Below are 115,343 nucleotides of genomic sequence, written 5' to 3'. Positions count from 1 at the left end.
ATAATGTGCCGTTAGGGGGTAAATCGGTGATGGTGTAGAAATCAATACTACCATCGGGGTCTGTTGCCGATAAGGTCGGGATAACTGAGGGAGTCCCATCATTAATAATGGTTTCTGTCTCATTATTGGCTTCTGGGGATAAATTCTCAGAAGGTTCTGTCGGAGGTTCGGTCGGAGGTTCAGGCTGTATCGGAGGTTCAGGCTGTACGGGAGGTACATTCGGAACGGTAAACGGAATAATAGGAACGGTTACATTCGCCGCATTAGAAGTCGCCCCATCATCATCTGTCACCCGATAATTAAAAGACGCATTCCCCGCAAACCCCAGACTCGGACGGAAGGAGAGGTTATCGAGTTGATTTGGAGTTAACCGTTGAACCTGAATCGGGTTAGTTACCGCAACACCATCTTGTAACAGAATACCTTGTGTGGGATCGGGTAAGGTAAAGTTAATCAGTTCTACGATGCCATCAGGATCACTAAAGTTAGCCGTAGACAAAGGTAGAGGAATGGGGTTGCTATTGTTGAGAATTGAAGAAGCTTGAACATCCTCGGCTGTGGGCGGTTCATTGGCATCGGGGCTAACGGTGACTGAAAGATTCGCAGGTTGAGATGTTGCACCTAAATCATCGGCCACGGTATAGGGAAGGGTTACAGTCCCACTAAAATCATCAACGGGGTCAAAGGTAGCTTCAGCTTGATCGTTGACCGTAAATGTTCCTGCGGGTAAAACCACCTGTTGATCAAGTTCTGGAGTGCTTGGATCGAGGTCAATACTGCTTAATTCAATATTTCCATCTGGATCACTAACATTATCCGCCAGATTGAATGTAGCGGCAGTTTCAAAGGGAGTGTTAGCGTTTTCGTTGGTTGCGGTCGGGGGAACGTTGGCAGGAGGATTAACGGTAACATTAATGGCTGCGGGTTCCGAAGGTTGACCTTCTTCATCCTCTACGGTGTAGTTAATGGTGGAGTCTCCGGTAAACCCAGGTTCGGGTTCAAAGGTGACAACGCCTGTATCATCGACGCTATAAGTGCCAACGCCTGGAACTTCCCGTGTAGTTTCTTGTGCGGGTGTATCGGGGTTGAGATCAACGGTTGTCGGGTCAATATTCCCTACAGGATCGGTATCGTTTTCGAGAACATTCAGGCTAACGGGTTCACCTGCTGTTGTAACTCCTTGATCGGGAACAGTTGTTGGGGGTACGTTTGCAGGCGGATTAACTGTAACATTAATTGCTGCGGGTTCTGAAGGTTGACCTTCGTTATCCTTGACAGTGTAGTTAATGGTGGAGTCTCCGGTAAACCCAGGTTCGGGTTCAAAGGTGACAACTCCATCGTCGTCTACGCTATAGGTTCCAACGCCGGGAACTTCCCGTGTAGTTTCTTGTTCGGGTGTATCGGGGTTGAGATCGACGGTTGTCGGGTCAATATTCCCCTCTGAGTCGGTATCGTTTTCAAGAACATTCAGGCTAACGGGTTCACCTGCGGTTGTGACTCCTTGATCGGGAACGGTTGTCGGGGGTACGTTTGCAGGGGGATTAACCGTAACATTAATGGCTGCGGGTTCGGAAGGTTGACCTTCTTCATCCTCTACGGTGTAGTTAATGGTGGAGTCTCCGGTAAACCCAGGTACGGGTTCAAAGGTAACAACTCCATTGTCATCTACGCTATAAGTTCCAACGCCGGGAATTTCCCGTGTAGTTTCTTGTTCGGGTGTATCGGGGTTGAGATCGACGGTTGTCGGGTCAATATTCCCCTCTGAGTCGGTATCGTTTTCGAGAACATTCAGGCTAACGGGTTCACCTTCAGTTGTGACGCCTTGATCGGGAACGGTTGTTGGGGGTACGTTTGTAGAGGGTTCTACAGTCACGCTAACGGTAGCCCTATCGCTGTCTTCCCCGTCACTGACAGTATAGGTAAATTCGTCTTCTCCTGAGAAACCATCAGCAGGAGTATAGACTAACTGACCATTCTCAATCCTCACCGTACCGCCATTGGGGGTGTTTTGTTGGATATCAACAATCGTTAATGAGTCCCCTTCTGGGTCGGTATCATTTTCAAGAACATTCAGGGTAACGGGGGTTTCAAAGGCTGTTGTATCGCTGTCATTGACTGCATTAGGCGCAAGATTTGCTGGGGGTTCAACGATCACACTAATTTCTGTCGGTTCGGAAGGTTGACCCGCGTTATCTTGTACGGTGTAGTTGATCGTTGAGGTTTCGCTAAACTCGGCTTCAGGATCGAAGGTAACAACGCCTGTATCATCTACAGTGTAAGTTCCTTGTCCTGGAATTGTGCGAGTGGTTTCTTGTTCGGGTGTATTGGGGTTGAGGTCTACTGTTGTCGGGTCAATATTACCTACAGCATCGGTATCGTTGTCGAGAATATTGAGGCTGACGTTGGTATCTGCGGGTGTGTCTGTCGTGTCCGGTTCGGTAACAGGTGGAGTATCTTCGGTATTATCAATAATCGTCCCAATTCCTTCCCGGTCAATGATGAAGCCTCGACTGGGGTCAGAAAGCATCACCCGAAACTGTTCGTTTTCTTCGATTTCGTTATCAGCTAATGTCTCGACATTAACCGTAACTTCAGTTTCTCCAGCTGGAATGGTAAAGGAACCTTCTGTGATTGGTGTATAATCTTCTCCGGCTGTTGCTGTCGGCTGATTGGGTTCGTTAGGATTTAAATCAGTATCACTGGTGCTGTAGTTAACGGTGAGGGGTGTATCGAGTGGAGAAGGGATACTAACGGTAAATTGAGCTTGTTCTCCTTCGGTAACGGTGACATCGTTAATATTAATGAAAATCCGACCATAAACAACTCCACCTGCAATCAGGTCTAATCCTCCTCCAGCCCCTACGTCTGGTAGCTCTGGTGTATTTGTTGGAAAGCTTTCAAAGTCTACTAAGTTTGTCGTCTCGTCTACATCGGGTGCAAACAACGCATATCCATTAAATTGTTCACTGGCTTCGATACCGAGATCTTCAAAACTGATATAAATTCCACCGATATTTTGACCATCAACGTTGATTCTTCGTTGAAGTTGTTCTTCAGGATAATTATCTGAACGTAAAACCGATGTATCGAGTGTAATAGATTCATCAACACCCCATTCATCTGCTCCAATTTCTATTAAATCACCAAACTCAGTCGGAAGACCTTGAGCATTAACATCTAATATCGGTGAGATTTTAAACGCATCGTTTCCGCCTCGCTCTAAAATGAGAAAACCGACTTCATTTAAGTTTTCTTGGGGGGCTTGTAAACCATCGGTGGAGATATAGTCTACTCGCTCAATGTTGTTGATATTTTGATCGTCTAAGATACTGGTATTGGCAAAGATATTATCTGTACCGAGATTGATTATATCATCAAACAAGGCGACTTCCATCAGACTATCATCGGGGTCTTCTGTAAAAGTCCGAGGAAAAGGAGATCGAAGGTTAAGTTCTTCACTTGTTTGGCTTTCCCGTTCAAACCACAGTAGTTGTCGTCTACCTTGAACGTTTTCATTATCGGTTCGCCTTAACTCAAAGTCGTTGAGAACATCACCGGCGAGAAACTGATCTTGTCCCGAGGTAAAACTGGTGACTTCAAGAAGATTGCCGTCCCCTTCTTGGAAGTTGTATTCTATTTCTGTGCCTTCGGGAACAGTGGTTCTAATATCGGGAGCGATATAGCTAATATCACCTTCGTCATCGTTTGGTAATCTTCTCTCAACTGTTAGATTTTCAATGGGTATGGGGAAAGCAAAGCGGTAATTTTCTCGGACTTCTAAGGTCAGAGGAGATGAGACTTCAAATTTGTCGGTTTTGACTTCTAAATTCCAGTCTCCACCTAAACCTGAATAACCGGTTTTATTGGCAGAAGCGGCAATTTTAGCACCTGTGAATTGGTGGAGTTTGTCTATAAATTCAATCCCTGCATCTCCTGCGGCGACGTTACACCCATACAGCATTAAGGTGTCTACCGACCAGCTTTGGAGTGAGTTGGCGTAGAGGTTGAGAGTGTCGAGGCTAAGTTGAGTATTACCCAGTTGTAAACAGCCGGGTGAACCGTGAGAAATCAGATGAACTTCTGAGAGATTGGTATATTTTTGCAGGGTTTGAGTGATTTGTTGGACTCCATCTTTTGTAGAGTCGAGGAGAATGATTGTTGTGCTGGGGATAACGCCTTTTAGTAGCTTTTCTACGTCTTCTACTTGGGTGTCGATAATGACAAGTTGAGTCATTTTGATTGAAGTTTGAGAAAGTTCCGGTTTTTTCATAACGTTCTGAGAATTGGTAGTAGAGGGGAAAGTTTGGGTATGTGTCGGAGTAGAAAACATCATCATTAATTTGATAAAAAAACTACATTCGAGATAATCCTCGCGCCGATAAAAATCGGAGGATTCAGGTTTAATATTCGAGAAACGGGTTGGGGATTTTAATTAGGGATTGGTCGAACGAATCAATCTAATTCAAAAAGGCTAGGGTTTACCGTTAAAAACTCGGGTTTTAATTGATTACATTGGAACCAAAATTGAGCGACTAAAGTTTTTAGTCATAGAAAAACTCAAGTCCTGTTAGACAAGATTGAGAAACTTAGCTTTGCTAAAGTTTGCAGATTGAGGGAAGGTTGTACAAAATTTGTTGATATAGATGGGAAATAATTTGACCGGGATAGAAGCTTTTTTAACTCTCCTAATCCTTTTTAAACCTTTTTGTGGCTTAAAACTTCTATCTTGAGGTTGATAAATTGACCATTCTCACAATTGTCTTTTTGTAATGGAATGTATTGCTTGTCTTCCACAGTAATGCTTCAGGTTTGCCGAAAAACCCTGATGTATTAAAACTCAAACCATCAATTTGCACGATGCTACCCTAATGACCATTCGGCTTCAGACGAACTTCACTAATTTTCTCAGTGTAAGCACTTAATAGGTATAACTGCTACTTGTCTATCTCGGTGTTTCCTTTTATGACAATTTATTAACTGTCATTTCTGATCTTGACAAAATTCAGCTTTTAGACGGTCTAAACTTTCAAATTTTTTATCTATCTAAATGTAGAGAAGAAACGTTGTATCGTCTAAATTGAGGATAGCTTTTCTACTGATAGATAGATGACAATCAGCAATATTTTGTTAACTTTTTACGATTCTGATTAAATCGGGATTAATCTCGAAAAATTGAGAAGATTGAGAAATAACTTTATCATTCTCTCTACCTAAAGAGTTAGGGTACGACATACCGCACCCTATCAAAATCTTATAAAGATAATTCAGACCTAGCTACTGCGCTTTCACCAACTCCACAAGCACCCGCTTAAACGTCAACCGTTCATTTTCAACGTCTACAAAAATGGTATCCCCATCATTAAACTCACCGCGCAAAATTCCCTTAGCAATCTGGGTTTCTAACTCTCGCTGAATAGCCCGTTTTAACGGACGCGCACCATACACCGGATCAAACCCGACATCTGCCAAAAAGCTAACCGCAGCATCCGTCAGTTTCAACGACATCTTCCGTTCAGCCAACCGTTCGACCAAATGTTGAATCTGAAGCTGAACAATTTTTTGCAGTTGTTGACGTTGCAGCGCATGAAAGATAATAATCTCATCAATCCGATTGAGAAACTCAGGCCGGAAACTTGCCCGCATTGTCTCCATGACTCGACCTTGCATTTCTTCGTAGCGTGAATCATCTCCGACAATATCGAGAATATACTGAGATCCGATATTACTGGTCATAATAATCACACTATTTTTAAAATCAACGGTGTGACCTTGGGCATCGGTAACGCGACCATCATCGAGAATTTGCAACATCACATTAAAGACATCGGGGTGCGCTTTCTCGATTTCGTCAAACAAAATCACCGCATAGGGACGACGACGAATGGCTTCGGTGAGTTGACCGCCTTCATCATATCCCACATATCCGGGAGGGGCGCCAATTAAACGAGAAACGGCGTGTTTCTCCATATACTCGGACATATCAATCCGCACCATTGCTTCTTCGGTATCAAACAAATAAGCGGCTAAGGCTTTGGCGAGTTCTGTTTTCCCGACTCCTGTTGGTCCGAGGAAGATGAAACTGGCGACAGGACGTTTGGGATCTCCTAACCCCGCCCGCGATCGCTGAATGGCTTCTGCAACGGCTGTCACGGCTTCTTCTTGTCCAACGACTCGCTGATGAAGTTCTGAGTCGAGGTTGAGTAGTTTTTCTTTTTCGGACTCGACCAATTTACTAATCGGAATTCCCGTCCATTTAGAAATAATCTCGGCGATATCGGCTTCAGTCACTTCTTCTCGCAGTAGGGTTTTTCCACTGGTTTGAGTGGTTTCTAGTTTGGTTTCTGCGACTTGTAACTGCTTTTGCAACTCGGATAATTTACCATATTTCAACTCAGCCGCCCGGTTGAGATCATAGTTTCGTTCGGCTTGTTGGACTTCAATACTCACCCGATCAATTTCTTCTTTAATCGACTGAATATTAGTAATCACACTTTTTTCTGCATCCCATTGAGCATTTAGGGCGTGTTGATCTTCTTTGAGATCGGCGAGATCTTTTTCTATTTTTTCTAATCGTTCAATTGATGCCGGATCACTTTCTTTTTGCAGTGATAACCGTTCCATTTCCAGTTGGAGAATTTTGCGGTCAATTTCATCGAGTTCTTCGGGTTTGGAAGTGATCTCCATTTTTAATTTTGCAGCAGCTTCATCCACTAAGTCAATGGCTTTATCGGGTAAGAAGCGATCGCTAATATACCGAGTCGAAAGGGTGGCAGCGGCAACTAATGAACTATCGGATATTTTGACTCCGTGATGGACTTCGTAGCGCTCTTTTAAACCGCGTAAAATGGAGATGGTATCGACAACGTTGGGCTGGTCAATATAAACCTGTTGAAAGCGGCGTTCTAAAGCGGCATCTTTTTCAATATATTTGCGATATTCATCTAAAGTTGTTGCCCCAATACAACGCAATTCTCCTCGGGCTAACATGGGTTTGAGTAAGTTACCCGCATCCATTGCCCCTTGAGTTGCACCCGCCCCGACAACGGTATGAATTTCATCAATAAAAAGGATTATTTTACCTTCTGATTCGGTGACTTCTTTGAGGACTGCTTTGAGACGTTCTTCAAATTCTCCTCGGAATTTTGCTCCGGCAATTAAGGCTCCCATATCTAATGCGATCAGTTTACGATCTTTGAGAGATTGGGGTATATCTCCGGCAACAATCCGTTGGGCTAGTCCTTCGGCGATCGCTGTTTTTCCGACTCCAGGTTCTCCAATTAATACGGGATTATTTTTAGTTCGACGGCTTAAAATTTGAATGGTACGACGAATTTCATCATCTCGTCCAATTACGGGATCGAGTTTTCCTTGACGGGCGGCTTCGGTGAGATCTCGCCCATATTTTTCGAGTGATTGATATTTTCCTTCGGGGTTTTGGTCGGTCACTTTTTGGTTTCCTCGGACTTGAGTAATTGTTTTTTTGAGCTTGGCTTCATCGAGTTTAAATTCTTGATAGAGGGATTTACCAAAGCGATCATCTTTGGTGTAGGCGAGAAGTAAGTGTTCGATTGAAATATATTCATCACTATACTCTTTTCGATAGGCTTCAGCGTTATCAAGTAGAAGGTCTAAACTCCGACCTAAATATATATTGGTGCTGCTTCCTTTAACTTGGGGTTGACGATTAATGAAAGTATCAACTCGTTCTCGCAACGCCGAAATATCGACACCTGCTTTTGTGAATAAGCTGCTCGCGAGTCCTGTTTGTTCGAGTAAGGATTTCATTAAATGTTCGCTTTCAAGCTGTTGTTGTTGAGCTTGTTTGGCGAGTTCTGGAGTTTGGGCTAAAGCTTCCCAAGATTTTTCTGTAAATTTACTCGGATCTGTGGGTTGCATTGATTTTATCCTCCTTGTTTTGAATATCTCGAGTAAATGGGTTTAAGAATGTTTCTCTTGCTCTGGTGAAGACGCTACGCAAATGGCTATAACGTTAAATTTTATGGAATTGTATTTAGTCGGTTCACGAGAAGGAACTACAATTAAAAGACTCTAATTGAGGTATTTTCTAGAGGTGAACTTCAGCTATCCAATCCTTAATTTACTGCTAAAATGTTGACTTAAAGTTTTCAACCCAGAGAGGCAAGAGATTCAAAATGAATGACCCATAAATTTGCTCACTTGACGACTATTAAACTGTAGCTTACCTTGAATGAACATTCTGTACAATCTTCCTCCCCTGTTAGGTACGGATAGCCGCAGTCGTCTATTGAGGGTAAAATGTTGGAACAATTTGTCTGATCATCCCACGATAGTATTTGTCCTGTATGAGTTTACATTTTGACATGAACTGGAAGCCAAACGATAAAGGTTGAACCTTTTCCCTCCTGACTTTCTACTGTAATTCCACCTCCGAGAATTTCGCATAAACGCTGACTAATGGCAAGTCCTAATCCTGTTCCCCCAAAGCGTTTAGTTGTAGAAGCATCGGCTTGAGTAAAGGCTTTAAAAATGAGTTTTTGTTGTTCGTCACTCATTCCGATTCCAGTATCGATGACTTTGAAGATCAGATATTGCTGCATTTGATTGCCGCCAAAACGACTTCCTGAAGACAAAGTTCTTCGCGTTGAGGAGGGTTTAGATTTAACTCTTTTGACGACAATTGTAATCACACCGTCCTGAGTAAATTTACACGCATTACTGAGTAAGTTGAGCAGAATCTGTCTTACTTTTGGAAGATCAGCATACATCTGACCAATCTCATTTTTAATTTCTATTTTAACAGTATTTCTATTTTTCTCGGCGAGGGGTTTTGTGGTTGTGATGACATCTTTGAGTAACTGTTTTTCGACTGAAAAATCTTCTAAATAAAGGGTAACATGACCTGCTTCAATTTTGGAAATGTCAAGAATATCACTGATCATATCTCGTAGATGTCTTCCGGCTGTTTGAATTTTTTCTAAGTCAGGAAGAAAGTCGTGACAGCCGAGATCATCGGCTTCATCATGTAGCATTTCGCTATAACCAATGATCGCGTTGAGAGGGGTGCGAAGTTCGTGACTCATATTTGCTAAAAAGACACTTTTAGAACGGTTAGCAGATTCGGCTAAAACTTTTGCTTTTTCAAGTTCCTCGGTGTATTCTGCGACTCTTTGAATAAGATGATTTAAAGCGTAGGTGAGTTCTCCGATTTCATCGTCTGTGGTGACAGGAATTTGGATAGCAAAATCTGATTCTTCACCCACTTGATTCGCTACTTTGATCATTGTTGCTATGGGATACGCGATTACCCAACTGATATAAACGGCTAAGACTAAGCCGAGAAATGCGGATATTAATAGACTAAAAAAGAGGATTTGGTTGCCTAAAAGTTCGGCTTTTTCACTGGCTTTTAATCCTTGAGAGACTCGATCTCCTAAACTCACGGTGAGGGCGATTGATTCGTCTGATAAATTATATAAGTTTTGAGCTTCTGGACTCTGACTAAATTGAATTAAAGCGTTTTGCAGAGATTGTTGGGTTCGGGGATCACTTCTTCCTTTTTCTATGGTTTGCAAAATCTTTTCTAAATTTTGAGCATATACTTGAAGATTTTCTGTATATTGTTGAGATAGATTTTGAATTTTTATATAGTCATTTTGAACTTCTCTATTTTGGGTTTTGGGAATAAACTTTAGTTGTTGAAGTTGACGGTTAATTTCAAAAATACCCGAACGAATTTCTGAAAGATCTTCAGCAATAGATGAAGTTTGAGTAATTAAACCCACTAATTCTTCTTGGTTTGATTTGAGTTCAAAGACATTATTATTGATCCGAGTTAAAGTTTGTGCTTTTTCTTGATCGACTGGAAACTGTTCTTTAAGTTTTCCTTTGTAGTATCCTTCGACGACAAAGCTTGTGATTGCACCCAACATGGCAATTCCAATCACGAGAGCATAGCCCAAGCCAATTTTCTGCCGAATCCCAAGACGATTGAATAACGACAGTTTTAGCCCCACTGGAGTCGGGCTACTAGCAGAAGAGTTGTGAGTGGGTGAGCTTACAGACATCCGTGAGGTTGCAATCAGCTTGGAAGAATTAGATCAATTTTAAGTCAGTTGAGACAGATATACCGAAGATAGAGAGAATTGTACGCTCGAAACCGTATAAATACACAATCCTCCTCTATGGACTGACCTAACCCTGACGGAGAAGAAGTCGGTGTGGGAATTGTATCAATCCTAGCAAGTCTGATCGACCGAAGACAAATTTTAGCAAATGTAAGCTTTTATTGCCCGAACGAATAGGGTAGACTATGGTTAATTCCGTCAATTCCCTTTTAATATTATGGGACTGTTTGATCAAATTGTTGGTGCTTTGAGTGATCCAAACCGCGAGGCAAGCAATTCTCAGCTCAATGACATTTTAAGTACCGTACAGCAGCTTACGAATAATCAGAGCGTTTCCTCGGAGACGACTCAAACGGCTTTATCGGTTTTAGGGGGCTATGTACGTTCAGCGTTGCAACAAAAGCGGACGAATCAAGGAAATGAGTCGGTGCAAGCTTTTGTGAATCAGTATAGCGGTACGGGTACAAACCCTCAAGCGGTGGCTTCGCTGTTTTCGACCCAACAACAGGTTCAAGTTGCAGAAGCCATTTCTAGTCGTACAGGAATTGAAGCAGGTACGATTCAAAGTTTACTACCCGCTTTGATTCCTTTGGTGTTGAATCTCTTGAAAACAGGGACTTCGACTGAAAATCCTCAACAGGGTTCAAATTCGGTACTCAATAGCTTTTTGGATGCCGATCGAGATGGGGATGTCGATGTTGCTGATGCTATGCGGTTAGCAGGACAATTTTTGCAAAATCGTTAAACCCAAGATTATCTTAACAGTACAGGGAAAATCAAAGTGTTTTCCCTTCGTTTTTTAGATTAAGTACGAATGGATATGGTGATTGAATGGTTACAGCTTAAAGTTCCTCAAGAAAAATGGGAAGCTTTTCTCAAGCGAGATGAAGAAGTCTGGACACAAGGACTCAAACAATATCCGGGTTTTATGGGAAAAGAAACTTGGATTGATCCGCAAAAAGAAGAAATTGTCTTGGTGATTCGGTGGGAGACTCGCCAACAGTGGAAATCTATTCCTCAAGAAGAACTTGATGCGTTAGATCAGCGTATGGGAGACTTAAGAATGCCGATTGTTAAAAGTTATGAATATCAAGTCCGAAAATTTCTTCATTAACTCTGAGATTAATCTCAACTTAATTTAGAGATTAAAGCTAAAATAAAATTAACACTTAAAAACCCGACTCCGATGATTAGGATAACAAATGTCGTTATACTCAAAAGGGGTCGGACTTGATCAATAAAACGGCGATTGTCAGGTTTCATTTTGGAAATTTAACTCTGCTAAACAACATTTAAACTGATGTCCAAGTCTATTATAAAGACTTTCGTCCACTTATTTTCATCCCAATTGATATTTTAACGTTCCGTATCAATTTCAGGCCTAGACATCCCCCACCCATTAAACTAAAGTAGAGACAACTTCTTTTTCAAGATCGACCTGAGTGCCTTCTGTCCTTCACCTATTGAGATCAAGATAATGTTTCCTGAACTCTCTCACCGCGATCAACGCCGATCGCATCAAATTCCAAATCCGGCTATGGCTTCATTCAATTCTAATTCCTCAGGTGCAGTTGTGCAGAAATTTAAACAACGACACTGGTTAGAACTAGCAGAATATGTTTCTCTATTCAGTTCGGCGGTGGGTTCGGTGGTCGTTGCTCTGTCGGGTCAAGCCTTTTACGGGGTAGCCCCTTTAACGGTAGCACTTTCACTTAATGTTGCCAATCGTTACCGTGTCGAACACCAAGTTCAACTGTCTCAGCAAGACGTTGTACAAATGCAGCAGTCAATCAATAAGCTAGAAAGCAATGCAGTGCGAGCAATTTGGCTGATTCAACAACAACTGACCCGCGAGATTGCTACCCTGAGAGAGAAACAAGAAGAACTCCCTGAGCAAGAATCTCTCGAAACCGCTTATCGTTCCAAGCAGGTTGCTGTTCTGAGTGAAAATATTTCTTCTATGCAGGATAACATTTCGGCGGCTCTAGAAGAAATGCGGCAACAAATGCGTCAAGAAATTGTCACGACTCAACAGCATTTGCAGGGTGTCAATGGACAAGTCAATGAAATTCAACAGGCGCTCTCTACGCTGCAAAAAGGACAACCCATTCCTCCCTACAAACCAGATGTTAGTCTCGGACAACTTCAAGATCAACTTAATCAACTGACTCAAGAACATCAAGAAATTATCAAGCCTCATCTCAAGCGTTTGATTATCGCCATTAAGCAACTGCAAACCTCACAAACTAGACCCGTACCTCGACCTCCTAAGCCCCTCTCAAAAGAATATATTCAATAAAGTTTAACTCTAAAAATATTTGGACTTAAACTGAGGGAAGTATTAGGACTTGAAACTGAAGTTCAAATCGATATTTGTCAACTGCAACTCTTGGCATTGAGCGTTAAACTGACTTATTCTTGATCTAAAATTAAGATATTCTTTTAAGTTCATGCAGTTTGGCACATTGGCTCTGGGATTTGGGTTATCCCTATTAATCTTAATGGGAAATCCCTGTTTAGCTCAAATTCCTCAACCGATTAACCCGCCAGAACCCTTTCCTACACCTATTCCAATTCCTCAGCCTTCTCCTTCCCCACCTTTAGAGATAGAACCGTCTCCAGTAGTTCCGCCTGTTCCAGAAGACCTTCCTGGTATTCCAGATACGATCACAATTGAACGGTTTGAATTCATCGGAAATACTGCCTATACTGATCAGGAATTAGCGGAGATCACGGCGAAATTTGTCGGTCGTCCGATTACGTTTGCTGAACTTTTGCAAGCAGAAGCAGCGGTGACTCAATTTTATACAGAGTCGGGTTTTGTCAATTCTGGGGTGATTCTTCCTGCGGGTCAAAGTTTAACAGATGGGGTGATTACGCTACAAGTGATCGAAGGGGGTTTAGAAGAAATTAATGTGACCGGAACTGGACGTTTAAGACCGAGTTATGTTCGCAGTCGGATCAGAGTCGCCACAAAAACACCTTTAAATGTTAACCGTTTATTGACTGCTTTACAACTCCTACAACTTGATCCCTTAATTGAAAATATTTCGGCGGAACTAGCTGCGGGTTCTCGTCCTGAATTGAGTGTTTTAACGGTAACAGTAACGCCTGCTGATCCGTTTAGTGTAGACTTAATTGCTGATAATGGTCGCATTCCGAGTGTGGGAAGTTTTCGTCGAGGTTTAAGTGTAACTCACTTGAATTTGTTGGGGTTTGGCGATCGCATTAATGCGGCTTATACGAATACTGAGGGAAGCGATCGCTATGATATTAACTATACGTTTCCATTTAATGCCCATAATGGCACTATTCGTTTTGATTATTATGGCACAGATTCGCAAGTAATTGAAGAGCCATTTGATCGCCTTGATATTACGGGAGACTCTGATCGCTTTGGGTTAACCATTCGTCAACCGATTTATCAAACTCCGACTCAAGATATTGCGGTGGGATTAACCCTTTCTCGGGAAAATAGTCAAACCACTATTTTAGGAGAAGAAGAACCCCTTTCTGTGGGTGCAGAAGAAGATGGAAGCACCAAAATTTCGGCAATTCGTGTGTTTCAAGAATACACTCGAAGAACTTCGAGATCAGTTTTGGCTGGGCGATCACAGTTTAGTTTAGGTGTGGGTGCATTTGATGCGACAATTAATAATGAACCGCCCGATAGTCGATTTTTTGCTTGGCGAGGTCAAGGTCAATATGTGCGATTATTAGCCCCCGATCTGTTGTTAGTTTTTCGATCAGATGTACAATTATCAACTAGAGCGTTGGTGCCGTTAGAACAGTTTCCTTTAGGGGGTTATCAAAGTGTACGAGGCTATCGTCAGGATGTTTTATTAACGGATAATGGTGTGTTTTTATCTGCCGAAGCTTTGTTTCCAGTTGCTCGTTTTGGCGAAGGAAATGTATTGCAAATTGTTCCGTTTTTTGATTTTGGTCGCGGCTGGAATGTTGAGGAAGAAGATAGCCAAGAAAATGATACAATCGCCGGGATTGGATTGGGTTTACAATTGCGTTTAGGAGAACGGTTTAACGCTCGAATTGATTATGGAATTCCGTTCAATGAAGTTGATGATCGAGACGAAAATTCTTTACAAGAAGCCGGGGTTTATTTCTCAATTACTTATACGCCGTTTTAATTGAATGAAGGCAGAATAATTTAGGCAAAAGGCAGAAGGTAAGATCTCCCCATCTCCCAACCTCCCCCAACACCGATAGCCACTCCCATCAACGCGGGTTCCCCGCGCACGGGGGTGGACTCACCATCTCCCCATCTCCCCATCTCCCCACCTCCCCACCTCCCTACCTATACAATTTGTTGTGGACTTCCGGGTAAATGGCTGTCTGTTGTCCCATTTTTGAGGCGGAGTCAATCTTTCCCCTAACTTTCCCCACGAGTAAAACCTATATTTTATAAAGCTTTCAGACTATTTCTGAAAAAAATCCGGATTAGAGTATTGACAAAAGGATAATGGGTTGGATACAGTTACAAGCGTGTGAGGAGCGAACCAGTTAGGACACCGAGACGAAACACGGCCAGTCGCCGGTGTCCTTCCTGAAAAAAGTAAATGACGTCTCTGTTAAATTTGTATGTCATTCCTGTGTGTGTGGTGTGAGGATTTTCGATGCGGTCGGAATGTCTGGCCGCTTTAGTTTTATCTCATGTATGTTTTTAAAGCTGAGTGTTTTGTAAGTCAATCTGGGTTTATAGTTTAACAGTGCATCCTAAATTTCTAAATCTATCTAAAGTTTTAAGTTCGTCTATTGGATGAGCCAATATTTTGCCAAAGTCGCCCGGAGTTTAGAGTTGATCGCAGCTCAAGAGTTGGAACGCTTAGGTGCAAAGGCGATTCGTCCAGACTTTACTGGGGTACACTTTGAAGGAGATCGCGAACTTCTCTATCGGGTGAATCTTTGGTCTAGAACGATTTTTCGGGTGTTGGTTCCGATTCATCACTTTGCTTGTTCCGATGCCAAACAACTCTATCAAGCAGTTCAAAGCCTTTCCTGGGAACAGTATATTCAACCCGATGATACATTTGCCGTTCACTGTACAGGTCGAAATCACGCTCTAAATCATACTCATTTTAGTGCGTTACAGGTCAAAAATGCAATAGTCGATCAGCAACGTCAACAGTGGGGCGAACGTTCGAGTATTGATACAGAAGATCCTGATGTGATCATTAATCTTCACATTGATCAAGATCGGGGAATTCTGAGTTTAGATAGTTCGGGTCAGAGTTTACATCGACGGGGATATCGGCCAGCCGTGGGGAAAGCGCCCCTGAAAGAAACTCTAGCCGCAGCGTTGCTGGAGATGGCGGGATGGCAGCCAAATATGCCGTTTTTAGACCCGATGTGCGGTTCTGGAACCCTCCCTCTAGAAGCGGCTTTGAAGGGGTTGAACGTTGCACCTGGACTGTTTCGGGAGACGTTTGGGTTTATGAGATGGCAAGATTTTGATGGGGAGTTGTGGGACTCGTTGTATCAAGAAGCGGAAAAGAGTCAGTTACCCCAGTTAGAGACAATTATTGCCGGATGCGATCGCGATGGGGAAATGTTAGCTCAAGCCCGTTATAATGCTCAACAGTGCGGGGTTGAAGATCAAATTCGTTTAACTCAAGCAACGTTATTTCACCTTGAACCTCCGGCGGATCACGGTATAATTATCTGTAATCCTCCTTACGGAGAACGCTTAGGTGATGTGAACCAGTTAGGAAGTCTTTATCAACAGCTTGGAGATATATTCAAGCAACGTTTCAAGGGGTGGACTGCATTTATTCTAACTGGAAATAAAGCTCTCTCTAAACAAGTCGGATTGAGAACCGCGCAACGAATACCCGTTTATAACGGAACGATCGCTTGTACTTTACTTAAATACGAACTTTACTAAAAAATAACCTCCAATGAACAGAATTAAAAGTCGGATGAGGCACTTGATCATCTTTATTGTGACGGTGCTAATTATTCCCGTCGCTTGTTCAATAACTCAGCCCGAAACAGGCGAATGGGGCTATCGCGGTGAAATTGGGCCGGAAAATTGGGCGGCTTTAAATGAAGAATTTGCCCTTTGTGAAACGGGACTGCAACAGTCTCCGATTAATATTGACACATCGGTTTTGACACCCAAGCCCAAAATAGAATTTAGCTACGATTATACACCGCTCAAAGTGATTAACAGAGGTCATACCGTTGAGGTCGAGTATGAAGCGGGAAGTACCATTAAAATTGATGATCAACAATATGAATTACTGCAATTTCACTTTCATTCGCCAAGTGAACATCAGTTAGATGGAAAATCTTATCCGATGGAAGTTCATCTGGTTCATCAAAGTTCGGATGGTGAATTGGCGGTAATTGGAATTTTGATGGCAGAAGGAACGGAAAATCGATTTATTTCCAGTTTATGGCCTCATGTACCGGAAGAAACACGAGAAAATCCTGTCAGTGGAGTCGCGATTAATGCCAGTGCGTTACCTCCTCAAGAGCAAGTGTATTACAATTACAGGGGTTCGTTAACGACACCGCCCTGTAGTGAAGGGGTAAACTGGATCGTGTTTGAAAAACCGATTGAAGTTTCTAGCAAACAGATTGAGTATTTTCGATCTCTTTACAATGTCAATGCTAGACCCGTTCAACCTGTGAATGAACGTCAAGTTATTTAACAGTAAATAGGAAACTGGGAAAATCGTTTTTCCGATCTCTCAATCTGCCAATCCTCAAAACCCAAGACTGAAGATGAGTTGAATCTAACTCCTGTTGGTATTAAAATTAGAAAACGTTACTCACTGACTCACAATATTATGGCCGCTCAAGTCGAAATTTATACTTGGAGTACCTGTCCTTTCTGTCTCCGGGCGAAATCACTCCTCAAAAACAAAGGCGTAGATTTCACCGAGTACGTGATTGATGGGGATGAAGAAGCACGAGACAAAATGGCCAAACGTGCAAATGGTGGCCGTTCTGTCCCGCAAATTTTTATCAACGATCAACATATTGGCGGTTGTGACGATATTCATGCGTTAGACGCCCAAGGAAAGCTTGATCCATTGTTAGCTTAGTTGAGGGGTTCATGGCTAGGAATTGTTGGAAGGTGTCAACGATCGCGGTAGGATAAAAAATGCTACTTCACAGTTGCTCCTTCACCAATACCCCTAACATCGATGAAATTTGCATTCATCATTGACCCGATTGAAAAGCTGAACCCTGGCCACGACAGTAGTGTGGCGATTATGGAAGCCGCCCAAGCCCTGGGTCACGAAGTCTGGATCACCCAGATGCCTCAACTAACGGTGACGCAAGGGAAAGCCTGGGCGACTTTAATTCCGGTTCGTCTGACTCCGGTGAAACGAGAAGGCGATCGCTGGATTTCGGCTGAACTTTGGTTTTCGTTGGACAAGCCGCAGTTATTGGCTTTAGAAGAAATGGATGCGGTGTTTATTCGGACTGATCCGCCCGTGACGGTTCCTTATTTATATGCAACTTATATCCTTGATTATATTGACTCTAGAAAAACATTGGTGATTAATTCACCTCAAGGGTTACGGGCGGCAAATGAGAAGATGTATGCTTTACAATTTACTGAAGCAATACCTGAAACTATTGTCAGTCAAAATAAACAGGTAATTCGAGAGTTTGTTGAGAAACAAGGTGCGGGAGTTTTGAAGCCTTTGGGTGGAAAAGCGGGAGAAGGAATTTTATTTTTAGAAGCAGGCGATCGCAATTTTAATTCTTTAATTGAAATTAGCACTAAACAAGGTCGAGAACCTGTAATGGTACAGACGTATTTACCTGCCGCGAAAGAAGGCGATAAACGGATTATTTTGTTAGACGGTGAACCGATAGGGGCGATCAATCGGATTCCGACGGGGAAAGAATTTCGCGGAAATATGGCAGTGGGTGGACGAGTTGCCCAAGCGGAAATTACAGATCGGGAACGAGATATTTGTATGCAACTGGCATCAAAATTAAAAGAAGATGGGTTATATTTTGTGGGAATTGATGTGATTGGGGGGTATCTAACGGAAGTAAATGTGACCAGTCCAACCGGAATTCGGGAGATAGATTTATTGGATAATGTCAATTTAGGAAAACAGGTGATTGAATGGATTGAAAATCGATCAAAAAATAAGCAATAAATCGCTAAATCAAACGATAAAACTAACAAATTAGAGTTGAATAATGACAAATAAAATTGGAATTGCAGTCATCGGTACAGGGTTCGGAAAAAAGGTTCATATTCCCGGACTTCAAGATCATCCACGTACAGAGGTTGTGGCGGTTTATCATCGGGATATTGAAAAAGCGAAAGCGATGGCATCGAGTCATAATATTCCTCATGCGGCTAGTACAATTGAGGAGATTGTTGGTTTACCGGATGTGACAGGTGTAGCGATTTCAACACCGCCTTTCTTGCATTATGAAATGGCGAAAATTGTCTTACAAGCGAAGAAGCATTTACTGTTAGAAAAACCGACAACTTTGAATGTGAATGAAGCCCAAAAACTCTATCGATTAGCCCAACAAAATAACTGTGTAACGACGTTAGATTTTGAGTTTAGGTTTGTTCCCGCTTGGCAACATTTTGCCGAACTTTTGAGTCAAAATTATGTGGGAGAAAAACGGTTAATTAAAATTGATTGGTTAGTTTCAAGTCGGGCCAATCCTGAACGGGGTTGGAATTGGTACGCCCAAAAAGAAAAAGGGGGTGGGGCGCTGGGGGCGATTGGTTCTCATGCGTTTGATTATATTGATTGGTTGTTTGGAAAAGTTAATCGAATGTGTAGTGTATTAAGCACCTCTATTCCGTCTCGTCCTGACCCCTCAGAGGGCGGAAAGTTAAAGCCTGTGGATGCGGATGATACGTGTAGTTTAATCTTAGAATTAGCAGACGGAACCCCTTGTCAAGTCAGTTTGAGTTCGGTCACGTATCAAGGACGCGGACATTGGGTAGAAGTTTATGGTAGTGAAGGAACGCTGATTTTAGGAAGTGAGAATCAACAGGATTATGTACATGGTTTTAAGTTGTGGGGAAGCAAAAATGGAGAGGCGTTAGCAGAGATTTCTATTCCTGAAAACTTACAATTTCCGCGTGTTTATCCTGATGGAAGAATAGCACCGTTTGTGCGGGTTGTCAATCAATGGGTGAACGGAATTGAACAAGGAAAATCTCTGGTTCCCTCAATGCGTGAGGGCGTTTATTCACAGTTGTTAATGGATTTAACTCACGAGTCTAGTGAGACAGGAACTTGGGTTAATATTCCTGATTTTGAAAAGGTTTTAGCTGGCGTCTAAAATCGGCTATATGTCGCTGTTTTGGTTAATTGTTTTTGAGTTAAAACCGTTATAAAATATTTTTTAAATTGTCGGTAGAAGAATTAAGTCTTTCGCTACCGACTTTAATTTAATTAATTTCTGATATTTTAAGATTTTTATTTCTTCTTCCGTAAACCTAATGACGAATCCTGTAGAGAGAGGTTAGGCTGGATTCAGATCGACTATTGACTCAACAGTTGAAGATGATATGACAGAACTAGCAATTGAAACACGCGGACTGACAAAACAATTTGACCGTCATCTGGCGGTGAGTGACTTGGATTTACAAGTGAGAGTGGGTGAAGTTTATGGATTAATTGGGCCGAATGGTGCCGGAAAAACGACTTTACTGCGAATGTTAGCAACAGCCGAAGAAGCCACAACAGGCGAGATTTACATTCACGGTGAACGTTTAAAACGCGATCATACCAACTCAAGTCTTAAACAACGTTTGGGCTATTTACCAGATGATTTTCCTCTCTATAATGATCTCACAGTTTGGGATTATTTAGATTATTTTGCCCGACTTTATTATTTACGGGAACCCAAGCGATCGCGTCGTTTGTATGATGTGTTAGAACTGGTACAACTCTCGAATAAACGCAAAAGTCAGATTTCAACTTTATCGAGAGGAATGAAACAGCGTCTTAGTTTAGCGCGAACGATTATTCACGAACCATTAGTGCTATTACTAGATGAACCTGTTTCGGGGTTAGATCCTATTGCTAGGATGCAGTTTCGGGATATTATTAAAAGCTTACGTGAAGCCGGAATGACAATTATCATTTCCTCTCATGTATTGAGTGATTTAGAGGATTTTTGTACCTCAATTGGCATCATGGAATTGGGCTATTTAGTCGAAAGTGCATCTCTCCAAGACTTGTATCAACGCTTGAGTCATCAACATATTTTAATCGGGGTTTGGGGTAAACTTGAGAGGTTAATTGATCAGTTAAAAAATTATCCTCAAGTTGAAGGATGGGAAATTATTCCTCAGACTCAGAAAGTGCGAGTTCAGTTTTCGGGTTCTCAACAGGATTGTGCTAAACTGTTGCGTAAGTTAATGACTGAAAATATTGCAATCACTGAATTTTCTCCGACTCAAGAAAGTCTAGAATCGATTTTTCTCAAGCTTGAACATCAGCAAGCTTCATAGAAAAAAGCACAATTTTTAGTGATGATTTCAGAATTGAATTGGGTGTGTCATTGCTGAAGTTTTGCTAAAACTGTAGTTAACACCATTTATCTAGTCTCAAAATCTGTTTTAGATAGAAAATCGACCTCTACCTAAAACATCTTTGATCCTCTCAAACTATCCAAATAAGGAACATAAACATGAAAATTCATGGGTTTAATCAAGTTGGTGAACTCAACCCCCAACTCTTTCGGGAAATCAAAGGACGGTTTAATCGACGTAATTTAACTCTTGCAACTGGTGTTTCTCTATTGGCTCAATTGTGTGTTTATTTATCATTTTTGAGTCGAGAATTCAGCATGAATGTGATTAGCCTAAGTAGCAAGTATTGTAATCTAAAAGAAACTTATGAACAGTATGATAAAAAATACACACAGATTCAAAGTCAACTTTATTCTTCACCCACCAATGATCTTTCTATTAACCGTGAGGCTTTAGAAGTCAAGCTATCTGAACTCAGTCAATTAATGAATGCTAACTGTCCGCCTGATGCTATTAATTCTTCATTATGGTGGCGTGACTACTGGGCTGAGATTTTTATGATGTTGAGTGTATTTGGTTTCTTTGCATTAATTATCATCGGAAGCTATATGCTTATCAATGATTTAGCGACTGAAAAACGACGGGGAACTCTCAACTTTATTCAGCTTTCTCCTCAAACCTACAAAAGTATTTTTGTCGGAAAAATATTAGGTGTACCCAGTTTACTCTATCTAGCCATTGCATTATTTATTCCCTATCATATTGGGTCAGGAATATCAGCCGGAATTCCAATCTTAGAAATTTTTAGTTTCTATGCAGTTGTGGTTGCAAGTTGTGCCTTTTTCTATAGTTTTTCACTACTGTTTGGGTTGATGACGCTTGGACAGAGTGGCTTTCAAGCTTGGTTAGGTAGCGGTTTTATTTTCACATTCTTGATGCTTGCTAATAATAAACCAATTTATCAAGATGGTAGTGATTGGCTAAACTTATTTTGTCCGTCTTTTCTTTTGCGCTACTTAATTGATGGTACAAGTTCATCCTACTTATATTTCCCATTTAATCAGGAAAGTATTCAAGTCTTGAAATGGTTTGAACTGCCTTTAGGAACATCAATAACGTTGATTTTGTTATTCTCCCTGTTGCATTTTGGGATATTGACATTTTGGATTTGGCAAGGACTCAAACGATGTTTTCACAATCCCGATGCTACCCTGTTTAGTAAACAACAAAGTTATTGGATTACTGGGTGTTTAACGGTGATAAATTTAGGGTTTTTAATCCAAGACTTTGAACTAAAAACTCAGTCTTCTATTATCTATGCTGTTGTGTTTAATTTCCTTCTATTTTTTGCATTGATTGCTGCTTTGTCTCCGCAACGGCAAACATTACAAGATTGGGCGCGATATCGCCAGGAAAAAGTAAACGGAAAACCCCATCTGATGTCTGATTTAATGTACGGAGAACGGAGTCCTTCTGTGGTTGCAATTGGGCTGAATTTAGTGATTGTTATCGCTTTATTTGGACTGACAACGTTATGGATTGGTTTACCCGATGAACGCTTGCAAATACTCGCTGCTTTGCTGTTAAATGTAAGTTTAATTTGGCTGTGTGCAAGTCTAGTTCAATTGGTACTTTTAATGAGAACTCCCAAACGAGGGTTTTGGGCTGTTGGAATGGTTGGGGCTATAATCATTTCACCTTTAATCATTTTGGCTTTCTTCGGACTACAACCCAGAAAAGAACCATTGGTATTTTTACTTTCTTCCCTGTCTTTTGCTGCTGTTGAATATGCAACAATTCCATTAATTTTGACTGCTATTGTTGGTCAGTCGATGGTTACAGTTTTATTGAACTTAAAACTAACTCAACAACTTAAAAAAGCAGGTGAATCAACTTCTAAAGCTTTATTAAGTGGTCGTTCAGCTTAACTAACTTGGGCGGGTTTTCTCGCCCGTCCCTTGAATTTATTGGAGAAATAAACCATGACTAAAACTGTATTTAAGCCTTTGAGAGAATTTAATCCTCAACTTTTACGAGAACTAAAAGGTCGCCTAAAATCTCGTAATATTATCCTCACTGTTGCTCTTTCTCTCCTTGCTCAAATTGGGGCTGTTCACGCTTTAAAGTATGAGTGGTTTGATATTTTTCTGGTTCTGAGTTTAGGTGCAATGACGGCGGTTTTAGCTATCGGAACCTTTATGTTAGTGAGCGATTTAGACGAAGAAGAACAACGAGGAACCTTAGATTTTATCCGACTCACACCCCAATCTGCGACTCATATTTTTATCGGTAAATTGTTGGGTGTTCCTTGTCTCTTATATCTCGCAATTGCTTTAGCCCTTCCCTTACAGTTTTGGTCTGGATTGCTTGGTGATTTTAGTTTTATAGATATATTAGGATTTGATGTTATCCTAATTTTTCGATGCGTTTTTGTGTTAAGTTTAGCCCTGTTTTTTGGGTTAATCAAGGGTAGTATAGTCGGTTTAAAACCCTGGCTAGCAAGTGCATTTGTGCTGTTTTGTTTATTTGTTTTTTTGATAATATTTCCGACAGAACCCACTCTAAATAATGGATGGGATGCCATTAAACTCTTTTCTCCTTCTCCCCTGTTGCCTTATTTTTTATCTGAATCCCCTCAACAACATATTTTTGACAAAACCGTTCTATATTACATCACAGAACTACACAGACTGCGTTGGTTTTATCTCCCTATCGGTGCAAATGCTTTGAATTTAAGCTTGTTTTATCTTGCTAATTATATTGTTTGGACTCGACTCACTTTCCAAGGAATTCAGCGTCTTTTTCATAATCCGATTTCCACACCAATGAGCAAACGACAGAGTTATGTAATTACAGCCTGCTTTACTATTCTTTGTCTAGGGTTCTCGATACAAAACTTTGGATTCATCAATTATCAACTCTTACTTGCTCAAAATCTCTTGTTCTTTTTTGGGTTAATTGCTGTCCTTTCTCCCCACCGCTTAACCCTTAAAGACTGGATACAAGACTCAGTAAAATTGACTCAAAAAACAGATTTAATTTCAGATTTAGTTTGGGGCGAAAAAAGCCCGGCGATTATCGCTATTGCTATTAACCTGCTAATTGTTTCAGTTCCAATTGCTTTAATAACACTTTTAACGGTTGATTCTTTTGCAGAAAAAAATATACTGTTATTCGGATTATTTTTGAATGCCAGTTTCATTCTACTCTGTGCAAGTTTAGCACAACTGATGTTGTTGATGAAAAGCCGTAGACGAACATTATGGACAACTGGCATTCTCAGCACTATCGTTATTTTACCCCCAATCGTCTTTAATGTTTTGCAAATTTATCCCCGTGAACAACCCCTACTTTTCCTATTTTCTGCACTCTTTTTTGCAGGATTTGAACGAATAGATTTAGCTTCTCTCTTGTTGGCTTTTGTCAGCCAAAGCTTAATATTAGCCGTCTTAAATTTGCAATTTGTTCGTCAGGTAAAAACGATAGGCAAATCTTCATCTAAACTCCTAGTCTCTTAGGCATCTTGTTCATAGATTTGATGTTCTCGCTTGATGAACACTTCTGCTAAAAGTTGATAAGCTTCTTTCCAAGCTGCCATGACTTCATCTGTTGCAACTTCACCCAAAATATCTTTCATCGCCTGTAACAAACTCTCTCCAACCATAGAATATTGTTCCGGTTGAACATGGGTTTGAACATGACGATGAGCAACTTTTTCAATCATTGATTTTAAGGCTTCTAAATCATCAATATGAGTTGCATAACTGTAAATTGCGTTGGCTAACCGAGCGGGTTGAGAACCATCTTTTTGGTCATTCATATTGAACTGTTCTTTGACTTCAGGATGATTTTCAAACATGATTTCATACATCCTTTTTGTAATTTCCTGACCCTGTTTTTTTAATAAAGGAGCAGTAGATTTGATCAGTTCAATCGTTTGAGGGCTAACATACTTTTTGACTTGGGACTGTTCAGAAAGCGTCAGAACAAAAGCCAGATTTTCATCAGCTTTTAACGCATGGGGAGCCTGAGCAGGCATAAACACAAAAACACCAGAATTTAACGCAATTTCTTCTCCATTTAGAGTTAATTTTCCAGCTCCCTCAATTCCGACAACTGTTGCATTACGAGCCGAAGTATGTTCTTCAATTTCTGTCCCTTTTGCTAAACAAAATAGCGTGTATTGACAGTTCTCATCCTTGAGAATAACTTTGCTTAAAATTCCTTTTTCGGGATATTCAATCAAATCTTGTAAATGAGTATTGTAGGCAGTGTTAGGTGTTGCAATTGTATTCGCCATGATTTTTTTCCTGTGTGTTGTTTGTTGGCTTTTATCGCTCAATCTCAAAAGATTTGCATTTCTACTAAACTTTATGTTATTCTCACTGTAGCGAATAATTTTTGCTTTGTACTTGAGCTAGCTCATAAAAAGAATTAAATCTTTCCAACGGTATAGATCCGATGCAAAGTTTAAGGGAATCTTTAGCAAAAATCTCGGTGTTGGATACTCTGGATGCTGATAGTTTTGAACGGCTGCAACCCCACACTCTGATTAAACGTTATCGAAAAGATGAAATTGTTATTTCTGAAGGCGATTGTCTTTCCCCTCAACTTTATGCTTTAATAGAAGGAAGCTTACAAGTCTGGAAAACTGCGATTAATGGTAAAGAAACCTTAGTCAGAATCATTGCTTCTGGTGAAATTTTTGCAGCACCTGCTATTTTTGGGGATGGTATTGCTCCGGCGACGGTTCGCTGTCAAACTGATTCTATTGTATTAACAATTGAACGTGAAGCCTTATTAGAAACCATTCGTGATCAACCGGAAGTCGCCCTCAGAATTATTGAAGTATTCAACCAACGTTTGCAACATCTTCATAATACCCTACATGGCTTAATTTCTGAACGTGCTATTGTGCGAATTGTACGCTTAATTCAATATTATGCAAATCGTTATGGAACCCAAGCGGTTGAGGGTGGAGACTGTTTAAATCTTCATCTTCCCTATGCTCAAATTGCTCGGAGTATTGGGATTACCTATGAAGAATGTTTACGGTTGATGAAAACAATTCAATCAGCCGTTGTCTATCAACGAGGCGGAAAAATTATTATCAAAGATTGGCAAAAGTTAGAAGAAATTGCCAGTTAATATTAAACTTAAAAAAGAATGCTACAGGTGTTTTAAATAACTAACAGTCCCCCTTCTACTCCCATTATCAAAGTCCCCCAGAAATACCCCCAGAATTGGCAGGGCCGTTTCGTTGCCCGAAAACTTGATTTGTGGGGAGGTGGGGAGGTAGGGAGGTAGGGAGGTAGGGAGGATTTTTATTAATAAAAAGCTATTTTTCCTCGGAAAAAACTCCTCTCCCCATCACCCCATCACCCTTTCACCCCATCAACCCCGGCAATTTTTAACTTAGAATGAAACAGCCCTGCCCCAGAATTGGGGGTCACGGGGGCGGGGATTTAGGGGGCAGGGGATTTAGGGGCGTGAGGTGAGAGGGGTGGAGATTCTATTGTTTGCAGTCGGGATGAATAGCGCCTTGATTACAAAGATAACTAATTTGTTCTGAACTCAGGTTTTTACTCCGAGAAAAATTAACTCCTCTCATGCGATTGGATTGAGTATCAATTGCCAAAGGCTCAATAATTGAATCTTGATTATTATCCTCAGGTTGATTGACAAAAAAGACGGCATCTTGGAAATCTACTCCTCTTAAATTTGCCCCTCTCAAACTAACTAAAGTTAAGTCAGCATTTTGTAAATTGGCATTTTTGAGGTTAGCATTTCTAAAATTCGCGCCAGTTAATAATGCCGAACTTAAGTCAGTATTTCTCAAATCGGCTCCCTTTAAATCCGCTCCCGAAAGATCAGCATTTTGTAACTGACTATTTTCTAAATCCGCCTCAATAAACAAAGCGCCTTGAGCATTCATTTCATTAAGACGAGCATTTTTGAGATTCGCTTCCGAGAGATTGGCATTGGCTAAATCAGTACCCGTAAACTTAGCATTATTGAGCTTGGCTTGCTCTAAATTTGCTCCAATTAATTTAGCGCTACTAAAATTTGCTCCCGTTAAATCCGCTTGAGATAAATCCGCTTTATTTAACGTTGCTCTCAGGAGGTTGGCACGTCTCATATTAATATGACTGAGAAAAGCACCTGTGAAGTTAGATCCGGTTAAATCCGCCCCACTCAAGTCAGAAACCCAATCATCAAACGTTTCATAACGACCATCTTCTCCAGGCCCGTAAAAGCTGCTATTTTTAAAGCTAGCATGGGAGAGAATACTACTTCTAAAATTAAACCCCGATAGATCAATTTGATCCAAAATTAATGTAAATTGAGTCGGAGATGTCGTCGATTGACCGAGATCAACACGACTGAGATCAACGTGATGAATATTCCCTTCGTGAACGGTGAGAATTTTGGCGATCGCTCTTTGGGTGGCTTGCTGACGTTGCTCTACAAGCTGTTTATCTTGAGCATTTGCCCCAAATTGCATCGAGTCGAGATCATTTTTCAGGGCTTGATTTAACTGTCGTAAATAGGGCAATGCAATCGGCCCGGTACTGACGAGCGCTTGTTGAGCAGAGTCTAATAATAACGGGTTGCTTTCTTGTCCCAAATAATCCACTAATAACGGAATAGCTCGGGAATCATTCAACGTTCCCAAGGCTAAAATTGCCCCTCGACGTTGAGCCGGATCGGTAGACGCACTGGGCGATAATTTACTCACCAACGCCAGAAATACTTCATTATCTTGGTGTTGAAATTCTCGACGATTGGCTTGATTTTGAATATAAACCTGAGTTCCCACAAACGTCCCCAATACAGCCGCCATACTCGCGCCACTGACAGTTAGTAGGGTAATTCCGGGATGTTGGCGCATCCAAGCCCAAAGATTGAGGGCTATTTTGCCTTGTTTAGAGCGGAAGACAATCGCCCGGACTGCTTCTTGTTCACTACTCCAGTCGTAGCTAGTAAAGGGATTATTCGTCGGTAGTTGTACTTCTCGCACCCGAGTTCCCGCCCAAAGATCATGTCCAGTGCGACCTTGAAAACGTCTGGCGATTAACCCATCGGCTAAGATCATCAAACCGGATAAACCCGTGAGGATAATTAAATTGGGAAAAGCACCCGTGACTCGCCAAATAATATAAGCAATTCCCACTGGAATTCCCCAACGCCCCACACTTTCGCGATAGAAAGCACGCAGCAAGCCAGGAGGGGCGACAGAGTTAGTCTGAATCACTTGTACCGCAAACCAACGTTTGGGCAGAGTTTGTCCTCGTGTCGCCAATAGATAAACCTGCCATCCTCCGACTAATGTTGGAGTCAACAACGCCCCCCACCAGAACAGATTGGTTAAAGGATTCACTTGGGGGTTGCGATCGCGAACAGGTAAACCTAGCGTTGCACCGATCACTTGGCCTGTAGTTCGGAGAACGGGACTGAGAGGAACGTCTGAAGTGCGGTTACACAAGGCACCAATACCATAGGGAACGGCTCCACTGGCGACGACTAATGAAACTTCTACAGCCCAAGCCCCGCACCTACGAACCCACAGGGGAAGCTGTCGGACTTGAATTTGCCAAGACGGATTGGATGGACTGACATCTCTGCTTGCTGTTGGGCTGGTCATAGTTGGGTTGTTGATTTCAAACGGATCTCGCAATCTCTATTTCGAGAATTTGGATGATTTAAAGATTTGGTATCCTATGTACACGATTACACCGACAACTGCAAGACTAATCGCCAAAGAAATTAATTCAGCCAGGGTTCGCAGTAGGGTTAACCCCATCGCCAAACCAACGACAACAATGGCGGCTTGTCCGAGTTTGGGGAGTTCTTTAAACCAGACCAGAAACTGATTATAGAAGGTTTTGACCGTTGAGATGAAATCAGACGGAGATGATTTTTGACTCACGGGTTGAGGTTGCTTGAGTTCGGCTTCTAGCTCCTCTAATCTGCGCTTTACGTGATTATCGTCTTGTGGGTAATTCATAGGATTGTGCTTGATTTAGTTTTAGAGTTCAAGTTCAAAGTGTAAATTTTGGATGGACGGACAAGCTAAATTGGGATCAGTAACGAATGATCTCAGTGGGTTACAGTGATCAGGGGTTCACTTGAAAATTTTAGGAGATTTAAGCACAGACTGTTGAAACAGAAAGTTAAAAAAATCGCTCTTTTTAACCTTTGTCATACCTGACGCGCACAAACTTACCTGCTGAACATTCCTACTGCTTGTATTTTACTAAAGGCGTTGTTGCTATTGAGAGGAGAAGACATGAAGTTACGTTATTTTGCCATTGTCGCACTGACTGTCGCTGTTAATCTCGGATCTACTCATCTCGCCCTTGCAGATCAACAAAGCCTTTCTCCGGGGGCTAATATCACGGCGACGGGAACTTCCGGTGGAGAAAGCAATAGCGGAGATTGTGGTTTTGTAGCGGCCTCTCCCAATCATATCATTGATATTGCTGAAGATTTGCCCTATGTTGCCATCAAGGTACAAACGGACGGAGCGCCGACGTTGTTGATCGAAGGGCCGGCTGGACGCTATTGTGTATTACCAGAAGGAGGAGGTGGAAATTTACTGTTTTCGGGGTATGCTCCTTCTGGGACTTATAACATTTATATTGGCGATCGCGAACAGGGTGAACATCCCTATAATTTATCTATTTTAGGTCGAGCCAACTAACTCTAGAAACACCAAGTCAATTCTACATCTGGGTACGTTTTCTGATGGGCTTCATTCATATTTTTTATCAAGAATACAGAGAAGTCATCAAGTTTTAGGGGGTGAGAATGACTTGAGGTTTAAACTTTCAAACTGATCATCGCCACAGGTTAACCTGATCTTGAGAAAATTGTGTGGAATCAAACCTATTGTATCCGGCTAATTTTAGGATTGAGTCTTTAACACTCGGCTAGCATTTAAAATCGCTAATAACGCCACACCCACATCCGCAAAAACTGCCTCCCATAATGTCGCTATTCCGACTATCCCTAATAGAATAAATACCCCTTTCACCCCCAACGCAAATAAAATATTCTGCCAAACAATTTTGTGGGTTTTTTTGCCAATTTTGATCGCTTCTGCCACTTTAGAAGGTGCATCGGTCATAATCACAATATCAGCTATTTCTATGGCTGCATCTGAACCCAATCCGCCCATTGCTATGCCTACATCTGCCCTCGCAATTACCGGAGCATCATTAATTCCATCCCCCACAAAAGCAACTTTATTCTGGTTTTTTGTTTGATGAAGAATTTGTTCAAAAGCGTCTACTTTGTCTTCAGGTAAAAGTTCGGCTAAATAGCGATCTAAACCTAATTTTTCAGCCACAGCCTGAGCAACTGTTTTATTATCTCCCGTGAGCATTATTGTTTGTTCAATGCCTATTTGTTTGAGGTTGAAAATTGCCTGGGCTGCGTCTTCTTTGAGTTGGTCGGCAATCACGATATAACCCGCATACTGACCATCAACAGCGAGATGAACCACTGTTCCACCGACATCACAAGTATGATGGTTAATATTTTCTCGATGCAAAAGGCGATCATTTCCGGCTAAGATAACCTGATTTTTAACTTTTGCTTTAATTCCATGACCTGCTATTTCTTCATAGTCGCTAACTATTTTATCATCTATCTGTTGACCATAGGCTTCTCGAATTGATTGGGCAATTGGATGATTAGAATGAGATTCGGTATGAGCGGCTAACATGAGTAATTCCGTTTCAGTGAAGCTGTTTTTAGGAACAATTTCACTGACTTTAAACACACCTTGAGTCAGTGTTCCTGTTTTATCAAAGACAACTGTTTTGACCGCAGTTAATGTATCTAAAAAAGTCGCCCCTTTAACCAAAATCCCATTTTTAGCAGCCCCTCCAATTCCCCCAAAATAACCGAGAGGAATACTAATCACTAACCCACAAGGACAAGAAATTACCAATAAAACTAAAGCCCGATAAACCCATTGTTCAGAGGTTGCACCGGGAATAAATAGAGGCGGTAATAGGGCAACAGCAAGAGAAAGAAATACAACAACAGGAGTGTAATATTGAGCAAATTTAGTAATAAATTTCTCGGTTTTAGCTTTTTTGCTGCTAGCATTTTCAACTAAATTGAGAATTTTAGCAATGGAAGATTCACCAAAGTTTTTACTCACTTTTAGGGTTAAAACTCCGGTTGTATTGATCATTCCGGCTAAGACTGTTTCTCCAACTTTAACCTTTCTGGGTACGGGTTCTCCGGTTAAAGCTGAGGTATTAACTTGAGAATTTCCTTCTAAAATTTCTCCATCTAAAGGAATTTTTTCACCCGGTTTAACAAGAATAATATCCCCAACGTTAACGGTTTCTGGAGACACTTGTTGAATAGAATCATTAACTTTTAAATTTGCGGTATCTGGACGAATTTCTAATAGAGATTGAATAGAACGACGAGAACGACTAACCGCTAAGTCTTGAAATAATTCTCCGACTTGATAAAATAGCATGACACCCACAGCTTCGGGGAGTTCGTGAATGGCAATTGCACCCAATGTTGTAATTGTCATCAGGAAGTTTTCATCAAATATTCGACCTTTTAAAATGTTTCTTCCGGCATTACTAAGAACAGTCCAACCACTCAAAAGATAAGCGGGAATAAAAACAAGATATTCACCAATAGAGTAAGGTGTGGCATGAAGTTGTTCTTGAAAAATTAACCCGATTCCTAAGAGAAATACAACACCTAGAATGGGTAAAAGTTCTGTTTTGAGGTCAAACGTTGCGGAATGACTATGGTTGTGTTCGTGACTATGACTGTGATTATGATGACCACTACAGCAGCCGTGAGATTTGGACTGAGTATTCATTGACACTTTTCCTAGAGGTTAAATACATGAACAGTCTTTCATAAGTATTAGCAAAAAAAAGTATTTTCGACAACTATCCTCAAAGATAAAAACTTATTGTTTGATAATTGTAATCATTGTCTTAAAACAAACTAAAGTTGACCGAAAAACAGTGAATCAATTAATTTAACTCTAATCTGGAAGTGTTGGAGATTGACCCATCAGGGGAGACTTGGGGACAAACCCCAATCTTTAAATTCTGTGAAATCAGCCCGGTTTAGGGATTTCATAGTAGAATAAACAGCAACTCATTTATCTGAAATCTTGCGAGAAGACCCCCGCCATAATTAACACGTTGGCGACGGGATGAATCGCGACTAAAAATGATACAATAGAAGTGGTCTTTGACCCACCGACCGACTCGGAACATACAGGCTATACACAACAGAAGTAGGTTTCAAGCCTTGCCGAAGAAAGAGCGGAGATCGGGAAGAAAGCAAGATCACTGGTCTCAAAAAACAAAGCCCAAATCTGCTTTCCTACTTGAATTTTTGAACCCTCGGGAGGAGGGGGATAGCCTGGGTGGTAGATTGTTATACCACGGGAGTAAGTGCGATGCAAACGCATTCTTCAAAACCTCCGGAGACGATGTAAGACCAAAGCTGGAACCTATTTCTGGTAGAGGCAATTGTCAATGAAACAGGAAGCCTACGCCATAAGCGTGCATCGTTGGCGATAGGTACTTCACAATTTTGATCAACCGAGTTAAACGAGCGAGAGGGGGAGTGCAGAGTGATGCCTCAAGAAACAAAAACGATGAATCAGACCATGCCCGCACTGTCAGACGAACAACTTCTCAAAGATCCAGCATCCGTCGAGATCTATGCCGATAAGCTGATGGACGATATCTTTGAGGATGTCGAACGAGTGATCGACGGTGGCGCGAAACTGCCGAAAGATCCGGTAGAACCGGAGTTCATCTCCCTCAAATCAATCAAAGTTCCTCAAATTATTCTGCCGCCCCTGGTACGTCGGGATGGGGAAGATGGGGCGATTGATACTGATGTCAAACTGCGGGACGCCAGTGCAGGAAAAGACCAATCTTTTGATCGGATTTTACTGGGAACCGCTTTTGCATCTTTGCTCGTAACGTTATCGCTATGGGTGGCAACTCGCGGCGGCTTTAGTCGTTTATTCGCGGCGGCGCCGGTGGCAGTTCCAGCAGACAAACCGTTAACCGCCAAAACCCAAGCCGATATAAAATTTGGGAACTATATTGAACGCTCTCTCGCCACGATAGAACAAGACATCCCCCAAACCATTCCTCTGTTACCGCCCTTTCCCGGTACGCCTCCGGTTGAGAACTTACAGTCTATTCCGGTTCCCAGCACAGTTCCCAATCCCAACACCAGTCCTTTGGGGGCTGAAACCAACAACTTGATCGCCGCAATTAACCGAATGGCTGACTCCATTCAAGACGCTTCTGATCGCACGGCGAGACTATCAAACCAGGTGATGCAGACGTTACAACAACAAGCCCAACAGCAAGCCCAACAGCAAGCCCAACCCCAAGCCCAAATCCCCACTCCCACTCCAGGCGGACAAACTTCGGGGACAGTTTCTACACCCGCGACTCAAACGGCTCAAACCCAAGAAACCGAAACCCAACCCGAACCCCAAGCAACTCAACAAGCTGCACCGGAACCTCAACCGGAACCTCAACGACAACCAGCAACGGCTTCTGTGTCTATCCCCACTCCAGCAACAGCCCCCGCAACAGCCCCTGCATCTGAACCTGCATCTGAACCTGCACCTGCGGCAGAACAACAACCCAGTGAAGCTGCTGCCGCAACCACAAACCCAACTCAGGGATCAATTCATACATTAGTGGGAATTCTGGAACTGGGCGATCGCTCGGCAGCTTTGTTTGAAGTCAATGGCGTCGCCCGTCGGGTGTATGTCGGAGAAAGTATTGCCGCCAGTGGGTGGACGTTGGTAGAAGTCGTTAACCAAGAAGCGGTAATTCGTCGCAATGGGGAAGTTCTCACCATCTACGTCGGACAGCAGTTTTAACGCTGCTTCACTATCGAATACAATAAACAATTAAGGGTTATACTATTGATCCCCCCTGCCCCCCTTTGAAAGGGGGGTGGCGAAGCCGGGGGGATCGACGGGGGGTTAGAAACAGCTTTGTTGGGTTGAGGAACGAAACCCAACATTAGCGCTATATTTAAAAGTAGAAATTTGAATTAAAGTTATGGGTTTATTTGATGATTTTAGTCGCTTTTTAGAAACAAGATTAGAGGAATTTTTACGGGCAAATCCTCATCTAGAATTGCAAGCTTTAGAAGAACAACTTCGTGAACAACAAGAAGATACATTGCGTTTAATTGCCGATCTCCAACGTCAGGAAAAAAGTTTACAAGACGAAATTCTTAAAATAGCTCAAGACATTCAACGTTGGCATGAACGAGTAGCCAAAGCCGAAGCCGCCAAACGAGAAGATCTCGCCCAAGCCGCCCGAGAACGAGAAGCAGTATTATTGCGTCAGGGAAATCAACGATGGGGACAAATGCAAGGCACCAAACAACGCATCGAACAATCTAAAGAACTTTATCAGCAAATTAAACAGCGTCGTCAGGAAGTCAGTACCAAAGCCGCAGAAGCCGTTAAAGCCCGCACCCAAACCAAAACCACTCAACAGCAACAACAGTGGGAAACAAAAGCCTGGAATCAGACTCCTAATTATAACAGTTTTAGTGCCGCAGCAGACCCGTTAGAACAAGAATTTAAACGTTGGGAAACCGAAGACGAATTAGAACAATTAAAACGCAACATGAAACAATAAAAGAGGGATATTTCAGACAATGACCGAAAAAATTGGGATACAAGCCCCGTCCTTTAGGACGGCTTTATGTTAAACTTTCTTTTGTGGAAAGGGTAATCAACCACACTAAAAACCCAGTCACCGAAAGGCAACGCACCTTGACGCACTGAAGTTATGGGGTTCCGTACAGGAAAGCTTGTACGCTTATTAGCGCGCAACGCAACAAGTACAGAGAAACCAAGATTTTAGGTTTTGAACTGTAGGGTAGGGCATACCCAAACAGGTTTCTGAAATGGAGCAAAACGCTTGGGGAGAATTCATCTCTGGTGCAGATAGGGCAGCCTATCTGTATTAAATGGACTCGCTGAACCAAGAATCCCCGCCGTTTACGGCGTGGGAGTGTCAAAGAAGAGAGATAGTTACCTCTCTCCCCTATCAATTGAGCTTAATCTCTAAACCCTAACGAAATTACCCGTTCTTTTTTTGGATGAAAATTCCCACTCAACTTAAACAGTCATAAAATCGCTAGAAGTTAAAGTGGTTGTATCGACACCCACCAACGTCGCTAACACTTCCGAAGTCGAAGTTAGGATGATGTTATTACCAGAGAAGCTCAAATCACTGAAACTCAAGCCACCTGCTAACCCAATATCATCAGGATTCGCAAAATCAGTAATCGTATCAGTCCCGTTACCCGCAGCCAAGACAAAAACATCCGGTCCGTTACCACCCGTTAACAGGTCGTTACCGAGGCCTCCATCGAGGATATCTGGGCCGTTGCTATCGTTACCGTTACCCCCGAGGGTATCATCACCATCACTGCCATAGAGTTCGTCTGCACCATTCCCACCAGACATTAAATCATTACCAGCAGTGCCAGTCAGAGTATCTTTGCCATTGCCACCAAAGAAGTTATTGCCCACTGCTACTGTCACACTACCAATATCTGTGGCGATGCCGTCAGAAACGGTGTAATCAAAAGTGGCATTACCACTAAAGCCTGTGGCAGGAGTAAAGACCACATCACCATTAGTATTGAGAGCAACAGCACCGTTAATGGGGTTGCTCACAGCAGTCACCGTGAGGATATCTCCATCTGCATCAGTGTCATTGGCGAGTAAGTCAGCAGCAGGTATGGTCTGAGCTGTATTCTTAGCTGCACTGGCGGTGTCATCCACTGCTACAGGAGGGGTATTATCGGTAACGCCATCAATAGTAACCGTAACAGTTGCCGTATCTGTGCCACCATTGCCATCATCAGTGGTGTAGGTAAAGCTGTCAGTATCTGTGTCACCATCATTGAGGACTTCAAATTGACCGTTGGGGTCGTAATTGTAGGAACCATCGGCATTGAGAGTTAATAATGCACCAGAACCCAGAGTAACTTGAGTACCGACATCCGCAGCTTGACCATTAACTTCAGTCACAGTTAAGGTGTCATTTTCAGCGTCATTATCGTTGGTGAGGATGTTGCCTGTGGTAGCAGTGTCTTCATCAGTAGTTACACTGTCATCAACTGCAACAGGAGCATCATTAACAGCAGTAACGGAGAAAGTCTGAGTTTGTCCAGTTAAGGTATCTGTTCCATCAGTAACATCGTAGTCAAGATTAACTGCACCATTGAAGTCAGCATCAGGGGTGAAGGTATAAGTTCCATCGCCGTTATCAACTAAAGTGCCGTTATCAGCAGTCAAGTTAGCAACAGACAGGGTATCACCATCTACATCACTGAAACCTGTTAACAAGTCAGCAGCAGTAATAGTAATAGCAGTATCTTCAGCAGTATCGCCTAAAGTTGCAGTAGGTGAACCAACAGGAGCATCGTTAACAGCAGTCACAGAGAAAGTCTGAGTTTGTCCAGTTAAGGAAGCTGTTCCATCAGTGACATCGTAGTCAAGATTAACTGCACCATTAAAGTCAGCATCAGGAGTGAAGGTATAAGTTCCATCACCGTTATCTACTAAAGTGCCGTTATCAGCAGTCAAGTTAACAACAGACAGGGTATCACCATCTACATCGCTGAAACCTGTTAACAAGTCAGCAGCAGTAATGATAATAGCTGTATCTTCAGCAGTGTTGCTTAAAGTTGCAGTGGGTGAACCAACAGGAGCGGTATTATCGGTAACACCATCAATAGTAACGGTGGCGGTAGCGCTACTGCTATCCGTTCCATCGGTAACAGTATAGGTGAAACTATCGGTATCTGTTTCCCCATCGTTGAGAGATTCAAATTGACCGTTGGGATCGTAGTCGAACGTGCCGTCAGCATTAACCGTTAACAAGGCGCCCGAAGCCAGTGTAACTTGAGTACCGACATCCGCAGTATTGCCGTTAATTTCTGTGACGATTAAGGGGTCGCCATCGCTGTCGGAGTCGTTGACCAGAACGTTTCCAGAGGTGGCTGTATCTTCGTCTGCACTCACACTGTCATCAACTGCAACCGGGGGAGTATTTGTGGGTGTACTGAAACCAAATACCACATAGCTTTCTCCTGCAAAACTCTGGCCATTGGGGTCGGCACCGTATGCCCCTATAATCAGATCATCAAAGCCATCGCCGTTGACATCCCCCGCACTGCTGACTGAGCCGCCTGAACGGTCACTGCCATCAATGCCATTAATCACAAAACCGTTGCTGCCATCGAGTGTGGATAACTCTAAACTAGGGCTAAACCCACCGCTACTACCAAACACCACATAGCTTTCTCCGGCGTTGCTATTGCCATTGGGGTCGGCACTGGAAGCCCCAATAATCAGATCATCAAAGCCATCGCCGTTGACATCCCCCGCACTGCTGACTGAGAGGCCTGAACGGTCATAGCTATCAATGCCATTAATCACAAAGCCGTTGCTGCCATCGAGGCTTGATAACTCTAAACTGGAGCTAAACCCACTGTCGCTACCAAACACCACATAGCTTTCTCCGGCGTTGCTATTGCCATTGGAGTCGGCATTTCTTGACCCAATAATCAGATCATCAAAGCCATCGCCGTTGACATCCCCCGCACTGCTGACTGAGAAGCCTGATTGGTCATCGGCATCAATGCCATTAATCACAAAACCGTTGCTGCCATTGAGGCTTGATAGCTCTAAAGGGCTAAACCCACTGTCGCTACCAAACACCACATAGCTTTCTCCTGCACTGCTATTGCCATTGGGGTCGGCACCGTTTGCCCCAATAATCAGATCATCAAAGCCATCGCCGTTGACATCCCCCGCACTGCTGACCCAGCGGCCTGAATTGTCAAACTCATCAATGCCATTAATCACAAAGCCGTTGCTGCCATCGAGTGTGGATAGCTCTAAACTGGAGCTAAACCCACTGTCGCTACCAAACACCACATAGCTTTCTCCGGCAAAACTATTGCCATTGGGGTCGGCATAGGATGCCCCAATAATCAGATCATCAAAGCCATCGCCGTTGACATCCCCCGCACTGCTGACACTTCGGCCTGAATAGTCAAACTCATCAATGCCATTAATCACAAAGCCGTTACTGCCATTGAGACCCGAGAGGTCTAAACTGGAGCTAAACCCACCGCTACTACCAAACACCACATAGCTTTCTCCGACATAACGATTGCCATTGAGGGAGGCCTCAGATGCCCCAATAATCACATCATCAAAGCCATCGCCGTTGACATCCCCCGCACTGCTGACTGAGCCGCCTGAAAGGTCATCGGCATCAATGCCATTAATCACAAAACCGTTGCTGCCATTGAGGCTTGATAGCTCTAAACTGGGGCTAAAGCCAACGCTGCTACCAAACACCACATAGCTTTCTCCGGCGCGGCTATTGCCATTGGGGTCGGCACTGGATGACCCAATAATCACATCATCAAAGCCATCACCGTTGACATCCCCCGCACTGCTGACTGAGCCGCCTGAAAAGTCATAGATATCAATGCCATTAATCACAAAGCCGTTGCTACCATTGAGGTCGGATAAGTTGATTGAGCTTGTCATAATTGTATTAACCTTGTTAAGTTTTTTGCTGGAGACGTTTTACAGGAACGTCTCTTTTTTGGTCTGTTGGTCTTGAGGGTTTAAATCATTCCCTCACCTGTCTGGTGACGATTCCCTGATGCCTATCGACACCATGCGTCGGATTTCGTCGCTTTTGAGTCCGATTGCCATTGGTCGCCGCATTTCCGGGATGATGGCCACATCGTAGAGTTCTTCGATGATGCCTTCGATGCGTAAGCTGTGAACCACATCTCCGCTTCTGAGGTCGATAATTGCTAACCCACAGCGGGGTTCGGCTTGTTTTTGGTTTAATTTTTCGTCTAGGTTTAACCCCTGAAAGGTTTTGTTGTGTCTGGGTTTAGAGAGTCCCACGATAGCATAGTTACCGTTCATTGCCAGTCCTCGTCCGTAACCGGGACAAAAGGCAACGGGTTCAAAGGTTCCGGTTTTTAGGTCAACGGTGCCAAATTCTCCGGTTCCTGAGTTGAGTAACCACAATTTGTCTTGATGCCATCGGGGGGAATGGGGCATACTTAACCCACTGACAATAATTTCGTTATTGTCAATGTCCATCACGCATCCGCCATTGTGTCGTTTGTCCCGCCAACCATCTGCCACATCGGACTGACTAACGCTAGTGACGTATTTGGGTTTTCCCTCGACCATCGCCAAACCGTTGAGATGACAACGATCTTCGGCAGCCAGTTTGGAAATAAACGGGGGTTGCCACAGGGGGACAAAGCTGTGGGTAAAACTGACGGTGGCTAGACAACTAAACAGAGTATTAATAAAGATGGGTTGATTGTTCTGTGACGTCACCGGAGAACTCGCAACCGCAACATCGTGGATATCCAAATCTCCGGTAATGTAGCTCATTTGCGGCACGTACAACCCATCGTAGCCATCATAGACTTGTCCCGGTTCGAGGCTATTTTCAAACCGCCACAGTTGATAGAGGCTACTCATATAGAGACTGTTTCCGTTCACGCACAGCCCCATACAGCGTTCAAAGGTGCGTTGGAAAACGGAAAACTGCCCAGTGGTTGGGTTTAAGCCGATGAAAAAGATTTTTCCCGCTTGATAGGTGGTGAAGACGAGACTAAGATGTTGTTCAGCTAACCAAGGGGTAAATTGACGCGATGCAGTGATTTCAAAGGCTGGCGTAGCCGTTGGACTAGGAACATTCATAGATGCTAAAAAAGGTAAGTTTCTGAGGTTTAATCAGAATATTCTTGTAGCAGTAAAGCTGCTTATTTCCCCCTGTTTGATTTTTGACGTACAAAATACTATACATCAATAAAAATTTATATTAACAGCCTGAAATTAAGTTATACAATAACCCCATCGTATTTGTACTGAGTCTTTACAAAGCCTTTACAATTCCAGTGGTTCAAGTTTATATTAGGGGTAATTTTTTAAAAAAGTTGGTGTTTGTAGAGTGAGTTATTGACAGGAAAATCAAAACCGTGTCTTCTTTCAGCTATAGTTCTATGCAAATTGGTTAGGACATTTCTAAATTCTGAAACCCTCTCAGGCGTGTGCATTCCTTGGCGGCTTACAAAGCCGCAGGGTCACACCGCTTTCATAGTCTGCTGTTCCCTGTTCCCTAAGATTGCAAACTAAGTCTCGCCGGAAACCGCGCCCGCCGCAAGGCAAGCGCTGTTCCCTGTTCCCGATTCAAGTAGCGCTATAACCAAGGGGTAAATTGACGCGATGCAGTGATTTCAAACGCTGGCGTAGCCGTTGGGCTAGGAACATTCATAGATGCTAAAAAAAGTAAGTTTCTGAGGTTTAATTAGATTTTTCTTAATGTTGAAACGTCACATTATCGAAAATAAAAAGGGATATTTCAGACAATGACAGAAGAGAGATCATTAACTCTCTCCCCTGTCAATTGAGCTTAATCTCTAAACTCTCACGAAATGACCCTGCCTACTTAAAGGGGAATGAAAATTCCCACTCAACTTAAACAGTCATAAAATCGCTAGAAGTTAAAGTGGTTGTATCGACACCCACTAACGTCGCTAACACTTCCGAAGTCGAAGTTAGGATGATGTTATTACCAGAGAAGCTCAAATCACTGAAACTCAAGCCACCTGCTAACCCAATATCATCAGGATTTTCAAAATCAGTAATCGTATCGGTACCGTTACCCGCAGCCAAGACAAAAACATCCGGTCCGTTACCACCCGTTAACAGGTCGTTACCGAGGCCTCCATCGAGGAGATCTCGGCCATTGGTATCGTTACCATTACCACCGAGGGTATCATCACCCGCACCGCCATAGAGTTCATCTGAACCATTACCACCAGACATAAAATCATTACCCGCAGTGCCAGTCAGAGTATCTTTGCCATTGCCTCCAAAGAAGTTATTACCCACTGCTACAGTCACACTACCAATATCTGTGGCGATGCCGTCAGAAACGGTGTAATCAAAAGTGGCATTACCACTAAAGCCTGTAACAGGAGTAAAGACCACATCTCCGTTCCCATTAAGAGTAACAGCACCGTTAATGGGGTTGCTTACAGCAGTCACCGTGAGGATGTCACCATCAACATCGGTGTCATTGGCGAGTAAGTCAGCAGCAGGTATGGTCTGAGCTGTATTCTTAGCTGCACTGGCGGTGTCATCCTCTGCTTCTGGAGGGGTATTATCGGTAACGCCATCAATAGTAACATTAACAGTTGCCGTATCTGTACCACCATTGCCATCAGCAGTGGTGTAGGTAAAGCTGTCAGTATCGGTCTCCCCATCATTGAGGGCTTCAAATTGACCGTTGGGGTCGTAATTGTAGGAACCATCAGCATTGAGAGTTAATAATGCACCAGAACCCAGAGTAACTTGAGTACCGACATCCGCAGCTTGACCATTAACTTCAGTCACAGTTAAGGTGTCATTTTCAGCGTCATTATCGTTGGTGAGGATGTTGCCTGTGGTAGCAGTGTCTTCATCAGTAGTTACACTGTCATCAACTGCAACAGGAGCATCATTAACAGCAGTAACGGAGAAAGTCTGAGTTTGTCCGGTTAAGGTATCTGTTCCATCAGTAACATCGTAGTCAAGATTAACTGCACCATTAAAGTCAGCATCAGGAGTGAAGGTATAAGTTCCATCACCGTTATCTACTAAAGTGCCGTTATCAGCAGTCAAGTTAGCAACAGACAGGGTATCACCATCTACATCGCTGAAACCTGTTAATAAGTCAGCAGCAGTAATAGTAATAGCAGTATCTTCAGCAGTATCGCCTAAAGTTGCAGTAGGTGAACCAACAGGAGCATCATTAACAGCAGTCACAGAGAAAGTCTGAGTTTGTCCGGTTAAGGAAGCTGTTCCATCAGTAACATCGTAGGCAAGATTAACTGCACCATTAAAGTCAGCATCAGGAGTGAAGGTGTAAGTTCCATCGCCGTTATCTACTAAAGTGCCGTTATCAGCAGTCAAGTTAACAACAGACAGGGTATCACCATCTACATCGCTGAAACCTGTTAATAAGTCAGCAGCAGTAATGATAATAGCTGTATCTTCAGCAGTGTTGCTTAAAGTTGCAGTAGGTGAACCTGTGGGAGCGGTATTATCGTTTACGCCATCAATAGTAACCGTAACAGTTGCGGTATCTGTACCACCATTGCCATCAGAAATGGTGTAGGCAAAGGTATCAGTCGCTGTTTCCCCATCATTGAGAGATTCAAATTGACCGTTGGGGTCGTAGCTGAAGGTTCCATCACCGTTATTGGTTACAGTACCGAGAGTGCCAGTGGTGTCTATGCTATCAACTGTGAGAGTATCCCCATCTGCGTCGGTGTCGTTATTGAGAACATTGCCAGTGGTGAAACTTGTGTCTTCATCAGTGGTGAAAGCGGGGTCTGCGGTGACAACGGTATCATTCTCAAAATAATTGAGATTGCCGTAACGTTCCCCAACAAGAGCATCAAGGTCTCCATCTCCATCCACATCAGCAAAGGTGGGAGTGCTAATAGAACCCACATCAATGCCATCAAAGGGGTTGTTGGTTCCTGTTTGTTCTACATAACTAGGAGCCGTGGTACTGCCTGTATTCTCAAAATAATTGAGATTGCCGTTAAATTCCCCAACAAGAGCATCAAGGTCTCCATCTCCATCCACATCAGCGAAGGTGGGAGAGCTAAAAGAACCCACATCAATGCCATCAAAGGGGTTGTTGGTTCCTGTTTGTTCTACATAAATAGGAGCCGTGGTAGTGCCTGTATTCTCAAAATAATTGAGATTGCCGAAACGATCGCCAACAAGAGCATCAAGGTCTCCATCTCCATCCACATCAGCAAAGGTGGGAGAGATAAAAGAACCCACAGCAATGCCATCAAAGGGGTTGTTGGTTCCTGTTTGTTGTACATAAATAGGAGCCGTGGTACTGCCTGTATTCTTAAAATATTGGAGATTGCCGAAACGATCCCCAACAACAGCATCAAGGTCTCCATCTCCATCCACATCAGCCAAGGTGGGAGTTTTACGAGAACCCACAATGCCATCAAAGGGGTTGTTGGTTCCTGTTTGTTGTACATAAATAGGAGCCGTGGTACTGCCTGTATTCTTAAAATAATTGAGATTGCCGAAAGCTCCCCCAACAACAGCATCAAGGTCTCCATCTCCATCCACATCAGCAAAGGTGGGACTACTAGAATAACCCACATCAATGCCATTGAAGGGGTTGTTGGTTCCAGTTTGTTCGTTAAAGTTGGTTTCGCTCAGGAATCCATCATCAACGGCAACGGGCGCAGTATTAACAACAACAGGAGCATTCTCAAAGAACAGGGTATTGCCATTACTATTACCGACAAAAGCATCTAAGTCCCCATCCCCATCTATATCGGTAAAGGTGGGGGCAGCAAAATCCCCCACATCCGTCAGTCCGAAGGGGTTGGTGGCTTCTTGGGTAAAGGTGGGAGCAGTATCAGTTCCCGTGTTGCGGTAGAACAGGGTATTACCATTTTTTCCACCGACAAAAGCATCCAAGTCCCCATCATTATCAATATCGGCAAAGGTGGGTTTAACAAACGACCCCACATCTGTCAGTCCGAAGGGGTTGGTGGCTTCTTGGGTAAAGGTGGGTGCAGCCGCAGTTCCGGTGTTGCGGAAAAACAGGGTATTGCCATTACGTTCACTGACAAAAGCATCCAAGTCCCCATCCCCATCAATATCGGCAAAGGTGGGTGCAGCAAACGAACCCGCATTCGTCAGTCCGAAGGGGTTGGTGGCTTCTAGGGTAAAGGTGGGTGCAGTCGCAGTTCCCGTTTTGCGGAAAAACAGGGTATTGCCAGTGGTATTACCGACAAAAGCATCCAAGTCCCCATCATTATCAATATCGGCAAAAGTGGGGACAGCAGAAAAACCCACATCAGTCAGTCCGAAGGGGTTGGTGGCTTCTAGGGTAAAGGTGGGTGCAGCTGCAGTTCCGGTGTTGCGGAAGAACAGGGTATTGCCAGCACTATTCCCGATAAAAGCATCCAAGTCCCCATCATTATCAATATCGGCAAAGGTGGGTGTAACATTATTCCCCACCTTCGTCAGTCCGAAGGGGTTGGTAACTGGGGCGATGAAATTGGGATCATTGCTTTCTGATGGTGGCATAATCAATTAATTCCTCTAATTTGATAAAGTTTCAGTGTTTTCAAGTTTTAAATGACAGAGTGACTAACCACCCAATTCAATACTGCTCGGTTAACGAACATTGGAGATCCCCCTTAGTCCCCCTTAAAAAGGGGGAAATAGAGCCATTCTTAGTCCCCCTTAAAAAGTGGGAAATAGAGCCATTCTTAGCCCCCCTTTTTAAGGGGGGTTGGGGGGATTGCCTACGGCACGCTACGCGAACAAAACTTTAACTAAGCAGTATTGGAACCCAATTGCTTAAAAGCAATATAAGAATGAGTCACTTCCATCAGATAGGGTTCTAAATGTTTATGTACAAACTCCAGCATCGCCGGATTTTCCTGTTGCACTGCGAACAAACAGTAAGGAACTGTACTGTCCACTTGACGCAGGATAGACTGGGATAACAAAGAAATCCCCCGTCCTAACCGTTGAAACCGTTTGTCCACAAACATCGTCGAATAACGAATCGCATCACTAGCGACTCGGTGAGTTACCATCCAACCCACTAATTGAGTCTCATAGCGCAACCCCAAGCTGTTCAAGGGTTCAGCCGGAGTCTTGCTAAAGGGACTCAAGGAGGTTGGATAGTCCAAATTTTCAAGCTGTTTTTGGTCTGCATCTGTTAATTCACTCCAAGGAAAAACGGTAAATTTGTTCGGTAGGGGATACTTCGTTAACCAAGGTGCTTGAGATACTTTCTCGGTGGTGGTTTTCCCCAATAAAAAGTTGACTTGTGTCTGCCAGTTTTGACGTTTCAATAAAGGTTCTAAGGCTAAATTTGTGATGTCAGTAGATTTATAAACCAGCTTCATTTGCCCACAACCTAAAGCGGTTAAACCCATTTCCAGAGTTTTGATTAAACCTGTGCCAATTCCCTGATGGCGATAATCTGGTAAAACAAACAGAGAAAACACTTCAACTTCTGGTTGTGTCTGGGGTTGGGTTGAAAATATCTCCGCCAACACTAACCCCACTTTTTCCCCTGCTAATTCGGCAAGTATCCCCACTAACTGCCCTTTCGGTTGTTGACGACTCCACCGCTTTTGAATTTTTGGAAAACTCAAATGGTTGTAAGACAAAGACTGTTCAACGGTTAAATTCTGGAGAGCTTGATATCGAACAGTAGGTTGATCTGAAACCAACATCTCACCATTAGGCGGTTTTATCCATTTATTCCTCTGGCGGAACTCTCCGTTAATTTGAGGGGGTTGCCACTTTAGCTTTTGCAGTAAGGGTTCTAAAGCCAGGCGGGTCATCGTGCTACTTTCATAAGTCAGGGTTAACTGTTGACACCCCTGTACTCTTAATTCTTTTTCCAGATGAATCAGTAATTTTGACCCTATTCCCTGGCGGCGACATTCGGGTAATACTAACATTGAAATAATGTCAGCCGTTTCTACACTCACCCGTTCGGCAATCACAAACCCTACTATTGACCCTTCCACCGCAGCAGAAATTCCCAATAATTCACCTTTGGGGGGTTGGGTCTCCCAGCGTTGTTGCAAACTGGGATAAGTCAGTGCATCGTAAGTTAAAGCATTACTGGTATTGAGGTGATAAACTCGCTGATATTTGACCGAAAGTTTTTCCCGTTCCCCTTGCACTTGTTGAGGTAATCCGGCAATGGGGGCCGATTTACCGATACTCGGACGTTTAACTGTCGGTTTTGTGGTAATAATTCCCTTACTTTCAGGAAATGTCACCAGTCGTTGAATTTCATCTCCCTGTAAACCCAAAGCTTCCGGTTGCCGAACCCCAGGCAAAATTACAATATCGAACAGTTCCTCAACAGTTGAGCCAATGTGTAGCCAGTGAACGACTTTCCCATTATTTAAGTCAATCACCATTAAGCCACAGTGAGCCGTATTTCCCTCAGCCTTGAGGCGTTTTTCTAGGGCTAATCCGGTAAAACTATTGGAACGCAGTTTGGACAACCCCACCACAGCCAAGTCTCCCCAAAATGCTAACCCCCGCACAAATCCCGGACAGAAGGTAATGGGTACAAATTTACCGCCCTCAAGATATCCCAGTTCTCCGGTTCCCGAATTCAGCAACCACAGTTTCCCCTGATACCACCGAGGAGAATGGGGCATCGATAAACCTGTAGTGATAATTTCGTTGTTCTGCACATCGATAACCACTCCCCCATCCGAGCGACAGTTACGCCAGCCCGCCGCCGTATCCGTTGCACTACAAGCCGTCATATAAGCTGGTTTGCCCTCCACCATAGCCAAACCGTTGAGGTGACACCTATCTTCAGGGACAAGTTTGCTAATAAAGGGCGGTTGCCACAGGGGAACAAAACTATAGTCTGGACTTAGGGTCGCCAAACAACTAAAATCGGTGTTGACAAAAATCAAGTTTTGTGAATCATCCAACACCAAATCATGGACATTCAAATCCCCTGTGATGTAGGAAGTCCGAGGGACATAGAGGCGATCGCATTCCCCATACTTTTCTCCTGCCTCCAAAAGGTTATCAAACTGCCAGAGTTGGTAACGGGTACTCATGTACAGGCGATCGCCCGTGGCATAAAGTCCCATCGGCTTGTCGAATAGCCGTTCGTGGAATTTGAGGCGTCCGTTGGTCTGACTGCTGATGAAAAAGAGGCGATTTGTTTGATAGGTCGTGAAAGCCAGACTCAAATTTTGTTTAGTCAACCAAACTGCCAAGTCAGGCGATGGCATGATTTCCAAGGCTGGCGTAGCCGTTGGGCTAGGAACATTCATAGATGCAAAAAAAAGTAAGTTTATAAGGTTTTATCAGAATATTCTTATAGCAGTAAAGCAGCTTATTTATCCCTGTTTGATTTTTGACGTACAAAATACTATACATCAAGTGGATTTTATATTAACAACTTGTCCTTAATTTGTACAATACCCCCATCGTATTTGCACTATATCTTTACAAAGCCTTTACAAATCCAGTGATTCAAGTTTATATTAGGGGAGTTTTTGTCAAAAAAGTTGGTGTTTTTAGAGTGAGTTTTTGACGGGAAAATCTAAACCGTGTCTTCTTTCAGCTATCGTTCTATGCAAATGTATGAAGACAGGTTTCGGTTACAGACCCATCTACCTCTGATCTGCCTATCCCTCCCCAGATAGAAAAGTTGAAGGAAAGGGGATGATTGCCGATACAATGTGGGCAGAAGTTCCTGCTGTAAAATTGGTATGAATATACGCACGGTTTCAACTCAGCCCTTTTCGGATCAAAAGCCTGGAACCTCTGGGCTACGCAAATCGGTTCCTGATTTTCAAAAACCCCATTATCTAGAAAACTTTATTCAATCTATCTTCGACACGCAAGAAAGCCTTGAGGGTCAAACGCTGGTCGTTGGGGGAGATGGTCGCTACTACAACCGTCAAGCCATTCAAATTATTCTGAAAATGGCTGCTGCAAACGGTGTTGGACAAGTGTTAGTCGGCTGTGGCGGTATCCTCTCAACTCCGGCTGCTTCTTGTATTATTCGTAAACATAACGCTTTGGGCGGGATTATTCTCTCAGCCAGTCACAACCCGGGTGGCCCTAATGGCGATTTTGGCGTTAAATTTAATACCAGCAATGGCGGGCCGGCACCGGAAAAAGTCACCGAGGCAATTTACGAACGCACCAAAGTTATTGACGCTTATAAATTACTAGAAGCAGCCGATATTAACCTAGAAACTCCAGGTAGTTTTAAACTGGGTAGCATGGCGGTTGAAGTCATGGATTCTGTGGTTCCTTACCGGGAATTAATGGAGTCTTTATTTGATTTTGAAAAAATTCGCCAACTGCTGACTTCTGGCAATTTTAGAATGTGTATGGACTCGCTCCATGCTGTTACTGGACCCTATGCAAAAGCCATTTTTGAGAAATATTTAGGTGCGCCAGAGGGAACAGTTCAAAACGGAGAACCTTTAGAAGATTTTGGCGGTGGTCATCCCGATCCAAACTTAGTTTATGCCCACGATTTAGTTGAAGTTTTGTTTGGTGAAAATGCACCAGATTTTGGGGCGGCTTCCGATGGCGATGGCGATCGCAATATGATTTTAGGTCGGAACTTTTTTGTCACTCCCAGTGATAGTATTGCGGTATTAACGGCTAATGCTCATTTAGTTCCGGGTTACAAAAACGGTTTAGCCGGGGTTGCCCGTTCAATGCCGACTTCTCAAGCTGTTGATCGCGTCGCGGCAAAATTAGGAATTGATTGTTATGAAACCCCTACAGGTTGGAAGTTTTTCGGCAATTTATTAGATGCGGGAAAAGCCACACTTTGCGGTGAGGAAAGTTTTGGAACGGGTTCAAATCATATCCGCGAAAAAGATGGTTTGTGGGCGGTTTTATTCTGGTTAAATATTCTCGCTGTGCGCGGAGAATCGGTTGAGGATATTGTTAAAGAACACTGGAAAACTTACGGCCAAAATTATTATTCTCGCCATGACTACGAAGAAGTCGAAACCGATCCAGCAAATAAATTAATGGAAGGTTTACGTTCTGGTTTGGGGGGAATGAAAGGTAAAAAGTTCGGGCGTTATGAAGTCGAATACGCCGACGATTTTAGTTATACCGATCCGATTGACAGTAGTGTAGCTAAAAAACAAGGAGTTCGGATTGGGTTTACTGATGGTTCTCGGATTATTTTCCGCCTGTCGGGAACCGGAACAAAAGGCGCAACATTACGGGTGTATTTAGAAAGTTATGAATCTGATGCGAGTAAACATGGTTTAGATCCCCAAGAAGCTTTAGGAGATTTAATTTCAATTGCCGATGAAATTGCTCAAATTAAGGCGATAACAGGCCGTAAAGAACCTACTGTTATTACCTAAGCTTTTGGTCAAATTTTTAGGGATTTAACCATCAGTTCCCCCTTTCTTTCTCCAAATAGGAGGTTAGGGGGAAAAACTAAAAATATTTGAATTTCTGTTGAGATGAGTTCATTCTCACTTTGAATTGCGATCAGGGTGTTAAAAGCAAGCAGATCATTACATCCAACACAATCTCTTTCCCTAAAATAACCCGAAACGTTTTTCAGCAATTCCTCAGCCTTGGGAACCTATTCTTGAAGATGATGACTCGTCACTCCTGCTTGACCCCAATCTTCCAGTCATCTCCCGAACCCGTCCAAAAAAGTTAACAATTCCCCTAAAAAACCTTCCTGTCAGCATTTCTTGAATTTCTACCCCATTGGCAAACCCTCACTGTGTCAAAAACTTATGCTATAATAAGATCCGAGTATAGTTTCGGTTGCAGTTTTTGTTTTCAGTGTTGACAGTTTTGTTCTGCTTCATTTTTTCCAAGCTTGCCTCCGAATATTCTATCTCTACAACGGTTTGATTGAAGGAGGTAACATATGTCTGTATATATTGGTAATCTTGCCTACGAGGTTACGGAAGATGACCTTAAGTCTGTGTTTACAGATTATGGTTCGGTTAAGCGCGTTCATATCCCCACCGATCGCGAAACAGGTCGCTCTCGCGGCTTTGCGTTTGTCGAAATGGATACAGATTCCGAAGAAACATCCGCTATTGAAGAACTCGATGGGGCGGAATGGATGGGACGCGATCTCAAAGTTAATAAAGCCAAACCTCGCGAAAATAGCGGTTCCTTTGGAGGAGGCGGTCGTCGCGGCGGTCGTTCCGGTGGCGGTTACTAAGACGGGCTACTGAGCTTATAAAGCTTTTATTTAGTATCCATCGTAGTCTAAAAAGGCAGGGTTTTACACCTGTCTTTTTTAAGTTTATCTTTTTTTATCTAATTTTCACGGTCAATTTATAAGTTGCATTTCCCCGAGTTCCCCCCACAATAATCTCATAACGACCCGTTGCAGGTAAAATCAAGCTAGACTGAGTTTCTTCTGAGTTAAGTATTTCTCCATTAGACGCCATCACTTCAAAAACGGCATTATTTTCTAACGAACTCAGATCAATTTCCATCTTTTGACCCTGTTTCGCATCGAGTAAATAAATATCTCGACTCCCTCGAATAACTGAATTTTCTACTGTCCCCGAACTCGCCCCTCTTGCAAATTGAATTCTAGACACCAAACAAGGAACTCTTTCATAAACCTCTCTCCCCGTATTGAGAAAATCATCCTCTAACTGCCAATTTTCTTGACTTTTTTGAGTATCGAGTTCAATTTTTGTGATAATATTTAGCTTTAATTCTTGATCTTGTTTTGTTCCTTGTAAAGTTTGAAAATAAGATGTATAGTATCCGACTTCTTCATTATGAATTGTCGCATTTACATGACCTGTAACTTGATTTCCTTTTTCGAGATAAATTCGAGCCACTGAAGATAGGGTTTCATTTTCTAAACTAAAACAATAGCCTGAAAGTTGATTATTACTTTGATTTTGAGCAATAGAAGTTGATCTTTGCAGGCGTTGTCTAGAGGTAGATTGAGCAAAACTGAGCGCAGAACCCACACTCAACAGCACTAGAACTAAAACCAGTAATTTAAGCGATTTCATCGTTATTCACTTGTTTATTTAAAGTCTTCTTTAGACAATTACACGATTGGTAGAATAGATTCCTGAAAAAATAGAATTTTATATCTTGATATGAAGTTATAGCAGAAGTCATGAGGTGATAATTGTCAGCAGGGGCTACTTTTAAAGTTAAACTATTCGCGAATTGGAATAAATTTAATCATTTACTCAACCACAAACACCTCAACCTTCATCGCACTTTCAACTTCTTTACTTTCTACAATATATTCTTGAATATAGGCACAATCTACTGTAAAAATTTCAGTTTCAAAATCAACAAAAACAGTTTTCAAAATCATATAAGCCATATTACTAACATAGGAAACTTCTACAGGTAAAAACCCAATTTCTATATGACTTTCCGTATGAATAATATACTGAATTGTCACCAAAATCTCTACATCATCATCAATCTTTAAGACAGGTGCATTTTCGATCACTCCAGAATCTTGAAAATTTTTCAGCACAATTACCTGTCCCGGTTTGAAGCGATAAGCTGTTTGAGTTGAATTAATCTTCATATAACAAAATTGTTAGGGGGTAAACAAAGATAAAAAGTTAGGGTCAGCAATACACTGAAAACTATCCTAGATTATTATAATTATAAGTGACAATCTTTTTTCTGTAAATCGTTAAAAAAATTTACCAATTAATCAGAAGTTTAAGCAATATTAACTCATTGTTTTTCCGCGCATCCTTCAAACACTTTATTTCCCAAAATGAGCGTCGTCTTGTCTCAAAAGCAAAAAACCGCTAGGATTTCCCTGAAGTGGATAAAAAGGATTTTGGATTCATCTCAATCTGACTGCTTAGTGATCTAAATCGATCTACACCTCCTCAAACTGCAATTCTGAGCAATTTTGGAATTAAGAGTACCCGGGAACAGTCAAACAATTATCTCATTGGGACTTTTGCAAACTCTATCTAGAGATGCTTGTTTTCAACAATTACCCCCTTGATGATACATTAATCTAATGATTAAGCTTGTCATCGGTTGCATCTTTTATGTTTAGACCCAAAGCAGTGATCATTACCAATGCGGGAGTGTATTTAGCGGCTCTCTATCCGGCTTTAATGGGAGCTATTTTTACATTAGGGTTTGATTTAGACTCCGAACCTGAAGACTTGTTAGAGATGAATATCGAGACAGGTTTGAGTTTTATTCTCACAAAAACTTTATTTTATTCAATGGCAACTTTCCCGATTATAGCAGCAGTTTGTATTGCTTTAGCGTGGAGTTTGTATAAAATCAGAGTCATCAAGCCCGCCATTTATATTAGTTTTATTCCTTGGATTAATATTGTTTTATTTATGCTCACAGGTTTATGGATTTTAGCCTTTTAATCAATAATCTTTGTGTTGTAAACCCACCGCTTGCGAAATCGATTCTAGTCCCTGTTCTTCTAACTTTTGTAATAATCCCGTTAAAATATTCCGAATCATTCCCGGCCCTTCATAAACCCAACCCGTATAAACTTGAATTAAACTCGCACCTGCTGTAATTTTTTCCCAAGCATCATCTGCCGTAAACACACCCCCAACCCCAATAATCGGTAACTGTCCTTGTGTTTTTTCCCAAATCAAACGAATCACTTCTGTAGACCGTTTTTGTAGGGGTTTGCCACTAATTCCCCCCGCTTCTTCCGTCGGAGATTTTCCAGTTTTGGCAATGGTTTGAGTCCTTAAACCCTCCCGAGAAATCGTGGTATTGGTTGCAATAATTCCCGCTAACTGATAAGTTTTTGCCAGTTCCAGAATATCATAAATTGCCTCATCTTCTAAATCTGGCGCAATTTTTACTAATAATGGTTTTTTAGCTTGATTTTCCTGTTGCAAACTGTGTAAAATCTTGCTAAGTTGTTCAGCATCTTGTAGCGATCGCAATCCTGGCGTATTGGGAGAGGAGACATTGACCACAAAGTAGTCACCGCACGCTTTCAAATCTCGAAAACTTCCCAAATAGTCATTAGAAGCATCTTCTAAAGGAGTGACTTTGGATTTACCTAAATTAATCCCAATGGGAATCGATAAAGATTGACAAGTCTCACGACTTTGTAACCGAGTGGCGAGGGCTTTTGCCCCTTGATTATTAAACCCCATACGGTTTAAAACCGCTTCATCTGACAGCAGACGAAATAATCGCGGTTGGGGATTACCCGGTTGAGGATGAAAAGTAACCGTTCCCAACTCAGCAAAACCAAAACCCAAACTTCCCCAAATTCCTACCGCCACTCCATCTTTATCAAATCCTGCTGCTAAACCCAGGGGATTATTAAACGGTAAACCCCATAATGTTTGGGTGAGACGGTGATCCGACTGACAAAAAGAAGACCGAATTTTTGACTCAATCCAACGAGAAGGAGGCTGAGTCGAAGTGCGATCAAGCCAACTCAACAGGTGCAATGTTTGATGATGCGCCCACTCTGGATCAACGTTCAACCCAGAAAATAAAATTGGTCTAATCCCAGAACGATAAATATCCAACAATTTCTCCTAAAATCTTCTTAACGGCATCATCAAAAATAAAACCAACAACTCTATAGTTTCAGACTATGCAGCAAAACGATTAAAAGTCCTGTGATCGCCACTCACCGTGGTGAGATTTTAATCAAATTCAAAATTTTTTAAAGAGTTTAATTCCTATGGGGCAGCATTCAAATTCAACAGGTCGGGTGCAGGCGATGACCCTCAGTCAAGTTCTCCAAACATTGCGAGAACAAGACAACGTAGATATCCTATTGCAAATCAGCTTATCCTATCTGCAAACGAAATTCAACTATCGTTTAATCTGGATTGGTTTGTACGATCGCCTCGACCATCAGTTAGTCGGTAAAGGGGGAATCACCCCCGATGAGGAAAGAAGTTTTCTCAAACAACGATTTCCTCTGATCGCCGGAGATTTACTCGAACAAGTGATCATTCAATTACAACCCATTACGATCGCCGACTTACAAACCGAAACCCGAGCCGGAGAGTGGTGTAAACTCGCCCAAACCTATAATATTCACTCAACCCTTCTCTATCCACTGCGACACAAAGATCGCGGCTTTGGCTTAGTCTTACTCGGATCAAGTGAAAAAGATCGCTATCTGGAAACCACCGAAACCGAATATCTTTCGATCATCTTAGGGGGACTAGCAACCGCACTGCATCACATCGAAACCGACTGGCAACGTCAGCAAACCAAACATCCGAGCGCCTCCCTACTCAAATTATTATCTGAGTTTCGTCGTTTTGTGCGTCTCGATCACTATCTCGAAGCCGTCGTTAAAGAAACCCATCGATTTATTCAACCCACACGCACCAATATTTATTGGTATCATCAAGACGGACGTTACTTTTGGCGACGTAGCAGTAACCTCAAAAAAACACCAGAAGCCATGATTACCCGTGCGGCTTCCGGAATTAATCTACAAGATTTAACCGAGTTCTATCAAGCTTTAGCCAGCGATCGCTTAGTTTCAATTGGTCAATCTCACAGCACCCTCAAAGCCGAAATTACGCGACGCTTAATGCGAAGAATGCGAGTCCGATCTTTACTCGCCGCCCCGATCATTTTTAACCGAGAACTCCTGGGATTTTTAGCGATCGAAGGAAAACACCCTCGCATCTGGCAAACCACCGAGAAAACCTTTGTCCGAGGAATGGCTCAACTCCTGGGCGTGATCGCACCTCTAGCGGACATGAACGACACAATCAAAAAAATCAAGCAAAATCACGCCTTAACCGCAGAAATCGCCCGAGCCATTGTCACCGATGAAGACTGGCACATTCTCCTCTCCAGTAGCGCCGAGCGCCTGTGTCAGCGTTTAAAAAGCGAATACTTTTTTCTACTCGAAGAACGACCCACCAACCACCAGTTTGATCTACTGTATCAAAATCCACTGCCCGATCATCGCTTGCTCACCACCCCTCTAGCAATGCTCACCCTTGAAAACGAACAGCAGTTTCAAGACAGAGGCATGATCGCCGTCGAACAGTGGGATGACAACCCCACCCTATCAGCTTGGAGTGAACCCTTACGGGAAATAGGAGTGCGATCGCTATTAGTCTGTCCAATGGATGATCATCCCGGCATCAAAACCCCAACCAGACGTCGTTCACTGCTCGTTATTGGTCATACCAGCCCTCGCACCTGGACTCAAACCGAATCAGCCTTAGTGAAAATAGTCGCCCAACAATTAGGGTTAATCTTGCAACAATGGCACCTCAACCATCAGGTGGAAGTTCAGCATCAACTTAGTCAGATGAGTGCGGTCGGTTGGCAGATTAGCCAGCAAACCGATGAAATTTGTGAGTTAGAACGTCGCTTTACCGAACAAATAGCCCTGAACTTGTCGAGTCATTTGTTGCTTCTTGTCACCTGGACAGAAAGCCAAAAACACGGTGAAATCGTTCAGCGCTATGAACAACAACAGTCCGTTCTCCCGGAAACAAATATTACCATAGATATTGAGCAGGATCCTTTGATTCAACAGGTTTTAGGAACGGAAGGGATTGTTTGCCAAGACATCAACAGTCTACCGACAATTACCCGTCAGTGGCTCAATTGTCCGTCCGATTGTGATCAAATTTGGGCGATCGCATTACGAACTCATTCCCAACATTTATCCACAGGTGTACTGATTCTCGATTGTCCTCATTTCGAGGATGAATCTCAACAAACCCGTCAGCTTTTAGAGGGATTTGTAACTCAGTTGGCCTGGATGCGACGCTCTCTAAGAGTTCAAAGTAGTTTGTCTCAACAACGAGAAGAACTCGAATGGCTCAACTGGTACAAACAACGGCGTTTAGAAGAACTTTATCGTGTGGTTGGGAGTCGAATCAAACAACTCACTGAACTCAAACAATCCCCCTTTCCCGATATCGATGAACATAAATATCAATTGACGAATTTGCGCTATCAACAGCTTATCCGCCAAATTAGTCAGACTTTAGCTTCGACTTCATCATTACTCAAACGGGAGCAGTGGCAACTTCATAATCGCCATGATTTAATTGTTGTTTCTAACTTACTACGACGAGTTCACGATCGGATTCAACCCGTGATGAAAAATCGCCAACTTTTGCTGCAACTTCAACAACAGAGGAATCTCTCGTTAACCGCCGATAGTCTTAAACTGGAACTGGTCTGTTATGAATTGTTGCTGATCGCTTGTTATCGAGCGCCGTTAAAGGGGGTAATTGAGATTACCGTTCAAGCATTAGATGAACACTATCTGGAATTTGTAATTACGGATCAGGGTCTGATCCATCCTCACCTGATTCGGGATCTAGAAGCGGGTCGATCTTCTGATTTGCTGAAGCCTTCTACCCTAGATCGTCCACCCGGTCAACATTTGATGATTGTAGAGCGTATTCTTCATCAGATGGGAGGTCAGTTTCAACTCCAAAAACTTGATCCGGGTCAAATTATCACTCGGTTGATTTTACCGATCAATATATCATAATTTTCTTGTCGGTAAAGCTTTTTTAAAGCAAACCTGTAAAAACTGTAAAGATTTGGTCAAGTTTACGGTTTAGAATCTGTTGTCAGTGATTTCTATTCAGCAGAGGAAGTTGCCAATTTTAAGTAATTACTCATACTCTTGATGCAAAATAAATATGATCACTCTATCTTTAGTCGTAGTCTTCTATTGGTCAACAGTCAGGATAAGTGTTACAACTATCAAGGAGTCATACGGTCTAATTTCAATTGGATTCAAAAAAGGATTCATTAATTGGGCAATATTCTGACAAACTATTAATAATTTAGAAATAGTCTCAAATCAAGAGCGAGTCAGTGCAATGGTTTTCAATTGGTTTCGTCGTAAGTTTGATACGAAGGACGCAACTTCCCCATCAGCAGAACAATCGGTAGACACCGAAAGTCCCTCTGAGGAGGAACGCCAAGCCGAACCTCAACCGTCTGAGGAGCAACAGTCCCCACCGACAACCGCAAAAACAACATCCCCTGATGATTATCTCCAGTGGGCAAAAACAGCTTACCAAAATCTGCAAACCAAACAGGAACAACAATCACAGCCTCAAGAGATCCCTCCCGAACCGGAGTTCGTGACTCACGCGGTAGAAACGCTAGACGAACAACCCACTCCGGAACCGCCAGAGGAGATCCAAACCGAGGAAGCTGAAAAAACAGACGTTGAAGCCGTAACCGAACCTGCAACTATCATTGAACCAGAAATGGGATCAGTGATTCCTGTCGATTCTCCCGAACTTTCCTCAACTGAGGTTCCCGAAATCCAAGCAGAGGAAGTAGAGGAAGCAGAGGAAGCAGAGGAAGCAGAGGAAGCAGGGGAAGTCGAAAAAACAACCACCGCCTCAGCCCCCTTACCTATATGGGCGCAATCTCAAGTCGAACGTCAAGCCCGAATTGAACGTTTAAAAGAAACCGCCCAAGAAGAACCCGAACCCGTCACCACCGCAACAACACCTGTTCAAGCTGAACAGTCAGCGATGACATTTGATGAGATGTTTATGTGGTCGGCGGAAGTTTTGGCCAATCAAGGTCGTCGTCCTGAAGATGTCGCTCTCGAAGAAATTACCTGGTTGCAAAAACTGTGGCGTGGATTAGGGCGAACTCGCCGCAACTTGCTCAACCAACTCAAAGCGATCGTCGGTCAGGGGCCATTAAACGAGGAAGCAGTAGAGGAAATTGAATCTTTACTCTTACAAGCTGATGTCGGCGTTGAAGCCACCGATACCGTAATTGCCGCACTCCAAGAGAAAATTCGCACCGAAATTCTCCCTCCCGAACAAGCAATTGCTTACCTCAAGCAAATTCTGCGAGAACTCCTCGATCGACCCTATCAAAATGGTTATAGTCCTTTATTTGCTCCCCAGAAAGACACTTTAAATATTTGGTTGATGACGGGAGTTAATGGTGCAGGCAAGACGACAACCATTGGAAAAATTGGTCACATTGCGACAAAATCTGATTATCGTTGCCTGATAGCCGCAGCAGATACTTTCCGAGCCGCCGCCGTGGAACAGGTTAGAATCTGGGGTGAACGCAGTGGGGTTGACGTAATTGCCAATCCCGGCAAAAATACCGATCCAGCAGCCGTTGTCTTTGATGCAATGGAAGCCGCTAGATCCAGAAACATCGAACTGCTTTTAGTCGATACTGCCGGACGCCTGCAAAACAAGAAAAATTTGATGGAAGAACTCAGTAAAGTGCGCCGGGTTATTGAAAAAAAAGCACCCGATGCGATCGTAGAATCCCTACTCGTATTAGATGCAACTCTCGGTCAAAATGGTCTGCGTCAGGCTGAAGTTTTTGCGGAAGCTGCTCAACTCAGTGGTGTAGTCTTGACAAAATTAGATGGAACTGCTAAAGGTGGTGTTGCTCTAGCAATTGTCCAAAAGTTAGGTTTACCCATTCGTTTTATTGGTGTGGGGGAAAGTATCGAAGACCTGAGACCTTTTTCAAGCTATGAGTTTATAGAAGCTTTACTCAGTGGCTAAGTCGCATTTTTGGTTAAGCAGTTTTGTTGAGATTTGAGATGAGGGAAACCCGGCTTGGCTGCCCAAAATTCAGAAATCCTTGAATGACTGATTGTTGATCTTCTTGAGCGTCGGAGTAACCCCCTAAAATCCGAGTGACTCAGTATATCCCATTTTTGTAAAAACCATTATCTGAACCAGATATGACTGCTCTGCCCTTGTCACATCACTCTGATCGATTCTCTACCGGAGACGCAACGCGAACCCCAGAGTCCAATGCTCGTCAATCAACGCCGACGGAAATTACCCCCGTCAGAACGCTGAAAGAACTGGTGGCTCGTTTGCATCGTGAACAGCAGAATGTAAATGAATTGTTGAGTTCTCTCGGATTTGCCCTCCGTAGTTTTAAGAATCTCAACCAATTTTTAGAATTGACTCCCCTCGTTGCCAGTCGGGTTACAGATGCCGATGGCGGTGCCCTTGTTTTATTTAAACCAAACGGCCAAGTCCGTTTTCAACGCCTACACTGTCAAGAAGGCCGTCAGTGTCAAGATATTCGCCAAGCCCTAGAAACGGCGACTCGTCAAGTTAGCGTCCAGCCCCTGAATGCAGTGGATCGGATGCCCAAAAATATGCTCAAATCCTATATTGCTAATCTTGATTACCAAGTCAGCAATTTTTTAGGGCCAGAGGTGCAAGTGTTTGGAACGGCAATTTTAGTTAATAATATTGAACGGGGACGGCTATATGTCTTTAGCCATGACCTCAACTATCACTGGACACCCACACGCCAAAAATTAATGCGTCTGGTTGCCGATCAAACCGCCGTTGCCATTGCCAATGATGAACTGGCCGTTTCTCTACGGGAAAAAGAACGCCTTGATCGCGAATTAGAAATTGGCGCCGAAATTCAAGTGCGTCTGTTACCCCGAAAATGCCCGAAAATTCCCGGTGTGGATGTTGCCGCTCATTGTCAAACCGCTAACCGAGTCGGTGGCGATTATTATGATTTTATTCCTTCCAACTTCGATCAAAGAGAAAGTCGCCCCTCGGTCACTTCTGAGTCGATCAGTCAGGAGAAAACTCAGGAAAATTGGAGTATTGTCATCGGCGATGTCATGGGTAAGGGCGTCCCGGCGGGGTTAATTATGACCATGACTCGGGGAATGTTACGGGCAGAGGTTCTCAACCGCCACAGTCCCGCCAAAATTCTTGAACACCTCAATCGCGTCATGTACGCCGATCTCGAAACCTCCAATCGCTTTGTGACTCTATTTTATTCAGAGTACGATCCGACAACTCGTATCCTGTCTTACAGTAACGCCGCTCATCATCCGCCATTGTTATGGCAAGCATCAACTCGCTCTATTCAGCAACTCGATACCTTGGGAATGTTGATTGGTTTAGATGCCGATACTCGGTATTCAGAGGCACAGGTTCAACTTCATCAGGGAGATATCATTGTTTATTACACTGATGGATTCACCGATGCCGCTAATCAAAAAGGCGAACGCTTTGATGAAGAAAATCTGCAAAATGCCTTTGAATGGGCTTGCCAAAATTACAATAGCTCACAAGCGATTCTAGATTATATTTTTGAGCAAGTTCAACAATTTGTCGGCCCCGGTAGTCACAATATTGATGATATGACACTCGTTGTTATGCAGGTTCAACCTTCAACCGAGGAAATTTGCCATGATGCTTCTTGATGTAGGATGTGATGGCATGACAGGTGTGAATACTCTTTCTCACTGGTTCTGGCAATCCTCATCAAACTACACGGTGATCGCTCAACAAAGCGATGTAGACCTGGTGGCTAACGTCCAAAAAGTCTGGAATAATTTGATTGAAACTGGGCAGCTTTGGGCGCTTTTAATCGGAGTCGGCATCGGGTGGTGGATTAGGAGTGTTTTACCTTAAAGGGTGAAAACTCTTATTTTTCTGACCCTCACCACCACGTTTGATTAATTCTTAATTCGTAATTCTTATTTCTGATGACCAATCCAAAAACATGGAGTGATCGGTTTAAAACCGCTTTGCATCCAGCGATCGCCACTTTTAATGCCAGTATTGGCTTTGATATCGAACTGATCGAGTATGATCTGAGCGGTTCTATTGCTCATGCCAAAATGTTGGCCAAAACAGGGATTATTTCTCCCGATGAAGGCGAAAAACTGGTTGCAGGTTTAGAACAAATTCGCCAAGAATATCGCCAGGGAAACTTTCATCCTGGGGTAGAAGCTGAGGACGTTCATTTTGCCGTTGAACGCCGTTTAACTGAGATTACCGGAGATGTGGGTAAAAAACTCCATACAGGTCGTTCTCGCAACGATCAAGTCGGAACGGACACTCGCCTCTATCTCCGCGATCAAATTCAACAAATTCGCTCTCAACTCCTCGACTTTCAACGGGTTTTACTCGATCTCGCTGAAGTTCACGTCGAAACGCCTATCCCCGGTTATACGCACCTCCAACGCGCCCAGCCTGTGAGTTTAGCTCATCACCTCCTCGCCTACGTGGAAATGACTCAACGGGACTGGGAACGCCTGGGAGATGTCTATAAGCGGGTGGATATTTCTCCCCTCGGTTGTGGGGCTTTGGCGGGAACGACTTTTCCGATTGACCGCCATTACAGTGCCGAACTCTTGACATTTGGCAAGGTTTATGCTAACAGTTTAGACGGCGTTAGCGATCGCGACTGGGCGATAGAATTTCTCGGGGCGGCGAGTTTGATTATGGTTCACCTGAGTCGCTTGTCTGAGGAAATGATTTTATGGGCATCCCAGGAATTTAGTTTTATTAGCCTCAAAGACAACTGTTCGACGGGTTCGAGTATCATGCCCCAAAAGAAAAATCCCGATATTCCCGAACTGGTACGCGGCAAAACCGGGCGAGTCTTTGGGCATTTACAGGCAATGCTGGTGATTATGAAAGCTTTACCTTTGGCTTACAATAAAGACCTGCAAGAAGACAAAGAAGGCTTATTTGATAGCGTCAAAACGGTTAAAGGCAGTCTAGAAGCGATGACCATTCTGTTAAGAGAAGGAATCGAATTTAAAACTGAACGCTTAACCCAAGCTGTTAGTGAAGACTTTTCTAACGCTACTGATGTCGCCGACTATTTGGCAACAAAAGGCGTACCCTTCCGAGAAGCTTATAACTTAGTTGGGAAAGTGGTTATTACCTGTTTAGAAGCCGGAAAACTACTCAAGGATTTAACCTTAGAAGAATGGAAAAGTTTGCATCCAGCCTTTGAAAATGATATCTATGATGCGATCACTCCCAAACAAGTAATTTCAGCCCGTAATAGCTACGGGGGTACTGGGTTTGAACAAGTTAGATTATCACTCAAAGCTGCACGCGATCGTTTAAATTCAGCTTCAAATTAATTCCAATTCGGGGGAAGTTAACTTCCCTCAAAATCTCACACTCTAGATCGGTAAAACAGAGAACTTTTCCGGCTTTTATAGCAAGTCGCGAGTCGTCTATTTACAGATCGCCATTGTAAGAAATTGCTCAAAGCCTTACACTATAGACATTTCTCTCTTCTGTTCCCTAAGATTGCAAACTAAGTCTCGCCGGAAACCGCGCCCGCCGCAAGGCAAGCGCTGTTCCCTGTTCCCTGTTCCCTGTTCCCTGTTCCCTGTTCCCTGTTCCCTGCGCGAAGCGCTTTAACTTTCATGCGAGAACTTTATCCCCCCATTGAACCTTATATCCAAGGTACCCTAAAAGTTAGCGATCTCCATACCATTTATTTTGAACAGTCAGGGAACCCAAAAGGAAAACCTGTTGTTGTTTTACATGGTGGGCCAGGGGGCGGTTGTTTACCCGAATATCGTCAATATTTTCATCCCGAAAAATGGCGAATTATTATGTTTGATCAACGGGGTTGTGGACGAAGTATCCCTCACGCTGAACTACGGGAAAATACAACTTGGGATCTGGTTGCCGATATTGAAAAATTACGAACTTGTTTGGGGATTGAACAATGGGTGGTTTTTGGGGGAAGTTGGGGAAGTACCTTGTCTTTAGCCTATAGTCAAACTCACCCAGATCGGTGTAATGGTTTGATTTTACGAGGAATTTTTCTATTGCGATCGCCGGAAATTCGTTGGTTTTATCAAGAAGGAGCAAGTTATATTTTTCCTGATGCTTGGGAAGAATATCTCAAACCTATTCCTGTAGAAGAACGAGATAATTTATTGCAAGCTTATTCTCAACGTCTCAATAGTGAGGATTTTAATATTCGTTTGGAAGCGGCGAAGGCTTGGTCAATTTGGGAAGGAAGTACGAGTAAACTCTATGTTGATGCTAATTTAAAGCAAAAGTTTGGTCAAGATGAATTTGCGATCGCATTTGCTCGAATTGAATGTCATTATTTTGTCAATGGAGGCTTTTTGAAACCGGAAGACCAACTTTTGAACAATATTGATAAAATTCGTCAGATTCAAAGCACAATTGTTCAAGGACGTTATGATGTGGTTTGTCCGATGAAAACGGCTTGGGAACTTCATCAAGCATGGCCAGAAGCTGAGTTTATTGTCGTTCCTGATGCGGGACATTCGATGAGTGAACCGGGAATTCGTTCGGCGTTAATAGAAGCCAGCGATCGCTTTGTTGAGTCGAATTAAGTTGACATGGTTTTTCCGACTCGAAAATTTTATTTTTTTAACTTTAGGGCGCAAACTTTGCACCCCGATTAATAGTGACGTACTCCAGACGTTCGTTGCTTAGGCAACAGAACGCTGGCTTCTCCTCTTCTTATTATCAGAAGATTTGCGTTTTATAGTGAGGCGAACGCCCAACCCCACTTTTTTTATTAATATTGCCGAATTAATGTCTCTTGACATTGATGCACCACAAGCGCAAGAATGCCAACGATCTGATAATTCTTTAGGAACACGATTAAGACAAATTGCACAATGTTGAGATGTACCTTTTGGATTGACTTTAACTACTTTCTTGCCAGCTTTTTCAGCTTTGCCAGGAAGTATCTCGCTAAGAAATCCAGAGATACCAGCATCAGCAAAACTTTTGTTTAACCCAGATTTAGCTGATTGTCCATTAGGTAGAAATGTTCCATTTTCTCCCTGCTTAGGTTGATTTCGCCTAGACATATTGGATACCTTTAAGTCTTCAACAAATAAGACATCAGCTTTATCTAAGAGTTGATTAGCAATTTCATAGTGCCATTGTTTACGTTGCCTTGCGATCTTTTGATGAAGTTTCGCTACTTTTTGGTTGAGCTTTCTTCTGGCTTTAGACCCTAATTTTCTACGATCTCTTTTTGATTGAAGTTTAGCTAATTTATCTTCGGATTGGCGATAGAATTTAGGGAGTTTAACAGCAGTTAAATCACTGCAAGCAACAAAAAACTCTAAACCACTATCAATACCTAAACTGTTTTCTTCTGTTGGTTGAATATCTACAGTTAGGCTAGGAACTGATTTATCTTCAAGTGTTAGTGTTACATACAAGCCATCAGCTTTTTGGGTAATTAAAGCTCTTTTAATTGTCAACCCATCAGGTAAAGGACGATGTTGAATAAACTTAATATTGCCTAATTTGGGGAAAGTAATATGATTATTGTTAACACAATCAGGCTTAATAGAAGGAAACCCAATTGTTCGATATCTATTCTTTCCTTTAAATCGAGGCTTACCGCTACGTTTTCCATTTTTATCTCCCTTGATATAACGACTAAAAGCTAGATCGACTCGTTTGACCATATCTGCAAAACATGAGCATGGATGTCTTATACCAAGGTCGCTCTTGTTTTAATTGAACAAGGGATCTTTTTGTTTATAGTATTCTGGTTGTTCTCTAGGTTCAGCAATACTACAAACTAAAGGACAAGAATTAACGTAATTTCTGTTGTTTTCCCACCAATCAAATCTATCAGCTAACAAATAATTGTACTGACACCTTAATTTTTCTAGCCAACTGTTGAGACGACAACGTTGTTCGTAATTAGGTTTTAAACGATATTGGTAAGAAATTATCATGGTAAACCTCGACCTGTTACAATGACTGTAACATAAAACAGGCACGGTGACAACATGAAAGATGATTTTGTCTCTAGCGGGAGAGCAATATCAGACTTAAAAGCCCACTTGGTTTTGACAACTAAGTATCGACGTAAAGTGTTTACAGGAGCTATAATAGAGCGACTTCAAACCATCATATGGGAACTTTGCCGTAAATGGGATTGTCAGATGATTGAAGTTAATGGGGAAACAGACCACATTCATTTGCTTTTCCAATATTACCCACAATTAGAATTACCTAAGTTTGTAGGTAACTTAAAATCTATAACCAGTCGTCGTTTAAGAACTGAATTTCCAGAATTAGCTGATGTTTATAGAAAGTCAGTTTTATGGAATGAATCATATTTTATTGCTAGTTGCGGAGGTGTAACTGTTTCACAATTAAAAGAATATGTTGAGAATCAAAAAACTCCTAATTGACAAAATTTCGGACATCGAGTCCTTAATTTGTCGGGCTATCCTTCCCGACGTTCATCTTCGATAGAACGCGGGGCTGTCGCCATTAGCTCAGGCGATCAGAAACAAAAATTTTAAAAATATATTGGAACTATTTTAAAACTTGTTCTAGTAACTGACTCGCTCCGATGCCCCCTTTTCCTTGAATATAAGACAGGATAATCGGCACAAACATATTAATCATACTGGTATTTAAGCCCAGTTTGGAAAATCCACCGGCTAAGTTCGCCAGATTTCCAACCGATGCAGGCGCTCCCATCGCTGAAGCTAACCCCCCTAAAGCACTTGCCATTCCGCCAGCTTGAGGAGCAGCACTGAGGAGTTCACCCATACCCGGAATATACTGAGCAATTTGATCAAATTGTTCGTTTTGCAATTGTTCCTGAGCCAGTTGAAAGAGGAGTCCGGCTCCTCCTTTGGCTTGTTGTTCCTGCACCCCGAGTTGACGAGTCAAGATCTCAACCAGTTCCATCTTGTTTTCCCAATTACGATATACAACTTTTATCACAACTGTATGAAGTTGCTCAACTGGGTTCACGAGTCTTGAGTTTAATATCGATCCTGAGTTGTCAATGAAAGTGTCATCGCCGAGCGAACGAAACTATAACTAACATTTTGCCAATGAGGATTACAGACTCTATTTTCGACGACATCAAAATGAACTAAAAACCAACGGTCAACTAAACTTCCCCGTTCGAGGATGCGTTCAAAATACATGACTTGCTCGGGATCGATGTAGTATTTTTGACAAATTTGGTCTAATAAAATCTCAAAGGCTCGACCGATACTAATTCCGTTGTTCCAAGGTAATTCTGTAACAGTGATCACTTTACTCCCATCGGGCTTACAGTGAATAGTCACATCACATTTACAGATGCTACCGGGCCAAAGTTCACATTTGAATAACATTCTGACAATATCCTCGTTTAAACGACAAGCACTATAGGGATCATTCTCTCCTGTCTTCATTCTCTCCGAGAAAGTTGATGAAGTAAACCTTAAGATACAAAAAAATGTACGCAGTGAACAGAATGATGACTTTTAAGATTTGCTTAACCTATTGTATCAAGGAAGGATCAGTAATTGCCACAATCGTCGGGTATAAAAAAAGTGTTAAGTTTTGATCGATTTTTATCGAAAGTAAATAAGCAAAATTACTTATCTAAAATTCTCTCGACAAAACAAAAAATAATACGGGAGAAAGTTAGCCAGTGGTGTTAACGACGGGTTGAATAGCAACACTCATATAAGATAAACTCACCCCAGTTATACGCCCAATTTAGAAGGAGAAATTCCTGCAATTGTAATGGAGTTTTTGTCGGAGACAGAAGACGGTGAATATTCGATCAAATCAAAATATCCGCCCGGAAAATGGTACTATTATGAACAGATTCTTAAAATTCCAATTAATGTAATTTTTGAACCGAATGCGGGATGGTTAGAAGTTTATCAACTCGATACCTCTCTGGGCTACAAACTTCAACAACCGGACGAAAATGGACAGTATTGGATTGAGAATATTGGATTATTTTTAGGGGTTTGGCGAGGAACTAAAACGAACCGAACGGGTTATTGGTTGCGGTGGTGGGATGAAGCGGGAAAATTGTTACTTTGGGGAACTGAACGTTTACAAAAAGAACAACAACTCAGAGAAAAAATGGCTCAAAAATTAAGGGAGTTGGGCGTTAATCCTGATGAAATTGAGTGAAATTAATCACTAGATTTTAGAACACCTGAATCCATTCTTTCACTTCGTATTCTATCCAAATTCCATTCAGCCAATATACATCAGATTCAATCAATTTTCTTACCATTTCTTCGTTTTCAGCTTCATAAATTCCAAAAACTTTTGTTAAATCTTGAGTTAGGCCAATTGTCATCACAATTCCGGCTTCTTTTTGTTTCTTGATTCCCTCTAAATGATCTGTTCGGTAGGGTTCTCGCTTTTCTAAAACATTATCGCAGTAGGTTCCAAATAGAATATATTTTGGCATTGTTTTGAGGATATAATCTTGAGTTAGAGGCTAGTTTTATGATTCTAACCTCTAAACAAGAAACTTAACTCAATTAACTTCTGAGGTTGACATTAAATTGCTTGACTAACGCCTCACGAACCTTTTGTTGTTTGGGTTCAACTTCTTCTTCAGTTAACGTGCGATCGCTAGCCCGATAAACGAGACGAAATGCTAAACTGCGTTGATCTTCAGGAACGTGTTCACCCTTATATTCATCAAACAGTTTAATTGATTCTAACAGATTTCCGGCTGCTTTAATCATACATTTTTCCAGATCAGCAACGGAAACTTCCTCCGCAACAAAGAACGCAATATCGCGATCAGAAGGCGGAAAAGTCGAGAAAGAACCAAATTTCCGAGTTAAATTATCCCCTTGAGTCATGGCTTCCACTAAAACTGATAAATTAAACTCAAATAGATAAACGTCTTTGGGTAAGTCTCGTTGTTCTTGAAGCTGAGGATGAAGTTGACCAAATACACCTAAATGATTTCCATTTAACCATAAAGACGCTGTTCTTCCGGGATGTAATGGTTTGATTTTAGTTTCTTTTTGGTATTCAACCGACAAATACAACCGTTTGAAAATAGCTTCCAGGATTCCTTTTGCTTCAAACCAAGTGATGGGTTGTTCTCGTCCACCTCGCGTCCAATGTCCTTGAGTAGTATCACCTCCGATTATTCCGGCGATCGCATCTTTTTCTTGAAAAGTTTCTGTTTCTTTCCAGAAAACTCGGCCAATTTCAAAGCCATTTAACGGCCCATTTCCATTTTCTAAGTTAAATGCAAACGCATCAATTAAACCGGATAACATTTCGGTTCGCAAAGCAGAATATTCCACAAATAAAGGATTAGAAATTACAACTTGATTTTCTCCTTCCTGCTTAACGAGGGAATAGTGCATTAATTCTGTTAGTCCCTCGGCTCGAAATGCGGCTCGCAGGTGTCGCAAGGCTAACTGATCTTCAGTGAGATAACCCGGTACACTTTGATGGGGTAAAGTATCAGAAAAATTATCATAACCATACAGACGGGCGACTTCTTCAATTAAATCAATTTCCCGTTCCAAATCTCGTGCGCGATAAGCGGGAACCGTCACAGTCCAAACAACATCTTTGTTCTCTTTGATGGGAGTTTGACGCATCAATCCACAGCCCAACGCGGTGAGAATTCCTTCAACTTCTTCCGGTTGTAGGAAAGATTCAACTAACGTATTTTCCCCCCGTTTTAGAGAACCTAAAATTTGATTAATCCGACTCAAACGCAGAGGAACTTGAGAAGAAGTGACATCATCAACGACACTACTTGCTGACTCCTGTTGTGTGGAAACTCCACCTGCGAGTTCTGTAATTAATGAAATCGCTCGACAACAAGCCAGAACTAATTCAGCCGGATTAACACCTCGTTCAAAACGAGTAGAAGCTTCTGTTCGTAGTCCTTGACCCCGTGCTGAACGCCGAATCGCTACAGAACTAAAGACTGCCGCTTCTAACATTAAATTCTGCGTTTCTTCGTAGACTTCGCTATCTTCACCGCCCATAATTCCGGCAAGAGCAATCGGTTGATTATTAGCAGTAATTAGCAGCGTTTCGTCTTTAAGTTTGCGGGTTTGGCTATCGAGTGTTTTGAGGGATTCACCCGATTTTCCCAACCTTACCCCAATGGTTAAATCCTCAGAAGCGGTAATTTTTTGTAGCCGATCTAAATCAAAAGCGTGTAGAGGTTGTCCCCATTCCAGCATAATATAATTTGTAATATCGACCACATTATTAATCGGTCGTACACCAGAGGCTTGTAAACGCTGTTTGAGCCACTGAGGAGAGGGTGCAATTTTAATGCCTTCGATGATTGTACCTGTATAAATTGGACAGGCTTGGGATTCACTCACGTCAACAGCTAATTTCAAAGACGCTTTTTTGTCTTCGATCAAAAGACCTGTCGCTTCCGGGATGCGTAAAGAAGCCGCCGTTAAAGCCGCGATTTCCCGAGCAATTCCCACCATGCTTAAACCATCGGCTCGATTCGCCGTAGCTGTGACATCTAAAATGACATCATCCAAACCGAGTAAAGGTCGAATATCAGTTCCTAACTGGGGGTTTTCGAGATTAAAGGCGTGAATTCCATCAGAGTCCTTTTCTAACCCTAATTCTGCTAAAGAACAGATCATTCCCTCAGAAGGAACGCCCCGCAGTTTCGTTTTTTTCAGTTTGAGATCAACCTGGGGTAAGTAAGTCCCGATAGTTGCGACAGCGACAATTAAATCAGCTTTTGCATTGGGTGCGCCACAGACAATATTCAGCGGTTCGCTATTACCGATATCAACTTGACAAACTCTGAGTTTATCGGCGTTGGGGTGAGGAGTGGCTTCTAAAATTTTTCCTAAAACAACGCCATCAGCCCAAGTGCTGCGATCTTCGATGTCTTCAACTTCAAAGCCAGCTATAGTTAACGTTTCAGCTAACTGTTCGGGAGTCATTTCGATGTCTACTAATTCTCGCAGCCAATTTAGAGAAATACGCATTCTTTTATCAGGGGTTCAGTGTTTATGCTTAGAGGTGGTCTAGACCTTACAGCTCAAGGTCTGTGTCTGAAAGTGAACTCATCTTAATGAATTCCTTGATCATCAGTGTTAGGGTTGAGTTCAGGCAGTTGAATTGTCCAGTTATCATCATAAAGGAAAGAGGAAGGTTCAGCGCCCGTCAAAAATTGAGCCGATCGGGTTAAGTTTTCAGGAAATTCTTATTTCTATAGTGAATAATAGAGATAGGGGGAAACTATCTATTGACATGATATCTGTGCATCTGCTGGTTGCTATGTTACCTGTCGGCAAAGCTCAACCCACTGTCGCTCATGATCAGTTTCTCGAAAGCCTGATGATGTCGGCTTAAGAGCTGTCTTGTCTGTCTCCGCTAAACTTGAAGTTGAAGCATTCTCGAAGACTATGAGTTACTGTATCAATCCAGCTTGTTCCCATCCTGAAAACCCGGAGGATGCGTCTCAATGTCAAACCTGTCGGTCAAAGTTGGTGTTGCGAAATCGCTATCGTGTGATCAAGCCTTTGGGTAAAGGTGGGTTTGGTGCCACTTTCTTGTCAGAGGATCTGTCCTTACCGGGTTCTCCCAAATGTGTCGTTAAGCAACTCCGCCCTGTGGCGAAATCAGCCCGGGTTTTAGAAATGGCACGTCAGCTTTTTCAACGGGAAGCAACGACTTTGGGGAAAATTGGCGATCATCCTCAAATACCTCGACTGCTGGATTATTTTTCAGGAAAGCAGCAGTTTTATTTGGTTCAAGAATATGTTGATGGTCGTAATTTAAAAGAAGAAGTTCAGCAATCGGGTGTATATACCGAAGACGACATTAAAGCATTTCTACGAGAAATTTTACCCATTCTCAGCTATATTCACTCTCACGAAGTCATTCACCGTGATATCAAACCCGCTAATATTCTCAGACGCGCTCAAGATCAACGATTGGTTTTGATTGATTTTGGGGCGGTGAAAGATGAGGTCAAACAGGTTACAGAATTTGGAACTGGACAAACCGCATTTACCAATTTTGCCATTGGAACATCGGGTTTTGCTCCTCCAGAACAGATGGCTCTACGGCCAGTGTATGCGAGTGATATTTATGCGGTGGGGATGACTTGTGTTTATTTGATGACGGGAAAATCTCCGAGTTCTCTCGATCATAATCCGATTACTGCGGAAGTGTTGTGGCGTGCGCTAGTGTCGGTGAGTGATTCTTTTGCAGCTATTTTGCAGAAAATGTTGGAGATGTCTGTTTATCAACGTTACCAGTCGGCTGAAGAAGTTTTAGGTGCGTTGGATCATGAAACGGAGTTCTACACCGATTTTTCTGATGGACTATCGGTTCAACCGGAGCCTCGTGTCTCTGAAGCACCTACACAAGTGGAGACTCATCAACAAGATAATCAAACGACGATCTATTGTGACGACGAGAGTACCGCGTTACGACCCTTTGCATCTCAGGCAAAACAAATTCGAGAGCGTAATGCTCGGCGTCAGAAAAAAGAATACACCCAACTCGGAGAAAATTTTGCGTCTGTTGATGGGGGGATCAGTGCGACTCAAGGCGCTCCGACTGCAACTATGTTTACATCTGCGAATACTCCAGCGAGAAACAAACTTCATCGTTGGGATGAAAGCAGTTTACATGATGCTTATATCAGAGGCGATCGCTATTTTACCGATTGTGATCTCCAGGGTTTAAACTTACGGAGTGAAAAATTCTCAGGTGCTTACTTTACCAAATCTCGCTTAGAACAGACAAATTTTCAAAATGCGGATTTATCTAAAGTGGATTTTGCTCGAGCGTCTCTCTCAGATACGATTTTTAAAGATGCCAACTTAACTCATGCTCGCTTGAGTTATGCCAATTTAGAAAATGCTGATTTACGGGGTGCTAATCTCACCTACGCAAATCTGAGTTATGCAAACCTGCGGGGGACTAACTTGTGTGGGGCTAATTTAACTCATGCTTTAGTTTCTGAACAACAACTTGCTCTGGCTAAAACAAACTGGCGTACTATTTTACCCAATCGAAAGCGGAAATTTGGATTATAAATTGATTTAAGGGTGTATTTCTACTGGAGAGCTTCGGAATCTTCTAATGTTTGTGGGGAATGATCACTGTTGTCTGAGTTTTTAGCTGGAATAATCCGAGCGGGAATACCGACGGCTGTGGCTCCAGGAGGGACATCACAAATCACAACGGCATTTGCCCCAATTTTAGCATGATCGCCAATACAAGCTTGTTTGAGAATTTTAGCCCCAGCTCCGATATCAACATGACCCCCAATTTGAACCCCTCTGGTAATCGTTACCTGCTGTAAAATCAGACAATTGGGGCCAATCATGGCTTGAGGATGAATCACAATTCCATTGGGATGAGTCAGCACTAACCCTCCACCTAGTTGACAGTTTAAAGGAATATCTGCACCCGAAGCGACACTCCAAAATCGATGCTCTAGGACGTGTATATTTTGGAAGAATTTAGCAAAAAGTCCACCTTGTTTTTGCCATTTTTGATATTGACGAATTGATTTAATCAGTTGTCGGCTTGGAGACCACCAATTCTTCAACTTTTCCCGATTCCAATCGGGTTCTGTTGCTGAAACTTTGGATTTTGTTTTTTCACTAATCGGGTTCAACTCTAAAGAAGTTTCCATACTGTGAATACCAAGAATAAATTGAGAATATTTTCAGGATATCGGACATTATAAATCATAGAATCTTCAACAAACCTTTACTCTGTTTTGTATTCTACCAATGTCCGGCGACGACCCAGTAAGCGATTGAAATGAAATTGCATCTGGCCTTGCAGTTGAGGAAATTTACCCAAGACACAAGAGAGGGCATAAAGTGCTGATTCGCGGTTAGAATAGTTCCGTTGTTGGGTATAATACTGATAAATTCGGTAAGTCAAATACGGATAACCCAGCAACAGTAATAAACTCAATTCATGGGTAGGAAAAGCAAGTACCAGAGCCAATAATGGAATAAACAATCCCCACAGCCAAATACTTTTACTTTCTTTGACCCAATGTCGTTGGGGAGATTGACCATGTAACCAAGCCCCTTCTGCGTAAGCATGACCCGCTCTGAGCATCCGTTTCCACCACTGGTTCCAACGAGTCATCTGAGCATCATGTAAGGTCATCTCAGCATCAAGGCGGAGAATTTTCCAGCCCTGTTGACGTAACCGTACACAGAGTTCGGGTTCCTCTCCGGCAATGATAGAGTCATTAAATCCCCCCACTTGTTCAAATGCTTCAACTCGCATCATGGAGTCACCCCCACAAGCCTCAGCTTCCCCAACTGGAGTATTCCATTCAATATCACATAACTGATTGTAAACCGTAGATTCTGGAAAACGTTCTCGGCGACGTCCGCAGACCACCCCAACATCAGGTTTGGTGAGTAGTTCTTGTTGAGCTTTTTCCAGCCAGCCTTCGACCACTTCACAGTCACCATCGACAAATTGCACAAATTCGATTTCTGGGTGAGTTTGTCGCAGATGTTGAAATCCGGCATTACGAGCGCGAGCTGCTGTAAAGGGAATAGACAAGTCTAGTTCGATCACCTCAACGCTATGCGATCGCGCCATCTCTACACTACCATCTGTCGATCCTGAATCGACATAAATAATCAAGTCCGCTTTCTCTAATACTGAAAGTAGACATTGACGCAAGCGTTGACCTTCATTGCGTCCGATAGCAATTAGTCCGATCTGAGTCAAGTTTCAACCTCCACAGTTCCTGAGATGTTTCGGGGTTTGATGAAGCCAATCCCCATATTAGTGATTTTAAAGCTTCAATGAAAAATTGAATATCAGACCTTAAATTTTATTTAGGTCACAATTCCAAATTTATTAGATCTTGTCATTAGCCTAACACAATCTAGAACATATAGTTGAAAATCTCTATATCTTTCTGATATAGATTCTGCACGATCTCTTTTGATTCTGTATCATAATACTCAGTGTAGTGCAAACGATTGCTTTTGTTCGTATGTGGTATCTTCTTAACTCTTATCCCCAATATTTTGGTCTTGACTCCTGACTGATCCAGTATCTTGTAAGCATCCTGTTCAAAATTTTCAAATCTTCCAATAAAGTCAACTAAAAGACAACCTTGATCATCAAAAACAAACTTATACTGATGCTCCCATTGAACGTGATTTTTTTGGGGAATTAGCGAGAGGTATTGCTTGAAGCAATCATCTTCTGACATTCCCAGAAAATCTCTCAGAGATTTTCTTTTCTTCATGTATGAAAACTGAGATATTGCTTTATCCCAAGGGTTGCGAACAACTGTAAATTTAAAAAAACTGTTAAAAACTTGCTCTCCCACTTCTTGCCTAATTTGGGTAGAAAGAAGATGTTGTAATCCTCCCGTCTGATACTTATTATGAAATCCGCTTCTAAATCCCATCCACAAACTAGATTCTGTTCTGTCTTTTGCCATCGGCCAAATCAGATCTTCCAGACTTGTACCACCAGTCTTTGGAATGTGAACGAATATGCACTTATGTTTGTAAGAAATCATACTTGACTTCTCTCTCTTTTTAACTTTAATATCTAGAATTATACAAAGATCCAACTTTCACATACAATCAGGTTTTGTAAAATTTATAGATTTTGAATGTAAAGATTTAGTAAATGCAAAATACTGAAGATTAACTCTGGAGCTATTAATTAGCAGATAAAGTTAAGCAGACTGAAGTATGTTGATCATAATTTTAGATCTATATTCAGCCTATTTTCCCCGTTCAAACGATCATCATATTCTTTCGAGAAAATCGCACAAACTGTTCATATATCAATAGATTGCATAACTACCAGGTATAGCGATATCCTAATAGGTTGTAAAGTTCTTCATTATAGGGAATAAAATCATCTTTTAGCTGCTGAATAACCTGAAGATCAGACTCACTTTTGGCAAAATTATACTTTCCATAATTGTATTTTGTCTCCTTTAATTCTTGCAGTTTTTCAGAGGAGAAACGTTCCAGACTGAGAAAGTCACAGACACTATTGAGTAAATTGTCTAGATCATCTTTCAATTGATTGAAGTTTAAGATAAGTAAGCTCTCTTTAGCAAAATGCTTGTAGTAATTTTCCAATTGTTCAGCATACTTACCCCGATTAATATAATCATAAGGATATTCAAATTTGATACCCTTTTGTTCTTCCTCGATTGCTTCTGGAAAAGTTCTTTTATCCGCTATATTTCTGAGATGATCATGAGGATTTTCGGAAAAGCTGTGATACATTTTCCATGCAGAATAGGCTCGATCTACTGGATTTCTGAGGATAGCAATCATTTTAATATTACCTAAATCTTTCTTGATTAGCTGAGGAATATGCTGAAAATAAAGATACTCAGGTGTGGCATCAAGTGTCAGCTTATTTTCTTTTTGTTTTTTAGAGGGAAAGTAACCTAGATACCATCCAAAACCTCTCTGATAATTTTGGAATTTATCAAAGTAGTGAATTTCTTTAAAAGAATTATTTTCAATCACGTTGGAATGCTGAATCAAGTAGTTATACAGTGATGTTGTTCCCGCTTTTTGCGCTCCGACTATCAAGAAATCTGGACGAGATTTTATGATTGGATAGGCTACATTTTTAATCAAATCTTTAATCATTTTATTTCCTCTCGTTTTCTTCAGATAATATTGTTGTTAACTTCAACAGCATTTGGGTCATTAAACAGATTTTGCAGATCTCAAGGGAGAGAGAGTCCCAGTTTAGTTACCTCAGCACTACCTTCTGTTGATCCTGAACACATATACAGCGAAACATACTTTCTCCAGGACAGAAGCAAATATTGACACCAGCCCTTACCTAGATTGAATTCTGGACGTTCCCTGATGATGTAGAGTATAATAGGTACGTGCATCTTTGGCAAAACAGACTCATCATTGAAGTCATGTAAATACAGAAGTCTTTACGGTCTAACCTGTCAAGGAGCTTGGCTCTATTTTATAGTTCTCAAAAACAGTGATTAGGTCTTGAATTTAATACATCGGCTCATGGAAGTTTCACCCAAAGCAAGCCGAGTTTAGGTGAGACTGAAAACGTTTTTTCTGAGCTATAACTATCCATACTTTTCTTGTCGAGAGTCGAAAGCTCTACTGAAAATTTACTGTTAAGCTTGTACACGAGCATCAGGCATTTTGACCATGCCTAAGAGTCTGATGAATTAATCAAAAGTTCTAGAAAATTCCCCGAGGCTTGAGCCAAGGGAGTTAGTCAAAGAAGCACAATACTCAATCAACGAAGGCTGATTTTATGCAAAACTCGAAGAATCCTGTTATTGCTATTGGATTAGATGCCGCTCAACCTCCTTTACTCGAAGAGTGGATGTCTAAAGGATATTTAAAAAATTTAAGCCGCTTACGAGAACAAGGCATATATAGCCGTTTAAGAAACTTCAAAGACTCAAACGTCGAAACAGCTTGGACAACCTTTGCTACGGGTTGTCGCCCCCAAAAAACAGGGTATTGGGCGGCAATGGGGTTTCGCGAAGGCACTTATGAAACCGAAACTCGTGCGGCTTATGACTACCAGGAATTCCGTCCCTTCACCGCCTTGGGAGAAGATTATCAAGTCATCACCTTTGATGTTCCCCAACTACGACTCAATCATCAAACTCATGGTTTGCAAATCGGAGCTTGGGGCGCCCACTCTCCTCAAATCCCCAGCAGTTCAATACCGGAATCCCTGTACCAAGAGATCATTGACAAACACGGCCCTCACCCCGGTCTTCACAATGATTATGCGGTTTGCCTGGATGTCAAAACTACCATGAAACTTGAAGAGAGGTTTGTCACCGGGATTGAACGGCGTTCGGCAATTTGTCAGGATTTGCTTCAGCGTCAGCCTTGGGATTTATTCTTAACCGTATTCAGTGAATCTCATGGCGGTGGTCACGTTTTCTGGCATCTGAGTCAACCGGATCATCCCCTCCATGAGAAACTGCGACCCCAGGTTTCCCACGACCCTCTACTGGCGGTCTACCAAGCGATGGATAAAGCCATTGGTGAGATCTTAGCCCAAGCTCCAGAAAATGCTCATGTGGTTCTGTTCTCCGATCATGGTACTGGGGCGGCAACGATTGACTTACCGAGCTTTATTTTCTTACCGGAGTTTCTCTATCGCTACAGTTTCCCCGGAAAATGTGGGATTGGGGATGGCAAAACTTCCGAACCCTTACCGCCACCGATTACCAAAATGAAGTGGAACTTTTGGGAGCGGCATTTGTGGGGTCAGAAGAACGATCCTAACCCGATTCGACGCTTCCTTCGACGAGAAACTCCGACTCGGATTTTCAAGTTAATTGAACCCTATCTTGATACTCGCGGAGAGTATGATTTGATTTCTCCGTTCCAACTCAAACGTCAGGGAGAAACTGTGGTTCCTTGGAACCCAGCTCAATGGTACAAACCGCTCTGGCCGAAAATGAAAGCGTTTGCTATCCCCAGTTTTGCTGAGGGTTACATCCGGATTAACCTCAAAGGTCGTGAACCCAACGGAATTGTCGATCCTTCCGAGTACGATGCAGTTTGTGACGATCTCTGTGAAAAGCTTCACGCCCTCAAAGATCCTCGCAAGGGTATTCCGATGGTGAGTCATATTGTTCGCACCCGAGAAAACGCCGCTGATCGCAATCCGAAATTACCCGATCCAGATTTAATTGTAGTCTGGCAAGAAGAATATGCAACTGATGTGATGGAAAGTCCAGAATACGGACGTTTTGGCCCCTTGCCTCCCTATCGCGCTGGCAGCCATCGATCCGAAGGATTTATTCTAGCAGCTGGCCCTGATATTGCACCCGGATCTACTTTGTCTTCGGGTCATGTTCTCGATTTAGCCCCTTCTATTTTAGATTTGATGGGCGCACCGATTCCAGAACATATGGAAGGTCAACCTTTACCTTTGCGAACCAATCAACCTGTTGCTAGTGCGGGCATTGAGTGCTGAATTGAGCGATCGCAACCATTAGCGGATCAACTCATCTCTTAATTTCTGTTCAGCCAAGAAAGTGATAGATGTTAGTACATGGCTAATACTAGCCAGGAAAGAGTGACTAACACTATCGCTTTTTTGATGTATCTCGGGAACTGCTCTCAGTATCTTTACAGAAACATTACAAACTTAGTACGAACTAAGTATAAGCTCAAAAACAGTTGACATCAGCTTTTTGAGCTTATCAACCTTCACGAATAAAATCAGATTTATACACGTACTTATATCTTGAAATACACCCCTTAATTCTGATGAATGATCAGAGACAATAGTAATTCTGAGTTTTACAGGACAAACAAAATAAATTTAGCAGGCAATGCTTTGTTGTACACTAACCGAACACAGGCTAATGTTCTCCTCAACAGATTTTCCTGTTCAGGTGTAGGATAGAATCAAAATTTGAGAGCTTTTTCAGTCATGTCTTACAGTTAACCACACCATAAGCACTTCCATCAGCAACTATCATGTCGATTAATTCTAATCTGGCACAAGAAATACAAGAGCAACCCCAAGCTCTAAACCGACTGTTGGACACCCAAGCAGAAGCCATCCAACACCTGGCTGAAGCGATTCAACACCGACAAATTACTCATATTGTGATTGCCGCCCGAGGAAGTAGTGATAACGCCGCTCGTTATGCCCTATACTTGTTTGGAACGATCAACCAATTCTTAGTTACGTTAGCCGCACCGAGCCTCTACACCCTCTACAATCGCCCTCCCCAGATCGGAAATGCGTTGGTTTTAGGGATTAGTCAAAGTGGTGAAAGTCCAGATTTAGTGGAGGTGTTAGCCTCAGCCCGTCAGCAAGGTGCTTTAACTGCTGCCATGACTAATATTTCTGACTCTCCCCTCGCTCAACAAGCCGATCATGTGATTAACTTGAGTGCAGGGGTTGAACGTTCGATCGCAGCGACAAAAACCTACACGGCGGAATTATTAGCCTTGGCGATGTTAAGTTCTCAATTAGCGGCTAATGAGTCGATGTTGACAACGTTACGACAGGTGCCGCAGTGGGTAGAACAAACCTTTGAACTCAACCCGAATATTTACCAAACCATTAAGCCTTATTGTCAGATGAGGCGTTGTATTGTTATCGGTCGCGGTTATAACTATTCTACTGCTTTTGAACTGGCTTTGAAGTTAAAAGAGTTAACGTATACTTTGGTTGAACCCTACAGCAGTGCAGATTTTTTGCATGGCCCTTCAGCATTAATTGAACCGGGTTTTCCGATTGTGGTGATTGCTGTTTCTGGGCCGATTTTAAACGAGATGCAACAAGATTTAATGCCCCTACTCATTGAACGAGGTGCAGAAATTATTACCCTCGGAAATGATCCACAAACTCTCAGCCAAGCTCAGACGACTTTACCTTTACCGAATGATATTCCTGAATGGTTATCACCGATTTGTGCGATTGTTCCCGGACAGCTTTTTGCCCTCCATATCGCCACGATGCGAGGTTATGATGTCGATCAGCCTCGGGGACTGAAAAAAGTCACAAAAACTCAATAGCATGACTGTTTGTGCTTCAACAACAGAGGCGATCGCTTTGCTGTCCATCTTTTCAATACACTGCTATGCGATCGCCAGTTTTTTGTAATTTAAAGTTCAGAGAATTGATCCAAACTTTAAGTTAATATCAAATTCGATTTTGAGACAAAAGTTGAGACAAAAGTTGAGACAAAAGTTGAGATTGTAGTGCTGGTTTTTTCTTAGGAACCCAAATGTTTAAAAATAGATTGGCTCAAGCTCCGATAGCTTCCTCAGCAATGGGCAAGCGTTGAGAGGCGTAACCAATTCCCCGCACTGTTAAAATATATTCGGGATTACGTTGATCTTCTTCAATTTTTGCCCGCAAACGAGCCACATGAACATCGACAACCCGCATATCTGCAATTCGTCGAGGAGCGTAACCCCACAACTCTTGAAGAATTTCTGAACGAGAAACCGCCTCACCAGAATGTTTTAAAAGCAGTTCAAGAAGATTAAACTCAATGTAAGTTAGAGGAATCAGTTGCTCGCCTTTATAAACCCGTCGTTTGATAGTATCAATTCGCAGAGCGTCTACCTGAATAGTCTCTGCACTGACATCACGATTGGCGTTTGTTTCTCTGAGACGGCGTAAAATAGCTTGAATACGCGCTTCTAACTCTTTGGGTGAAAAGGGTTTGGTGAGATAATCATCGGCGCCGAGTTCTAACCCTGTAATCCGATCCGCGACATCTCCCAAAGCAGTTAACATAATGATCGGAACCTCGGATTGGGTGCGGATTTTTTGACACACGCCATAACCGTTGAGTTTGGGCATCATCACGTCTAAAACGACGAGATCAGGATTTTCGGTTTCAAATAGGCTCAGGGCTTCGCGACCATCGGCAGCGGCCACAACCTCATAGCCAACCATCGATAGACGAGTGGTGAGAATACGTCGAATAGCAGATTCGTCATCTGCGATTAAGATTTTACCGGAGTTACGTTTGTGTTCAGATTGTAATTGCGTTGCCATGTCTGCTCCCATAGATAGATGAATCGGCTTTCGGTGCAGGTTGAATTGGTTTAAAATCAACAAGCGATTTCAGGCGACTTCAGATGTTAATGCTGCCATCAACTGTGCGTCTGATAACACCTGTTATCATATTGTTATCACAAATCTATCACCAAAATTTAAAAATTTTGCAATAACTCAAGAAATGTAACAAAAATTTACAGAAAAATGAGGACTGACTATTCCTTTTACAAATTAATACTATGAGATAGGTAACGATTTAGCAATAGACTGGTATTATCGAGGCATTGTTGAAGTTGATTGTCCAAATGTTCCTCAACTAAAACCATGCCCAATCCCTTTTTAGGAGTTAGGATTCCTCCTGAATTACACGAAGCATTGATGGCACGGGTCAAAGCAACTGGACAATCGAAGTCAGACCTCGTGGTTGAAGCTTTAAGAACCTATTTAGGAATCTCTCATCAACCCGATAAAATGGAAGAACTTGAGAGCCGTTTAGCGATACTTGAACATCGACTCGACACTCTCAATCCTGAGTCTCACGCTCACGAAATCCAGGATGATTAAATGACTCTAACTGTCCGACAAATTTTGGCCCCAAACTATCAAGTCGTAGGCAACTATGCAAAACTTAGCTAATTTGTCAAGTGAAAGCTGAGGAGACTTTTGATCATAAACTGTAGTATTACTTAACAATCATTGAGCAGACTCAGGCCACTCTTTTTCAACAGAAAATTCCCAGCTTCTCACAGAAACCAGGAATTTTAACAATAGTTCAACCTAAACGCTGCAATCTAAGCCACAGGTTTTTCGGTGGCTTTTGTGATGTATTTGAGAATTAACTCAAACTTCTCTCGAATGTTCATCAGTTCTTTCATCCCAGTATTAGAAGCAGCCATAGATTCTTCTTCACTGCGACGAGCAACTGAGATTTGTTTCTCAATTTCTCCATAAACCTGTTGTTCAAATTCAAAAAGCTGTATACTGATTTGAGCCTCTAAGTCTTTACCAATTGTTTGAAACTGGCTGGTAATATCTTGGCGAATATTTGCCATTTTCTTTTGATGCTCATTTTCGTCGTGCATTGTTTTCAAATCAGCCCCAACTGAAACAACAGCCATTGCTGGCCCTAAAAACTTAGCTGCATTACCCAAATTTTTAGCAATACCAACAGCTTGCCAGGGTTTAAACTTAAATCCTACCAACTTGCCAACTCCAACAACAGCTATATGTAATCCGCTTCCGGCTACATCCCCAGGACGTAACAATCCTTGTTTCATTGCTGTTTTAACAAGGCCACGAGTTGCTAGTTTTGTTATTTCTGCTCCGGCTGTTGTTCCAATATCATTTAGAAAGTTGATTTTACTTTTTATTGCTTCTGAATTCATACCAGGTTTGGCATTCTTTGCTGATACGTTTTGGTTTTTGTCCAAACAAGCAACAAAAGCTTTAACTAAGTCGCCTTCAAAAACTTGTTCAACTTCTTGGCGTATATCCTCAGCCGCAGCATTAATTACAGATTGCAGGTCTGTTTCGGCTTTTTCGTAGTGTTTCTGAACATTTAGTTCAACCTGTTTATTCAAAACTTCTATGTCTTCATTTCCCACTGCTGAAGCCAGAACATAACCTTCTTTAGCAATTTCTGAGGACATTTTCAAGCCAATACTTTGAACGTTCTTTTGGATGCGACTCCGTTCTTTTCGGACAACACGAGATAAACGATTTAAAATTTCGAGGAATGCTGAATCATTCGTAGAGTTGCGGGTAAAACTTAGCTGTGCTTCTTCCAAACAACTGAGTGCAATTCGGACGGGAGTATCAAATTTTGCTAATGCCGCACGTTTGTTAACAAACTCATTCAGGGAATCAATAAACGTCTGAAAACGGCTAATTTCCATCAGAAAATCATCCTTTTCATCAACACCCTCACAGTAGTCTTTGGCATCGATAAAGCAAACCGGAAATTCATCCAGGCTGTAAGGTTTCAATGCTTCTGCTAGACTGTGGCGGTAGTTGGCAATTTTTTGTTCTTCTTCTCCCGCTTCATCAGACATTTTATTGATGACAAGCATCATTTTCCAGCGATAACCTTTTTCATAGGCTAACTTTTTGAAGTTCTCGACGGTAACGGAGTCGAACAGCATATAGGTGAGACAAAATACCAATAAATCGGCTTTGTTAATCGCGTCGTAGGTAATTTCATCGTGATCTTGGCGTTCTGTAAACAGTCCCGGTGTGTCAAGAACTTGAATACCATTCCAGTTGTAGTTGCTGGTTTTATCGGTGGCGATATCCGCATCAATTTTGATATCTCGTTTTCCGGTCAGTGCAGAGATAATTGTTGATTTTCCCGCACTATATTGTCCGACAAAAGCAACGCTAATTGCTCCTTGTTCCCGATAGGTTTTTAATTCCTCACGCAGTTTTTTCCGAATTGCTGTGAGTTCGGGTTTATTTTCCTGTTCTAGTAGCTTATCAAAACTAACGAGATTTTTTTTGAATGCTGAACCAATTTTGGCGGCGAGGAAATCCTGATTATTCTCAGTCATGGTAAGTTTTCTCCTATTTAACAGATTTGAGAGATTGAATTGAAATATCTTCTTGAAGAACCTTTTTCAGTTCATCCATTGATTTTTTGAGCGGGAGTTCAGAGCGAGTGATAATTGTCATTTTGTGTCCGAACTTCCGTTGAACCTTAGCAACTGTTTTTCTGGCTCCTTCTTCAGTTAAGGGTTCGTATTTTTCCTGACTCCAATCCAGAATTCGCTTGGCATAAGAACGGTTAAGATAGTTAGCTTGCCCTGATAACTTTTTCTGGGCTTCTTCTAGTGTCAAAGAAAAACTTTCTAGCCCAGAAGCGAGTTCCTTGAAATAGGATTCGATATTCATAATTACATAAGCACAGGAATTTGAAAATTCACTTCGAGCTTTTTCCAGCGTTTCCTGTTTTTGGGTATTCAGTTGCTCGCGTAAAGACTCTGAAATTTTGTGAGCCGCGTCGCGATGTTTCTTATCTTTTGACTTTAATAACCCAGTAATACCCCCGACAACGCCACCAACAATTCCTACAACTATTCCAACAGGAGGTGCGAAGACCAGAAGAACTGTACTGGCTATCCCTAAAATAATTCCTCCAATTCGCAGGATATGTTGAGTATCCCAAGAATCTTGTTCTGTGAATTTAAAGTTATCACCGCCAAGTTCAGCAACTAACTGTAATTCATGGCCAATTTCTTCTAAGACCTCTTGAACTTCCTGCTTAAACTGTTCACCCGCTTCCTGAAAAGCAGACTTTAAACGCTGTTCTAAATTGAGAGATTTTAGTGTTTTCTCCCAACCAAGTTTCAATCCCAACTCGTTTGAATTCCAATGTTCCTCTGCAAACGATGGAACAGCATTAATCGCCTCTTGAAATATCGTTTCGATTTCTGTTTGTAAGTTTCTGCGGCTATCTTTAAATGCAATCTCAATTTTCTTTCGGATTTCCTCCCGTTTGCTTTGAATTTTTTCTGCTAATTGTTTATAAATTTGAGCTTGTCCTGCAACCCAGTCATAGGGTGTATTAATGGCGCCGACTGTCGAACCGAGCAGAGTTTGTGATCGGCGAATGGTTCCGTATTGAATCAAAGACTCACGAATAGAATTTAAGAAATCTTGCATTCGACTGGCTTTGAATAATTCCTCTTTGCGATTTTCATGTTCGGGTTCACGGGAAAGTTGAGCCGCCAAAAGCATCACCGGAATAATGGGAAATTCATCGTTTGCATAATGCTCTTTTGCATAGCGGCGAATGCGTTCAATATGTCCGCTTAAACCGCTTTGACCTTCCATTGCAAAGGCTTTATCGGGATCTTTTAGGAAATGTTCTAATCGACGCGAATCGCGCAAATTATTCTTAACATTCAAAAGAATAATGAGCGGTTTTGCTTTCTTTTTGAGCAGATGTAAAAACTTAAATTCTGTGTCTTGAACGCTGTCGTTTGTAACGACATAACAGATAACATCTGACTCCTCAATTACACTTTCTGCAATTTTTTCATCACTTTTTCCACCGGGAGCGCCAATCCCAGGCGTATCAATAATCCGAATATTTTTCCATTCATAAACTCGGTTGTAACGAGTCGTTCGCTGTTTTCCAACTCCTATCGCCTCCCATCCATCGTTAGTAACAATGGCGTGAAGTGTGCTTTTTCCCGCTTTCGTTCTGCCCATAAAGGCAATGCTAAAGTGATTGAGAGCGCGTTCTTTTGAACGGAGGGATTCCTGCACATCCTCAATTTCTTTGATAATTTCAGCCGAGAGCGATTTTTGAGTTAATTCGAGTTGTTTTGCAACTTCTTTAGCCGTGTTTGCCTGACCTTTACTGTTAGTTTTTGACTGAATTTCAGCAATCGATTTTTGCAGATTTTTTCCTAAAGAGCGAAGTGTTGAACCCGCGCTTTTCAGGGCTAACTCCGCAAATTGGTAATCTTCCTTAGCAACAACGGCACACTGACGAATTGCTTCATCATATTCTGGCCCCGATAACAAAATTTCTTGCCGCAGTTGCTCGACTTTTTCTTCTGCTCCTGTTAAGTTGGCTAATTTATTAACCAAAGCGCGTGATAAAATAGAATCGGCTTTCTGAAGTAAACGCCCACTAACAGAAAGTTTTTGTTGATTGGACTCATCAAGAAATCCGGTATCAGAAAAGGCTCCGGCTTCTTCAATTTGTTTCTGTATTTCTGCTTTCGGCCAGTTCCAAATCTGTGCAATTCGTTCGGCCATCTTCCGTTCTAACACCGAACAAAACCCGTCAACATAAGCAATCGCTAAAATTTGACACATGGCCTCATTTTTTTGAGTGCTGGGTATTCGCCTCGCAATTTCTTCTACAGATAATTGATGATCATCTTGGGCGAGAATCTTTTCCATTTCTGCAAGAGTGCTTTGTCCGGCTTCAATTTGAGTTGCGAGTTCGTGAAGCGCTTTTGATTCTTCGCTGTGAATTTGTTGGTCAGCACAAACCATGTGTGTGACTAATAAAAAGGGATAATTTATCGTGTTAGAATGGTTGTTAGTCACTTGTTCAGTCTTTTTGAGTGTAGTTTCCATCTTGCCTAACCCTGTATTAAAGTGGTTAATATGTTGAAGTCGGAGTCAGCAAGATCGTCACCACCAGCAATAACTGTTAATGAAATATCTGCTAAAGCTATCTGAGTCCTAGTCTTGTCAGCGTTGAGACGGTTAGAACGTGCCTTACCCAAGCTCATAGTGTTGTCTCCTAGAGGTAGAGGGTGTTAAATTTTTTAAGTCTCTACATTCAGCTTATATGGAAAACTCTAGATTTAAAACAGGGTAATTACTGAACTTTGAACGAGTTTGAAGTGTTATCTGAAGTTCAGTCTGCGTGAAAACACTGAGAGTTTTTTGAACAAAACCTTGAACAGTACCGCTTTTAAGGAGATTGATTCATCACCCATTTGAACCACTGAGTTAATGACCTCAATGTTCCCAACTTTTTCACATTTGGAGCGTTGATCGCCGCTAAATTGGTCACGGACTGCAACGCCGTATATTGTAGCCCTAAAAAGCTATCAACAGGTGCATAAGGCCCTCCTAATGTAATCGCCCCGGCTGCATACATTCGACCTTTTTGCGTGGGAGTAACGGGGGAAACTGTTGCTGTTTTTTGCGTTTTTAAAGCAACAATCACTGAACGCATTTCAATCAATTCAAAATCATTGGAAACCTGCAAACGATTGAGAGCATTTAGAGGTAAATTATAATGAGTCACTAAATCATTTAATAACGGATTGGTCTGAACATGAGCATCTAAACCCGTCGCATCAATAATAAAATCGGCTTCTAATTTAATTTGGGCTTCAAGTCCCTGTTCTCGAATGGTGGTTAATGTCCGTTCACCTGTTATCTTTTCCACCTGTTCAACGACACCAAAAACAACCCGATACCAGCCCTGATTAAGTCCTTGATTAATAATATCTTGCCAATCTTGACGACTGGCGGTAGTCGTTCCCCCCCAGCTTTCAAGTAATTGTAATCGTCGTTCAGAATTCGCCGTTTCTAGCTTTTCTCGAAGTTCTCCCCCCCAACAGGCTTTCGGCCAATTAAACGGTTGAAATTCAAAATGATTTTCGACTTGACGGCGTGACTGTCTAAATTGATTTCCTATCGCTTTTGGCGATCGCATTAAGTGGAGAATTTGAATCTTAGAATTGTGTTTTCTTGCCTCATAAATTCGTTGAATAATTCTTGATGCCACAATTCCCCGTCCGCGTAAAACTACCGTTCCGCCTTGTTTTTCAAGTTGTTGATAAATGTGTTGATGATCTTCATAAGCATTCACAACCGTCTTAAAATCTCGCGTCATTTCACGATAAGCTTGTAAATCCGGGAGAAACTGAATCGCTGGATATCCAGTCGCTAAATGAACATATCGCGCTAGAATAAAAGCCCGTTCTCGTTTATTTGCCCGTGAACGAGAAATAGCGATCGCATAACGCCCATCATTGGTTTTCCGAATCCCTAAAACTCGTCCATACTGATAAATTTGTTCCCAATTAATCCGTTGGGCTTCTCGATCAATTGAATCAAAAACATTTTGCGATTTTGGGGTATAAGTTTCTGCTAAAACGGGTTCAGCAAAGACACGCCACAGCAATTTTAAAGCGATTAATAACCGTCCGCGAGTCATTTCGTGATAAGCTTCTCGCAACGCATAACTCGGCCAACCCCAAATATTATCAGGACAAGAATCAGAATTGGATCGCAAACGTTCGTGAGGAGGAATTTGAGAATTTAGACACAACCGTTGATAACGGGCGTAGGGGTTTTCTTCCATTCCCAACGCCATAATTTGACTAACTTTCACCCCAGAAATCCTCAAAAAATTAACCCAAATAAAACTACCTAACCCTCCTCCAATCGTGAGATAATCAATCTCCTCAACGGGTAATCCTGTGTTTTGTAGAGTGGAAGGAGAGACTAAAGCCGCGTGTAAAAACTCTGTGGGGGGGAAACTATTATTAACCGGAGTTATCGGTTTAGGCGTAGCGGTTAATGGATCGGGTTGATTGGTTTTGGGGTTAAAAAAGATTTGCGATTTTCCGGGTAAAGTGTTAGAATTGAGAGAACTCGTCACAAAAGAAATCTGTATTTGATGACGATCAATTTGTAAAGTATCTCCATCATTTAAAACCGTTCGGGCTTGACTCACTCCATTGATAAAAGTCCCGTTACGACTGCCAATATCGGTTAGAATAAGATTTCCATTTTCCCAAGTTATTAAAGTATGAAAGCGAGAAACCCGATCTCCTTTCAACACAATACGCGAGACCCGATTTCCATCAATTGTACCTGGCATCCGATCAAAGACTCGTCCAATTGCAATCGGAGGAGTTAATACAGGGGTTCGCCAGTCGTTTGTTGTCGGATCTCGCCAACTCAGTCGAATTTGCATGAGAAAGAGGGAATTGAGAATTTAAACTTTAGATTTTAGAATACTCATATTTTCCCTCACTGACTCCATTTCCTTATCAATTTTATTCGGGAGACATCACAACACTCATCGCGGCAGCAAGAGAAGTTCCACACCAACGACATCCTAAATCAATCTGTTCATAGGGTGTCTGGCGATCGCACTTAGGACATTGTAAACCGTATTGGGGAGTTGAAGCTGGGGGTTTTTGTAAGTTAACAGATTCATTTGGGGAAAATAAAATCGTGACTGGAATTTTCTCTATTCTGTTCAAAACAGAAACCACTTCGAGTTCAACTTGTCCTAAGCAGAGATGACTACCGGGGTTGAGGGTTGCTTCTTGAGAAGACAAAAGTTGACCATCTATTCGAGGTGGGTTTGTGTCTCGTAAACTGCGGACTCGAAATTGATCGGATGTAGAATCAAAAAAGATTTCGACGTGTAACCCAGAAACAGTGGGATGAGATAAGACGACATCACACCGATGGGGATCTCGTCCAATGCGAATTGTACCGGGATGTTTACTGGGTTGTTGCTGTTGTAAAGTTTGGATATGAAGTTGGTTGGCTTCTATCCATTTTAAGGTTAGTTCGTTCACCGGACTGTCTAAGTTTAATAAAATTGAGTCAATTAAAAAGGCTTAATACTATAGGTCAAATACCCCTCATTAAAAACGAGAGTGAGACACTATATTTGCTCTTAGTTGATTCTTTTTCAATTCTATCCGCACTATTCGTTAAATGCCAATAGTCAAATGAACTGTAGGGTATAATGTTTTGATAAAATAGAAACTAAGATTAGTATACTCAAGTTTAAATGAAGAAAATATTGGTCACAGGCGCAAGCGGTTTTCTGGGTTGGAATATTTGCCAAATTGCAGCGTCTCAATGGGAAGTTTACGGCACTTACCGTTCAAAGGCGGTGAAAATTCCGGGTGTTAACATCATTCAACGTGACTTAACTGATTTTCAAGGGTTAAAAGCTTTAATTGAGGAAATTCAACCGACTGCTATTATTCACGCCGCAGCCCAATCTAAACCCAATTATTGCCAACTTCATCCCGATGAAACTTATCCGATTAATGTAACAGCATCTATTAATTTAGCGGGATTATGTGCTGATTATTCTATTGCTTGTGCGTTCACATCAACGGACTTGGTTTTTAATGGTTTAAATCCGCCTTATAAAGAGACTGATCCGGTTTCTCCCGTGAGTATTTATGGAGAACAAAAAGTCGCTGCTGAACAAGGGATGTTAGAACGAAATCCTCAAGTTGCAGTTTGTCGAATGCCGTTAATGTTTGGGAAAGCTTCCCCTCATGCGGTCAGTTTTATTCAAGGATTTGTGCAAGCGTTAAAAGCAGGAAAAGAACTCCAAGTTTTTACCGATGAATATCGCACATCTGTTAGTGGAACGACTGCTGCGGAAGGATTATTATTAGCCCTAGCAAAAGCCAAAGGAATATTACATTTAGGCGGAAAAGAGCGAATGTCTCGTTATGATTTTGCCCAACTCATGGCGGAAGTTTTTGAACTCCCGATAGAGAAGATTCAACCCTGTTTACAACAAGATGTACAAATGCCTGCTTCTCGTCCGCCTGATGTTTCTCTAGATAGTTCTAAAGCCTTTGGGTTGGGTTATCAACCCCTGTCTATTCGGGAAGAATTAGAAAGATTACGAGGTCAAGTTTAACGTTCATTTAAACGGGATACATATTCTTTTAATTCAGAAGTCCGTTGATCGGTAACTCGCGTTAAACAGTTTGTTAATAAAAGTCCTTCTAAACTTCCTCCTAACGCTTCGCTGGCTTCATAGCTACAACTTTTGTCTCGAAACTGAATCCAAGACCGTTGAGCGGAAATTAAACGTTGTTTGCGTTGATTATCATCGAGCTTCGCCATCAATGTTTGATAAGTTTGATTGAGTTGTCGATCAATCTTTGAATATTTATCTTGAGCGCATTTTTTCATCTCAATCATTGAACCATCTTCCCGACACTCAATCGTTTGAGAGATTTGAGTAACGGGAGCCGCGAAACTGTTAAAAGTCAAGCTAGAAGTCCCGAAAGCTGCGAGAATTAAACCGAGAGAGATGACCGTTAATTTGTTGAACATTCTTTTCAAGTTAAAGCTATTGATTACAATAATTATCATGGGCATTATCTATCTATCAACTATTCAGTTTTATCACTCAAATCAGGAAAATTAAGATTAATTTTTTTGAAGCTAAAGCTGTTGTTACTGGGTTTAAATATACTTCAAAACCCAGCTTCTAGGAGAAACCGGGTTTGTATTTCTGAATTCTAGTCTGTTGTCCTCAACCGAGAACATCATGCTAGAACTTCTATCCAGAAACAACATTTGAAGCGATCGCATCAGGAAGTTCTTTTTCTACTTGACGCAGACGAGGTGTGCGATAGGCGGTAATAGAAGCCCCAATATTCACCATACCTAATAGAATTAACAACAGGGCAATTCCGCGTCCTGGCCCAACACCAATCAGTTTACCCAAACTATCAGCAAGCAAACCATTTTCAGCCATCATCGGTTCAAATAAACGATCCACCAACGGCCCAATTGTGAGTTGAGTTGAAATCATTGCAGAACGTTCAATTAAACTTTGAAGGGCAAAAATCCGTCCCTGTAAGTTAATGGGGATTTTACATTGCCAAATCGTTTGATTTGAACTGATAATAATCGGTTGAGCAAATAAGTATCCAAAACCGCCAATAGCAGCAACGAAAATAGACGCTTTGAAGCCACCTAAACACAGACACAAACCCTGTAAACCGACAAAGAATAAGATTCCGTAGACTCGCCGTCCCAGTCGTCCTCCCCAAGCGCTGACAGCGATGCTTCCAAACAACATCCCGCAGCCACTAATCGACAAGACAATTCCCAACTCTGAACTCGAACCGAAACTTAAAACCAGTGGCCAGAAAACCACCTGAACCACGCCTTCGGTTAAATAAATCACACCTGTAAATAGGATTAACCGCAATAAACCTGCGCGTTCAGCAACGTAGTTCCAGCCGGAAATCGCCTCATTCCAAACTTGCGCCAAAGACGCTGTTTTTTGAGCAACGGTTTGAGTTGTAGTCGCCTTGAGTACGGGGAAATGCACGACGAGTAGGGTAATAATTCCCGCGCTGTAGGTACAGAAGTCCAGCAACAGAACACCCCGAATGCCGATACTTTGTACCATAAATCCGGCAATTGTGGGGCCAAGAATCCGGGCTACCGCTCTGGAGATTTGTACCATCCCATTGGCTCGACTCAAATTTTGTTTGGGGACAATTTGAGAAATTGCTGCGATGTAAGCAGGCCATTGGAATCCGGTACACAAGGAACTCAACGAAACTGCGATGTAGACGTGCCAGACCTCCAGTTGATTTGAGGCGGCTAAAAGCATCATAATGATCGCCATGATACTTTTCGTAACATCGCTGGAGATCATGACCCACTTTCGGTTCCAGCGATCTACCAAGAGGCCAGCAAATGCTGAAACCATCAAGTTTGGTAGGTGCATGAACACAATAGTCATGGCAAATTGAGTGATGGAGCCTGTTTGCTGGTAGACCCACACACCAAGGGCAAAATCTGTAATATAAGTTCCCAAGACGGAAACAACTTGCCCTAACCAAATAATAAAAAATGTCTGCATACGCTGCGATCTGTTGTGTCTGCTACAGATGAACTTAAGAGAAATCGACCCGCTATTTTACAAGGGCTATCAATGTTTATTTATTTTGCCATTGATAGTTGTCTACCGTAAAAAAACAACTTATTATCTTTTGATTGTTGTGTTGTCGTTTCTGCTAAAAGTGGAAGGTTTCCGGAAAATTCTTCTTACAGTTTGAGGGGTTACAGTTTTGGGGTGCAGATGCTGAAACTGTCACATACTCTGCACTTGTTCGATCAACTTTGGGTTAAATCACAATCGATAACCCCTCGTCTGTGTCCCAGTTATTGAATATTAATTCATGTCTCACCTCCTGAATAAAAGTATCAATGCTAACTAAACTCAAGTTTGATTGATTTTCAGAGAAGATGTATTCGGGTGAATCTGCTTTTTCTTGGTGATTTGGGCTTCCCAAATCTTGACTAAATTCTCGACGGTTTGATCCCAACTGTAGTCTTCCACACAGCACAAACCTTTGAAACCCATCTGTTTTCTCAAATCCGAATTTTCAATTAACTGCTTTAATTTTTCGGCAAAATCCTCACAATCTTGAGGCGTATACAAAAATCCATTTTCACCAGTTTGGATATTTTCAATCACACCCCCCGCCCGAGGGGCAATTGCAGGAATACCTGTCGCAAAGGCTTCTAAGATAGTTAAGCCTCTAGCTTCTTTTTCCGAGGCGGTGACGTGAACATCACTATTGGCCAGTATTGCCGGAACATCAGCAGGTGGCACCCGACCAAACAGATGTACACTCGGGATTAACTGACTTAAATGCTGTTCAATTGGCGATCGCATTGGCCCATCTCCCGCAATCAAAACGGCAAATCGATCCCGATCTACCATTTTAACTAATCGTTCAAAAGTTCTCAGCGTAAATGTCCATCCTTTATCGGGAGTTAGACGCCCTAAGAAAATCAGTTTCACCTTGCGATCAAAATCTGTGAGTCCATAACGCTGTTCAAAAAAACCCTCTTGACGCAAATTCGGGTTAAATTGACCCGCATCAAATCCTAATAAGTTGGCATATTGCAGATTTTTGATCCCCATTGTTTCTAACTTTTCAACCGTAATTCGGCTGGAAACTAAAGTCAGATCATAAGCATTATAAATTAGGGCAAATATTTTTCCGACAATTCCTTGAATCATCGGAATCAAAAAAGAGGGTACGGGTAAAAAATCTTCGGCATATTCAATAAAATTAGTTCTAAAAAAACTCACGCAAGGAATTCCGACTTGCTTGGCATATTTAAGTCCGGCTAGACGAAAAAAGCCAAAAAACAAACGTTCAGGTTCATCAACATGAATCACATCGGGTTGAAAGTTTTCTAATTCTCGCACAACAGTAGGATAAGATTTCCAACTGACATTGCGTTCAAAATCAACCCCAAACATCGGCGTACTTTCCAACCCCACCACTCGTACACCCGGAAGAATATCACCGACATAATCCTTCCAATTTGGATAGAGATCAGCCAGAGGACTATAATCGGGATAACAAACTAACACTTCATGTCCCCATTGACTCAGCTTTTGAACTCGATACAGTCCACTCACACTGACCCCATCTAAAACAGGTGGGAAACCCGAGGTAAGAATTGCGATTTTCATTGATTCATTTAGATTTTTTTTGTATCCTAGATCTGACTTATTCTAATGTGATATATAACAGAGACGAGTTCACTTATGCAGCGATCGCGTACAAAATCTCTCCAGAGAAAGACTCAATCTCCACGTTCAGACCGCTTTGGTACTGATTTATTCAGCTTTAAAGGGGAACTAATCCGGATAACAAACCCTCAGTTTAACTCTCCAAGGTTGAATCTCAGCCAGAAACCCAGGTAAACTCTACAGCAAGCCGACAGCACTCGCCCAGGCATTTGTACATTAAATTTGGATTAATTTGTAAATTTATCGGGAATGTGCGTTAATCAGACAGAAAACTTATAATCAGAGTTCAGTTCAGCGGTTCAGGATAAACGGACTTGAGCAGAAAATCTAGTATGGATGGTCTACCCCAGTTGATGAATTACGATTTAACACTCGTTAGCCTGCTGCGTGACCGGGCGCAACACTTACCCCACCAAACGGCTTATACCTTCTTGCCCGATGGTGAAACGGAGTCGGGAAGCCTCACCTATCACCAACTCGATCAACAAGCTCAGAACATCGCCGCCTATCTCCAGTCTATCGGAAAACCCGGTTCTAAAGCGCTGGTGATCTATCCCTACACCGATGGACTTGAATTTATTGCGGCGTTTTTTGGGTGTCTCTATGCGGGCTTTGTCGCCGTGACCAACAACCCTCCCCATTCGGCGAAAGATCTCGTTAAAATTTTTGATCGTCTTCAGTCTTCTGAATCTATTGTCGTTTTAACCACCCAAGGGCTATTATCTCACCTCAAACAACAAAGCCGTCAATACCCAGAATTTGAACCTCTTTTTGATCAGTTTCCCTGCATTGCGACTGATACTTTATCCCCGTCAACCGCTTCTGACTGGGTTGAACCCCAACTGACTCCCGATAACTTAGCTTTTCTGCAATACACCTCTGGTTCTACGGGAACTCCAAAAGGTGTGATGGTGACTCATCGCCACGTTATGCACAATTCCGCCTTAATTTATCAAGGGTTTGAACATTCTTCTGACAGTCGCGGGGTGATGTGGTTGCCTTTATTCCATGATATGGGATTAATTGGTGGTGTTATTCAACCGCTTTATGGAGGATTTCCGGTAACATTGATGTCGCCTGTTTCCTTGATTCAAAAACCGATTAATTGGTTAAATGCAATCTCTCGCTATCACGCAACAACCAGTGGAGGGCCGAATTTTGCTTATGATTTATTGTGCCGTAAAATTCAACCTGAACAGTTAGAAAATCTGGATTTAAGTCATTGGGAAGTTGCCTTTTCTGGGGCTGAACCCGTTCGCGCCCATACGATAGAACTATTCTCTAAAATTTTTGCACCCTGCGGTTTTCGTCCGGAAGCGTTTTATCCTTGTTATGGAATGGCGGAAACGACGTTATTTATTACCGGAGGACGCCGGAGTGAACCGCCGATGATTAAATATATCGAAGCGAAACAATTAGAAGAAAATCGCGTTATCGAAGTGACTCCAGAACATCCTAATTCACGGGCGATTGTGGGCTGTGGTCAACCCAGTTTGGGTGATGAAGTGATGATTGTTAACCCTCAAAGTTTAACGGTTTGTAAAGATAGCGAAGTCGGTGAAATTTGGGTCAAAGGAACTGGAATTGGTTTAGGATATTGGAACCAACCGGAAGAAACAGAACAGATGTTTCGGGGTTTTGTTGGTGAAAAAGGGCCGTTTCTCCGCACGGGAGATTTAGGATTTCTCCAGAATGGGGAACTTTTTATTACGGGTCGCATCAAAGAAATGATGATTCTTTGGGGTCGAAATCGTTATCCGCAAGATCTTGAACAAACGTCTGAAAATAGTCATTCCGCTTTGAGGAAAGGTTGTGGGGCGGCGTTTTCTATTGAAGTGAATGATGAAGAATGTTTGGTGATTGCTTATGAGGTAGAACGGCGTTATTTAAGGTCGTTGAATGTTGAAGAAGTTGTTACAGCTATTCGGACAGCGATCGCCGAACAGCATACTGTAGAAGTTTATGGGATTGTGTTATTGAAAACGGCAAGTCTTCCCAAGACAACCAGTGGTAAAATTCAACGTCGAATCTGTCGTCAGCAATTTTTAAACGGAGAGTTAACGAGGGTGGGTGAATGGATGCAAAATACTCAACAAAGTAGTCTGCAAGATTTGGCAAATCGGATTTAATATTAAGGTGAAATATTTGGTTTTTCCCGAACGTTTAGATTCTTTAATAATTTCGGAGAAGAAAGATATTTTTTTATTAAATATTTCGCCAAAAGTTGATTAAAATGTTATCCTGATCAATAGAAATTATTGGTTTTTTTAGAATGAACTCTAACAATAACGAAGTGAATCACAACTCCAAAAAACAAACAGTTTGGCAAACAAATAGAAAAAAAATAATGGAGTTTCTGCTTTTGAAAGTCGGAGCAAATCTGCTGTGGAGTATTGAAAAACTAATCCCTAAATATTCTTTAATTGGCAGTAATCCCTTTTTTGAGCGAGAACAGTTTGACTGGGTGCCAGAGTTAGAAGAAAATTGGGAAGTCATTCGCGATGAAATGTATGAAGTTTTGAAATATCGGGACGATTTACCCTGTTTCCACGAAATTTTGCCCTATCAAAATGACCAAATTAGTGCCGATAACGATTGGAGAACCTATTTTCTGTATGGCTACGGGAATAAAATAGAAAAAAACTGTGAACGTTGTCCTGAAACTATCGCCGCTTTAGAAAAAATTCCCGGTGTAAAAACGGCATTCTTTTCTATCTTTTTACCTGGAAAACATCTTCCCGACCACCGGGGGCCGTACAAAGGTTTGACCCGGTGTTTGTTGGGGTTAAAAGTTCCCGAACCCAAAGAACTGTGTCGCATCCGAGTTGCTGATGAAATCCGCCATTGGGAAGAAGGAAAATGTATGTTGTTTGATGATTCTTTTCGCCATGAAGCGTGGAATGAAACGGATGAAACTCGGGTTGTCTTATTTATTGATTTTGTCAGACCTTTGCGTTTTCCTCTAAATATTGTCAATAAACTTTTAATTGAAGCGATTGCAATTTCTCCGCTGATTGCAGATGCTAAAGTTAATCAAAAATATTGGGATAAACGCTTAGAAGAAGTATTTACCCAAAAAGCAAAAGAAGAACAAGAACAGAACGTCTTATCCTCAAAATAGACTCAGTTTGGCTTAGATCATATTAGTTAATTATACCTAAACCTGGTTTCTTAAAGAGACTGGGTTTTTTTGTTGCTCTTTCTACAGGAGTCTATCTCATAATTGTAATGAGTTTAACTAAAGGCTGAGAACATCCAATCATGTCTTAAAACCCTGACTTTTCAGGAGTAATCAAGCCTCATACAACGATTACTCGGTAACTTTATAAAAACTTTATAAAAACTTTATAAAAACTAACTTATACAAATTTAAAACCTATGATAAGATACTTCTTGTGTGGTGGTCATGACTTAATTTATAAAACCTTAATTTAATTAGTGTGAGGAGACAGAAGATTAATGAAGCAGATCTCTTTATCTCTCTTGAAAGAGAGACTTAGATGGTTAATTGTGCATGGTATTGGTGCGAATCTACTTTGGAACTTTGAAAAAATCATTACGCGATATTCTTTGATTGGTGATCAACCCTTCTTTGAACGGGAACAGTTTGAGTGGGTGCCAAAACTAGAAGCGAATTGGACAGTGATTCGTCAAGAACTCGATGAAATCTTAAAATATCGAGATCACCTTCCCAATTTCCAAGATATTTCACCCGATCAAATCTATCGAACCAGTACAGATGATATGTGGAAAACGTATTTTCTGTATGGTTATGGAATGAAAGCAGAAAACAATTGCAAACTCTGCCCAGAAACAGCACGAGTATTAGAACAAATTCCGGGTTTAAAAACGGCTTTTTTCTCTATTTTACTTCCCGGAAAACATATTCCCGAACATCGTGGCACTTACAAAGGGTTTCTTCGCTGTTTATTGGGGGTAAAAATTCCTGAACCGCGAGAAAAGTGTCGTCTTCGGGTTGCTAATGAAGTGCGTCATTGGGAAGAAGGAAAGTGTATAATTTTTGACGATGCTTTTCCCCATGAAGCTTGGAATGAAACTGATGGAATACGAGTCGTTTTATTTATTGACTTTGTTAGACCTTTACGTTTTCCGCTTAATCTTGTCAATCAGTTCGTGATTAATATTATTGCCATGACTCCCTTTGTTCAAGATGCAAACCGCAATCAAAAATATTGGGATGAACGACTAGAAAAAGCGATTTCTCAGCCCGCCAAACAAAAGCAACCTGAGAAAGTTTTAACTTCTAAGTAAAATTCAAATAAAATTCAAATAAAATTTAAATTCTCTGAATCTTGTTGAATCAGGGAATTTTTTTGTTGAGTAACTTCAGGATTTAATCGCTAAATTTTGATCGGCAGTTTCAGACGAATAAAACTGACTCACCCAACGCAAACTCGGTTTAATCGGCCCATCTTCTTCAAATAAAATCGGATGAGTTGGAGAAATCCGGTGTTCTAAAATATCAATATCTTGCTTAAACGTTATTTCTACATCCTGCTTGACAAAAGCGGCGAGGATAAAATTCAAGGGAGGCGGAAGAACTTTTTTAACACAAGAAAAAATCTGAACATCTAAATAGTCTTCGTCAATCGGAGTTCCGGTAAAAATCGTAAACAGCCCAAACTGAATTAACCCTTTTGTCCAATAATAACTAACATCATATCCCGGCCCGTAATAAGTGGTGATCACCGAACCATCAGCTTCTCCGACTAACTTCCCAACTAACATCCCCGAGAGATTATATTTTTGAGTAATTCGATGGGTTAAAGTCGGGCCATCAATTTCAACTCCATCACTAATGGCATCATCAAACGTTTGACGGTGTAAACTAGAGAGATGGGAAACATCAACACTATTTTCTAAGTATTGAATCAGGTTTGTTTTGACTTTCCAACGTTGCACCGAACGTAGAGGAGTCCAATCTTGAGAATAGCATTCAGGAACTTTAGGAATTTCCCAGTCGGGTTCTTGAGCTTGATGGTGATAATACATGAAAATCAAGCCATTTAGTTCTCGCACAGGCCAGCTTTTAATTTGAGTTTGAGGCGATTTGTCCGTATAGGGAATTTTGACACAATCCCCCTGACAATTCCATTGCCAACCATGAAAAGGACAGCGAATTGTCTCTCCTTCCACCGTCCCTCCGTACCCCAGATGAGCGCCTAAATGGGGACAATGGGCGTCAAGTAAATGGGGAGTTCCGTCTTCAATGCGGAAAAGGACAAAATCTCGACCAAAGTAGCGTAAGGGTAACACACCTTTAGCTGGAAGTTCATCGCTGGTGGCAATCCGAAACCAGCTATTGGGGAAAGGGGAGAGTAAATGGCTTGAGTTCATTGGAGTTATCGCGCTAATAGCCCGACAGGAACAGGAATATGACACAAAAAGCTGTAATTGGGAGTAATCGGCGATTAGAACACAGTCGTTAAGTTACAGCATTGAGTTCCAGCATTCTAAATGTTTCCATTCGTTTCGACAACATTTCCGCTTGACAACTCCCGTCGCTGAAAGCGAGGGATTCTTCCTTCACAGTTTAACGCCTTGTAAAAGCAGTGCCTTTACTTGGTCTGACTCGAACTCCAGAAGCGGTAGCGAGATGCCCTCCCGCCAAGCCAGTCGATCTTCGACGGAGACCATCAAGACCGCACTGGCTCAAAAGTCGTAAACCTTCTTCTCTGATATTGATCGCGGCGTTTATGTCTCTGTCATGTTTTGTCTGACAATTCAAGCAAGTCCAATTTCTAATATCGAGAGGCAAACTACCTACTTGATTCAAGCAAACATGACAAGTTTTTGAACTGGGAAAGAATCTGTCTACTTCAATGTAGACTTTTCCTTCCCATTCCGTTTTGTATTTGAGCATGGTACAAAATTGTCCCCAACCTACATCGCTAATTGACTTGGCGAGTTTATGGTTTTTGACCATGTTTTTGACCGCTAGATTTTCCACAACTATGACTTGGTTTTCGTCAACTAATTTACGACTTAGCTTGTGTAGAAAATCTTCTCGACAACGAGTGATTTTAGCGTGAACCTTGGCAACTTTAATTCGAGCTTTGTTCCGGTTCTTGGAACCTTTAACCTTACGGCTCAGTTGCTTTTGTTTCTTGGCTAACTTAGTCTCATATTTCCGATAATACTTAGGATTACCATGCTTACTTCCATCAGAAGTAATGAAAAAATGCGATAACCCACAATCAATCCCGACTGCTTTTCCGCCAGCTTTGACCGTGGGTTTTTCTTTGCCATCGTCATGCAGACACGAGGCGTAAAATTGACCCGATGGAGTTAGTGAAACTGTTACTGATTTAATTGTCCCTTCTGGTAATCGAGAGACTTTACAGTAAATCTTCCCTAATTTCGGTAATTTTAAATAGTCACCTTGCAATTTAACCCTTTGAGGAAAACGAATTGACTGCTTGTTATGTTTCTTTTTAAAGTTGGGATATTTAGCCCGTTTCTCAAAGAAATTTAAAAATGCACTCGACAAATCTAGAGCGACTTGTTGCAAACACTGAGAGGGCGGTTCGCTTAACCACTCATGCTCTTTTTTTAAGCCGGGTAAAAGCTTGATGATGTCATTGCGACTCAAACCTTTACCCGTTTCTTTATAGGTTTGAGAAGTTAAGTTAAGGGCGTAGTTATAGAACCAACGAGCAGAACCCATTGACCGAATCAACTGGTCTTTCTGTTCATTCGTTGGATAGATTCGATACTTGTACGCCTTCAACATACTCCCTACCAAACTACTGCTGCTATGGTATCACATCCCTGGACTGCCATTCATCCCGTCACTAAATGTGAGGGTCTTCTGGCAGGTTAAGATAAAATGGATGATGGCTAGGGAGCCGACCCACTTGACAGTAGAAAGAACTGTCCAGAAAATACTGACGACGGTCGAGAAACTCTGTATCCTGGTTAAGTGAAAAAATTACGGCTTCTGAATGAATAGTTCAGATCATCCTGAAATCAACACTCTCATTGATCTCCTACGCAACCGAGCAACTCACGAGTCAGAGCAAGTCGGCTACAGATTTTTGCTAGACGGTGAGACTCTGGAAGTGAGTTTAACTTATCAAGCTTTAGATCAACAGTCTAGGGCGATCGCAGCTCATTTACAATCAATCTGTCAGCCGGGAGAACGGGCGTTACTGCTGTATCAACCGGGTTTAGACTACATTAGTGCTTTTTTTGGCTGTTTGTATGCTGGAGTAGTAGCAGTTCCGGCCTATCCGCCTCGACCCAACCGTTCACTAGAGCGAATTGAAGCGATATTAGCGGATGCCAAAGCAACAGTTGCCCTCACGAGTCAGTCTATTTTATCTCTGATTAACCGACAACTCGAACAAGTTCAGTCGCTTCAAAGTTTGCATTGGGTGGCGACAGATACCCTCGAAACGTTCGCTGACCACTGGCAAGAACCCGTTTTAACCTCGGATACCCTTGCCTTTTTGCAATATACTTCCGGTTCGACTGCAACGCCCAAAGGGGTCATGATTACTCATGGCAATTTATTACAAAATTTAGCAGCAATTCATCGCTGTTTTGGTCATTCTCCCCAAAGTCAAGGGGTGATTTGGTTGCCTCCCTATCACGATATGGGTTTAATTGGAGGCGTATTGCAACCCCTGTATGGAGGGTTCGGCGTGGTGTTGATGTCACCCTTGATGTTTTTACAACGTCCCTTGCGTTGGTTAGAAGCCATTTCTCGTTATCAGGCGACAACCAGTGGCGGCCCAAATTTTGCCTACGATTTGTGTGTGCGAAAGATTACTCCCGCACAGCGAGAAGGTTTAGATTTAAGCAGTTGGGAATTAGCGTTTAATGGGGCAGAACCCATCTACGACGAAGTAATTGAACGCTTTACAGAAGCGTTTGCCCCCTATGGGTTTCGACGAGAGGCATTTTACCCCTGTTATGGTCTTGCCGAAGCGACTTTAATTGTCAGTGGCGGGGAAAAGAACGCTCAACCTGTTTTAGCCACTGTACAAGCCACAGCCTTAGAACAAAATCAAGTCGTCTATGATGGTGTGACCCCCGAAAATCGTCGTATGGTGGTTGGATGTGGTCAAAGCCTCAAGGATCACAATATTGTGATTGTTGACCCTCAGACCTTAAAACTTTGTAAGGATCATCAAGTGGGAGAAATTTGGGTTTGTGGGCCAAGTATTGCCCAAGGATATTGGGGAAAAACAGAAGAAACAAAACAAAACTTTCAGGCGACGCTTGCCGAGTCATCACTCGGGCCTTTTTTACGAACGGGAGATTTAGGGTTTTTAGCAAACGGTGAATTATTTGTCACGGGGCGACTAAAAGATGTGATTATCATTAATGGTCGCAATTATTATCCGCAAGATCTCGAACGGAGTGTGGAACAAAGTCATTCTCTAGTACGACCCAATTGTTCAGCGAGCTTTTCAGTTGAGGTGAACGGAGAAGAACGCCTGGTGATTGTGGCAGAGGTTGAACGTCACTATCGGGAAAACCGTTGGGCAGACACTCCCTCGGATAATGGGGCAACACAGTCATCAAAAGTGAAAGCGGTTTACCAGTCAATCCGCCGAGCGGTGTCACAACACCATGATTTACAAGTGTATGCGATCGCACTACTCAAACCGGGCGGAATCCCCAAAACATCGAGTGGTAAAATTCAACGCCATGTCTGTCGAGCAAGTTTTCTCGCCCAAACTCTCAACACCATTGAAGAATAAGGGGTTAGTCCGTCTTTGTTAATTGCTATTTTTGACCATTGGGGAAATTTTATCCGGAAGATGATGCCAATTGAGCGGAAACATAAGCTATCTCAATTTTGCTTTTTGGCGAAATCTAGAGATTTCATCGTAAATCCTTCTACTTTTATGGCTGTCATGGCAAAATAACCATCATGTCTTGCCCAAATCGAAAATTAGAATTCAGCACGGATAAACACAGGGGACACACAGGGCGAGAAATTTCCCAGGGCTACCCCGTAAACTGGAGTGATGCTAAATTTTTAGCGTGATGGAGGAGTGAATCATGCAACTGTTGAACGAGTCATTGAATGGAAAAACGGCTCCAGAGCCAATGGGGATAACGCTCAATCCGCAATCTCCTGTGGACTCCCCTGTATTATCTCAGGATGCTCAGGCAATTCAAGTATGGTTGATCGCTCAATTGGCAGAACGACTGGGACTTGAACCGGATGAGATTGATCTCGACGAGGATTTTGCTAACTATGGTTTAAACTCGATTGAGGCTGTTAACCTGTCAGGGGATTTGGAAAATATACTGGGGCGAAGGTTGCCCCCTACGATTCTTTGGGATTATCCTAATGTGGCAACATTATCGGAGTATTTGGCAGAGGACACTTCACGCGATGCCAGCATTAACCCCTCTAGAGATCATATTCCTCCTGAAAAGGCACAGGAACTCCTAGAACGACTGGATCAAATGTCCGATCAAGAGGTGGATGATCTCTTAAACTCGATGTTGTCAGAAGAGGAAAGTCATTAATGACCCACACATCAGAACGAATTGCCCATCTTACATCGACTGAAAAGCGATCGCTGTTGGCTGAGTTATTGCGTCAGAAGGCGAAATTAGCAACCCCGTCTGAAATTCCTCTAGAATACTACCGTTTTGAACATTATCCGGAGTATCGCAAGCTCAAGCAGCAACAAGAGGAAATTGCCGCCCTGGGGATTAATAACCCGTTCTTTACGCCTCAAGAAGCGTTGAATAGCAATACGACGATTGTGGCGGGACGAGAACTGATCAACTATGCCACCTACAATTACGTCGGAATGTCGGGTGATCCGGTTGTTTCTCAAGCGGCTAAAGATGCGATTGATCATTATGGCACTTCGGTGTCTGCCAGTCGCTTGGTTTCGGGAGAAAAGCCTCTCCACCGAGAACTAGAACGGGCAATTGCCGATTTTATTGGGACTGAGGATAGTGTTGTTTTTGTTGGGGGTCATGCCACTAATGTGACAACGGTGGGTCATTTGTTTGGACAAAATGATCTGATTGTCCATGATTGTCTGAGCCACAATAGTCTTCTGCAAGGATGTTTGCTTTCCGGTGCGACGGCTGTTGCTTTTCCTCATAATGACTGGGAGGCTGCCCGTCGAGTCCTCAAAGAACGTCGCTATCGTTATAAACGGGTTTTGATTATCGTTGAGGGTGTTTATAGCACTGATGGCGATATCCCCAATTTGCCTGAATTTATCGAGATTAAAAAGCGTTATAAAGCTTTTTTGATGGTTGATGAGGCGCACTCTATTGGGGTGTTAGGCACTCAAGGCCGGGGAATTAGTGAATACTTCGGTATTGATGCGCGAGATGTTGATTTGTGGATGGGAACTCTCAGTAAGTCTTTTGCCAGTTGTGGGGGCTACATTGCAGGCGGGCAGGCTGTGGTTGAATATCTCAAGTATACGGCCCCCGGTTTTGTCTTTAGCGTGGGGATTTCTCCGCCCAATGCAGCCTCGGTATTAGCTGCGATTCAGGTATTGAAGGCTGAACCCCAACGAGTGACTCGACTGCAAGAACGCTCTCGGTTGTTCCTTGAGTTGGCGAAACAAAAAGGTCTGAACACGGGAACCAGCAAGGATTCTCCTGTGATTCCGATTATTGTGGGTGACTCTCTAAAGTCGGTACAGTTGTCCCAAAATTTATTTAAACGGGGAATCAATGTACCGTTTATGATTTATCCTTCTGTTCCCCATAACGGCGCTCGTCTTCGCTTTTTTATTACCTGCAATCACACCGAAGATCAAATTCGCTCAACGGTTGATATTCTCGCAGAAGAAGTGGAGAAAATGCACGAGCATTGAATGTAAAGATAGAGGTTAGTCATTCATTATGAAAAGCTAACCTCTTTGGACTGATTCACTCAATTCCTGTTATCATTTAAGAGCAGAGTTTTGTTATTCATTTCGGGAAAAATGTCCATCTTTTAATTCCACTAAACTGTTTCTCATGCTCTAATAAATCTTCAGGTAAGTAGAATGACGGCTGAGTGGAAACGATAATAAGCTTGAATTTAACTGGAGTCAAAGTTTTGAGAAACTCAAACTTGAACAACACACAATTTGTTCAGCCAAACTTCTGCACAAATCCCCGATAAAGTGGATCTTATCATACCTGCTCTTGTGCTTTATAGAGAGTTTTGGCGTTAACTGTTCATTACAACACGAAGTAGATTAATTATGAGAGCTTTACTTTTATATCCTCTTTTTCCACCCAGTTTTTGGTCATTTGAAAGAACGTTGGCTTTGATTAAACGCAAAGCATTATTACCCCCTTTGGGATTAATTACAGTTGCAGCAATTTTACCTCAAGAGTGGGAATTTAAACTCGTTGACCATAATGTTCGAGAGGTTACAGAAGCGGAGTGGGATTGGGCAGAAATTGTGATTCTGTCGGCGATGATTGTTCAAAAAGATGACTTGATTGCTCAAATCAAAGAAGCAAAACGACGCGGTAAACCTGTAGCCGTTGGTGGCCCTTATTCGACTTCTTTACCCCATGAAGTTCAAGAAGCGGGTGCTGATTACTTGGTTGTAGATGAAGGTGAAATTACCTTGCCCATGTTTGTCGAAGCCTTAGAACGAGGTGAAACCAGTGGGTTTTTCACCTCCAATGGTGAAAAGGCAGATATTACAAAAACTCCCATTCCTCGCTTTGATCTCCTCGAAAGAGGTGTTTATGAAACTATCGCCATTCAGTATTCTCGCGGTTGTCCTTTTGAATGTGAATTTTGCGATATTATTGTCCTCTATGGTCGCAAACCTCGCACAAAAACACCCGCTCAATTAATTGCTGAACTTGACCGTCTCAAAGAACTGGGCTTCCGACGGGCTGTTTTTCTGGTTGATGATAACTTCATTGGCAATAAACGCAACGTGAAACTGTTGCTAAAAGAATTAAAAGTTTGGATGCAGGAAAATGACTATCCTTTCCGTTTCTTTACTGAAGCTTCGGTCGATCTTGCCAATGATCAAGAATTAATGGAATTGATGGTTGAGGCGAATTTCTACTCGGTATTTATGGGTATTGAAACCCCCGATGAAGCGAGTTTGACCCTCACCAAGAAGTTTCAAAATACTCGCGACTCCCTGAGTGAATCTGTGGAGAAAATTTCACGAACAGGCTTGGATGTCATGGCCGGGTTTATTATTGGCTTTGATGGGGAAAAAACCGGAGCAGGCGATCGCATTGTTCAGTTTGTCGAGAAAACTGGAATTCCGATGGCAATGTTTAGTATGTTGCAAGCGCTTCCAAATACTGCTTTGTGGCATCGTTTAGAAAAGGAGGGACGCCTACTCAATGCCAGTGGAAATGTTAACCAAACGACATTAATGAACTTCGTTCCCACTCGTCCCATTGAAGAAATTGCCCGAGAATATGTAGATGGTTTTTGGTATCTTTATGATCCTCAAACCTATCTAGATCGGGTTCATCGTTACTTCCTGAAAGTGGGTAAACCTCGAAATCCGGTGACTCGCCGTAAACTAACAGATTGGGTGACATTAAAAGCGTTATTAACTGTCTGTTGGCGTCAAGGTGTCCTTCGCAAAACTCGTTGGACGTTTTGGATTTATTTAGTGGATATTCTCAGGAATAATCCTCTACTTTTTGACCGCTATATTTCTCTGTGTGGTCATTTAGAACATTTCTACTTCTATCGCCAAATTGTTCGCGATCAAATTGAAATCCAATTGGCTGAATATTTGAAAGAAAAAGCAGCACTAGAAGCTCAAGAAGCTCAAGAAAAAGAAGTCGAAGAAATTGTCGCTTAGTCCAGTTTATTAATGCTTATTATCCCTTGGTTCTCATATAGCCGAGGGATTTTTTGTATGATTCAATTTCCGGGTTTAACGCCTTCGACATTCAACCGTATTCGATACAAACCGCTACTTGCTGTAATATAAAGGGTTTTGTAGTCTGCATCTCCCCACGCTAAATTAGCGGCTGTTTCTGGCGTTTCAATGACGCCTAATTTCTCCCCCGTTGGTGAGAATACCCACACGCCACCTGGCCCGGTACTGTAAACATTTCCCAAACTATCAACTTTCATCCCATCAGGAACTCCTTTTTTATTAGGGTCTTTTTGAGTAGCAAAAATACGCCCATTACTTAACGTTCCATCGGGTTTAACATCAAATACGCGAATATGACCTTCCTGAGAATCATTCACATAAAGTTTCGTTTCATCGGGTGAAAAAGCAATCCCATTGGGGCGCACAAAATCATCAACCAGTAATGTTAACTCTCCATCCGATGCTAGTCGATAAACCCCATAAAATCCTAATTCTTCTTGGTCTGACTTAATTCCATAGGGCGGGTCTGTAAAATAAATACTTCCATCTGATTTTACCACTAAATCGTTTGGGCTGTTTAGTTTTTTGTCTTGATATTCACTAACTAAAGTAACAATTTCACCATCTTTTTGTGTGCGAGAAACTCGACGGTTTGAGTGTTCAGCCGTAATTAAACGGTTTTGTAAATCTAATGTATTTCCATTCGCATTTCCTGACGGTTGACGAAAAACTTGAACAGGTTCATTCGGTTTCCATTGATAAATTTTATTTTCAGGAATATCACTAAATAAAAGAAAACCTTCGGGATGCCAAACTGGGCCTTCTACAAATCGGAATCCCTCTGCTATTTTTTCTAAAGTCGAATTAGTCTCTAAAATTCCCTGGATTTGCTGAGATTGTTGATTTTGAGTCATCACAAATACGGATTTTTTAGCTGGAATACTTTCAAACAATACCGGGGTTAATAATAAAATGAAACTTGCAACTTTAACACTAAATTTATTCATATCGTAATTCTATATCAGTTTTATTACTCTCCTCTCCTTGTCTGAGAGGGGTTGGGGGTGAGGTCGAGAAAATTAGGATTAATCACCAATCACAGAGAAAAGTTAGAGTTGAATTGTAATAGGTAATTCTCCTGGAGTTTGAAGTTTCACCTGACCAATTATACAACTCTCTACATATCCTAAACGTTTGAGGTGATTTAAGCAAGAGTTAGCGTGTTCGAGAGGAATAGAAGCGAGTAAACCACCCGAAGTTTGAGGGTCAAACAATAAGGGATAAAGAGGATGTTGACTGGCTTGTTGTTGATTTTTAATCTTTTTTGAGAACTGATTATTTTCAGTATACAGCGAACTAAAAATACCATTCTGCGTGGTTTCTTTTGCACCTTTTAAAATAGGAATAGAATCTAAATTGAGTTCAACAGCAACACCAGAAGCCTGAATCATTTCGAGTAAATGTCCGATTAATCCAAATCCAGTAATATCAGTACAAGCGGTGATTTTATGCTGTTTTAAACAGTCTGCTGCGGCTTGGTTTGAGAGTAGCATTGACTCAATAGCAGTTTCTATCCAACGTCCTTTTGCTGTTAACTGCATATCCGCAGCAAATAAGGTTCCGGTACCAATTGCTTTAGTTAAAATCAGTGCTTGCTTCGGTTTCATTCCACCTTTTCGTAAGAGTTTATTCGGTATAGCAAATCCATTACAAGTTAAACCTAAAGCTAATGTTTCACCTTCTGTTGTATGTCCACCTATTAATGAAGCTGACACAGTATTTAATACCTTGTTTACTCCTGATAACAAATGAAAAAGCGTTTCTTCTTGTTTTGTCGAAATTGCGTAGGGAAGCGTCACAATAGCCAATGCACTTTGAGGAGTCGCCCCCATTGCAAATAGATCATTTAAACAATGATGAGTTGTAATTTTTCCAAATATAAATGGATCATCTAATATCGCTGAAAAATAGTCAACTGTTTGCACTATGACTTGTCCAGTTGGCACCTGAATAACTGCTGCATCTTCTGCGTCTTTGAGTCCGATTAATACATCTTCTCGTGTTTGAGTTTGAATCCGATTTAATCCGTTTTTTAAAACTGAACTTCCTACTTTTGAACCACAACCCGAACACCGCATTTTTGGAGTTTCAACTTGAATTTTTTCTTGTTGATCAGGTTTATCTGACATGGGTTTAAGGTTGGTGAATTGATCCATGAATTGGCGATCAATGCGATCTTTCCACCACCATAAAAAAGCATAAGGCCCTAATCCAATTATACCGCGAGATGCGATTGCTTTTTCATTTCCAGTCCCAATTAAAATGAGAAATTGTTTTTGTGGAGTAAACGGTTTTAGCGGTTTTTCTAATAACGCCCGTTGCAAATTTTCAAACAACGGTTGACCTTGACGAACGGCAAAAACTCCTGCTTTGGGGCGGGGATGATTAACCATTGTCGCGACATCTCCGGCTGCAAAAATATGGGGATGAGATAGCGATCGCAATGTATCATCAACTTGAATAAATCCTTGTTTATCGGTTAATAATCCGGCTTGTTTTAACCAGGGGGATGCAGAAGCTTGAGTCACCCAAAATAGGCGATCACATTTTACTTTAAGTCCAGAATCACAACTGATAATTTTCTCCTCGACCTCTGCTTCAACTGCATTTACCGTTTGTTCTAAATGGAGGTTTACACCTCGATTTTTGAGAATCTGTTCAACTTTTTTACCGACCCATTGACTGCGTTCAGGTAATAGTTTTTCACCGCGTTGAAAGAGATGTAATTCTAGTTTATTATTGGATGAATTCGTGCTAGAATAGATTTGAGATAAACATCCTTGAATTGAAAAAATTAGTTCTACACCGCCTGCGCCCCCGCCAACAACTGCAATTCGCATTTTTTTGTTAGGGTTTTGAATGACAGTATTTTTAACCGTATTCCAATAGTCAATAAACTTAGAAATCGGTTTAACTGGAATGGAGTGTTTAGTCGCACCGGGAACAGACAAAGTAGCGGGTGTACTGCCAATATCAATTGATAAAATATCAAAAGAAATCGGGGGATGATTTTCACAAATAACCTGATTTTTTTCTAAGTCTAAACCTATTGCCCGATCTAAGATCATTCTGGCTTGAGAAAATTGAGTTAACGGACGTAGATCAATATGACATTCATCAAAGTTATACAAACCTGCAACATATCCCGGTAACATTCCAGAATAGGGAGTATGAGACACATCTGTAATTAGAGTTAAACGGACTCCTGCGATGGGTTTCATGCCAAACTTTTTCAAAACAATAGCATGGCTATGTCCGCCGCCAATGAGAACTAAATCTTTGAGAATTGGTGTAGAAGATTTCATAGTTTGTTGTTAATGTTTTAAACTATTCGTTTCATTATTTTTAACTCAATCTTGGGAATTTTATTTAGCCGGGGAAGTTGATTATCCTATTCAGTAAACAAGAACAAATCTGTATTTTTGTACAGATTAAACTGAGTTTCAACTTCAGCGAGGGAGGTGAATACTTCTAGAAGGCTTTGAGTTTGAGTGATCAGATTTACAACTCTAGCGGTGAACCCAACTGACTTAAGTTTAAAACATGACCTGCGGTGACTAAATAAACTGGATTAGCAATTGCCCCAATCTTTCGAGTTAATATTCCTAAACGATCCCGAAATAGACGACCCATCGGATAAGCAGGAACGACACCCCATCCGGTTTCTTCTGCCACAAAAATTATTTGTCCTGACGTTTTTTTGAGAGTTGTCATTAACCCCTCTAGTATTTTTTGCCAGTCTTGATGATCTTGTTCTAAAATATTGGCTAACCACGTCCCTAAAGAATCTACTAAAATGCAGGTATTGGGCTGAGAAATCTGTTGTAACGTTGCGGCTAACTCAACGGTCACTTCAAGAGTTTTCCATTCCGGCGGACGACGACGTTGATGTTTTTGAATGCGATTTTGCCATTCTGTATCTGTAGAATCTAGGCGAGAAGTAGCAATATAAATCACAGACTGACCCGAGTTTTGGGCTAACGTTTCTGCCCACTCACTTTTACCCGAACGTGCAGGGCCAGTGACCAAAATCAATCGAAATAACGGTGTTAATGAGTCAATCATAGAAGTTCAGGAGTTCATAAGTTAGGAAAAAACGGGTCACTGAAAAAATTGACGGCAAATACAACCATAAGATACGGTTTGCCACAAGGCCGAATAAAATTCCACTGTTTACAGTAGTAGATACACAATCATACAAACACAAACCCATGTGAGTCTGACCGTTCGTCGAGGTTCGGTAAACCCACCTTCAAGAAAAGGACTAACCGCCCACAGTATAGAAATATGCAATCTATCTTAAAAACTGTATTCAAACCGGACTCGCGACTCAATCGAATCAGCAGGTATAACTTGCAGTGAGTCAAGCACCCACAATAATAGGGCGGTAACAGTATCAGATTCTATGTAGTCATTGGAGATAAATAACCCTTATGGGAAAAGTAGTTGGAATTGACCTCGGAACCACAAACTCTTGTGTCGCTGTAATGGAAGGGGGTAAACCCACTGTAATTGCGAATGCTGAAGGTTTACGCACGACACCCTCTGTTGTGGCTTATGCTAAAAACGGAGATCAACTGGTTGGACAAATCGCCAAGCGTCAAGCCGTGATGAACCCCGACAACACCTTCTATTCGGTGAAGCGGTTTATTGGACGCAAACACGAGGAAGTTACAAACGAAACCACAGAAGTTTCCTACAAAGTTATCCGCGATAACAGTAGTAACGTTAAACTCGATTGTCCTGCCCGTGAAAAGCAGTTTGCCCCTGAAGAAATTTCTGCACAAGTTCTGCGTAAACTGGTTGAAGATGCCAGTAAGTATCTCGGCCAAACCGTTACAGAAGCCGTCATTACCGTTCCAGCATATTTTAACGACTCTCAGCGTCAAGCCACCAAAGACGCAGGTAAAATTGCAGGTATTGAAGTTAAGCGGATTATCAACGAACCGACGGCGGCATCTCTGGCCTATGGTTTAGACAAGAAAAGCAATGAAACCATTTTAGTTTTTGACCTTGGGGGCGGTACTTTTGACGTCTCTATCCTGGAAGTCGGTGATGGCGTTTTTGAAGTATTAGCAACTTCTGGAGACACTCACTTAGGTGGGGATGACTTCGATAAACAAATCGTAGACTACCTGGCTGAACAGTTCATGCGGGATGAAGGAATTGACCTCCGCAAAGATAAGCAAGCCTTACAACGCTTGACAGAAGCGGCAGAAAAAGCCAAAAAAGAACTGTCTAGCCTGACTCAAACTGACATTAACCTGCCTTTTATTACCGCCACTCCAGACGGCCCCAAACACCTTGACACGATGTTGACTAGAGGGAAGTTTGAGGAAATTTGCGCGGATTTAATTGATCGTTGTCGCATCCCTGTGGAGAATTCTCTGCGTGATGCTAAGTTGAACAAGTCTAATATTGATGAAATCGTATTAGTTGGGGGTTCGACTCGAATTACAGCCGTTCAAGAATTGGTCAAACGGATACTGGGTAAAGACCCTAACCAATCTGTTAACCCTGATGAAGTGGTGGCGATGGGCGCTGCAATTCAAGCGGGTGTACTCGCAGGTGAAGTTAAAGATATTCTGTTGCTGGACGTTTCGCCGTTGTCTCTGGGTGTGGAAACCCTCGGTGGCGTAATGACCAAGATTATTCCCCGCAACACGACTATCCCCACCAAGAAGTCAGAAGTCTTCTCAACTGCGGTTGATGGTCAAACAAACGTTGAAATTCACGTTCTTCAAGGGGAACGAGAAATGTCCAACGACAACAAGAGTTTGGGAACTTTCCGTCTAGATGGTATTCCTCCGGCGCCGCGCGGTGTTCCTCAAATTGAGGTAACATTTGATATTGATGCCAACGGTATTCTCAACGTTACCGCCAAAGATAAAGGAACAGGTAAAGAACAGTCAATTAGTATTACTGGGGCTTCGACTTTACCCGATACTGAAGTTGAACGGATGGTTCGAGAAGCCGAACAAAATGCTTCAACTGACAAAGATCGTCGGGAAAAAATTGACCGCAAAAACCAAGCTGATTCCTTATCTTATCAAGCTGAGAAACAAATTAGCGAACTGGGAGACAAGGTTCCCGCTGATGAGAAAACCAAGATTGAAGGGATGATTAAGGATTTAAGAGAAGCGATTTCTCAAGAAGATGATGAGAAAATCCAAACCTTAACTACCGATTTACAACAGGCGCTTTATACTCTCAGCAGTAACCTCTATCAACAAGCAGGTGGGGCTGAGGGCGCACCCGGCGAAGGCGCACCTGGCCCTGAAACTGGAGATTCGGCTTCATCAAGTAGCAGTAGTTCTTCCGAGGATGTGATTGATGCTGACTTCACCGAAACGAAGTAAGTAACTATCGATTAAATTGATTACACTGAGGGTGTGTTAGATGTCTAACGCACCTTTTTCTTTTCTATTAATTACCCCCCTCTTTTTAATTGAAACGGGTTGGGGGAGAGGTTCAATTTTTCGATAATCATGTTTTTATGAATGAGTTTTTATGAGATATTTATCGCGGTTTCCCACCAACTGTGCAACGGGTGGCTTTTATGAGGTACATATCGCCCTTCAACTCGTATCACTTCCAACACCTCTCGCAATTCCAAAGAATCAAGATTTGCTGCCTCTGACCAGTATTTAATTAAGTCTAAAGTTGATAGAATTTCTAGAGAGAGTTCTTCACTTTTTATAAATGAAATCGCCCGTCTATCATCGGTGGCGATCGCCCATCCTCTCGAAACAGCGATCGCACAACTTGCCGCCTCACCATCATCTATCTGAAAAGCATAATTAACAAATAATTCTGCCTCCTCTTCTGATTCAAAATCTACAACTTTCAGTAACTCCTGTGCGATCGCAATCTCTAAGACATTCATCTCTTGGTTATCATTATTCTTTTGCTTTTGAAGTTTTTGGAGTTCTTTTTCCTGTACAACTAGAGTTACATAAAATTGAGCGTTTATTGCCAGCAAGATTTCTAGAAAATGATCAGAAGCATAAAAGTTTAAAATGCAGCAAGCATCAAGAATAATGGGGGAATTAGGGATTTTCATAATTTAATCAAACTCCCTCATTCCTGTAGTTGCCGCAAATCAATATCAGTTGTTTCCTCCGTCATTCCGCTTGAATATTCCCGCAATTTCTCAGCAATACGACGAGCAAGTAGGCGATCAACATCCAGAAAATCGGCAAAACGTCCTTCAGTAATCAAGGCTTGATCGAATGCTTCAATCGCCAAATGCTGATAATGAATGGGAGCCATATCAATGCGTTTGGGAATTTCTTCTAAACCTAGTTCCTGTTGAACTTTCCGTACTTTTAATCCTCGATCGCGTAACCGCTCCCAAGTTCCTGATGGTAAAAGTTCCATCTCCTCTAACCGATAAACAAGTGCTTGCACAGATACACCATAATAATGGGCTAAAGTAAATAAATTAGTGGGAGTAAACTTACCCTGTTGTACACTGTACACATCATTATACCGCTTCAATAATCCACTTGTTGGCATGAGGAAATATTTAGCAAAAGCTTCCGCAAGTTGTTCACTTTCTGGCATTCTTTTGTACTGACTAATTTCAAGATCAATGACAGCCTTATATCGATGAGCGAGAAAGTGAAGATATCCATGAGCCAAAGACCAACGACACCTTTCTTCGGGGTGATTTGCATTGATTGCCATGCACCCCCCAAGTTGTTCGTTATAAATGTAAATCTCTGAATATTTGGCAGGCATTTTCAGGTAGAAAATACGAAGCCCTACCCCCTGTTCAAAGATATCTCGGAGCAGAGGAATCGGCCCATCACCAAGTCCAAGTCGTTGTCGTTCTGCGATCGCAATACTCTCTGCCGCAGGTTCAATCGGCATATTTTTGACTTCGTAATCTTGAGGATAATTTCGCGGAAGTGGCGCCTGCATTATCTCCTCTAATTCTAAGTAATTTCGGCACAATTCCTCTAGCCGTTGAATAACAGGTGTAATTTGTGCTTCTTCGGCTTGACTGGACTGAAGTCTGCGAAACTGCACTTCAAAAGGTTGCACCACCGGCCGAGGTCGAACGAAATCGCTCACCGACCGTCCATAGGCACGGGCAAGTTTAATTAATTCAGTAGCTTTTAGGCGACGTCTTCCCTTCTCAATTGCAACCATAGTGGTGCGTGCAGCATCAATCACCTTGGCCGCATCTGCTTGAGTCATGCCGCATTTCTCACGCGCTTGTTGAAGCAGTTCTCCCAATTTTCGAGGATCAATATTGTCAAGAACGTTGTTGGCAGTCATTGTTTTACCCTCAAGCGTGTGTAGCCTCGGTCAAACATCTGTCTAATGTCTGTTGGTTGCTACTTTTATTCAAAATACCAGTGGTAATTTGAGATTCTGCAATATCCCATTCGGTAATATACCTTTGATAAAGGTCGATTAAACGGCTCCGCATCTCAGCAGGTGAGAGATTTTCTACTCCTGCACTGCGATCAACAATATCATCTAAGATTGGAAATTCACGGGTTAAAGCTTCCCACTGAAGATCGATTTTGTTGGAGCTAGTTAGTAGAGCGCGGAACGTCTCAACCTGGGCGAGCATATTGAGTAGATGCTTGCTTGGGTCACTGGCTGGGGGATCTCCGTGAGGTACGAGATAACGAGTCTTGTCTTCTATTTTTGAAGCCGCAAGTGCCTGTTTTCTTAAAATACAAGAAGAACAGTATCCACACTGCGTGGGTTGTTGAGACTTTCTATGTCGGCTATCGCATGACTGAGTGATTGCTACTAGATCATTTTCCTGGTTTTCTGCTAATGCCCTACAAATTTGGGCTTTTGTCAAGAAAAGGAAAGGATTGTACACTCGAAAATTCTCTCCTAAAAGCTCTGAAACGACATCACTCACCATCAGTAAAGTAAGCGGATGAACAGAGCGAGAGTGATCCAATCCCACAGCAGATGCACGATATGGAAGGTTAATCGCACCAATTCCATTTTCGTATACAGAAAGAGTTCGCTGACCCATTAAATAAGCGCAAGCAGCACCAAGCAATGTAAATACAACTCCTCGCGCACGAGTAATTTTGTTTTTTCTGAGTAGTTTACTGTTTAAAAAATTGATGGGAACTCGGCAAAGATACAGATGAGTAGGGAAGGATTTTATAATCGCTTGAAATACTTTTTCCTGACGAGCATAAACGCTTTTACTGCTTCCAGTTCCGAACAGCATAAATGGGACTGTATGACTGGTTTGGAGTCGGGTATAAAGACCTGCAAGAGCATCAAGACCCCCACTCCATAATGCTACTTCGCATCCTTCAGGAACAGTTGGTAGTAAAATGCTTTGCTGTTCAACGCTTAGTTCTGATACTGTTCGTTTTTGGAAGTCGAAAACCCATTTACTCCCAGTTGCCCATCTAAGCAGATCTTGGAGCTTTGTATAAAAGGGTTCGGTACTGAGTAATTCTGGGTGACGTACTGGAAGCACAATATTCAGGTGGCGTAGCTTTTTATTTAGATCGTGGAATGCAAGGCGATCTGAAACATGGATAGCAACGGCGAGGTCAACAATATCAGCGATAATGCTTGGAAACTCTGCCCGAACTCGGTACTGAAAGTCCTGATCATCAACACCAAAACTTACAGTTAAGATCTTGTTTTCACAGTGATCAATGAACTCCACAGATCCATTACTGTTTAACACAGGTTTAAAGTTCAGGGTATAGTTGTTGCGATCGCTCTTATCTGACTTCGGGGTTCTAGAAGGGGCGTAATTCATGTTAGATCCTCATTAAGGTCTATCTCTTTCACTTTTTGGCGTCGGGGTCGTCGTAAGTTTGCTACATCCCCTTGTTCAGTCGCTTTCTTCGCGCATTTGTCTATCCCCGCAAACACATCAGAACGCATTGCCTCGACCCGTTCCATAACAATTGCGTTGTCAACACCAGCATGATGCTCAGAAGTCAATGGAATGCGCTGCTCAAATCTTGACCTGTACATTTCCTGGATATACCGCCCCACAATGACTTCCGACAAGTTGCTAGTATCTCTTACTTGACCGTAACGAAAATCATGGAGGACATCCTTACTAGCTTTAAGAACAAGCTCCTTCAAGTAATGTGGACATTCGGCTTGTCTTGCTATCTGATCTAACTGTTGACTTAAAACACCCCAACTCTGGGAGCCATTATCCATTGCTTGTTTTAACTGTTCTCCAATGCGTTTGGCAAGTACAACGGGAGCGGCACCTTTTTTCTTGAGATCCCGGATGATCGCACCCATTAAAG

General features: G+C 42.1%; 81 protein-coding genes and 1 pseudogene (1 of these 82 running past the window's edge). 40 read left to right on the top strand and 42 right to left on the bottom strand.

What is annotated here, in order from left to right; genetic code table 11:
• From L8106_RS09820 to L8106_RS09810, 3 genes are all read right to left on the bottom strand, one after another.
• On the bottom strand, positions 1-4,270 hold the 5' portion of the coding sequence (locus L8106_RS09820) for an Ig-like domain-containing protein (RefSeq protein ID WP_039895893.1). It extends 1,448 nt beyond the left edge of the window; 4,270 of the gene's 5,718 nt are visible here — the first part of the coding sequence; it begins with the start codon at positions 4,268-4,270; its stop codon lies beyond the left edge, outside the window.
• 1,004 nt (positions 4,271-5,274) lie between these two features.
• Positions 5,275-7,896 carry an ATP-dependent chaperone ClpB gene (gene clpB / locus L8106_RS09815; protein ID WP_009784117.1) on the bottom strand — a complete coding sequence of 874 codons (2,622 nt, stop codon included), beginning with the start codon at positions 7,894-7,896 and terminating at the stop codon, positions 5,275-5,277.
• A 434-nt stretch (positions 7,897-8,330) separates the two neighbouring features.
• Entirely contained in the window at positions 8,331-10,046 is a 1,716-nt protein-coding gene (locus L8106_RS09810) for an ATP-binding protein (RefSeq protein WP_039895892.1), read from the bottom strand.
• A gap of 277 nt (positions 10,047-10,323) precedes the next feature.
• On the opposite strand from L8106_RS09810, the gene L8106_RS09805 reads away from it, so the two are divergent.
• The 12 genes from L8106_RS09805 to L8106_RS09750 all read left to right on the top strand — a co-directional run bounded on the left by L8106_RS09805 (position 10,324) and on the right by L8106_RS09750 (position 24,122).
• Entirely contained in the window at positions 10,324-10,851 is a 528-nt protein-coding gene (locus L8106_RS09805; protein WP_009784115.1) for a DUF937 domain-containing protein, read from the top strand.
• Positions 10,852-10,920: 69 nt separating this feature from the next.
• Positions 10,921-11,220 carry a TIGR03792 family protein gene (locus L8106_RS09800; RefSeq protein WP_009784114.1) on the top strand — a complete coding sequence of 100 codons (300 nt, stop codon included), beginning with the start codon at positions 10,921-10,923 and terminating at the stop codon, positions 11,218-11,220.
• A gap of 363 nt (positions 11,221-11,583) precedes the next feature.
• Positions 11,584-12,405, top strand: a complete 822-nt coding sequence (locus L8106_RS09795; RefSeq protein ID WP_009784113.1) for a hypothetical protein — start codon at positions 11,584-11,586, stop codon at positions 12,403-12,405.
• A 151-nt stretch (positions 12,406-12,556) separates the two neighbouring features.
• Complete coding sequence (locus L8106_RS09790; protein WP_009784112.1) at positions 12,557-14,251, top strand: ShlB/FhaC/HecB family hemolysin secretion/activation protein; 1,695 nt, start codon at positions 12,557-12,559, stop codon at positions 14,249-14,251.
• Positions 14,252-14,880: 629 nt separating this feature from the next.
• Positions 14,881-16,005, top strand: coding sequence for a class I SAM-dependent RNA methyltransferase (locus L8106_RS09785; RefSeq protein ID WP_009784110.1), 1,125 nt, complete (start codon positions 14,881-14,883; stop codon positions 16,003-16,005).
• Between the two features lie 13 nt (positions 16,006-16,018).
• A complete protein-coding gene (locus tag L8106_RS09780) occupies positions 16,019-16,777 on the top strand; it encodes a carbonic anhydrase (protein ID WP_071941382.1) in 759 nt (252 codons plus the stop codon).
• A gap of 138 nt (positions 16,778-16,915) precedes the next feature.
• On the top strand, positions 16,916-17,173 hold the full coding sequence (gene grxC, locus L8106_RS09775) for a glutaredoxin 3 (protein ID WP_009784108.1): 258 nt from the start codon (positions 16,916-16,918) through the stop codon (positions 17,171-17,173).
• A 102-nt stretch (positions 17,174-17,275) separates the two neighbouring features.
• Positions 17,276-18,250 carry a glutathione synthase gene (gene gshB, locus L8106_RS09770; RefSeq protein WP_009784107.1) on the top strand — a complete coding sequence of 325 codons (975 nt, stop codon included), beginning with the start codon at positions 17,276-17,278 and terminating at the stop codon, positions 18,248-18,250.
• Positions 18,251-18,293: 43 nt separating this feature from the next.
• Positions 18,294-19,406 carry a Gfo/Idh/MocA family protein gene (locus L8106_RS09765; protein WP_009784106.1) on the top strand — a complete coding sequence of 371 codons (1,113 nt, stop codon included), beginning with the start codon at positions 18,294-18,296 and terminating at the stop codon, positions 19,404-19,406.
• A gap of 229 nt (positions 19,407-19,635) precedes the next feature.
• On the top strand, positions 19,636-20,583 hold the full coding sequence (locus L8106_RS09760) for an ABC transporter ATP-binding protein (protein WP_009784105.1): 948 nt from the start codon (positions 19,636-19,638) through the stop codon (positions 20,581-20,583).
• 179 nt (positions 20,584-20,762) lie between these two features.
• Positions 20,763-22,532 carry a hypothetical protein gene (locus L8106_RS09755; RefSeq protein ID WP_009784104.1) on the top strand — a complete coding sequence of 590 codons (1,770 nt, stop codon included), beginning with the start codon at positions 20,763-20,765 and terminating at the stop codon, positions 22,530-22,532.
• Between the two features lie 54 nt (positions 22,533-22,586).
• A complete protein-coding gene (locus tag L8106_RS09750; protein ID WP_009784103.1) occupies positions 22,587-24,122 on the top strand; it encodes a hypothetical protein in 1,536 nt (511 codons plus the stop codon).
• On the opposite strand, the gene L8106_RS34425 is transcribed toward L8106_RS09750, so the two are convergent.
• Positions 24,119-24,904: a globin domain-containing protein gene (locus tag L8106_RS34425; RefSeq protein ID WP_009784102.1), complete on the bottom strand. Its 786-nt coding sequence runs from the start codon at positions 24,902-24,904 to the stop codon at positions 24,119-24,121. The genes L8106_RS09750 and L8106_RS34425 overlap by 4 nt on opposite strands.
• A gap of 161 nt (positions 24,905-25,065) precedes the next feature.
• Between L8106_RS34425 and L8106_RS09740 the strand changes: the two genes are divergently transcribed.
• Positions 25,066-25,752, top strand: a complete 687-nt coding sequence (locus tag L8106_RS09740; protein WP_009784101.1) for a Crp/Fnr family transcriptional regulator — start codon at positions 25,066-25,068, stop codon at positions 25,750-25,752.
• Positions 25,753-26,116: 364 nt separating this feature from the next.
• On the opposite strand, the gene L8106_RS09735 is transcribed toward L8106_RS09740, so the two are convergent.
• Together L8106_RS09735 and L8106_RS09730 are read right to left on the bottom strand one after the other, a co-directional pair.
• Complete coding sequence (locus tag L8106_RS09735; protein ID WP_009784100.1) at positions 26,117-28,249, bottom strand: pentapeptide repeat-containing protein; 2,133 nt, start codon at positions 28,247-28,249, stop codon at positions 26,117-26,119.
• A 36-nt stretch (positions 28,250-28,285) separates the two neighbouring features.
• Positions 28,286-28,612, bottom strand: a complete 327-nt coding sequence (locus L8106_RS09730) for a hypothetical protein (RefSeq protein WP_009784099.1) — start codon at positions 28,610-28,612, stop codon at positions 28,286-28,288.
• Positions 28,613-28,894: 282 nt separating this feature from the next.
• On the opposite strand from L8106_RS09730, the gene L8106_RS09725 reads away from it, so the two are divergent.
• Positions 28,895-29,308, top strand: a complete 414-nt coding sequence (locus L8106_RS09725; RefSeq protein WP_009784098.1) for a hypothetical protein — start codon at positions 28,895-28,897, stop codon at positions 29,306-29,308.
• A gap of 204 nt (positions 29,309-29,512) precedes the next feature.
• Here L8106_RS09725 and L8106_RS09720 read toward each other — a convergent pair whose 3' ends face one another.
• On the bottom strand, positions 29,513-31,468 hold the full coding sequence (locus L8106_RS09720) for a heavy metal translocating P-type ATPase (RefSeq protein WP_009784097.1): 1,956 nt from the start codon (positions 31,466-31,468) through the stop codon (positions 29,513-29,515).
• Between the two features lie 774 nt (positions 31,469-32,242).
• Here L8106_RS09720 and L8106_RS09715 point away from each other — a divergent pair.
• Entirely contained in the window at positions 32,243-33,520 is a 1,278-nt protein-coding gene (locus L8106_RS09715) for a hypothetical protein (RefSeq protein ID WP_009784096.1), read from the top strand.
• A gap of 184 nt (positions 33,521-33,704) precedes the next feature.
• Positions 33,705-34,295: a TIGR04376 family protein gene (locus tag L8106_RS09710; RefSeq protein WP_009784095.1), complete on the top strand. Its 591-nt coding sequence runs from the start codon at positions 33,705-33,707 to the stop codon at positions 34,293-34,295.
• Between the two features lie 485 nt (positions 34,296-34,780).
• Here the strand turns inward: L8106_RS09710 and L8106_RS09705 are convergent, their stop codons facing one another.
• The 4 genes from L8106_RS09705 to L8106_RS32900 all read right to left on the bottom strand — a co-directional run bounded on the left by L8106_RS09705 (position 34,781) and on the right by L8106_RS32900 (position 46,596).
• Positions 34,781-38,239, bottom strand: a complete 3,459-nt coding sequence (locus tag L8106_RS09705) for a cadherin-like domain-containing protein (RefSeq protein ID WP_009784094.1) — start codon at positions 38,237-38,239, stop codon at positions 34,781-34,783.
• Between the two features lie 93 nt (positions 38,240-38,332).
• Positions 38,333-39,427: a TIGR03032 family protein gene (locus L8106_RS09700; RefSeq protein WP_009784093.1), complete on the bottom strand. Its 1,095-nt coding sequence runs from the start codon at positions 39,425-39,427 to the stop codon at positions 38,333-38,335.
• Positions 39,428-40,204: 777 nt separating this feature from the next.
• Complete coding sequence (locus tag L8106_RS09695) at positions 40,205-43,846, bottom strand: cadherin-like domain-containing protein (protein ID WP_009784092.1); 3,642 nt, start codon at positions 43,844-43,846, stop codon at positions 40,205-40,207.
• A gap of 251 nt (positions 43,847-44,097) precedes the next feature.
• Positions 44,098-46,596, bottom strand: a complete 2,499-nt coding sequence (locus L8106_RS32900) for a TIGR03032 family protein (RefSeq protein ID WP_198012921.1) — start codon at positions 46,594-46,596, stop codon at positions 44,098-44,100.
• A gap of 441 nt (positions 46,597-47,037) precedes the next feature.
• Between L8106_RS32900 and L8106_RS09685 the strand changes: the two genes are divergently transcribed.
• Positions 47,038-48,672 (top strand): alpha-D-glucose phosphate-specific phosphoglucomutase, encoded by a 1,635-nt coding sequence (locus tag L8106_RS09685; RefSeq protein ID WP_009784089.1) that lies wholly within the window; start codon positions 47,038-47,040, stop codon positions 48,670-48,672.
• Positions 48,673-49,196: 524 nt separating this feature from the next.
• Positions 49,197-49,499: an RNA-binding protein gene (locus L8106_RS09675; protein ID WP_009784087.1), complete on the top strand. Its 303-nt coding sequence runs from the start codon at positions 49,197-49,199 to the stop codon at positions 49,497-49,499.
• Positions 49,500-49,593: 94 nt separating this feature from the next.
• On the opposite strand, the gene L8106_RS09670 is transcribed toward L8106_RS09675, so the two are convergent.
• The gene (locus tag L8106_RS09670; RefSeq protein WP_009784086.1) at positions 49,594-50,316 is read right to left on the bottom strand and encodes a hypothetical protein; all 723 of its coding nucleotides are present in this window, start codon (positions 50,314-50,316) and stop codon (positions 49,594-49,596) included.
• 182 nt (positions 50,317-50,498) lie between these two features.
• A complete protein-coding gene (locus L8106_RS09665; protein WP_009784085.1) occupies positions 50,499-50,855 on the bottom strand; it encodes a hypothetical protein in 357 nt (118 codons plus the stop codon).
• A 484-nt stretch (positions 50,856-51,339) separates the two neighbouring features.
• Here L8106_RS09665 and L8106_RS09660 point away from each other — a divergent pair, with 484 nt between their 5' ends.
• Positions 51,340-51,678 (top strand): hypothetical protein, encoded by a 339-nt coding sequence (locus tag L8106_RS09660; RefSeq protein ID WP_009784084.1) that lies wholly within the window; start codon positions 51,340-51,342, stop codon positions 51,676-51,678.
• On the opposite strand, the gene L8106_RS09655 is transcribed toward L8106_RS09660, so the two are convergent.
• On the bottom strand, positions 51,679-52,818 hold the full coding sequence (locus L8106_RS09655; protein ID WP_009784083.1) for a quinone-dependent dihydroorotate dehydrogenase: 1,140 nt from the start codon (positions 52,816-52,818) through the stop codon (positions 51,679-51,681).
• Positions 52,819-52,976: 158 nt separating this feature from the next.
• Here L8106_RS09655 and L8106_RS09650 point away from each other — a divergent pair, with 158 nt between their 5' ends.
• From L8106_RS09650 to pip, 6 genes are all read left to right on the top strand, one after another.
• Positions 52,977-55,784, top strand: coding sequence for a GAF domain-containing protein (locus tag L8106_RS09650; RefSeq protein WP_009784082.1), 2,808 nt, complete (start codon positions 52,977-52,979; stop codon positions 55,782-55,784).
• Between the two features lie 337 nt (positions 55,785-56,121).
• On the top strand, positions 56,122-57,801 hold the full coding sequence (gene ftsY, locus L8106_RS09645; protein ID WP_009784081.1) for a signal recognition particle-docking protein FtsY: 1,680 nt from the start codon (positions 56,122-56,124) through the stop codon (positions 57,799-57,801).
• Positions 57,802-57,983: 182 nt separating this feature from the next.
• A complete protein-coding gene (locus tag L8106_RS09640; RefSeq protein ID WP_009784080.1) occupies positions 57,984-59,489 on the top strand; it encodes a PP2C family protein-serine/threonine phosphatase in 1,506 nt (501 codons plus the stop codon).
• Positions 59,476-59,700 (top strand): hypothetical protein, encoded by a 225-nt coding sequence (locus L8106_RS09635; protein ID WP_009784079.1) that lies wholly within the window; start codon positions 59,476-59,478, stop codon positions 59,698-59,700. Before L8106_RS09640 ends, L8106_RS09635 begins: the two co-directional genes overlap by 14 nt.
• Positions 59,701-59,774: 74 nt before the next feature.
• The gene (gene argH / locus L8106_RS09630) at positions 59,775-61,169 is read left to right on the top strand and encodes an argininosuccinate lyase (protein ID WP_009784078.1); all 1,395 of its coding nucleotides are present in this window, start codon (positions 59,775-59,777) and stop codon (positions 61,167-61,169) included.
• Between the two features lie 291 nt (positions 61,170-61,460).
• Positions 61,461-62,411: a prolyl aminopeptidase gene (gene pip / locus L8106_RS09625; protein ID WP_009784076.1), complete on the top strand. Its 951-nt coding sequence runs from the start codon at positions 61,461-61,463 to the stop codon at positions 62,409-62,411.
• Between the two features lie 99 nt (positions 62,412-62,510).
• Here the strand turns inward: pip and L8106_RS09620 are convergent, their stop codons facing one another.
• Positions 62,511-63,509, bottom strand: a complete 999-nt coding sequence (locus L8106_RS09620; RefSeq protein WP_009784075.1) for an RNA-guided endonuclease TnpB family protein — start codon at positions 63,507-63,509, stop codon at positions 62,511-62,513.
• Positions 63,510-63,557: 48 nt separating this feature from the next.
• The gene (locus L8106_RS33560; RefSeq protein WP_009784074.1) at positions 63,558-63,785 is read right to left on the bottom strand and encodes a helix-turn-helix domain-containing protein; all 228 of its coding nucleotides are present in this window, start codon (positions 63,783-63,785) and stop codon (positions 63,558-63,560) included.
• Positions 63,786-63,839: 54 nt separating this feature from the next.
• On the opposite strand from L8106_RS33560, the gene tnpA reads away from it, so the two are divergent.
• Positions 63,840-64,247, top strand: a complete 408-nt coding sequence (tnpA, locus tag L8106_RS09615; protein ID WP_009784073.1) for an IS200/IS605 family transposase — start codon at positions 63,840-63,842, stop codon at positions 64,245-64,247.
• Positions 64,248-64,374: 127 nt separating this feature from the next.
• On the opposite strand, the gene L8106_RS09610 is transcribed toward tnpA, so the two are convergent.
• Together L8106_RS09610 and L8106_RS09605 are read right to left on the bottom strand one after the other, a co-directional pair.
• Positions 64,375-64,755: a DUF2780 domain-containing protein gene (locus tag L8106_RS09610; RefSeq protein WP_009784072.1), complete on the bottom strand. Its 381-nt coding sequence runs from the start codon at positions 64,753-64,755 to the stop codon at positions 64,375-64,377.
• Positions 64,756-64,832: 77 nt separating this feature from the next.
• Positions 64,833-65,252 carry a hypothetical protein gene (locus L8106_RS09605; RefSeq protein ID WP_009784071.1) on the bottom strand — a complete coding sequence of 140 codons (420 nt, stop codon included), beginning with the start codon at positions 65,250-65,252 and terminating at the stop codon, positions 64,833-64,835.
• Between the two features lie 337 nt (positions 65,253-65,589).
• Between L8106_RS09605 and L8106_RS09600 the strand changes: the two genes are divergently transcribed.
• Positions 65,590-65,991: a hypothetical protein gene (locus tag L8106_RS09600; protein WP_009784070.1), complete on the top strand. Its 402-nt coding sequence runs from the start codon at positions 65,590-65,592 to the stop codon at positions 65,989-65,991.
• Positions 65,992-66,007: 16 nt separating this feature from the next.
• Here L8106_RS09600 and L8106_RS09595 read toward each other — a convergent pair whose 3' ends face one another.
• Both L8106_RS09595 and pheT read right to left on the bottom strand, forming a co-directional pair.
• Positions 66,008-66,277, bottom strand: a complete 270-nt coding sequence (locus L8106_RS09595; protein WP_009784069.1) for a YciI family protein — start codon at positions 66,275-66,277, stop codon at positions 66,008-66,010.
• Between the two features lie 73 nt (positions 66,278-66,350).
• Positions 66,351-68,816: a phenylalanine--tRNA ligase subunit beta gene (gene pheT, locus L8106_RS09590; RefSeq protein ID WP_009784068.1), complete on the bottom strand. Its 2,466-nt coding sequence runs from the start codon at positions 68,814-68,816 to the stop codon at positions 66,351-66,353.
• 420 nt (positions 68,817-69,236) lie between these two features.
• On the opposite strand from pheT, the gene L8106_RS09580 reads away from it, so the two are divergent.
• A complete protein-coding gene (locus L8106_RS09580; protein ID WP_009784066.1) occupies positions 69,237-70,880 on the top strand; it encodes a serine/threonine-protein kinase in 1,644 nt (547 codons plus the stop codon).
• 20 nt (positions 70,881-70,900) lie between these two features.
• On the opposite strand, the gene L8106_RS09575 is transcribed toward L8106_RS09580, so the two are convergent.
• The 4 genes from L8106_RS09575 to L8106_RS09560 form a co-directional block, all read right to left on the bottom strand.
• Positions 70,901-71,485 carry a serine O-acetyltransferase gene (locus L8106_RS09575; RefSeq protein WP_009784065.1) on the bottom strand — a complete coding sequence of 195 codons (585 nt, stop codon included), beginning with the start codon at positions 71,483-71,485 and terminating at the stop codon, positions 70,901-70,903.
• 77 nt (positions 71,486-71,562) lie between these two features.
• Positions 71,563-72,555 (bottom strand): glycosyltransferase family 2 protein, encoded by a 993-nt coding sequence (locus L8106_RS09570; protein WP_009784064.1) that lies wholly within the window; start codon positions 72,553-72,555, stop codon positions 71,563-71,565.
• A gap of 160 nt (positions 72,556-72,715) precedes the next feature.
• Entirely contained in the window at positions 72,716-73,363 is a 648-nt protein-coding gene (locus tag L8106_RS09565; RefSeq protein ID WP_009784063.1) for a sulfotransferase family 2 domain-containing protein, read from the bottom strand.
• Positions 73,364-73,652: 289 nt separating this feature from the next.
• Positions 73,653-74,465, bottom strand: a complete 813-nt coding sequence (locus tag L8106_RS09560) for a sulfotransferase domain-containing protein (RefSeq protein WP_009784062.1) — start codon at positions 74,463-74,465, stop codon at positions 73,653-73,655.
• A 646-nt stretch (positions 74,466-75,111) separates the two neighbouring features.
• Here L8106_RS09560 and L8106_RS09555 point away from each other — a divergent pair.
• Complete coding sequence (locus tag L8106_RS09555) at positions 75,112-76,803, top strand: alkaline phosphatase family protein (RefSeq protein WP_009784061.1); 1,692 nt, start codon at positions 75,112-75,114, stop codon at positions 76,801-76,803.
• Between the two features lie 350 nt (positions 76,804-77,153).
• On the opposite strand, the pseudogene L8106_RS30415 reads toward L8106_RS09555, so the two are convergent.
• Positions 77,154-77,240: pseudogene (locus L8106_RS30415) on the bottom strand (helix-turn-helix domain-containing protein); the annotation flags it as partial.
• Positions 77,241-77,312: 72 nt separating this feature from the next.
• On the opposite strand from L8106_RS30415, the gene L8106_RS09550 reads away from it, so the two are divergent.
• Entirely contained in the window at positions 77,313-78,362 is a 1,050-nt protein-coding gene (locus L8106_RS09550; RefSeq protein WP_009784060.1) for an SIS domain-containing protein, read from the top strand.
• A gap of 232 nt (positions 78,363-78,594) precedes the next feature.
• Here L8106_RS09550 and rpaB read toward each other — a convergent pair whose 3' ends face one another.
• A complete protein-coding gene (gene rpaB / locus L8106_RS09545; RefSeq protein WP_009784059.1) occupies positions 78,595-79,356 on the bottom strand; it encodes a response regulator transcription factor RpaB in 762 nt (253 codons plus the stop codon).
• Positions 79,357-79,683: 327 nt separating this feature from the next.
• Here rpaB and L8106_RS09540 point away from each other — a divergent pair, with 327 nt between their 5' ends.
• Complete coding sequence (locus L8106_RS09540; RefSeq protein WP_009784058.1) at positions 79,684-79,923, top strand: ribbon-helix-helix domain-containing protein; 240 nt, start codon at positions 79,684-79,686, stop codon at positions 79,921-79,923.
• 227 nt (positions 79,924-80,150) lie between these two features.
• Here the strand turns inward: L8106_RS09540 and L8106_RS09535 are convergent, their stop codons facing one another.
• The 4 genes from L8106_RS09535 to L8106_RS09520 form a co-directional block, all read right to left on the bottom strand.
• On the bottom strand, positions 80,151-81,905 hold the full coding sequence (locus tag L8106_RS09535) for a GTPase (protein WP_009784057.1): 1,755 nt from the start codon (positions 81,903-81,905) through the stop codon (positions 80,151-80,153).
• 13 nt (positions 81,906-81,918) lie between these two features.
• A complete protein-coding gene (locus L8106_RS09530; RefSeq protein WP_009784056.1) occupies positions 81,919-84,450 on the bottom strand; it encodes a GTPase in 2,532 nt (843 codons plus the stop codon).
• 343 nt (positions 84,451-84,793) lie between these two features.
• A complete protein-coding gene (locus L8106_RS09525; RefSeq protein ID WP_009784054.1) occupies positions 84,794-86,815 on the bottom strand; it encodes an FHA domain-containing protein in 2,022 nt (673 codons plus the stop codon).
• Between the two features lie 82 nt (positions 86,816-86,897).
• The gene (locus tag L8106_RS09520) at positions 86,898-87,431 is read right to left on the bottom strand and encodes an FHA domain-containing protein (protein WP_009784053.1); all 534 of its coding nucleotides are present in this window, start codon (positions 87,429-87,431) and stop codon (positions 86,898-86,900) included.
• 218 nt (positions 87,432-87,649) lie between these two features.
• On the opposite strand from L8106_RS09520, the gene L8106_RS09515 reads away from it, so the two are divergent.
• Positions 87,650-88,525, top strand: coding sequence for an NAD(P)-dependent oxidoreductase (locus L8106_RS09515; protein WP_009784052.1), 876 nt, complete (start codon positions 87,650-87,652; stop codon positions 88,523-88,525).
• On the opposite strand, the gene L8106_RS09510 is transcribed toward L8106_RS09515, so the two are convergent.
• From L8106_RS09510 to L8106_RS09500, 3 genes are all read right to left on the bottom strand, one after another.
• Complete coding sequence (locus tag L8106_RS09510; protein ID WP_009784051.1) at positions 88,522-88,947, bottom strand: lysozyme inhibitor LprI family protein; 426 nt, start codon at positions 88,945-88,947, stop codon at positions 88,522-88,524. The genes L8106_RS09515 and L8106_RS09510 overlap by 4 nt on opposite strands.
• A 229-nt stretch (positions 88,948-89,176) precedes the next feature.
• A complete protein-coding gene (locus L8106_RS09505) occupies positions 89,177-90,496 on the bottom strand; it encodes an MFS transporter (RefSeq protein ID WP_009784050.1) in 1,320 nt (439 codons plus the stop codon).
• Positions 90,497-90,856: 360 nt separating this feature from the next.
• Complete coding sequence (locus L8106_RS09500; protein ID WP_009784049.1) at positions 90,857-92,128, bottom strand: glycosyltransferase; 1,272 nt, start codon at positions 92,126-92,128, stop codon at positions 90,857-90,859.
• Between the two features lie 392 nt (positions 92,129-92,520).
• Between L8106_RS09500 and L8106_RS09495 the strand changes: the two genes are divergently transcribed.
• The 3 genes from L8106_RS09495 to L8106_RS09485 all read left to right on the top strand — a co-directional run bounded on the left by L8106_RS09495 (position 92,521) and on the right by L8106_RS09485 (position 96,460).
• Complete coding sequence (locus L8106_RS09495; RefSeq protein ID WP_009784048.1) at positions 92,521-94,317, top strand: fatty acyl-AMP ligase; 1,797 nt, start codon at positions 92,521-92,523, stop codon at positions 94,315-94,317.
• Between the two features lie 218 nt (positions 94,318-94,535).
• Positions 94,536-95,309 carry an aspartyl/asparaginyl beta-hydroxylase domain-containing protein gene (locus tag L8106_RS09490; protein WP_232228455.1) on the top strand — a complete coding sequence of 258 codons (774 nt, stop codon included), beginning with the start codon at positions 94,536-94,538 and terminating at the stop codon, positions 95,307-95,309.
• 338 nt (positions 95,310-95,647) lie between these two features.
• Complete coding sequence (locus tag L8106_RS09485) at positions 95,648-96,460, top strand: aspartyl/asparaginyl beta-hydroxylase domain-containing protein (RefSeq protein WP_009784046.1); 813 nt, start codon at positions 95,648-95,650, stop codon at positions 96,458-96,460.
• A gap of 75 nt (positions 96,461-96,535) precedes the next feature.
• On the opposite strand, the gene L8106_RS09480 is transcribed toward L8106_RS09485, so the two are convergent.
• Complete coding sequence (locus tag L8106_RS09480; RefSeq protein WP_009784045.1) at positions 96,536-97,546, bottom strand: Rieske 2Fe-2S domain-containing protein; 1,011 nt, start codon at positions 97,544-97,546, stop codon at positions 96,536-96,538.
• Positions 97,547-97,742: 196 nt separating this feature from the next.
• On the bottom strand, positions 97,743-98,942 hold the full coding sequence (locus L8106_RS09475) for an RNA-guided endonuclease TnpB family protein (RefSeq protein WP_009784044.1): 1,200 nt from the start codon (positions 98,940-98,942) through the stop codon (positions 97,743-97,745).
• 211 nt (positions 98,943-99,153) lie between these two features.
• Here L8106_RS09475 and L8106_RS09470 point away from each other — a divergent pair, with 211 nt between their 5' ends.
• From L8106_RS09470 to L8106_RS09455, 4 genes are all read left to right on the top strand, one after another.
• Positions 99,154-100,920 (top strand): fatty acyl-AMP ligase, encoded by a 1,767-nt coding sequence (locus L8106_RS09470; protein ID WP_009784043.1) that lies wholly within the window; start codon positions 99,154-99,156, stop codon positions 100,918-100,920.
• Positions 100,921-101,224: 304 nt separating this feature from the next.
• Positions 101,225-101,701, top strand: coding sequence for an acyl carrier protein (locus L8106_RS09465; protein ID WP_009784042.1), 477 nt, complete (start codon positions 101,225-101,227; stop codon positions 101,699-101,701).
• Positions 101,701-103,023, top strand: coding sequence for an aminotransferase class I/II-fold pyridoxal phosphate-dependent enzyme (locus L8106_RS09460; protein WP_009784041.1), 1,323 nt, complete (start codon positions 101,701-101,703; stop codon positions 103,021-103,023). The genes L8106_RS09465 and L8106_RS09460 overlap by 1 nt, the downstream gene beginning before the upstream one ends.
• Before the next feature lie 375 nt (positions 103,024-103,398).
• Positions 103,399-104,991: a B12-binding domain-containing radical SAM protein gene (locus L8106_RS09455; protein WP_009784040.1), complete on the top strand. Its 1,593-nt coding sequence runs from the start codon at positions 103,399-103,401 to the stop codon at positions 104,989-104,991.
• Between the two features lie 62 nt (positions 104,992-105,053).
• Here L8106_RS09455 and L8106_RS09450 read toward each other — a convergent pair whose 3' ends face one another.
• The 3 genes from L8106_RS09450 to cobU all read right to left on the bottom strand — a co-directional run bounded on the left by L8106_RS09450 (position 105,054) and on the right by cobU (position 109,137).
• Complete coding sequence (locus tag L8106_RS09450) at positions 105,054-106,019, bottom strand: SMP-30/gluconolactonase/LRE family protein (protein ID WP_009784039.1); 966 nt, start codon at positions 106,017-106,019, stop codon at positions 105,054-105,056.
• A gap of 102 nt (positions 106,020-106,121) precedes the next feature.
• Positions 106,122-108,377, bottom strand: a complete 2,256-nt coding sequence (gene selD / locus L8106_RS09445) for a selenide, water dikinase SelD (RefSeq protein WP_009784038.1) — start codon at positions 108,375-108,377, stop codon at positions 106,122-106,124.
• 196 nt (positions 108,378-108,573) lie between these two features.
• Complete coding sequence (gene cobU, locus L8106_RS09440) at positions 108,574-109,137, bottom strand: bifunctional adenosylcobinamide kinase/adenosylcobinamide-phosphate guanylyltransferase (protein ID WP_009784037.1); 564 nt, start codon at positions 109,135-109,137, stop codon at positions 108,574-108,576.
• A 368-nt stretch (positions 109,138-109,505) separates the two neighbouring features.
• Here cobU and dnaK point away from each other — a divergent pair, with 368 nt between their 5' ends.
• The gene (gene dnaK, locus L8106_RS09435; protein WP_009784036.1) at positions 109,506-111,431 is read left to right on the top strand and encodes a molecular chaperone DnaK; all 1,926 of its coding nucleotides are present in this window, start codon (positions 109,506-109,508) and stop codon (positions 111,429-111,431) included.
• A gap of 149 nt (positions 111,432-111,580) precedes the next feature.
• On the opposite strand, the gene L8106_RS09430 is transcribed toward dnaK, so the two are convergent.
• From L8106_RS09430 to L8106_RS32895, 4 genes are all read right to left on the bottom strand, one after another.
• Positions 111,581-112,135, bottom strand: a complete 555-nt coding sequence (locus L8106_RS09430; protein ID WP_009784035.1) for a hypothetical protein — start codon at positions 112,133-112,135, stop codon at positions 111,581-111,583.
• Positions 112,136-112,152: 17 nt separating this feature from the next.
• Complete coding sequence (locus L8106_RS09425; protein WP_009784034.1) at positions 112,153-113,358, bottom strand: ImmA/IrrE family metallo-endopeptidase; 1,206 nt, start codon at positions 113,356-113,358, stop codon at positions 112,153-112,155.
• 10 nt (positions 113,359-113,368) lie between these two features.
• Positions 113,369-114,835, bottom strand: a complete 1,467-nt coding sequence (locus L8106_RS09420) for a 7-cyano-7-deazaguanine synthase (RefSeq protein ID WP_009784033.1) — start codon at positions 114,833-114,835, stop codon at positions 113,369-113,371.
• Positions 114,832-115,343 (bottom strand): hypothetical protein (locus L8106_RS32895; RefSeq protein WP_009784032.1); only part of this gene is annotated, 512 nt, incomplete at its 5' end. The genes L8106_RS09420 and L8106_RS32895, both read right to left, overlap by 4 nt.

Origin of the sequence: Lyngbya sp. PCC 8106, assembly GCF_000169095.1 — a bacterium.
In the GTDB taxonomy this organism is placed as follows: domain Bacteria; phylum Cyanobacteriota; class Cyanobacteriia; order Cyanobacteriales; family Microcoleaceae; genus Capilliphycus.
This window is presented reverse-complemented; position numbering and strand designations above follow the sequence as displayed.

Excerpts from the sequence above, each read along its gene's own strand:
- L8106_RS33560 (WP_009784074.1), bottom strand. The coding sequence starts at position 63,785 with ATGATAATTTCTTACCAATATCGTTTAAAACCTAATTACGAACAACGT.
- L8106_RS09785 (WP_009784110.1), top strand. The coding sequence starts at position 14,881 with ATGAGCCAATATTTTGCCAAAGTCGCCCGGAGTTTAGAGTTGATCGCA.
- L8106_RS09485 (WP_009784046.1), top strand. The coding sequence starts at position 95,648 with ATGAAGCAGATCTCTTTATCTCTCTTGAAAGAGAGACTTAGATGGTTA.
- L8106_RS09715 (WP_009784096.1), top strand. The coding sequence starts at position 32,243 with ATGCCTCAAGAAACAAAAACGATGAATCAGACCATGCCCGCACTGTCA.
- L8106_RS09515 (WP_009784052.1), top strand. The coding sequence starts at position 87,650 with ATGAAGAAAATATTGGTCACAGGCGCAAGCGGTTTTCTGGGTTGGAAT.
- L8106_RS09660 (WP_009784084.1), top strand. The coding sequence starts at position 51,340 with ATGTTTAGACCCAAAGCAGTGATCATTACCAATGCGGGAGTGTATTTA.
- argH (WP_009784078.1), top strand. The coding sequence starts at position 59,775 with ATGACCAATCCAAAAACATGGAGTGATCGGTTTAAAACCGCTTTGCAT.
- pheT (WP_009784068.1), bottom strand. The coding sequence starts at position 68,816 with ATGCGTATTTCTCTAAATTGGCTGCGAGAATTAGTAGACATCGAAATG.
- L8106_RS09620 (WP_009784075.1), bottom strand. The coding sequence starts at position 63,509 with ATGGTCAAACGAGTCGATCTAGCTTTTAGTCGTTATATCAAGGGAGAT.
- L8106_RS09740 (WP_009784101.1), top strand. The coding sequence starts at position 25,066 with ATGCAAAGTTTAAGGGAATCTTTAGCAAAAATCTCGGTGTTGGATACT.
- L8106_RS09665 (WP_009784085.1), bottom strand. The coding sequence starts at position 50,855 with ATGAAGATTAATTCAACTCAAACAGCTTATCGCTTCAAACCGGGACAG.
- L8106_RS09540 (WP_009784058.1), top strand. The coding sequence starts at position 79,684 with ATGCCCAATCCCTTTTTAGGAGTTAGGATTCCTCCTGAATTACACGAA.
- L8106_RS09420 (WP_009784033.1), bottom strand. The coding sequence starts at position 114,835 with ATGAATTACGCCCCTTCTAGAACCCCGAAGTCAGATAAGAGCGATCGC.
- L8106_RS09765 (WP_009784106.1), top strand. The coding sequence starts at position 18,294 with ATGACAAATAAAATTGGAATTGCAGTCATCGGTACAGGGTTCGGAAAA.
- grxC (WP_009784108.1), top strand. The coding sequence starts at position 16,916 with ATGGCCGCTCAAGTCGAAATTTATACTTGGAGTACCTGTCCTTTCTGT.
- L8106_RS09725 (WP_009784098.1), top strand. The coding sequence starts at position 28,895 with ATGAAGTTACGTTATTTTGCCATTGTCGCACTGACTGTCGCTGTTAAT.
- L8106_RS09595 (WP_009784069.1), bottom strand. The coding sequence starts at position 66,277 with ATGCCAAAATATATTCTATTTGGAACCTACTGCGATAATGTTTTAGAA.
- L8106_RS09780 (WP_071941382.1), top strand. The coding sequence starts at position 16,019 with ATGAACAGAATTAAAAGTCGGATGAGGCACTTGATCATCTTTATTGTG.
- L8106_RS09675 (WP_009784087.1), top strand. The coding sequence starts at position 49,197 with ATGTCTGTATATATTGGTAATCTTGCCTACGAGGTTACGGAAGATGAC.
- L8106_RS09465 (WP_009784042.1), top strand. The coding sequence starts at position 101,225 with ATGCAACTGTTGAACGAGTCATTGAATGGAAAAACGGCTCCAGAGCCA.
- L8106_RS09670 (WP_009784086.1), bottom strand. The coding sequence starts at position 50,316 with ATGAAATCGCTTAAATTACTGGTTTTAGTTCTAGTGCTGTTGAGTGTG.
- L8106_RS09750 (WP_009784103.1), top strand. The coding sequence starts at position 22,587 with ATGACTAAAACTGTATTTAAGCCTTTGAGAGAATTTAATCCTCAACTT.
- L8106_RS09450 (WP_009784039.1), bottom strand. The coding sequence starts at position 106,019 with ATGAATAAATTTAGTGTTAAAGTTGCAAGTTTCATTTTATTATTAACC.
- L8106_RS09575 (WP_009784065.1), bottom strand. The coding sequence starts at position 71,485 with ATGGAAACTTCTTTAGAGTTGAACCCGATTAGTGAAAAAACAAAATCC.
- L8106_RS34425 (WP_009784102.1), bottom strand. The coding sequence starts at position 24,904 with ATGGCGAATACAATTGCAACACCTAACACTGCCTACAATACTCATTTA.
- selD (WP_009784038.1), bottom strand. The coding sequence starts at position 108,377 with ATGAAATCTTCTACACCAATTCTCAAAGATTTAGTTCTCATTGGCGGC.
- L8106_RS09685 (WP_009784089.1), top strand. The coding sequence starts at position 47,038 with ATGAATATACGCACGGTTTCAACTCAGCCCTTTTCGGATCAAAAGCCT.
- L8106_RS09700 (WP_009784093.1), bottom strand. The coding sequence starts at position 39,427 with ATGAATGTTCCTAGTCCAACGGCTACGCCAGCCTTTGAAATCACTGCA.
- ftsY (WP_009784081.1), top strand. The coding sequence starts at position 56,122 with ATGGTTTTCAATTGGTTTCGTCGTAAGTTTGATACGAAGGACGCAACT.
- L8106_RS09730 (WP_009784099.1), bottom strand. The coding sequence starts at position 28,612 with ATGAATTACCCACAAGACGATAATCACGTAAAGCGCAGATTAGAGGAG.
- L8106_RS32900 (WP_198012921.1), bottom strand. The coding sequence starts at position 46,596 with ATGAATGTTCCTAGCCCAACGGCTACGCCAGCCTTGGAAATCATGCCA.
- L8106_RS09500 (WP_009784049.1), bottom strand. The coding sequence starts at position 92,128 with ATGAAAATCGCAATTCTTACCTCGGGTTTCCCACCTGTTTTAGATGGG.
- L8106_RS09525 (WP_009784054.1), bottom strand. The coding sequence starts at position 86,815 with ATGCAAATTCGACTGAGTTGGCGAGATCCGACAACAAACGACTGGCGA.
- L8106_RS09610 (WP_009784072.1), bottom strand. The coding sequence starts at position 64,755 with ATGGAACTGGTTGAGATCTTGACTCGTCAACTCGGGGTGCAGGAACAA.
- L8106_RS09640 (WP_009784080.1), top strand. The coding sequence starts at position 57,984 with ATGACTGCTCTGCCCTTGTCACATCACTCTGATCGATTCTCTACCGGA.
- L8106_RS09460 (WP_009784041.1), top strand. The coding sequence starts at position 101,701 with ATGACCCACACATCAGAACGAATTGCCCATCTTACATCGACTGAAAAG.
- tnpA (WP_009784073.1), top strand. The coding sequence starts at position 63,840 with ATGAAAGATGATTTTGTCTCTAGCGGGAGAGCAATATCAGACTTAAAA.
- L8106_RS09560 (WP_009784062.1), bottom strand. The coding sequence starts at position 74,465 with ATGATTAAAGATTTGATTAAAAATGTAGCCTATCCAATCATAAAATCT.
- L8106_RS09635 (WP_009784079.1), top strand. The coding sequence starts at position 59,476 with ATGATGCTTCTTGATGTAGGATGTGATGGCATGACAGGTGTGAATACT.
- L8106_RS09490 (WP_232228455.1), top strand. The coding sequence starts at position 94,536 with ATGGAGTTTCTGCTTTTGAAAGTCGGAGCAAATCTGCTGTGGAGTATT.
- L8106_RS09580 (WP_009784066.1), top strand. The coding sequence starts at position 69,237 with ATGAGTTACTGTATCAATCCAGCTTGTTCCCATCCTGAAAACCCGGAG.
- rpaB (WP_009784059.1), bottom strand. The coding sequence starts at position 79,356 with ATGGCAACGCAATTACAATCTGAACACAAACGTAACTCCGGTAAAATC.
- dnaK (WP_009784036.1), top strand. The coding sequence starts at position 109,506 with ATGGGAAAAGTAGTTGGAATTGACCTCGGAACCACAAACTCTTGTGTC.
- L8106_RS09710 (WP_009784095.1), top strand. The coding sequence starts at position 33,705 with ATGGGTTTATTTGATGATTTTAGTCGCTTTTTAGAAACAAGATTAGAG.
- L8106_RS09425 (WP_009784034.1), bottom strand. The coding sequence starts at position 113,358 with ATGACTGCCAACAACGTTCTTGACAATATTGATCCTCGAAAATTGGGA.
- cobU (WP_009784037.1), bottom strand. The coding sequence starts at position 109,137 with ATGATTGACTCATTAACACCGTTATTTCGATTGATTTTGGTCACTGGC.
- L8106_RS09430 (WP_009784035.1), bottom strand. The coding sequence starts at position 112,135 with ATGAAAATCCCTAATTCCCCCATTATTCTTGATGCTTGCTGCATTTTA.
- L8106_RS09510 (WP_009784051.1), bottom strand. The coding sequence starts at position 88,947 with ATGTTCAACAAATTAACGGTCATCTCTCTCGGTTTAATTCTCGCAGCT.
- L8106_RS09605 (WP_009784071.1), bottom strand. The coding sequence starts at position 65,252 with ATGAAGACAGGAGAGAATGATCCCTATAGTGCTTGTCGTTTAAACGAG.
- L8106_RS09470 (WP_009784043.1), top strand. The coding sequence starts at position 99,154 with ATGAATAGTTCAGATCATCCTGAAATCAACACTCTCATTGATCTCCTA.
- L8106_RS09475 (WP_009784044.1), bottom strand. The coding sequence starts at position 98,942 with ATGTTGAAGGCGTACAAGTATCGAATCTATCCAACGAATGAACAGAAA.
- L8106_RS09555 (WP_009784061.1), top strand. The coding sequence starts at position 75,112 with ATGCAAAACTCGAAGAATCCTGTTATTGCTATTGGATTAGATGCCGCT.
- L8106_RS09800 (WP_009784114.1), top strand. The coding sequence starts at position 10,921 with ATGGATATGGTGATTGAATGGTTACAGCTTAAAGTTCCTCAAGAAAAA.
- L8106_RS09550 (WP_009784060.1), top strand. The coding sequence starts at position 77,313 with ATGTCGATTAATTCTAATCTGGCACAAGAAATACAAGAGCAACCCCAA.
- L8106_RS09650 (WP_009784082.1), top strand. The coding sequence starts at position 52,977 with ATGGGGCAGCATTCAAATTCAACAGGTCGGGTGCAGGCGATGACCCTC.
- L8106_RS09535 (WP_009784057.1), bottom strand. The coding sequence starts at position 81,905 with ATGACTGAGAATAATCAGGATTTCCTCGCCGCCAAAATTGGTTCAGCA.
- L8106_RS09695 (WP_009784092.1), bottom strand. The coding sequence starts at position 43,846 with ATGCCACCATCAGAAAGCAATGATCCCAATTTCATCGCCCCAGTTACC.
- L8106_RS09530 (WP_009784056.1), bottom strand. The coding sequence starts at position 84,450 with ATGGAAACTACACTCAAAAAGACTGAACAAGTGACTAACAACCATTCT.
- L8106_RS09790 (WP_009784112.1), top strand. The coding sequence starts at position 12,557 with ATGCAGTTTGGCACATTGGCTCTGGGATTTGGGTTATCCCTATTAATC.
- L8106_RS09805 (WP_009784115.1), top strand. The coding sequence starts at position 10,324 with ATGGGACTGTTTGATCAAATTGTTGGTGCTTTGAGTGATCCAAACCGC.
- L8106_RS09810 (WP_039895892.1), bottom strand. The coding sequence starts at position 10,046 with ATGTCTGTAAGCTCACCCACTCACAACTCTTCTGCTAGTAGCCCGACT.
- L8106_RS09455 (WP_009784040.1), top strand. The coding sequence starts at position 103,399 with ATGAGAGCTTTACTTTTATATCCTCTTTTTCCACCCAGTTTTTGGTCA.
- L8106_RS09795 (WP_009784113.1), top strand. The coding sequence starts at position 11,584 with ATGTTTCCTGAACTCTCTCACCGCGATCAACGCCGATCGCATCAAATT.
- L8106_RS09495 (WP_009784048.1), top strand. The coding sequence starts at position 92,521 with ATGGATGGTCTACCCCAGTTGATGAATTACGATTTAACACTCGTTAGC.
- L8106_RS09735 (WP_009784100.1), bottom strand. The coding sequence starts at position 28,249 with ATGACCAGCCCAACAGCAAGCAGAGATGTCAGTCCATCCAATCCGTCT.
- L8106_RS09480 (WP_009784045.1), bottom strand. The coding sequence starts at position 97,546 with ATGAACTCAAGCCATTTACTCTCCCCTTTCCCCAATAGCTGGTTTCGG.
- L8106_RS09755 (WP_009784104.1), top strand. The coding sequence starts at position 20,763 with ATGAAAATTCATGGGTTTAATCAAGTTGGTGAACTCAACCCCCAACTC.
- L8106_RS09760 (WP_009784105.1), top strand. The coding sequence starts at position 19,636 with ATGACAGAACTAGCAATTGAAACACGCGGACTGACAAAACAATTTGAC.
- L8106_RS09565 (WP_009784063.1), bottom strand. The coding sequence starts at position 73,363 with ATGATTTCTTACAAACATAAGTGCATATTCGTTCACATTCCAAAGACT.
- gshB (WP_009784107.1), top strand. The coding sequence starts at position 17,276 with ATGAAATTTGCATTCATCATTGACCCGATTGAAAAGCTGAACCCTGGC.
- pip (WP_009784076.1), top strand. The coding sequence starts at position 61,461 with ATGCGAGAACTTTATCCCCCCATTGAACCTTATATCCAAGGTACCCTA.
- clpB (WP_009784117.1), bottom strand. The coding sequence starts at position 7,896 with ATGCAACCCACAGATCCGAGTAAATTTACAGAAAAATCTTGGGAAGCT.
- L8106_RS09720 (WP_009784097.1), bottom strand. The coding sequence starts at position 31,468 with ATGAATACTCAGTCCAAATCTCACGGCTGCTGTAGTGGTCATCATAAT.
- L8106_RS09505 (WP_009784050.1), bottom strand. The coding sequence starts at position 90,496 with ATGCAGACATTTTTTATTATTTGGTTAGGGCAAGTTGTTTCCGTCTTG.
- L8106_RS09705 (WP_009784094.1), bottom strand. The coding sequence starts at position 38,239 with ATGACAAGCTCAATCAACTTATCCGACCTCAATGGTAGCAACGGCTTT.
- L8106_RS09600 (WP_009784070.1), top strand. The coding sequence starts at position 65,590 with ATGGAGTTTTTGTCGGAGACAGAAGACGGTGAATATTCGATCAAATCA.